Here is a 96905-nt window from a genome sequence, read left to right as displayed (position 1 = left end):
CATCGACAATCCGTTCGGCACGAGATTGTCACCCATGTCTTAGGTACAATACGTTACCTATGTCTCCGGGTTGTACACGTTGCAAGCTGGAGCGGGTAGCGGGAATCGAACCCGCGCGTTCAGCTTGGGAAGCTGACAGGCTACCATTACATCATACCCGCGCAGCAGCCTCGTTACCATGAGGGCTGGCCATCGGGCAATCGCAAAGCGGCTCGCTTTCCACACGCTACCTTCCAGCGACCGGTGCGCCGCACGCCGGTCACGCCTGCTATTTCACTTTCGCGATCTCGGTGCCGGAGGCAAAGCTCGGCCAGTATTTCGAGATGGCGAGTGCTGCGCCCGCGGAAGAGAAGTGGCCGTAGTCGAAATAGAGAAATTGCTTGTTGCCGGCATCGGCATACGAGCAGCCTGCGGCGTCACACAGATAGGTCAGTGGGTCTATGAAGTCAGCGCCTTTGACGAAGGGCAGCACTCGCTTGTTGATGTCCGGATCCATGGCCATCGGCCAGGACATGTTCGCGGCATCTCCTCGTCTTGCGAAGAAGGCGATTTTCTGGACGTCGGCGATGAATTCGGGAGACTGGCCGATGACGTAGACCTTGACGCCCATCTGGCGAAGCCGGTCGATCGTCTTCTGGAGACCGCCGAAGCCCCTGACCTCGTAGTCGGTCCATCGGCCGCTCAGGACCACCGCCTGAATATTGGCTTCGCGGATGATCGACAGTGCCCGTTCGTTGAAGTCGGTACAGGCAGGCCGGGCATAGGAAAAATAGGTCAGGTCCGGAGGGCAGCCGGCATAGGTGTATTGGATGACGTTGGCCTGGATTTTCTGGGCGTTGGCTTCAAGTCCCGAGACATAGTGGGCGGCGAAGGAATCGCCCCACAACAGCACATTGGTTGCAAAGCCGCTTGTTCGGGTGCAGGCGGCAAGGTTCCAGTCCTCGATCCGGTTCGAGCCTTCGTTGAAGCAGATGCCGTTGCGCCAGTCGCCAACCTGGATCCGCTCCGTTGAAAAGTCCGGGAATCGCTGCGGAAAACCGTTGCCGAGCGCCCCGGCCACGCCGCCGGCACAGAGCAGGACGATCGCCGTCGCCGAAAAGGCGAAGATGGGCAGCGGCGCGGTGTAGGCCCGTTTCCGCCGAAACGGCTGCTCGACATATTTCCACGAGAACGCCGCCAGGGCGAAGCTCGCCACGGTCATGGCGATGATCGTCGGCACGCCGATGGCTTTCAGCGAAACGTAATGAACGAAGGAATTAATCGGCCAGTGAACGAGGTAGAGCGAATAGGAAATGAGGCCGATCCAGACCAGCGGGGCGAACTGCAACACCCGCGTGGCGATGGTTGCCGGCCCCTGTTCGCCCGCCCTGTCGTGGCCGGCATAGATGAGCAGGGTGGTGCCGATGCAGGGGAACAAGGCATTGTAGCCCGGAAACGGGTCGCTCTCCGAAATCGTGACGAAGCCGAAGGCGATCATGGCAAAGCCGGCGAGGCCGATCAGTTCCATCGCCGGCCGGCTGGCAAGTGCCGGCGGCTTTCTCAGCATCAGCATGGCCCCCAGCGCCAGTTCCCAGATGCGCGTCGGCAACAGGTAGAAACCCGCCGTGGGCGCCATCGAGGTCGCCATGACCGCCAGGGCAAAACTGCCGATCGCGATCGGCAGCAATATCGTCAGCCAGCGTTTCGAGGCATAGCGATAGATCAGGTACACCAGTATCGGCGCAAAGATGTAATATTGCTCTTCGACCGAGAGCGACCATGTGTGCAGCAGCGGCCGCAGCTCGGCGTCGATCGAGAAATAGTTCGTCGTCTTCCAGAAATAGATGTTCGACCAGAAGGTCGAGGCCGCGATGACGCTGAGGCTGAATTCGTTGAGGTCCGACGGCAAAAGGATGAACCAGGCGGCAATGCTTGCAAGCACGATGACGAAGGCCAGCGCCGGCAGGATGCGCCGCGCGCGGCGCCAATAGAAGCGGCCGATCGAGAACTGGCCGCGTTCGAGATCGTCGAGCAGGCTGCCGCTGATCAGATAGCCCGATATGACGAAGAAGATGTCGACGCCGGTGAAGCCGCCCGGGATGGCGGACAAGCCGAAATGGAAGAGGACGACAGGCAGCACCGCTATGGCCCGCAGGCCGTCGATGTCGCGCCTGTAGTTCATGCCACCGGTTCGCGCGCCGTGGCCGGCGGCAGTCGCGGCGCACCCGGTACACCGGCCCTTGCTGCGGCGTTACGGCGATGCGAGAAAACCTCGGTTCTCGGTCCCACTTGTTCGTCCTCTCCGGTACAATTTGCTGCACCGCAACATCGGTGTCAAGGCGAATGCTGGAGGGCTGAAGCCGGTTTGGGCCGGCGCCGCAGATCAGGCGCCGGGCAGGTAGATCACGGCGTAGTCGTCCGCATAGGCCCGCTTCCAGCCCAATTCCTCGAAGAAGGGAATGCGGGTGTCGCCGGCCGCCAGCAGCGCCCAGCCTATGGCGTATTTCTTCAGCCGGGCCTCGAGCAGCGGTTTGCCGTCACTGTTTCCGGTCGCGTCGTCGGTTGTCGTGAACCCGTCCAGGAACAACTGGTCCGTCCTGCCGTCGATGTAGGTCTTGATCCCGTGGAAGATCAGCGTGCCGCCGAAATTGTAGGAATTCAGCACGTTGCCGGACAGGTGCTGATCCCTTGCGAAGGCGAGCGCTCCGCTGGCGGACGTCTTCGGGCTCGGCGCGATCTGTTGGACACTGCCGAGGACCGAGACCGCGCCGATCAGCAGGACGGCCACCGCGCCCGAGATTGCGTAGTAATGCCTGGCGAAGAATTTTTCCAATCCGTCGCGCTTTTGCGCCAGCCAGGTGGCGGCTGAAAGTGCGGGATATTGCTGTGCGACCTCAACCATGATCACCAACGGAACCAGCAGGAAGAACAGGTACATGAACCGCTGATGGCTGAGAAAGGCATGCAAGGTGAAGACGATGAACAGCGCCTTGGCCCAGCCGATCCGCAGCCGTGACACCAACAGCCCGAAAAGCGCCAGCAGCATCACAGCTTCCTTGATGAGCTCTTCCTGAGCGTTGAAGGGCCGCCACTCCAGGATAAGCGGCACCGCCTCGTTGCCATAGGCGACGGTAAGCGTCGCCAGGATGGCCTTGACGCCATAGGGATGGACCAGGCTGACCACTGGGCAAAGCAGGCCGAACGCGATCCATTTCGCCAGGAGAACCGGTTTCGACAGGCCTGTTCGCGACAGGAGGTATAGACCGGCAAAGCCGGCGATGACGAAGCTCAAGGTGAATGTGGCATGCAGGTTCGCCCACAACACGACGAGCGCGAGCAGCCACGGGGATGGCGCTCTTTCGTCCTGCGCCGCGCGAAACAGCATTGCCGTCCAAATGACGATGATCGGCAAAGTGAAGACGTGGGGGCGCGCCGTATAGATCGGGGCCACGAGGAAAGCCGTGACGAAAGCCAGCACTACCGCTAACACCGGCTTCAGCCATGCGCTGAGGAACCATCCCATCAGGAAGACTGTCAGGCCGATCGTGGCGATGATCAGCGTGACGACGCCATTCCAGCCTCCGGCGCCATAGGCGAGGGCCAGAAGCACCTGCCCCAGCCATTCCTTGGCGATCCAGGGCTGGCCGTTGAAGGTATAGGAATAGGGGTCGACGGTCGGAAATGTCCGGTTCGCCAGGAAATCGAGCCCAACCTTCACCTGCCACCAGCTGTCAGGATCCAGAAGGAGGGAGTTGGCATGCCTCATCAGCACGTAGGCAACGGTGCAGGCGCAGAAAAGACAGAACAATAGTCTGCTGCGCTGTGCGTCTTCGAGCGACGGCGTAGCCATCGCGATTGCCGTGGCCTGATTCATGTCGCGGCTCCCGACCATTTCGCGTTCGTTCCGGTCGAGAGGTCCCGTTGCGGCCGGTCGATCGTCGCCTTAGCCACGCGCGGCTCTCTTCACCATTTCCTGGAGGCGGTGGACAGGCAGGTCCTGGTTTTCGACGGCCACATCGCTTCGCGAAACGATCTCGTTGACGAAATAGAGCGGCCGCCGCTTCGTCTCCATGTACATCCGGCCGAGATATTCGCCGAATATGCCAAGCACCAGAAGCTGAACACTACCCAGGATCAGCATGATCGCGGCAAGGCTGGTCCAGCCCGGCAGCACGTTTCCCAGCGACCATTCGAGCAGCGTATAGCCGAGCACGACCATCCCCAGCACGCCGGAAAGCATTCCCAGAAGCGAGGCAAACCGCAACGGCGCGATGGAAAAGCTGGTCATCGCATCGACTGCCAGGAGAACCATCTTCTTCAGCGGATAGTGGGTGGCGCCGGCGAAACGCCGTTGCCGCTCATAGGAGAAGGCGGCCTGTCTCAGCCCGATCCAGCTCACCATGCCGCGAATGAACCTGTAGCGCTCCGGCATGGCGTTCAGATGGTCGAGGGCGCGGCGGCTCATCAGCCTGAAATCACCGGTGTCCGGCGCGATCTCGACGTCGACCATCCGGCGCAGCAGCCGGTAGAACATCGACGCGGAAGCCAGCTTGAACCAGCCTTCGCCATCACGCTTGACCCTTTGACCGTAAACGACGTCGAAGCCTTCATCCATCTTCGCCATCATCGCGCCGAGCAGTTCGGGCGGATCCTGGAGGTCGGCATCGAGAATGAGGATGCGCTGGCCCCGGCAGAACTCCAGCCCCGCGCTCAGCGCGATCTGGTGGCCATAGTTGCGGGCAAGGTCGATGGCGACGACATGGTCGTCCGTTTGCGCCAATTCGAAAACGGCCTCGCGGGTGCCGTCGGTCGCCCCGTCGATGACGAGCACGATCTCGTAGGAAGGGTTTTGCGCCAGGCAAGCGGCGGTGACGCGTCGGTGAAGCTCAGCCACGCCATCCCGCTCGTTATAGCACGGCACGACAACCGAAAGCATGACCGCGCGGCGCGCGCCGATTTTTTCCGCTTCCATCAAAGCCTGGCTCCCGCTCCAGGAATGGCAATAGCGGCAATTGGTTAGAAAACAGATAAGCCGGCCGCGATCTGCCGCCGCCGCCGGCCGCTCGCCTGCCATGCGCCTGTGGTCGCCGGCTTGGTGCCAGGGCACGATACGCGTTAACGAGTTCTTCGGAGCCTTCGACGGCGCGCTGTTGACGGAGCATTGAACGGAAAAACCCGCCGGTGCGGCGGGTTCCTTGGCGCAACTCAGCACCATGACCGAATATCTACCATAGTTGCCTTCACCCGGTCAAGGAAAAAAATCCTAATAGAAAAACCGCCGGCACAGCCGGACTGGCCGTCACAGGCTTTGTCGGCCAGGGTTCGGCGCCTTGGCCCGCCCGGCTTGAAGCGAGGCGGCCAAGTGCGTATTTCTCATCCTGTCGCCGAATCGGGCGATCAGAGCCGGAGACAGGTCTTGTCCGCATTGACGCGCTTTCTCGGCGACACCCCGCTCAGGGTACTCCTGAAGTTGCTGGTGGTGTCGTTCCTCGTCGGCCTCGTCATGACCGCCTTCGGCTGGTCGCCGATGGACGTGCTCTACGGCATCCGCAAATTCTTCCTGGATCTCTGGAATCTGGGCTTCCATGCCATCGACCGCTTCCTGGGTTACATTCTGCTGGGTGCGGCGATCGTGGTTCCGGCGTTCATCCTGCTCAGAATCGCCAACTACAGGAAATAGCGGTCAGGCGTAGTCCGCCGCCGCCTCGAACAGAATGGCATGGCGCGCCGCGAGCGCGGCTACGTCGGTCGAATAGCCGCCGCCGATGACGCCGCATAGCGCGATGCCGCGCGAGCGGAAGTGACCGATCACCATGGCGTCGCGGGCACGAAGCCCGTCGTTTGAAAGCGCCAGCCTGCCGAGCCGGTCTTCGGCATGGACGTCGACACCGGCATTGTAGAAAACGATGTCCCAGCGCGCATGGGCGGACAGCTCCGGCAAGATGGCGGCCAGCCTTTCGAGATAGGCGGCATCGCCCGTGCCGTCGGGCAGTGCGACATCGAGGTCGGAGGCGATCTTGCGCGCGGGGTAGTTGCGCTCGCCATGCATGGAGAAGGTGAACACGCGCGGATCGGCCGCCAGGATGTCCGCCGTGCCGTCGCCCTGATGCACATCCAGGTCGACCACCAGTATGTTCCGGGCCACGCCTTCGGCGAGCAGCACCAGCGAAGCCACGGCGACGTCGTTGAAGGTGCAGAAGCCCGCGCCTTGCGCGCGGCGGGCATGATGGCTGCCGCCGGCTGTGTTGCAGGCAATGCCGTGGCGCAAGGCCAGCCGGGCCGCCAGCACGGTGCCGCCGGTGGCGAGTTGGGCGCGCAGCGAAACGCGCGGGCCGACCGGAAAGCCGATCTCGCGTTCGATCTTTTCCGGCACCGAACAGCTCATGACCTGGTCGACATAGTCAGCCGCATGGGCAAGCTTCAGCCATGGCGCCGACGCTGCTTCCGGCATGCTGAGCGCCTCCTGCACGGCCAGTCCGCGTACACGCAAAGCCTCCATCAGCAGCGGATATTTGCTCATCGGAAAGCGATGGTTGACGGCGAAGCCGGCGTCGTAGTCGGGGTGATGGACGATGTGGAGGGGCATGAACCGGATCCGGCGGCTCGCGCCAGACCGGGATTTCGGTTGGCCGCCATGGCAAGGATGGATTGCGCGGTGGCCGGAAAATGGGGCACACCGGCTGTTCGATCAAGCCGCAATCAGCAAGGCAACAATTCTTTGGACAAGGGTGCAATCCCAGCCGATGCCGGCTCTTTTGTCGTCACCAACCGCACGGTTCTCGTCATCGCCGTGCCGATGACGCTCGCCTACCTGACGACGCCGCTGCTCGGCATGGTCGATACGGCTGTTGTCGGACAGCTCGGCGACGCCGCCTTGCTTGGCGGCCTGGCGGCAGGCGCGCTGGTCTTCGACGTCGTCTTCACCACCTTCAATTTCCTGCGCTCAGGCACCACCGGTCTGGTCGCCCAGGCTTTCGGCCGCAACGACGCGCTGGAGGAACAGGCGGTCTTCTGGCGCGCCGTGCTGATCGCTGTCGTCGCAGGCATCGTGCTGGCGGCGCTTTCGCCGCTGATCGCGGCCGGCGGGCGGTGGTTCATGGAAGCCGGGCCGCGCGTCAGCGAGGCGATGGGAGTCTATATCGGCATCAGATTGCTCGCGGCACCTTTCTCGCTGATCAACTACGCCATTCTCGGCTATGTCCTCGGCCGAGGCGAGGGCGGGCTCGGGCTGGTGCTGCAGCTGGTGCTGAACGGCATCAACATCGCGCTCTGCATCCTGCTTGGCCTGGAGCTTGGCTGGGGTGTCGCCGGCGTCGCCTGGGCAACCGTCACCGGCGAATTCCTGGTCATGCTGCTTGGCCTCGCCATCGTCGTCAGGCGGTTCAGGGCAAGCCCGCCCGTGCCACGCCAACGCCTGCTCGACGTGAGCGCATTCCTGCGCATGCTGTCGCTCAACCGCGATATCATGATCCGCTCCTTCTCGCTGCTTGCCGCCTTTGCGCTGTTCACCCGCCAGGGTGCGCAATTCGGCACGGTTGCGCTGGCCGCCAACGCCGTGCTGATGAATTTTTTCCTCGTCGCAGGCTATTTCCTCGACGGTTTCGCCACCGCCGCGGAACAGCTCGCCGGCCGCGCCGTAGGTGCGCGGGCTGAGCATCCCTTCCGGCGCGCGGTGCGGTTGACCCTGTTCTGGGGGTTCGGATTGGCGGGCGCCGCAACCCTGGTGCTTCTGCTGGCCGGTGCCAATCTGGTTGCCGTCGTCACCACGTCGCAGGAAGTCCGCTCGGTGGCCGACACCTACCTGCCCTGGGCGGCCTTCACCGCGCTGAGCGGCGTGCTGGCTTTCCAGATGGACGGCGTCTTCATCGGCGCGACCTGGTCGCGCGACATGCGCAACATGATGCTGCTGTCGTTCCTGGTCTTCGCCGCAGCGCTGGTTACGCTGGCGCCCGCTTTCGGCAATCATGGCCTGTGGGCGGCATTGCATGTCTTCCTGCTGGTGCGTGGCCTCAGCTTGGCTGCCATCCTGCGGCTGCGGCTGCGGACGGCGTTCAGTTGAGCGGCCTTGAAGCCCATTGGTCGAGATGGCGGTCGCGCAAGTCGCTGATGGACTTGAGCCGTTCCGTGTCGGCGAAACGCGCCATGCCGGCGACGATGCGCCCCGGCAGCGCCGGCCCGGCATAGATCATGCCGGTGTAAAGCTGGACGAGATCGGCGCCTGCGCGGATCTTCTCGAGCGCCGTCTCGGCGGAGTCGACCCCACCCACGCCGATGATGGCCATGTCCGGCCCCAGCAGCCTGCGCATACGGGCCAGCACGATGGTCGAGCGCTCGAACAGCGGCCGGCCGGAAAGCCCGCCGGTCTCGCTTGCCGCGCCGCTGGAGCGTAGCGACGGGCGAGAAATGGTGGTGTTGGAGACGATGATGCCGTCTATGGCCTTGTGGGTGACCTCGGCGGCGATGTCTTCCAACTCGGCTTCGACCAGGTCCGGCGCAATCTTGAGAAACACCGGCGGCTGCCTTGCCGCCGCGACGCGCGCGGCCATGACGCGCGACAAGAGCTCGCCAAGCTGTTCGCGCGCCTGCATGGTGCGCAGGCCGGGCGTATTGGGCGAGGAAACATTGACCGTGAGATAGCTGGCGTAAGGCGCGAAGCGGATGACGCCGCGTTCATAGTCGCCGATGCGGTCGGCGCTGTCCTTGTTGGCGCCGATGTTGACGCCGACGATGCCGGAGCGCCCCTTGCGGCCGGCAAGGCGCTTTTCGGCGGCCGCATGGCCTTCATTGTTGAAGCCGAGCCGGTTGATCACCGCTACATCCGCCGGAAGCCGGAAGATGCGGGGCTTCGGATTGCCAGGCTGCGGCAGCGGCGTGACCGTGCCGACCTCGGCAAAGCCGAAGCCGAGGCCGAGCAGCGCATCGGGCACCTCGGCGTTCTTGTCGTAACCGGCAGCCATGCCGAGCGGATTGGGAAAATCGAGGCCGCAAAGGCTGACCTTCAGCCGCGCATCGCGCGCCGCCCGTGCGCCGACCGGCAGGCCACAGCGCAGCGCCGCGATCGACAGGCCATGCGCGGTTTCCGGGTCGAACGTGAAGAGCAGCTTCTGGCCAATCCGGTCGAGCACGCTCATTCGGCCTCCAGCGCCGGGAACTGGTGGGTGCCGTCGGCGCCGAGCGGCAGCGGCCGGACCCACAGCACGGCTTTCAGGTCGAGCACGCCGTAGAGGTGCGGAAACAGCGCGCCGCCGCGCGAGGCCTCGTATTTTAGCGCGTCGCCCAGGCTGGTCCCGTCGATGGCGACCAGCAGAAGCCCCGCCTGGCCGGCAAAATGCTTCGCCGCCGTCTCCTTGACCTGTGCCGCCGTGGAGAAATGGATGAAGCCGTCGGCGACGTCGATCGGCGCTCCGGTGAAGCGGCCCTTCGCTTCGGCCTCGCGCCAGGGCGCTTCCGGGGTTATCTTGTAGATAATCTGAGACATGGTTGCGCTATAGTCCGAACCAGCCGTGCGGGGAAGGCCATGCAAAGGGTGCTCCCCATTTCCGGCGCAAACATGCGATATTTCAGGCTTTGGCCATGGAGGACGACATGCGTCTGCAGCACATCTTGATCCCCGCCGCGCTCGTTTCGCTGGTCGCGGCGTCAGCCTATTCGGAAGAAACCGACCGCTACCGGCTGGAAAAGTCTGATAACGGCTATGTCCGCATGGACACACAGACCGGCGCGATGTCCATCTGCGAGGAGCGCGCCGGCCAACTCGTCTGCAAGATGGCGGCCGATGAACGCGCTGCTTTCCAGGATGAAATCGACCGCCTGCAAACCTCGATGAAGGCGATGGACGAGCGCGTCACCAAGCTCGAGAATTCGCTCTCGGCCCGCCTCGAATCGACATTGCCGAGCGAGGAGGATTTCAACAAGACGATGAGCTACATGGAACGCTTCCTGCGCGGCTTCATGGGGATCGTCAAGGATATGGACAAGGACAGCGGCGATTCAGCCAAGCCCAACTCGCAGAAGACCTGAAGACAGGGCGTCCGGGGAAAATCCGGGGCGCCGGCTTTGCTGCTTGAAAACAGCGCGAAGCGCCGCATAATCGTCGCGTCAGGTCCCAGAAAACAGAAGACCATCAAGGGACCCGGGGAGGGATATTTGCCGTCAGGCTATTCTTTCGTCATCGCCGACGATCATCCGCTGTTTCGCGGTGCGCTGCGCGAAGCGCTTGCCGGCATTGGCAATGTCGCCGCCATCCACGAAGCCGGCGATTTCGAAAGCGCCAAGGCGCTGCTCGTGGCCAACGAGGATGTCGATCTGGTGCTGCTCGACCTGTCGATGCCGGGCGCGAGCGGCCTTTCCGGCCTGATCTCGTTGCGCGGCATCCATCCGGCGGTGCCGCTGGTGGTGGTCTCAGCCCATGACGACCCGGCGACCATCCGGCGCGCGCTCGACCTCGGCGCGTCCGGGTTCATCTCCAAATCGGCCAGCATGGAAGAAATCCGCGACGCCGTGCGGTCGGTGCTTGCGGGCGACATCGCCGCACCTGCCGGCATCGATCTCGGTGTCGAGCGCGACCCCGAAATATCGGACCTGATCAAGCGCCTGCAGGCGCTGACCCCGCAGCAGACCCGCGTGCTCGGCATGCTGGCGGAAGGCCTTCTCAACAAGCAGATCGCCTATGAGCTCGGCGTCTCCGAGGCGACGATCAAGGCGCATGTCTCGGCGATATTGCAGAAGCTCGGCGTCGACAGCCGCACGCAGGCCGTGATCCTCCTGTCCAAGATCGGCAGCGATCCGCTGCAGCCGGTGAGCTGAGGGCCCGAGCCTGGCGGATGATTATTCGGATGTCGGCTCGGCGACCAGAGTGCGCAGCTCTTCCGGCTTGATCGCGTCCGCACCCGTGCTCCAGTCGGTAGCGGATGTTGAAGGGCTCGATGCACGGCCGATCGCGGCGCCCAGCCCGAGGGAAGCGATCGCCACGAGCGGAATGCCGGCGATCCAGGGCAGGCGCGGCGCCAGCGCGTAAAGAGCCGTGCCGATCGAAGGTCCCAGCGAGTCCTTGAGGTCCACCGCCACCGAGGAAGCCGCCATGTAGGAGGCGCGCCGAGCCGGAGGCGCAAGCGCGTTGACGGCTGTCGGCACCAGCGGCCCGACCAGCATCTGGGCCACAGAGCACAGGCTGACGGCCGCGATCAGCGATAACGGTGCCGGCGAGGCCGCCAGCAGCGCGAAGGCCGCAATCGTCGAGGTACCCGCGCCGGCTGCCAACCAGACGGCGGGGCGCGCTTCGGCGAAACGGCTCACCACCATCTGCAGGCCGACCGTCAGGGCGGCGGCATAGGCGAACAGCGTGCCGATGCCGGACGGGCTCAGCGTGCCGGCGTCACGCGCGTAAAGCGGGATGATGGCCTCGATCCAGTTCCCGGAGATCTCGAACAGCACGACCCAGGCGAGAAGCTTCGCCAGGCGGCCGTCGCGGAACGCCGGCAGCAGCGCGGAAAGTCCCTCCTCCTCGTCCTGATCGCTGTCGACGGCATGTCCGCCGCCGATCGTCTCGGCGAATGCGGCCAGCATCACGATGCCGCCGAAAATGAGCACTCCACCGGCGGCAAGGAAGACCGTGCTGAGCGAGATCAGCGCAAGCAGGGCGCCGCAGGCCGGTCCGAGAATCTGCCCCGCGCTCGAGCTCACCCGCGCCATGCTGAACCAGCGCGGATGCGCGGACGGCGCCGTCACATCGGCGATCGCGGTCATGATCGTCGGGTGAAGCACCGATTCGCACACGCCGGTCAAAAGCAGCACGGTCGCCGTGGCGGCAACGCCGTGGACGAAGAACAGGGCGATGAAGCCGCAGCCGACGCCGAGCGATGAGGAAATCAGCACCGGCCGGCGGCCGATCCGGTCGGCGATGCCGCCGATCAGCGGCGCGGCGACAAGCTCCCCGCCGGCATAGCAGCCGAACAACAGGCCGATGGCGCCGGTGGGAATGCCGGCCTCGCCGGTCGCCCAGAGCGGAAAGAAGGGTACAAGCGCCCCATCGGCGAAACCCGCGCAGAAGAACAGGAAAACGCCGAGCAGCGCCGGGCGCGGCATCGCGCGCCAGGAGGATGAGATTGTGATCATGATGTTGCCTACGCGTCAAAGGCCCGACGGCCGGGATTGCGCGTTGGCTGACGTTAACGCCTACGGCCGCTCCAGGAGCAGCATGAGCTATCGATCCTGATTGTTTGCTCGTACGGAGGCTTGCTCAGCCGAGCCGCACGGACAGCTCCACGTCCTCGCCGAACGGCGTCGACATGTAGCCCGAGGCCGGTGAGCGCACCCGCTCCAGATAGTCGGGACAGAAATCGGCATTATCGGCGATAACCAGCGCGCCGGGCCTCAGCCGGCTCTCGACCAGGTTCAGGATCTCCGGATAGAGCGCCTTGGCACCGTCGAGCAGCAGCAGGTCTATCCGGTCGGGCAGGTCGGCGCTCAGCGTCTCCAGCGCATCGCCCTCGCGGATCTCCACGAGGTCGACGAGGCCGCCTTCCCTAAGGTTGGCCTTGGCCCGCACCACCTTGGACGGCTCGAACTCGGTGGTGATCAGGCGGCCGCCGCCATTGTCCCTGAGCGCCGCGGCAAGGTAGAGGGTCGAGATGCCGAAAGAGGTTCCGAATTCAATGATGACGCGCGCGCCGCTGCCGCGCGCCAGCATGTAAAGCAGCGTGCCGGTCTCAGGCGAAACGGCGAGCCAAAGATCCTTCAGCCTGCCGTAGAAATCGCGATAATCGGTCTTGCTGCGCAGCAGGCGGTCCCGTTCCTCGTGCGAGAATTCCGCCATTGCGGGGCTCGCCGCCGCCTTGGCCTCCTCGAAGAGGCGGGCGAGCAGAGGCGCGAGCGGGGCTTTGGTGAGCGTCGTCATGGGTGTCTCCGGTCGAAAGTCTGTTGCGTCCTTGTGTTGGGCTAGAAATACGAATAATCCTTCAGTTTTCCAATTCGCATTACCGGACTGAGCCATGAGCGGACGCTTAACCCCTTCGATTTCTTCACGAAAACAGCCCAGGCAAGCCCGTGCCACGGAGCTCGTCGAGGCGATCCTGGAAGCTGCTGTTCAGGTTTTGGCACGGGAAGGCGCGCAGCGTTTCACCACCACGCGCGTGGCGGAAAAGGCCGGCGTGAGTGTCGGGTCTCTCTACCAGTATTTCCCCAACAAGGCAGCGCTTCTCTTCCGGCTGCAGAGCGACGAATGGCGCCAGACCACCGATCTGCTGCGTGACATCCTCGAGGACGATCGGCGCGCGCCGCTCGAACGGCTGCGCGCACTGGTCCACGCCTTCATCCGCTCCGAATGCGACGAGGCCGCGGTGCGCGTCGCGCTCAACGACGCCGCACCGCTCTACCGCGACGCGCCCGAGGCACAGCAGGCAAAGGCTTCGGGAGACCGCACCGTCCAGGCCTTCATGCGAGAGGCGCTGCCTGAAGCCGCGGAGCCGACCCGCTCATTGGCGGGCGAACTGATCACCACGACCCTCGCCGCGGTCGGGAAGGATTTTTCAGAAACGCCTCGCACGTCGGCAGAGATAGAAGCCTATGCCGACGCGATGGCCGACATGTTCTGCGCCTATCTAGGAAGCCTGGGCTACGTCGGCGGGGCCGAAATGAAGCAAATCTGATATTACTCCGCCGCCGACGTCAGCGGCCTGACCCTGGCCATCATCGAGCGCAGCACGGCCGGTTTGAGCGGCTTGTTGATCACCGGGATGTCGAGTCCGGCTGCTGCCGTGCGTACCTCGTTGGAGCGGTCGGCGGTGACCAGCACGGCGGGCAGGTCGTCGCCGTGGATCGCTCGCAGCCTGACGATGGCATCGAGGCCGGTTTCGCCATCGAGGTGATAGTCGGCAAGGACAACGTCCGGGCGGCGGATCGCGATATCCAGGCTCTTTGTGCCGGACACGGTCTCGACGGCGCAGCCCCAGCCTTCGAGCAGCAGCCGCATGCCTTCGAGGATGCGGGCGTCGTTGTCGATACAGAGCACGCCCAGCCCGGACAGCGACGCCGCCACGCGGGCCGGCGCCCTGGTTTCGACCTCGCGTCGCGGTTCCTGCACGGCCGCCACCGGCAGGATGACGGAAAAGCGCGTGCCCTTGCCTGGATTGGAGAAAATACGGATCTCAAGCCTCAGCACCCGTGCGATGCGGTCGACGATCGAAAGGCCGAGGCCGAGGCCTTCGGCCTCGCGCGCGCCTTCGTCCAGCCGGGTGAATTCGCGAAACACCGTGTTCAACTTGTCGCCGGCAATGCCGATGCCAGTGTCGATTACCTGGATTTCCGCCAGTTCGCCACGCCGTCGCACGCCAACCAGGATGCGGCCGTGACGCGTGTATTTGATGGCATTCGAAACGAGGTTCTGGATCAGCCGGCGCAACAGGTTGCGATCCGTCACCACCGTCAGCGACGAGGGCATGATCGTCAGCTTGAGTTGCTTTTCGGCGGCAAGCGGCCGGAAATCGTTACCGATCTGGCGCAGCAGGCCGTCGAGGTTGAAGGCCGTGTCGTCCGGTTTCATGGCGCCGGCATCGAGGCGGGAAATGTCGAGCACGGCGCCCAGAATGGTCTCGACCGATTCCAGCGAGGAGTCGATATTGACCGCGGCCTTGCCGGCCGGGCCCTTGCCGGCCTTTTCGATCAGCGACGAGCAGTAGAGCCTGGCGGCGTTGAGCGGTTGCAGGATGTCGTGGCCGGCCGCGGCGAGGAAGCGCGTCTTGCCCAGATTGGCCTCCTCGGCCAGCATCTGCGCCTGCGCCAGTTCCTCGTTGACCCGGGTCAACTCCTCGTTGACCCTGGTCAGTTCGATGGTGCGGGTCTTCACCCGCTGTTCCAGCGACTCGTTCGCCCGCTTCAGCGCCAGGTCTTGCTCGACGCGGCCGGAAATGTCGGCATAGGTGGCGACGATGCCGCCGTCCGGCATCGGGTTGGAGCGCAGCTCCAGGATCCGGCCGCTGGTTTTCAGTTCCATCTGCCAGGGGCTGACGAAGCTGGTCAGCCGGTTGAGCATCGTCACCCGCTGGTCGGTCGGGATATCACCGCGCTCCGCCAGATGGCGCAGGATCCGGTCGAGCGAAACGCCGACCTGGCCCATGTCGTCGGGCAGGTCGAACAGCTCGCGGTACTGGCGGTTCCAGCAGATCAGCCGGAAATCCCGGTCGAAGACGGTGATGCCCTGTTCCATCTGGTCGAGCGCGATCTGCAACAGGTCGCGATTGTGTTGCAACGCTTCCGTGGCGTCGTCGAGCAGCCGGAACGCATCCCTGGAGTCGCGGTCGTGGCGGCGAAACAGCAGCGACAGGATCAGCCGCGCCGACGAAGAGCCGACGGCGCTGGCCAGAAGCTGCTCGGAAAAGCGGATGACGTCCATGCTGGCCTGCTCGTTGCCATGCAGGATGACGTTGGCGTTTTTCTCGAAGGACTGGAACGACCGCTCGGTGCGCTGCACACCGAGATAGCGCGCGATGGTGTCCTTCAGGTCGTTGACGGTGACGGCGGTGCGGAAGCGGCGCAGGCTGGGCATCGGCCCTGCTTCGCGCGGCACGAAGATCGACGCCTGGATGCGCTCCAGCGGCACCGCGGCGCGGGACAGCGACCCCAGCACGAAAAACAGTGCGTTGATCGACAGGCTCCACAGCACGCCGTGGTTCAACGGCTCCGCGACGGTGCCGAACAGCGCCTGCGGCCGCAGCGCTTCGAAGCCGAACAGGCCATGCACCAATATGCCGGTTTCGGGCGCGACGAGCGATGGCAACAGCAGGGTGTAGCCCCAGATCAGGATGCCGGCGACCATGCCGAGGGCCGCGCCCCTGCCATTGGCGCCGCGCCAGATCAGCCCGCCAATCAGTGGCGGCGCGAATTGCGCGATCGCCGCGAACGACATCAGACCGATCGACGACAGCCGCGCGCTGTCAGTGCTCTCGCGGTAGTAGAGGAAGGCGATGAAAAGCATGATGAAGATCGATGCCCTCCGCACGTTGAGGATGAGCGTCGACCAGTCCTCGTTTTCGGAAGACGTCGTCCTCAGCAGCCGCCGCACGAACAGCGGGATGATGAGGTCGTTGGAGATCATGATCGACAGCGCCACGCTCTCGACGATGACCATGGCGGTTGCCGCCGACAGGCCGCCGATGAAGGCAGCCATGGCCAGGAAATCGTGACCGCTGAACAAGGGCAGCGACAGCACATATAGGTCGCTGCTCGTCTTCGTGCCGACCAGCGACAGGCCGGCGAAGGCGATCGGCAGCACGAACAGGTTGATCGCCACCAGATAGAGCGGAAACACCCATGTCGCGGTGCGCAGTTCCGCCTCGCTGCGGTTCTCGACGATGGTGACGTAGAATTGCCGGGGCAGAAGGATGATGGCGAAGCCGCTCAGGCAGGTCAGCACCAGCCAGGTGGCGAGCGACGTCGAATAGCCCATCGCCTGCCGCACCTGGCCATTTTCGGCCAGCTTGCCGAACATGTCGCCGGGTCCGCCGAAGATCAGGAAAGTGACCATCAGGCCGATCGCCAGAAAGGCGGCAAGCTTGACCACGGTTTCGACCGCCACCGCCAGCACCAGCCCGTCCTGGTGCTCGGTGGCGTCGGCGTGGCGTGTGCCGAACAGCACCGCGAACAGCGCCAGGAGCATGGCGACCACCAGCGAGATGTCGCTGACGAAGGGGTCGAATGAGGGCGGCGAGCCGGTGTAGTGCTCGACCATCAGGCTGACGGAGCCGGAGATCGCCTTCAGCTGCAGCGCGATATAGGGCACCGCGCCGATGGTCGCGATCAGCGTGGCGATCGCGGCCACGGTGAAGCTCTTGCCGTAGCGCGCGCCGAGGAAGTCGGCGATCGAGGTGATCTTCTCTGTCTTGGCCAGCCGCACGAGGCGGTTGAGCAAGGGAAAGCCGAACACGAACACCAGCACCGGGCCGGTGTAGATGCCGAGGAATTCAAGGCCACGTTCGGAAGACAGGCCGACAGAACCGAAGAAGGTCCAGGAGGTGCAATAGATGGCCAGGCTGAGCGCGTAGATGAACGGCCGCGCACGACCGGGCCCGGAGCTGGCCGAGCGGCGGTCGCCAAGGCTCGCGATGGCGAACAGAAGCGTCACATAAGCGATCGCGATGACAACGATGAACAAGCCCTGCACGGCTCGCGCTTCCTCCCTGGCCGGCATGACGCCCGCTCACCGCGCACGCAATCACAGCTTGGAAGCTGAGTCCATCGCGGCGTTCGGCGCATGGACGTCTAATGATGCGGTAAAAACAAACCGGTGCCTTGGCCCTTTTTCCGGTTTTGCAACCGGAGGTTTTTGCTATTGTCGACTTGGCCGGCGCTGGAGAACGGTGGTGAGGCGGCAGGCGGGCGGTCATAACGGAGGGTCGAAATGCTGAAAGAATTCCAGGAATTCATTTCCAAGGGCAATGTGATGGACTTGGCCGTCGGCGTCATCATCGGCGCTGCTTTCGGCAGGATCGTCGATTCCCTTGTCAACGACATCATCATGCCGATCGTGGGCGCGATTTTCGGCGGGTTGGACTTCAACAACTACTTCTTCGGATTGTCCTCGAACGTCCACGCGGCCACGTTGGCCGAGGCAAAGAAAGAGGGCGCGGTCTTCGCCTATGGCAGCTTCATCACCGTCGTGCTGAACTTCCTCATCCTCGCATTCATCATCTTCTTGATGGTCAAGGCGGTGAACAACCTGCGCAGGCGTCTGGAGGCCGAAAAGCCCGCGCCTGCCGCCGCGCCGCCGCCTGCCGACGTGCAGCTTCTGACCGAAATCCGCGATCTCCTCGCCAGGAGATAGAGGCATCAGGTTCTTCTGGACCAAAACCCCGGTCGTTCACGGCCGGGGTTTTTTGCTTTCGCCCGTAGTAGAACAGCCGGCATGCTATCCCTATTGGAACGGACCCGCCCATGACCCTGATCCAGAACCTGCGCCCGGAGGCCCTGGCTGCGCCTGAAAGCGGTATCGTCGCCGTCGTCAACTATGGCAGGCTGCGCGACGGCTTGATCCCGCTCTGGGCCGGCGAGGGCGATCTGCCGACGCCGTCCTTCATCACCGATGCCGCGTCCAAGGCGCTGGCCGGGGGCGAGACGTTCTACACCTGGCAGAGAGGCATCCCCGATCTGAGGCAGGCGCTTGCCCGCTATTATCACAGGCATTTCGGCAAACACTTCGCGGAGGACGAATTCATCGTCACCGGCTCGGGCATGCATGCGATCCAGCTTGCGCTCGACGCGCTCGCCGGTGCCGGCGACGAGGTGATCTATCTGTCGCCTGCCTGGCCGAATTTCGACGCCGCCGCCGCCATCGCCGGTGCCGTGCCGGTGCCGGTCACGCTCGATCAATCCGGCAATGGCTGGTCGTGCGATGTCGAGAAGATCGCGGCCGCCATCACGCCCAGGACCAGGGCGCTGTTCATCAACACGCCGTCCAATCCGACCGGCTGGACCGCCGACCATGAGACTTTGCGCGCCATTCTCGATCTCGCCCGGGCAAATGGCCTTTGGATCATCGCCGACGAGATCTATTCGCTGTTCCACTATGGCCAGGGCCGCGCGCCGTCCTTCCTCGACGTCGCGACCGGAGAGGACCGCATCCTGTTCGTCAACAGCTTCTCCAAGAACTGGGCGATGACCGGCTGGCGCGTCGGATGGATCAAGACCCATCCGAGCTTGCAGCAGGTGTTCGAGAATCTCATCCAATATTCGAATTCAGGTGTCGCCCAGTTCATGCAGCGCGGCGCGGTCGCGGCGCTCGATCAAGGCGATGTCTTCGTCGCCGAACAGGTGGAGAGGGCCAGGAAGGCGCGCGATCTGGTCTGCGGCATTCTCGGCGCCACCGACCGCGCTCGGTTCACTGTGCCGCAAGGCGCTTTCTACCTGTTCTTCAGGGTCGACGGCATCACCGATTCGCGCAGCGCCGCCTTCGAGATCGTCGACAAGGCCAATGTCGGCCTGGCGCCGGGCACGGCCTTCGGCCCGGGCGGCGAAGCCTTCCTCAGGCTGTGCTTCCACCGCCGTCTCGACCAGCTCGAGGAGGCGGCGCACCGGCTTGCGAAGTGGATGACGGCTGTTTGAGAGTTGACGAAGCCCGCATCGAAAGTCGCTCCGGCGCGCCAGATGGCTGCCGGAGTAGAGTTTCAAACGGCTTCAGCCGCCTGACTTGGGCACCAGCAGGGGAATGATCCGGTCGGTCTTGGCCACGGAAGGTCGTCCTGCTGAACCATAGGAAATGCCGAGCGCGTCCCAGGTCTCGACCAGGGCGTCCTGCAGCTCGGCGATCAGCGCATCCGAATGGAACGGCGTCGGCGTGATGCGCAGCCGCTCCGTGCCGCGCGGCACGGTCGGATAGTTGATCGGCTGGATGTAGATGCCGTGCACGCCGAGCAGCCGGTCGCTCGCCATCTTGCAAAGCTCGGGGTCGCCAACCAGCACTGGCACGATGTGGGTCGCCGATTCCATCACCGGCAGGCCGGCGGCGGAGAGGATCTGCTTGGTCCGCGTCGCCTGCTGCTGCTGGGCGTCACGCTCGGCCTGCGAGCGCTTGAGATGACGGATCGACGTGGTGGCAGCGGCGGCGATGGCCGGCGGCAGCGCGGTGGTGAAGATGAAGCCCGGCGCATAGGAGCGCACGGCGTCGATGACCGCACTCGTGCCGGTGATGTAGCCGCCAAGCGTGCCGAAAGCCTTGGCGAGCGTGCCCTCGATGATGTCGATGCGGTCGGCAAGCTCTTCCCGCTCGGTGATGCCGCCGCCGCGCGGGCCGTACATGCCCACGGCGTGGACCTCGTCGATATAGGTCATGGCGTTATAGCGCTCGGCGAGGTCGACGATCTCTCTGATCGGCGCGATATCGCCATCCATCGAATAGACGCTCTCGAACACGATCAGCTTGGCGCGTTCGCGGCCAGCCGCCTGCAGCAGGCTTTCCAGATGTGCGACATCGTTGTGGCGAAAAATCTTCTTTTCCGCGCCCGAGCGCCGCACGCCTTCGATCATCGAGGCATGGTTGAGCTCATCCGAAATGATCAGGCAGTTGGGCAAAAGCCGCGCGATGGTCGAGATCGAGGCCTCGTTGGAGACAAAACCGGAGGTGAAGACCAGTGCGGCTTCCTTGTCGTGCAGGTCTGCGAGCTCATGCTCGAGTTCGACCAACGGATTGCTGGTGCCGGAGATGTTGCGGGTGCCGCCGGCGCCCGAACCCATCCGGCCCGCCGCGTTCTGGAACGCTGCGATGACATCCGGGTGCTGGCCCATGCCGAGATAGTCGTTGGAGCACCAGACGGTGATTTCCTCTGCGCGGCCGTTGGCACGCCAGATGGCGCGCGGAAATTTGCCCGCTATGCGCTCGAGGTCGGCAAAGACGCGGTAGCGTCGTTCCGCATGGAGCTGGTCGATCGCGTCCTCGAAGAACCGCTGATAATTCATGTCGGCTTCCCAGTTTTGCGCTGGATCATAATCATTGCCCGATTGGCCGTCCACCGGCCCGTTTTGGTCAAAATGCCACGCCCCGCACCTGTTCCTAACGAGGGTGGATCATGGCCTATTTCCTGGCAACACCGGCCTGTAGGGCGCTTTTGTTTCGACATGATGCCATATGCCGGCCAAGTCGGTTACGCAGGGTTTTATTGGTCATAGGGCGGGCTTTCCAGTAGAGCGGTTGTTGAGACAGTTTCCGACAGATCTTGAATGCGAGGACGCGGAATGACGGTTTTGGTGACGGGCGGCGCCGGCTATATCGGCAGCCATATGGTCTGGGAATTGCTGGATGCGGGCGAAAGCGTGGTCGTTCTCGACCGGCTTTCGACCGGTTTCGAATGGGCGGTGGCACCGGAGGCAAAGCTGGTCGTCGGCGACGTCGCCGACAAGGAATTGGTCGGCTCCATCATCCGCGACAGCAATGTCGATGCGATCATCCATTTCGCCGGCTCGATCGTTGTTCCCGAATCCGTCGCCGATCCGCTCGGCTACTACGAGAACAACACCTGCAAGACGCGCACGCTGATCGAAACGGCGGTACGCGAGGGCGTGCCGAACTTCATCTTCTCCTCGACCGCCGCCGTCTATGGCGGCGCCGGGCTGGAACCGGTGCGCGAGGATGCCCGCCTGGCGCCGGAATCGCCCTACGGCCTCTCCAAGCTGATGAGCGAATGGATGCTGCGCGATGCGGCCATCGCGCATGGCCTGCGCTATACGGCGCTGCGCTATTTCAACGTCGCGGGCGCCGATCCCAGGGGGCGCACCGGCCAGTCGACGCCGGGCGCCACGCATCTGATCAAGGTCGCCTGCGAGACGGCGCTCGGCAAGCGGCCATTCATGCAGGTGTACGGCACCGATTACCCGACGCCGGACGGCACCTGCATGCGCGATTATATCCATGTCAGCGACCTGGCCGCGGCGCATCGCCTGGCCCTTGAGCGGCTGCGCGCCGGGGCCGCGAGCCTCGTCGCCAATTGCGGCTACAGCCACGGCTACTCGGTGCTGGAGGTGATCGAGAGCGTGCGCCGCGCCTTCGGCCATGATTTCGAGGTGAGGACGGGCGAGCGCCGCGCCGGTGACGCGGCCGCGGTGGTTGCCAATTCCGATCTCGCCCGGACGGAACTCGGCTGGACACCGCAGCGCGACGACCTCGATCAGATCGTTGCAGACGCGCTTGCCTGGGAGCGCATCCTGACGGGGAAGAACTCCGCCCGAGGCTGAGCTGGTTTTCCCAAGGGCTCGCAAGCCATTCCGCGAAGCGCTATGGAAGGCGCTGGCGGAGGGCGCGGAAGCGCCGTGCCGTGTGGAGCTTTGGGGGGATGGCATGAAGATAACGGTGCTCGGGGCCGGCGTCGTCGGCACGGCGGCCGCCTACTATCTGGCCGGCGACGGCCATGAGGTCACCGTCATCGAGCGTCATCCGGCGCCGGCGCGGGGCACCAGCCAGTCGAATGCGGGGCTGGTGTCGCCCGGCGATGCCACCGCCTGGGCTTCCCCGGCGGCGCTGAAGACCTTCCTGCGCGGGCTCTACAACCACGATCTCGGCATCAAGGTGCGGCTGCGCTTTGATCCCTATTTTCTCGCCTGGAGCCTCCGCTTCCTGCGCCAGTGCACGGTGGCGCGCCTGCGCGCCAACACCGACATCAAGCTGCGGCTCGCGCTCTATTCGCGCGACTGCATCAATGCGCTGTCGGAGGCGACCGGCATCCACTATGACGAGCGCAAGAAGGGCATCCTCTACTTCTTCCGCTCGCAGAAGAGTCTCGACACCGGAACCGACAATTATCGCTATCTTGCCGAGCATGGCTTGCCGATCGAGATTGTCGGTCGCGACCGGCTGGTCGAACTGGAGCCGGGACTTGCCGGGGTGAAGGACAAGATAGCCGGCGGGGTTTATTCGCCCACTGACCAGACCGGCGATTCCAAACTGTTTGTCGACAGGCTCGCCGCCTATGCGGCCGAGAAGCTTGGTGTCGAGTTCCGGTTCGGCACCACGGTCGAAGGCTTCGATATCGAAGGCGACAGGGTACGGGCCGTCATCACCTCGCCAGGTCCGGTGGCCGGCGATGCGGTTGTTATCGCAATGGGCCCGGAAAGCGGCCTGCTCGGCCGCCGCTACGGCATCGATCTGCCAGTCTATCCGGTGAAAGGCTATACCGCGACGATTCCCCTGGAGGATGAAAGCAAGGGGCCGACCATGGGCGGCGCCGACGAGGACCGGCTGATCGGCTATTCCAGGCTGGGCAACCGCTTGCGGATGTCCTCGACGGCCGAGTTCACCGGCTTTGACCGAAGCTTCAAGCCCGCTGACTTCAGTACCATCATCAGCACCGGCAAGGATCTTTTCCCAGGCGCGTTCGACGAGAAAAAGGCTGTGTTCTGGGCGGGCTTGCGGCCGATGATGCCCAATTCCGTGCCGGTCATCGGCCAGGCCCGCTACAAAAATCTCTATCTCGACACCGGCCACGGCCATGTCGGCTGGACCATGGCCTGCGGCTCGGGCAAATTCCTCGCCGACCTCGTCGCGGGCCGCAGGCCCGAAATCGATCCGCAAGGGCTGGTCTTTCAAGGCTAGGCAAGCGGATCCGTAGTCAGCTCGGCCTTTCGACTGCCGCCCGCCAGGTGCTTGCATAATCCGTCCAGGCGAGGTCGGCCGGCAGTTCTTGTCTCGAGCCATTGCCATGCGCCTTTGCCTGGTCCGATGCCAGCAACGCGGCGCCGATGCTGGTGCCGGTCGCGGCTTCGGAGGCGACGACGCTTCTGGCGGTCGCCGCCGCCAGCATGCCGACAAACAGCCGGTTGCGGGCGAAAGGGCCTTCGACAATGGTGGGGCCGTCGGCGCCGATCAGATCGAGGCAGGTCGCTGTCATCAGCGCCAGATAAAAAGAGATGGCGGCAAAGCGCTGGCCGCTGTTCATGCCGTCGGCGTTGAGCCACGCCGCCGCATGATGCGGGAACGGTCCCGACCCCTGCTGCATCGACGGCAGCAGCAGCATCCTTTTTGCCAGCACGGCACCGACATCCCCTTCGGTCCAGTTCTCCGGCTGGTCCTCCGTCAGGATCGAAAACTCACGCCCCCCCATGAAGCGCGCCGACGGCACGGGATCGCCCAGCGCGTTGACGTTGACCAGCGTATCGCGCGCCGGATCGAGCGCGACCGATCTGCCGCTGACCGCCATCGACACCACCCAGGTGCCGGTCGAGACGACGCTGAAAGGCGGCGCGTCCGCGAGAAGATGTGGCAACAGCGAGGCGTTGGAATCGTGCAGGCCGCAGAACACAGGCGTCTGCGGATCGAGCCCGGTCCGCGCGGCAAGCGCCGGCAGGAGCGGGCCGAGCCGGTCGCTTGCCGGCCGCACCGGCGCCATCAACGCGCGCCAACCGAGGCGGTCGGTCATTGCCGAAAAATCGGCTTTCCATGGGTTCCACAGATCGGTGTGGCAGCCAAGCGAGGTCACCTCGTTGGCGGCGATGCCGGTCAGCCGCAGCGCCCAATATTGCGGATACATCAACGTCGCCGTTGCCCTGGCGAATTCCGCCGGAAAGCGCTTCTGCTGCCAGAAGAATTGCGCGCCGAGATTGAGGCCGAGCGGCAGCCGCGGCGTGCCGGTTTCGGCGAACGGCGGACGGATCGCGTCATACTCGGCCGCGAGTTCCTCGGGGCCATCGAATTCGTAGTCGAGCACTGGCAACACCAACTCGCCCGAAGCATCGACCAGCGCGCCGGTGGCGCCATGAGTGGTGATCGAAACGGCGTCGATGCGCCGTTCGCGGTTGAGATCGGCAAGGCTGCCGAGGATGAAGGCCCACAGCGCCTCGACATCGTGATGCGGGTAGGGGGCTTGCCGCACCGGCGCGTTCGCCATTCGGCGCAGCGCGACCTCGCTCAGCGTGGCGAGGTCGACCAGCGCCACCTTGGCGTTGGTCTTGCCGATGTCGATGACGGCGATGTGGCGCGGGGCACTCATGCCATATGGAACACGGTTTCCAGGGGCACGGCCACCGGTTCATTGTCGGGCTTGGTCTCCATGAGGTCGGCCATGTCCGCCCACCAGCGCTGCATCACCGGATGCTTCGGCAGGTCTGCCATGCCATGGTCGTCCCGCCGCCACAGCACGCCGAACAGGATGTTGGTCTCCTCGTCGAGATGGATGGAATAATCGGAAATGCCGGCCTGCTTCAGCAGCGCGACCAGCGACGGCCAGATCTCGTCATGGCGCTTCTTGTATTCCGCCTTCATGCCGGGCTTGAGCTTCATCTTGAACGCGTATTTTTCAGCCATCAGCGCCCCCCCCGCGCAGCCGCCGCCAGACGATCGGCAGCGCGATGACGATGATCAGCAGCAGGCCGATGAAAATCGACATGACGATGCCGGGCACGTTGAGCAGGCCGAGCCCGAAGGTCACCAGCCCCATGATGAAGGCGGCGAGCACGACGCCGACAATGCTGCCGGCGCCGCCAAGGATGCTGACGCCGCCAAGCACCACCATGGTGATGACTTCCAGCTCATAGCCCTGTGCGATCGACGGCCGGGTCGAACCGAGCCGAGAGGTGATCAGCACCGAGGCGATGCCGGACATCAGGCCTGTCAGGCAGAACAGGATGAATTTGATGCGGCTGACACGCACGCCGGAGAACTGCGCCGCCACCGGATTGTTGCCGATGGCAAAGACGCGGCGGCCGAAACTGGTGCGATGCAGGAGGAACCAGTAGACGACAGCGGCGATGAGGAAGAGCACCAGCTCGAACGACACCACCCACCAGACATAGCCCTGGCCGAAGAAGGCGAAGCTCCCAGGGTAACCCTTGTAGGCCTGGTCGCCGAGGATGATGAAGGCGATGCCGCGAAACAGGCTCATCGTGCCGATGGTCACGACGATCGAGGGCAGGCCAAGCCTCGTGACCAGCAGCCCGTTGAAGGCGCCGCAGCCGAGCCCGACGACGATGCCGATCGCCACCAGCACCGGCGTGCCGGCGCCGGCCTGCACCGCCATGCCCATCATGGTCGAGGCCAGCGCGATGATGGCGGCGACCGAGAGGTCGATCTCCCCCGAAATGATCAGCAGCGCCATGGCGAAGGCGATCAGGCCCTTCTCGGTGAAGTTGAAGGTCAGGTCCGACAGCGAATAAGGGTCGAGGAAATAGGGCGAGGCGAAGCTGTTGATGGCGAAGATGGCGAGCGCCACCACGACCAGCAGCGCTTCCCAGGAAAAGATCGCCGAGCTGAGCGGTTTGTCCAACCGGTCGGGAATGTGGCGCGGGGCAGGGGTGTTGGCGAGGTCGGTCATGCCGCTTCCGCCTTTCTCAGGATCACGCGGCCCTGCTGGCGTTCGCCGCGCGCGTTGAGCACCACCGCCAGGATGATCGCGCTGCCCGAAATCGCCATCTGCCAGAAGGGCGAGATGTTGATGACCGGCAGCGCGTTGGAGATGATGCCGAGGAACAGCGCGCCCAGCACCGCGCCGCCGACCGAGCCGATGCCGCCGGCGATCGAGATGCCGCCGATGACGCAGGCGGCGATGATGTTGAGCTCGTAGCCATTGGCGACCTCGACCGAGGCGATCACGTAACGCGAGATCCAGAGATAGCCGGCGAGCCCGCCGATCATGCCGGATATGCAGAAGACGATGAATTTCGTCCGCCCGACATCGATGCCGGCATAGACCGACGCCGTCGGGTTGACGCCGATGGCATAGATCGAGCGGCCGAGCGCGGTGCGCGTCATCAGGATGAAGAACAGCGCGATGACCAGGATGGCGATCCAGGACAGCACCGGAATGCCGAGCAAGGCGGCGCGCTGGAAGCCGATGAACTCCGGGCTCATCTTGTCGGCATTGACCCAGGCGCCGCCGGACAGGACGAAGGTGGCGCCGCGATAGATGGTCAGCGTGCCCAATGTCACCACGATCGAGGGGATGTTCAGCCGCCACACCAGAAGGCCGTTGATCGCGCCGAGCACCAGGCCGACGGCCAGCGCGATGACGATCAGCAGCGGGATCGGGATCGCCGGGTGAGCGGCGTTGAGCATCGCCACCACCATGCCGGTGAAGCAGAGGTTCGACGCCATCGACAGGTCTATCGACCTGGTCAGGATGACCACCATCTGGCCGAGCGCCAGGATCATCAGGATCGAGGTGTCGTTGAACACCTGGCGCAAATTGCCGGGGTCGGCGAAGGCGGGAAAACGCGTCGAGATCAGCCCGATCAGCACGACGATTGCCGCCAGCAGCCAGATTTCGCGGTATTTCAGCAAAGTTTTCATGCCGCAATCCCCGCCGCCGTCCGGACCAGCGTCTCGGCGTCCAGTCCCTTGTTGTCGTAGACGGCCGCGACAAGGCCCTCGCGCATGACGACGACGCGGTCGGACATGCAGAGGATTTCGGGCAGCTCCGACGATACCATGATCACCGACAGGCCTTGCGCCACCAGCTCGGCCATGAAACCGTGCACGGCGGCCTTGGAGCCGATGTCGATGCCCTTGGTCGGCTCGTCCAGGATGATGACCTTGGGCGTGGTCGCCAGCCATTTGGCGATGACCACCTTCTGCTGGTTGCCGCCCGACAGCGTGCCGACATCCTGGCTGAGCGAGGAGGCGCGCAGATCAAGCCGCTCGGTGTAGGAGCGGGCGAGCGAAAACTCCTCCGCCAGCCGCAGCACGCCGGATTTGGACGTGCGTGCCAGCGACGGGAGAGAAACATTCTGGAAGATGGGCAGGCCGATCACCACGCCCTGCTTGCCGCGTTCCTCGGGCACGTAGACGATGCCCGCCTCGATCGAATCCGCCGCCGATTTCGGTGCGATCGTCTTGCCGTCCAGCGTGATCGTGCCGCTGGAGGTGCGGGTGATCCCTGAAATCGCCTGCATCACCTCGCTGCGGCCGGCGCCGACAAGACCGTAGAAGCCGAGAATCTCGCCCTTGTGCAGCTCGAAGCCGATGTCGTTGAACTCGGTGGGGTGCGACAGGCCGGAGACCGACAGCACCAGCGCGCCGATCTCGGCCTTGCGCTGCGGAAAGATGTGGTCGACCGCACGGCCGACCATCATGCGCACGATCTGGCTCTGGGCGGCATCCTTGATCAGCCCTTCGCCGACCATCTCGCCATCGCGGAACACGGTGTAGCGGTCGGCGATGCGGTAGATCTCGTCGAACTTGTGGCTGATGAACAGGATCGCCTTGCCTTCGCTCTTGAGGAACTCGATCAGCAAAAAGAGCTCTTCGATCTCCTTCATCGAAAGGGCGGCCGTCGGCTCGTCCATGATGACGATCCGCGCGTCAATCGACATGGCCCGCGCCACGGCGACGAGATGCTTGTTGGCGATGCCGAGGTCCTTCAGCCTTGCATCGGCGTCGATATGGCCGGCATGCATCGTGTCGAGCACTTCGCGCGCATTTCTGCGCATGGTGCGCCAGTCGATGGTGCCGAAGCGGGTGCGCGGCGCATGCCCGAGAAAGATGTTTTCGGCGACGCTCAGATCGTCGAACAGCACGGTTTCCTGATGGATGGCGGTAACGCCATGGCCGAAGGCGGCATGCGCGCTGGGCAGGGTGACGTCCTGCCCGTCTATGCTGATCATGCCCGCATCGGGCTGGTAGATGCCGGTCATGATCTTGACCAGCGTCGACTTGCCGGCGCCGTTTTCCCCGATCAGCGCCGTCACCTGGCCCGGATAGAGCGACAGGCTGACATTGTGCAGCGCGCGCACGCCGGGAAAGCTCTTCGAGATGCCGGACAGCGTCAGGCGTGGGCTCGGGCTCTCAGCCTGCTCCTCTTTTGTGCCGTGATGGGCTGTCGTGTCCATGGTTGTATCAAGCCCGGTCAAATCTATTCCGTGTTGACTCCCCCTCACCCGACCTCCGCTTCGCTCGGTCGACCTCTCCCCGAGGGGAGAGGAGACTGCCGAGCTTGGCGCCAGGCTCTTCTCCCCAGTGGGGAGAAGGTGGCCGCGAAGCGGCCGGATGAGGGGGCAGCGCCGTCAGTCCGATATCAATAGATCTTGGAGAACTTCTCGATGTTGGTCTTGTCGAACTGGAAGGGCGGAGCCATCGCAGCCGAATTGGTGTCGTCGAGCGTGACCTTGCCGACGCGGCCGATCGACAGCGTCGCACCGGGCTTGGCCTCTTCCTTCTTCACCGCCAGATCGTGGGCGAGGTAGACGGCGGAGTAACCGAGGTCGATCGGGTTCCACAGCGCAACCGCCTGGCTGGCGCCGTTGTCGATGAACTTCTTGAACTCCGACGGCAGAGCGAGGCCGGTGACGTTGACCTTGCCGATCAGCTTCTCATCGGTGACGACCTGGGCGGCGGCAACGACGCCGACGGTGGTCGGCGCGATGATCGCCTTGAGGTTCGGATAGGACTTCAAGAGGCCCTTGGCTTCGTCGGTGCTCTTGGCCGAATCGTCATCGCCATACACGGTGGCGACGAGCTTGATCTTGGGGAATTTCTCCGGCAGCACCTTCTTGGCCGCGTCGATCCAGGCGTTCTGATTGGTCGCGGTCGAGGAGGCCGACAGGATGGCGACGTCTCCGCCCTCCGGCAAATAGTCGGCGGCGAGCTTGATGATGGTCTCGCCGATCAGGCCGGTGTCGGACGGGTTGAGGTGAAGCTGGCGGCCTTCCTTGGCGACGCCCGAATCCCAGGAGATGACGGTGATGCCGCGGTCCATGGCCTTCTTCAGCACCGGCACCAGCGCGTCGGCGTCATTGGCGGAGATGGCGATGGCGTTGACCTTTTGCGCAATCAGCGAATTGACCACTTCGATCTGCGCTTCGGCAGTCGCCTTGGTCGGGCCGGTGTAGATGATGTCGACGTCGCCGAGTTCCTTGGCCGCCTCTTCGGCGCCCTTGTTGGCGGCGTCGAAGAAGCCGTTGCCGAGCGACTTCACCACCAGCGCGATCTTGACGTTCTCGGCATAGGCGGCATTCACGAACATGGCGGCGGAAAAGGCCGCCGTTACCATCAGTTTCTTCAGAAAGCTCATCGAATATTCCTCCCTTGAGCGTTGCATTCCATCGCCGCTGCGGGCGTGAGGGTGTCTCAGGCTTGCAGCGAAGATTCTTCCTTTGCCGACTTGCGGGCGACGATCAGCGTTACCCCTGCTGTCTCCAGCATCTTTGCCTCGCGGTCCTCTATGCCGTCATCGGTGATGACGGTGGCGATGCGTGTGAGGCCGCACAGGATCAGGCTGGAGCGTTTGCGGAATTTCGAGGAATCGACCAGCACCACCAGCTCGTCGGCCTGGTCGATCAGCTTCTGTTCCGCCTGGATCAACAGCGGATCGCCTTCCATCAGGCCGAGCGGCCCGAGCCCCTGCGCGCCCATGAACATGCGGCGCGCGTAGAAATTGCGCGTCACGTCATTGTCGAAGGGCGACAGGATGATGTTCTGCTCGCGGTAGATCGTGCCGCCGGACAGCATCACCGTGTTCTTGGAGTGCTTGAGCAGGCTTTCGGCGATCGGGAAGGAATTGGTGAAGATCGGCATGCGGCGGCCGGTCAGGAAATGCACCATCTGGAAGGTGGTGGTGCCGCCATTGATGATGATCGGCTCGCCGTCCTTGCAGAGCTCCACCGCTTCCCGCGCTATCGCGCGCTTCTGCGCCGCATTGAGCGTCTCGTTGACGGAAAAAGGCCGGCCGGCAAGGCCGATGAACTGTGGCGGCGTGATTGCCTCGGCGCCGCCGCGCACCCGGCGCAGCCGCTTTTGCACATGCAGGGCCGCTATATCGCGCCGGATCGTCGCCTCGGACGACTCCGTCAGGTCGACCATTTCCTGCACCGTCACCACAGGCTTTTCCTGGACGGCGGACAGAATGATCCTGTGGCGCTCTTTTTCGTGCATGGTTCCTCCCTGCACGGCCATCTGGCATTAGAAATCGCGCAGTGTCAATCATTTCCGATCATATAATTTCATTGTGCAGTGCAATATGATTGATGTTGATCGTTTGTGATTGACAAGGCGGCGTCTTGCGTAGACATTCCCGACGAAAAGAGGAGCGCACCGTCCGCGCTTCAAGGGAGGATTACCCATGCTCGACAAGCGCTCCGGCTCGCGCCTCGCCAATCTTTGGGATGATGCGAAGGCAAGGGGGATGAGCGATCCCGAGCTTCTGGTCTATCGTTCCAACACGCTCGGCTCCGACAAGCGTGTCACCAATTACGGCGGCGGCAACACATCGTCGAAAATCCGGCAAAAGGATCCACTCACCGGCCAGGACGTGGAAGTGCTGTGGGTGAAGGGTTCGGGCGGCGACAGCGCTTCGATCAAGCTTGATGGTTTTGCCACGCTCTACATGGACAAATTGCAGGCCCTCAAAGGCCTTTATCGCGGCGTCGAGCATGAAGACGAGATGGTGGGTTACCTGCCCCACTGCACCTTCAATCTCAATCCGCGCGCCGCCTCGATCGACACGCCGCTGCATGCCTACGTGCCGAAGCCCTATGTCGATCACATGCATCCCGACGCCATCATTGCCATCGCGGCCGCTAAAGATTCCAAGGCCCTGACGAAAGAGATCTTTGGCGATGCCATCGGCTGGCTGCCGTGGAAGCGCCCTGGTTTCGAACTCGGCCTGTGGCTGGAGAAATTCTGCCTCGACCATCCGGCCGCCAAGGGCGTTATTCTGGAAAGCCACGGCCTGTTCACCTGGGGCGACAGCCCGAAGGAATGCTACGAAACGACGATCTCGGTGATCAACCAGGCGATCGAGTGGTTCGAGCGGCGCTCCGAGGGCGTCGCCATTTTCGGTGGCGAAGCGGTCAAGTCGCTCGACGCCGCCGAGCGCCGCGCCATCGCCGCGAAGCTGATGCCGAAAATCCGCGGCCTGATCTCGGAAAAGAGCCACAAGCTCGGCCATTTCGACGACTCCGCCGCCGTGCTCGAATTCGTCAATTCCAGGGATTTGCGTCCGCTGGCGGCACTCGGCACCTCATGCCCCGATCATTTCCTGCGCACCAAGATCCGCCCGCTGGTCATCGAGTTCGATCCGGCGAAGCCCGATGTCGATGCGGTGATTGCGCGCCTGGCCGACGATATCGCCGAATACCGGGTCGGCTATCAGGCCTATTACGACAGCTGCAAGCATCCGGACTCTCCCGCCATCCGCGACCCCAATGCCGTGGTCTATCTGATGCCCGGCGTCGGCATGTTCACCTTCGCCGGTGACAAGGCGACCGCGCGCATTTCAGGGGAGTTCTACGTCAACGCCATCAACGTCATGCGCGGCGCCTCCACCGTCTCCTCCTATGTCGGCCTGCCCGCCCAGGAAGCCTTCGACATCGAATACTGGCTGCTCGAGGATCTGAAGTTGCAGCGCATGCCGAAGCCGAAGTCGTTGGCGGGCCAGATCGCGCTCGTCACCGGCGGCGCGGGTGGCATCGGCCGCGCGACGGCGAGCCGCCTGCTGCGCGAAGGCGCCTGCGTGGTGCTTGCCGACATCGACGAGGCCGCCCTCGCCAGCGCCAACGAGGAGTTGGCGAAAGCCTATGGCAAGGATTTCGTCCGTCCGGTGGTGATCAACGTCACCTCGGAAGACCAGGTCGTTTCGGGCTTTGCCGAGACAGCGGTTGAGTTCGGCGGCATCGACATTCTGGTCTCCAATGCCGGTCTCGCCTCCTCGGCGCCGATCGAGGACACGACGCTGGCGCTGTGGAACAAGAACATGGACATCCTGTCGACGGGCTATTTCCTGGTCTCGCGGGAAGCGTTCCGGCTGTTTAGGGTGCAGAAGATCGGCGGCAACGTCGTTTTCGTCGCCTCCAAGAACGGCCTTGCCGCCTCGCCAAACGCCGCCGCCTATTGCACCGCCAAGGCAGCCGAGATCCATCTCGCCCGCTGCCTGGCGCTGGAGGGCGCGGAGGCGCAGATCAGGGTCAACGTCGTCAATCCGGACGCCGTGCTGCGGGGCTCGAAAATCTGGACCGGCGAGTGGAAGGAACAGCGCGCCGCCGCCTACAAGATGTCGACCGACGATCTCGAGGAACATTACCGCTCGCGCTCGATGCTGAAGCGCTCGGTGTTTCCCGAAGACATCGCCGAAGCGATCTACTTCTTCGCTTCCGACATGTCGGCCAAATCGACCGGCAACATCATCAACGTCGACGCCGGCAACGCGCAGAGCTTTACGCGATAAGCGACGGTCTTTGAGGGTTGCGCCGCCCCTCATCCGCCTGCCGGCACCTTCTCCCCGTATAGTGACGGAGAGAAGGGATGCGCTCCAACGCCGGTGATCCCCTCTCCTCGTTCTTCACGGGGAGAGGGTAAGGGTGAGGGGCAGCGCCGACCAAACATATCTGGGAGGAACAGCAGTGTCCGAAACCATCATTTCCGCCGCCGTAGTCGACAAGGACAATGCCGCGCGCAAGGCCAATCTGGATCGCGACTACGCCTCGCTCGGCGAACGACTCGACCGCCGCGGCATCGCCATCGACGTCATCCGCGACAAGGTCGAGAAATTCGCCGTCGCCATCCCCTCCTGGGGAGTCGGTACCGGCGGCACGCGCTTTGCCCGTTTCCCCGGCGCCGGCGAACCGCGCGACATCTTCGATAAGATCGAGGATTGCGCCGTCATCAAGCAATTGACGCAGGCGACACCGACCGTCTCGCTGCACATTCCCTGGGACAAGGCCGACCCGAACCGGCTGAAGCAGGCGGCCTCGCGTTTCGGCCTCGGCTTCGACGCCATGAACTCCAACACCTTCTCCGACGCCAGGGACCAGACGCTGTCCTACAAATTCGGTTCGCTGTCGCATGCCGATGCCGGCACCCGCCGCCAGGCGGTGGAGCACAATCTCGAATGCATCGAGATCGGCAAGACGCTTGGATCGAAGGCGCTTACCGTGTGGATCGGCGACGGCTCGAATTTTCCGGGCCAGGTCAATTTCGCCAAGGCGTTCGAGCGCTACCTCGACGCCATGAAGGAGGTCTATGCCGGACTGCCCGCCGACTGGAAGCTGTTCACCGAGCACAAGATGTACGAGCCGGCCTTCTATTCCACCGTCGTCCAAGACTGGGGCACCAACTACATCATATCAAGGGAATTGGGCGACAAGGCCTTCTGCCTGGTCGACCTCGGCCACCACGCGCCCAACGTCAACATCGAGATGATCGTGTCGCGGCTGATCCAGTTCAGGAAACTGGGCGGCTTCCATTTCAACGATTCGAAATATGGCGACGACGACCTCGATGCCGGCTCGATCGACCCCTACCGGCTGTTCCTGGTCTTCAACGAACTGGTCGATGCCGAACTGGCCGGCGCCGAAGGGTTCGATCCGGCGCATATGCTCGACCAGAGCCACAACGTCACCGATCCCATCGAGAGCTTGATGCTGTCCGCGGTCGAGGTGCAACGCGCCTACGCGCAGGCGCTGCTGGTCGACCGCAAGGCGCTGGAAGGTTTTCAGGAGGCCAATGATGCGCTTATGGCGACGCAGACGCTGAAGGCGGCCTACCGCACCGATGTCGAGCCGATCCTGGCCATGGCGCGGCTGAACACCGGCGGCGCCATCGACCCGGTCGCCGCCTACCGGGCGGCAGGCTACCGCGCCAAGGTCGCGGCGGAACGCCCGGCGGTTGCCGGCGGCAGCGGTGGGATCGTGTAGACCTTGCTCAGGCTCTCCGTCGATAAGACGGGGTGTGAAACCTTTACTATTGGCTGGACTCACCCGCCCTAACGGGTTTTCCTAGGCGTCCTCGCCAGGAGCCCCGCCATGCATATCACTCGCCGCACGCTGATCGCCGTCAGCCTCTCCTTCACGATCGCTTTCACGCCATGGGCGGCCGCCTTCGCCGCCTCGCCAGCGCCCGCCAAGGGCGAGAACGGCATGGTTGTCACCGCGCAGCATCTGGCGTCGGAGGTGGGCGTCGAAGTCCTGAAGAAGGGCGGCAACGCCGTCGATGCGGCGGTGGCTGTCGGCTATGCGCTCGCCGTCGTCTATCCAAATGCCGGCAATATCGGCGGCGGCGGCTTCATGACCGTCCGCTTCAAGGACGGCAGGTCGACCTTCCTCGATTTCCGCGAGCGTGCGCCGTTGGCGGCGACCAAGACGATGTATCTCGACAAGGACGGCAACCCAGTGAAGGGTGCCAGCCTCGATGGCTACCTCGCCGTCGGCGTGCCGGGCTCCGTCGCCGGTTTCGAGATGGCGCGCGAAAAATACGGCACCTTGTCCCGGCAGGACCTGATGGCGCCGGCCATTCGCTATGCCAAGGATGGGTTCATCCTCAACCAGGGCGACGCCGCGTCTTTTGCCGGGAACGCAGACAGGTTGGCGAAAGACCCCGCAGCGGCTGCCATCTTCCTGAAACCCGACGGCAAGCCCTATAGCATCGGCGAGCGGCTGGTCCAGCCCGACCTCGCCGCCTCGCTCTCGGCGATATCCGAGAAAGGCCCCGACGCCTTCTATAAGGGCGCCATCGCCGATGCCATCGTCAAGGCGAGCGGCGCCAAGGGCGGCATCCTGGCCAAGGGCGATTTCGAGCAATATGCGGTGCGCGAACTGAAACCCGTGACCTGCTCCTATCGCGGCTACGAGATCATCTCCTCGCCGCCGCCGAGCTCCGGCGGCGTCATCATCTGCGAAATCCTCAACGTGCTGGAAGGTTATCCGCTCGCCTATCTCGGCGCCGGTTCGGCAGAGACCGTGCATGTCATGGTCGAGGCGATGCGCCACGCCTATGTCGATCGCAACTCGGCGCTCGGCGATCCCGATTTCGTCGACAATCCGGTCTCGAAACTGCTGGACAAGGCCTACGCCAAGGACATCCGCGACAAGATCGATCCGTTCCGGGCCGGCGTCTCTCAGGACCTGATGCCGAAGGGGTTCGGCGAGAGCAAGGAGACGACCCACTATTCGATCGTCGATAAGGACGGCAACGCGGTCGCGGTCACCTACACACTCAACGGCTCGTTTGGCGCCGGCGTCGTCGCCGACGGAACCGGCATCCTGCTCAACAACGAGATGGACGATTTCACCCAGAAGCCCGGCGTGCCCAACCTCTACGGCCTGGTCCAGGGCGAGGCCAACGCCATCCAGCCGAAGAAGACGCCGCTGTCGTCGATGAGCCCGACCGTGGTGGCCAAGGACGGCAAGCCGTTCATGGTCATCGGCAGCCCCGGCGGTTCGCGCATCATCACCATCACGCTGGAAGCCATCGTCAACGTCATCGACCACGGCATGAATATCCAGGAGGCGATCGACGCGCCGCGCATCCATCACCAATGGCTGCCCGACACAGTGTATATCGAGCCGTTCGGACTCTCGCCCGACACCGAAAGGCTGCTGGCCGGCATGGGTTATCATCTCGACCTCGGCGACAAGACCTGGGGCCAGGCGGCCGGCATCCTGGTCGGCGGCAAGAGCCTGGCGGAAATCGAGAAGGGGGGTGGCGCCCGTTACAACGGCGCCATCGACAGCCGCGCCGCTTCCGGCGAGGCGCTCGGCTATTGACTGGCGCACTCCGAAGGCGCGTGAACCCGCGTCCGCAATCGCGTCGAAGACGAAAAGACAGGGCGGTCTAGGTTTCCGTGAAACGACCGCGCTAATTGACGATCAAGCCGTCACGAAATCAGCGTGACGGTGGATGCGATCAGCATCAGGGCCGCGATGCCGACAAACAGTGCGTAGATGCGCGGCCGGTCGAGCAGAAGCGCGTTTCCCGATATCCAGGCCGATGTGGCGCCGCCGAGCGCGAACAGGAAACCGTTGCGGTGGCCGAAGGTCATCGACGCGGCCATCAGCCCGCCTATGATCAGGGCGCCAAACACGATTATGACGGCGACCGCGTATCTCTCGAAGTCGTTACCGCTGCCCATCGCCGGACCGATCGCATTCAAATTCGGCAGGTCGTCCGGATCGAAGGGGCTGGTCGACCCGTATTCGTCTTGACCGATGGATTCTCGCATCACTCGTTCTCCGCTGACCGGCAACAAACCATCAACACATGCCGAGCGCAACCCGATCGCGTGTTTCTCCCTACGTGTTGACCGCGATATCAAACCGTTCCGGCGGGGCGCGCCAACCGTTTTGGCGGGTTCGGATCATCGCCGCAACTCCAGCAGTGTCTGCCCGAATGGCAACGGTCCGCCAACCTGTTTTTAAATATGGGCGCTTCTTCTGGAGAAAACATGATGGCGGAGTTGATTCGGCTTCGGCAGAAACATTTTTACGCGACCGGAGTCGCGGCGCCAGGCGCGGCCGCTCAAAATGTTCAGTTCCAGGGGTCCGATTGATGTTGAGCCAGATGTGTTCCGCACTTGGGGCGAGCGTCATGCTGGCGCTCGCGGGCTCATGATGAACCAAGCTCGACGAAAGCAGTCCGGGCTGATCGCATGGACAAAGCTCGGCCCGGGATCTAATTTCGGTGACGGCCTGCGATACCCTAAGCTGGTATCAGGGCGGCGATACGATGGATGCTGATCTCCTTGCGTGCCCTGGACGCCTCATTGGTCAGCCCCATGTCGAACCTCTATACTGGACAGCCTCAATCCATAGTGCGAGCGCGGTGGCCGGCGACCGTCCCTTTACTTTCAAATCGCGGCCTCGATAGCCGCCGGCCGCGATCCATACCGTTTTTGAACGCTGATAGATTGTTACGCCTCGTGCATTCGCCCAAGCGCATGATTCCGCGAACTTTGGAGCCATTGCCGAGCCCGTTCCCGAGGATGCTGTCTCTATGTGACAAAGCTGCGTGGCCATATCAGGTCCCCTAATTCTGACGGTCCCGGCCTGCGATCCTCCGGCCCCCGCCCAAAATCACCGAATGAATGATAGGGCCGCTTCCGTTACGGTAATGTGTCGCCACCAGCGCGGTCAGGTATCTCCCGATGCAAAAGCCGCCAGCTTTCGGCAGGGACAGGTCTGGAATGGCTAGGGACTAAATCCAGCTGGTCAACGAGCGGGCGGAGAGCCGGATCGGCCGCCATTCAAACCTGATCAGGAGATCGGGCTGGAGATGATGGTGTGCAAAGGCGCACCTGTTCGATGCACAATGCGGCACCAGGGTAAATTTGGGGGAATGGCTGACGCGCGCCGGCGACTGTCAGCTCATCCTGTCTATCAAGGTTTGGCGTTGGCTTTCCGCCAAGCCTCGTACTCGTCGTTAGCGCTTGGGTGCAGTGGGTAGTAGCGTTGCAACGGCGCTCCCCCCATGAGTTTCATTCGTGAGAATTCCTCCCAATCGTGATGTTTCTGGGATTCTTCGATGACCTTCGGGGCCATTGCGACGGGCAGCACCACCACCCCGTCGTCATCGGCGACGATGATGTCGCCGGGAATCACCGTGACACCGCCGCAGGCAATCGGAACGTTGACCGCATTGGGATAGATGCTGGTCTGCACATGATAATTGGGCGTCCAGCCGCGCAGCCAAAGAGGCAGGTCGAGCTTTTCGACATTGGGCCGGTCGCGCATGCACCCGTCGATGACGATGCCCGCGCCGCCTCTGCCCTTGAAATAGGTCGACATCATATCGCCGAAGACACCGGAGCTCATGTCGCCGCGCGCGTCGACGACGACCACGTCGCCCTCCTGCGCATGGTAGAGCACATGTCTGTGAAGTTGCGTCTCCGGATCGGCATATTCTCCCTCGGTGAAGAGGTCCGGTCGCTGCGGCATGAACTGCAATGTCAGTGCCGGCCCGACGATCGACTTCCCATGGTTCTGCGGCACCGGTCCGACCATGTGCGGATTGCGAAAGCCCATATGGCCAAGTGTGCCCGCGACCGTAGCGGCGCCGATCTCCCTTAGCGCGTCGATCAGGTCCTTGGGCGGCCGCGTGATATCGGGAGTATGCGTCATTTTCGGACTCCGGTTGAATTGAATTACCAGTTGGTGACAGAGCCGTCGCGGCGCTTGAGATGTGGCGCTTCCCAGAAACGGAAACTCTGCGCCTGGACCGCCGCTTCATTGACCTCGACGCCGAGCCCCGGCAGGTCGCTGACCGGATAATCGGTCCCGTCGAGCCTTGGCTGTACGGGGAAAAAGTCGGAATTGTCGAAACCCAGCTTCCTTTCGGGGATCCTGGTCTCTAGCCACGCGAAGTTGGGCACCGCGGCGGCGAGATGCACGGTTGCGGCCGTGCACACCGGGCCAAGGGGATTGTGCGGCATCAGGTCCACATAGTGCGCCTCGCTCCAGCCAGCGACTTTCATCGCCTCGGTGAGCCCGCCGACATTGCAGACATCGAGCCGGTTGAACTGGTGGATGCCGCGCTCGATGTAAGGCAGGAACTGCCACTTGCTGGCAAATTCCTCGCCGATGGCAAAGGGGATGTCGGTCATCGTACGAAGGGACTCGTACGCCTCCGGTGTCTCGGCCCGTATAGGCTCCTCGAGGAAATCAAGCACGCCGCGGCCGAGCTTGTTGCAGAAGCTCGCCGCCTCGGCCACCGACAACCGGTGATGATAATCGACGCCGAGCACCACCTCATCGCCCAGCGCCTCGCGCGCTTTGTTCAGCATGCTCGCAGTAGGGCCGATCGATTCACGCGGCTCGAAGACGTCCTTGCTGCTTTGTCCGGTGGGGAAGAAGCGGATCGCCTGCCACCCCTGCGCGCGCAGTTCGCGGGCGCGTTCGATCGCAACATCACCCTCGGCCTCGTCTCCGGTCGAGGCGAAGGTGGGCACGCGGTCGCGCTGCTTGCCGCCAAGCAACTCGTAGACTGGCACCCCCAGCGCCTTGCCTTTGATGTCATGAAGGGCGATGTCGATAGCGGAAATCGCCGCCTGCAGGACCCGACCCCCTTCGAAGTACTGGCTGCGATAAACCTCCTGCCAGATACGCCCGATCTGCATCGGGTCGCGGCCGATGAGAAATTCGCGATAGTGCTCGACCGCGCCCGCCACGGCTTTCTCGCGACCGCTCAAGCCGCTCTCGCCCCAGCCGAAGATACCCTGGTCGGTCTCGACCTTGACGAGCATCTGGTTGCGCGTTCCCACCCACACCGGGTAGGGCTTGATCGCGGTGATCTTCAGGTTCTTAGTCATCCACGCCCGCGTTCCACGCGCATCCCCTATCTCAGTCGACCTTGAGGGCCATTTCAGTTTCGCCGTCGAACAGATGCATCCGCTCCTGGTCGAACTCGAGCCAGATCCGCTCATCAGGTTTGACGGCGACATTGGGCGACACGCTGATATTGACGATGGCGCCCGACAGGAATGCTTGCACGAAAGTGACGTCTCCGGTCGGCTCCACCGTATAGGCCTTGGCCGGAATGGCGCCGGGGACCGCGCTTTTGTGCAGCTTGATCGTCGAGTGCCGCGCTCCGAGCACGACCTTCTTGGTGGTCGCCCCCTCAACCTTGCGCGCGTTGAGTTGCGACAGCTCAAGCGTCCAGCCTTCCGCGCTGGTCAACGCGGTGCTGCCGTTCGCCGTTGAAGCCTCCAGCGGAATGAGGCTCATCGCCGGGCTGCCGATGAAGCTGGCGACGAACATGTTGACCGGATGGGCAAAGACCTGCGCCGGTGAATCGTATTGCTGCAGATAGCCGCCATTCATCACCGCCATCTTGTCGGCCATGGTCACGGCTTCGAGCTGGTCGTGCGTCACATAGATGATCGTTGCCTTGAGGTCCTGGTGGAAGCGCTTGATCTCGGACCGCATCTGGACGCGCAGTTTGGCGTCGAGGTTGGAGAGCGGCTCGTCCATGAGGAACACAGCGGGATCGCGGACGAGGGCACGGCCAAGGGCGACGCGCTGCTGCTGTCCGCCCGAAAGTTCCCGCGGCTTGCGCTCGAGCAGGTGCGTCATGTCGAGAACGCGCGCCGCTTCCCTGACCTTCTTGTCGATCTCGTCCCTGGAGAGTTTGCGCATCTGCAGCGGGAACGCCAGGTTCTTGTAAACCGATTTCTGCGGGTAGAGCGCGTAGTTCTGGAACACCATGGCGATGTCCCGGTCCTTGGGGTCGAGATCATTGACAACCCGGTCCCCGATGACGATGTCGCCCGATGTGATCGAGGTCAGCCCCGCGACGAGATTGAGCGTGGTTGTCTTGCCGCAGCCTGAAGGGCCGACCAGCGCAACGAACTCGCCGTCATTGACCGTCAGCGAAACATCGTTGACAGCTTTGAAGCCGCCATAGGTCTTGACGAGATCTTTGAGGACCACGTGGGCCATAGGCAACTCCCTAGAGCAGGATGCTGAAAAGCGTGAAGCGGCTTTCGGGCGGCATCATGCACTATCTCCTTGATTGAGAGCCGGATTCAGATTTCAGGTCGGTTCGACCTGAAATCATCCGGCTCTAGTGCTTGACCGCGCCTTCTGTAAGGGCGCGTACGAAGTATCGTTGCAGGACGAGGAACAGCACCACGACGGGCACGCTCATCATGAAGCTGGCCGCCATCAGGCCCGGAAAGTCCGTCGTGTTTTCCGAGAAGAAGCGCTGGATGCCGACCGGCAGCGTCAATTGCTCGTTCTTGGAAAGGAAGGTGTAGGCGTAGATGTATTCGTTCCAGGCGCCGATGAAGGAATAGATCGCTGTAGCGATGATCCCGGGCGTCGAGAGCGGCATCACGATCAGGATGAAGGCCTGGAACCGTGTTGCGCCATCGATGCGCGCCGCCTGCTCGAGCTGCACCGGGATGTTGTCGTAGAAGCCCTTGAGCAGCCAGATCGCCAGCGGCAGCCCGAAGGTTAGATAGGTGAGAATGAGCGAGCCGTGGGTGTTCACCAGGCCGATAGCGCGCATCAGGATGAAGAGCGGCACGAGAAAGATCACCGCCGGGAACATGTTGCGCAGCAAAACGGCGAAGAACAGGAAGTTCCGCCCGGGGAAACTGAAGCGCGAAAAAGCATAGGCCGCGGGGACAGCCACGATCACGGAAAGGATTGTCGTGACGGTCGACACGAACAGGCTGTTCCAGAAGAAGCGGAGGAAGTCCTGGCCGACGCTGTTCTGCGGATCGAGCAATTTCTGATAGCTGGCGAGGGTCGGCTCGTCCGGCCACCATTGCGGCGGGAATTGCGTCGCCGCGAACCCGGATTTGATCGAGGTGATCAGCATCCAGATCATCGGCAACGCCGTATAAAGCAGCATGAAAACGAGGAAGATGCGCCCGGCCCAACGCCACCCGTCGACGCGCATACGGCGACGGGCCTGGCCTCGGGAGGCCGTCTCGGCAATCGCGCTCATGCACCGCCCTCCTTCCGCTCGTTGCCGCTCAGCGCACGGACATAGAAGTAGCCCAGCGTCATCAGGATGATGAACAGGAGCACCGAATAGGCCGATGCCACACCCCAGCGCTGCCGGCCGAAGGCGAGTTCGTAAATGTGGGTAATCCAGATATGCGACGCGTTCGACGGGCCGCCGCCGGTCATGATCCAGGGGATGATGAAGGAATTGAAGTTGGCCACTGCCAGCAGCAGGATCGTCACCACCGAGACGTTGCGAAGATGCGGGAAGGTGACGTGCCAGAAGCGCTGCCACGCATTGGCTCCGTCAACTTTCGCGGCGAGCAGCAACTGCTCGGGAACTGTCTGCAGGCCCGCCATCATCATGATCATGGCGAACGGAAACTCGCGCCAGATGTTGACGACGATCAGGGAGGGGAGAACCGTGCTGACATTGTCGATGAAATTCGGCGGTCGGTCGGCCAATCCGAGGCCGACCAGCACTGCGCCGATGATGCCGAAATCCGAATGGTAGATCCACTTCCAGATATAGGAGGCGGCGACCGCGCTGATGACCCAGGGAATAATCAGGATAGCGCGCAGCACACCGCGGCCGACAAAGTCGCGGTGGAGCGCCAGCGCTGTGGCAAACCCCAGGACAAAGGAGATGAAGGTGGATCCGAATGTCCAGACCAGCGTGTTCCAGGTGACTTTCCAGAACACCTCGCTGGTGAGGATGGCCGTGTAGTTGTCGAAGCCGATGAAGGTCTTGTCACGGAGCTGCAGGCCGGGCGGCGTCTTATAAAACGACAGCTCGATCGTGTAGTAGATCGGATAGGCGATGACGATGAGCATCACGGCGATCGCGGGCAGCACGTACGCGTAGTCGGCGCGATGCTCCCAGATCCTCCGCAGCGCGTCGGACCTGCCGGGTTGCAATTTTCGGCGCGCGTCGGCCTTGTCGGTGACGATCGTCACGATGGTATGCCCTTGTTTCTTCGGAACGAACCGGCCGCACTGTCGGTGCAGCCGGTCAGGTCTTAGGTCAGGCGCGGACTAGAGCCCGCCCATCAGGTCTTTCACCTTCTTGGCCGCGTCGTCCGCCGCCTGGTCGACGGTCATCGCTCCGGTCAGGGCATTCTGCAACATGTCCGGGACGATGATGTTCATGATCTCCGGGGCCTGCGGCAGCGCTGGGAAGGGGATGCCGTATGGCAGCATCGAGGTCGTGACATCGAGGAATTTGATGTTGTCCAGACGTTCCTTCATCCATTTGGTCTTGAAGCCGTTCAGGTTGCCGGGATTCGATCCGGCATAGGCCATCTTCAGCGACCACTCAGGGCTCGTCCACATGCAGATGATAGCCTTCGCGGCCGGCTCGTCTACCTTGCCGCCTTCGACATATTCGGGCTTCAGGATGTGGATGTTCGAGCCGCCGAACACGACGGCGCGCTTGCCGTCGGGCCCAGCCGGTATCAGGCCGTAGCGCATGTTGTCGATGACGGTCTGCGCCTTGTCCTTGTCGGTGCCCGTCGCCTTCTTCTGCAGGTCGAGCATGACATTGTAGTCGGACGGGTGCGAGATCATCATGCCGAGTTGGCCGGCGACGAACAGGGGCTGGTTATCGGCCTGCTGGTTGGTGAGTGCCGAAACCGGAACCGACTTGTCGCGAACATACATGTCGTAGGAAGCTTGCAGCGCCGCCTTGCTCTGCGGGCTATCGAGCTCGACCTGCTCATAGGTCGGATTTGCCGCCGCTTCGTCGAAGACGCCGCCGCCATAAGCCCATAGCTGAGGCATGAAGCGATACGGCGTATTGCCGGCATTCTTGCGAGCCACGAGGCCGTAGCCGGCAATGCCGAGCTTGTCGTGGATCTGCTTGGAATATTTGACGACGTCGTCCCAGGTTGCCGGTGGTTTTTCCGGATCGAGACCAGCGCGTTTGAAGATGTCGGCGTTCCAGATGAACGCCATCGTTTCGTTGTTGGTTGGAATGCCGTAGGTCACCCCGTCCCAGGTCACGGCCTTCATGGCGCCGGGCCAGAAGTCCTCGGTCGAATAGCCGACATCCTCGGGCTTGAGCGGCTGCAGATAGCCTTTTGAAGCGAATTCAGTCCCACCCAGGATTTGCAGGCGGACCGCCATCGGCGCGGCATTGCCCAGGAGCGCCGTGCGGAACTTGTCGAGAAGGTCGTTATAGGTGAGGGCTTGTTCTTCGAGCTGGATGTTTGGATAGGTCTTGCGGAAGGTTTCGAAGAAATCCTTGTAGTACTGGCGCAGGAGGTCGGGGTCGCCCTCGAACACGCCCTGATACCAGAAGGTCAGTCGCCCCTTATAGTCCAGCGGGGTGACCTTGGCACAATCGGCCGCCGTGTCGAAATCCTGTGTGCCCGCGATGGCGCGGACATATTCCGGCGACCATTTGCTGAGGTCGACCGGCGGCGCGCCCAGCGCCGATGTGGACATCAGCGATGCCGCCAAAACGCTGACGACAGTGCCGCGCAGGACCGCACTGCCGAGTAAAATCCTCGTCATAGGTATCCTCCCTGGTTCTCCCATGCCGCTTTGCGGCGAGGCAAAAGCGGTTTTTGCTCGTTTGATCGCAGGACGTCTTTATATCTGTGTACCCGTTCGGGAGCCTTGTACGTTTTCAGATCATGAATTGCCTGTCAACGCGCTAGATCGTACATTGTTTATCCAAACTTTGCGTGTTAATCGGAAAGAGTGTGTATTAATCCAGGGGGAGCCGGCCTTGGCCGAACCAGACGATTTCAAAGCCAAGCCGCCGGTGGGGATTGACCCCATAGGAGCGTCCAGCGAGGGCGCCTCGCTTTATGAGCTGATCAGGGAAGACATCATCGAGGGACGGCTTGCCGCCAACGAACGGCTTGTGGTCACTGATCTCGCCCGGCGCCACGGCACCTCGACCAACCCCGTGCGCGAGGCTCTGCAGCTGTTGCGGGGCGAAGGCTTTGTCATCTTTCTTCCCAACCGCGGGGCGCGCGTCCGGCCTATCGATCAGGAGTTTGTCCGCGACATCTACGAGATCGGCGTTCTGATCGAGCCGGCCCTGACGCGGTGGTTTGTGAACATGGCCACCGGCGAGGACATCGCCGAACTCCAACGTCTCCAGGACCTGATTGAAGAGAACAACTTCGCCGATACATTCAGGCACAGCGAGCTGGATACCGCCTTCCACACCGTGATGTACCAGCGGCATTACAACCGCCATGCCGCCGAGCTTTGGTGGAAGCATCGTGAAGTGCTGCGAGCCGTGAGCCGGCGTTTCAATTTCACGCTTGCCCGGCGTGCCGCGATCATTCGCGAGCACCGCGAGCTCATCGCGCTGGTAAAGGCGGGAGACGCCGACAAGGCGGCCGAACTCGTTGCTCGCCATGTCGAGGGCTCCGGCCGGCACATCCTCGAACATATGCGTGCGCGCAACGCCGCTCGGGCCGGATAGAATGCCCGATCCGGAACATCGCTAGCCCGACGATCAGACAGAGGTAGCTGACATGAAAATTACGAGCATTCGGCCGTGGCTGATCAAGTCCGATGCGTCCTATTGGGGAGAGTACCTGTTCGTCGAAGTGACGACCGACGAGGGGGTGAGCGGCTGGGGAGAGATCACAACCACCACCAGGCTCGCCAACCGCGCTCTCTGCACGATCCTGCGGCAGATCGGCGTCGCCGTGACCGGCGAGGACCCGGCCCGGATCGAGCACCTCTGGCACAAGATTTTCCGCAGCTTCACCTATATGGGCAGCCGCGGCGCCGCGGTCGAATGCGTGAGCGCCATCGACATAGCTCTCTGGGACATCCGGGGCAAAGTTTTGGGCAAGCCGATCTACGAGCTGCTGGGCGGGCCGGTGCGCGATGAAATCGCGCTCTACACCCATCCCAACCAGTCCAAATTTACCAGCAAGGAGGCGGTGGTCCGCGAAATTCGAGACATCGTCGAGTCCGGACACACCGCGCTCAAGTTTGATCCTTTCCCGCATCAGGGACGTGGCGCCGATGGCGTGTCGCGCGAACAGCGGGACGGCTACCTCGATGGCAGCATGACCCGCAAGGACGAGCGCGAAGCGGCCGAACTCACGGCTCTGATCCGCGAAACGGCGGGCCCTGATGTCGATATTCTGATCGATGCGCACGGCCGTTTCGACGTTCCGACCGCCATTCGTCTCTGTCGAAGCCTCGAGGAAGCCGGCCAGATCGACTGGTTCGAGGAGCCTTGCCCGCCCGAGAGCCTCAACGCCCTCAAGCAGGTGCGTGAGAAGGTCAGCGCCGCCATCTCGTGGGGGGAGCGCGGCCACACCAAGTGGGACTTCGTGCCGGTGCTCGAAAACAAGCTCGCTGACTACATCATGCCTGACGTCACCTGGACCGGGGGCATTACCGAACTCAAGAAGATCTCTGCCCTGTGCGAAGCCTACTACGTCCCGGTCTCGCCGCATGACGCCGCGGGGCCGATCAACGTGGTTGCGGGGGCTCAGGTGATGATGACCGTTCCTAACTTCTACAAACTCGAGACGTCGGAGTGGAACCTGGGCAAATACGATCATCTCATCGACGCACCACTCGACGTTTCGAACGGCAGCCTCAAACTGACGTCGAAGCCTGGGCTCGGTGTCGAGATGAACCGCGATTACCTGCAAGCCCACGAAATTGAGCTGGGCTGACGCATGTCGCCGCATGTCGGGGCTGCATGCCGCCGAAAAGGCCGCCTACCAAAAACGAGGATAAGTGATGCCCAAGACCGGCGGAGCCGACGAAGCCCTTGATCGGGTGAACATGAACTCCAAGCCTTCCGACCTTCGCATCACCGACATGCGGGTGGCCGAGATCGTCGGCGCACCGTTCACCACGGCGCTGCTCAAGATCTACACCAACCAGGGCATCGTCGGGCTTGGCGAGGTGCGTGACGGGGCCAGCGCCACCTACGCGCTGATGCTGAAAAGCCGGCTGCTTGGCGAGAACCCTTGCGATATCGATCGTTTGTTTCGCCGCATCAAGCAGTTCGGCGGTCACGGCCGGCAAGGCGGCGGCGTGTCGGCGGTCGAGATCGCGCTGTGGGATCTAGCCGGCAAGGCCTATGGCGTCCCCATCTACCAGATGCTTGGCGGCAAGTTTCGCGATCGGGTGCGCGTCTACTGCGATACCGATGCCGAGAAACCGAGCGGCACCGAAACCGGAAAACGCCTCAAGGAGCGCATGGACCTCGGCTTCACCTTCCTCAAGATGGACCTTGGCCTGATGCAGATCGCCCATGTCCCGGGTGCGGTGGCCGCTCCCGCCGGCGCGCTCGAAGGGTTTTACGCCAACCCGCGCGGCCGCGGCGGATCCCTCGGGGAGCGCAAGGCGCGCAATCTCGCCTACGATGCGCAGAACGTGCCGCACCCGTTCACGGGCCTGCATTTCACCGAAAAGGGGATCGACCTGCTCGAGCAGTATATCCACGAGGTCCGCGAAGTGATCGGATACGAGATCCCGCTCGCCATCGACCATGTCGGTCACATCTCGCTGCAGGACGGCGTACGCCTGTCGCGCCGTATCGAGAAATACGTTCCTGCCTGGCTCGAGGACGTGATTCCCTGGCAATACACCGAGCAGTACCGTCAACTGCAGCAGGCCACCTCGGTGCCGATCTGCACCGGCGAGGACATCTACCTCAAGGAGGCCTTCGAACCCCTGCTCAAGAGCGGCGGTCTCTCCGTCATCCACCCGGACCTGCTCACCAGCGGGGGCATCCTGGAGACCAAGAAGATCGGCGACATGGCGCGGGACCACGGGGTCGCCATGGCCATCCATATGGCCGAAAGCCCGATCGCGGCGATGGCCGCCGCACATGTCGCGACCGCGACCGAGAACTTCATGGCGCTCGAATACCACTCCGCCGATGTCGACTGGTGGGACGATATCGTCACTGGCCTGCCCAAGCCGCTCGTGCAGGGCGGGTTCATCACTGTTCCGGACAAGCCGGGTCTGGGGATCGACGACGTCGTCGACGAAGTGATCTCGCAGCATCTGCAGCCGGGTGTCGCCGGCATCTGGCAATCCACCGAGCATTGGGACAATGAATATAGCTGGGACCGGACCTGGAGTTAGCCCAAGACCTCCAGCCCTCATTCCTCAAGCTCACGGGCCAACGACCGACCATTCGTGTCGACCTCTCCGAGGGAAGAGGCGAAGAAAGAAACGGACGAAGCATGATCTACGAACTGCGTATCTATGACTGCCTGCCGGGCAGGCTGCCGGCCTTGCTCAAGCGCTTTTCCGACCAAACGCTCGCCATCTGGGAGAGGCATGGCATTCGCCAAGCCGGGTTTTTCACCACGGCGATCGGCGAAAACAGCAATCGCCTTACCTATTTCCTCGCCTGGGAATCGCTGGCCGAGCGTGAGGCGAAATGGGCGGCTTTTCTCACCGATCCGGCATGGCACAGGGCCCGGGACGAGTCTGAGCGTGACGGGCAGATCGTTGCCAATATCGGCAGCCAGCTGCTCACGCCTACAGCTTTCTCGTCCGTGAAATAGGACTGTGCCATGAAGATCACCGACCTGCGCTGCGCCGTCATCGGCAAGCACCCGATCGTCCGCATCGTGACCGACGAGGGCCTGCATGGCCTTGGCGAGGTCGAGTTCACCAAGACCTACCTCAAGCCCTTTGTGCTGCATTTCCGCGAGGCGCTGATCGGCGAGGATCCGACCGACGTCGAGCGGGTGATGCTGAAGATCCGCCAGCGAGGTTCGTTCAAGCCCTATGGCGCCGCCGTCTCCGCGATCGAGCATGCGCTGTGGGACATTGCCGGCAAGGCCGCTGGCGTGCCGGCGTACAAACTGCTCGGCGGCAAGGTCCGCGACAAGGTGCGCGTCTATAACGGCTCGATCCGCCGGAAACGCGCGGGCGATCGCCCGGAGGATTATGCGGCCGACGTCAAATGGATGATGGAGCAGCCGCAGAACTTCTTCATGGTCAAGCAAGGAATCTCGTTCCACTCGAACATGAAGGACAGCATCGAGGACTTCCATTATGGCGTGACGCAGAAGAAGGCCGGCTATCACGGTGCCATGGATCAGGGCGTGATCAGCGAGCGCGGTTTCAACCATATGCTCGACTGCGTGATCGCCATGAAGGAAGTGCTGGGCGACAAGGTCAGCCTGGCGCTCGACTGCGGCCCGGGCTGGATGCTGCCCGATGCGATCAAGTTCGCTCGCGCGGTGGAGAAGTACAATTTGATGTGGCTCGAAGACATGCTGACCGGCGACTACGTGCCGTGGGTCAATCCGCAGGCCTATCGGGAGCTGACCACCTCCACCTCGACGCCAATCCATACCGGCGAGCAGATTTACTTGCGGCACAATTTCAAGGAGCTGATCGAGACGCAGGCGGTGCGCGTCATCGGCCCCGATCCCGCCGATATTGGTGGTATCGCCGAGCTCAAATGGGTCGCCGAGCACGCCTACATGCACTCGATCCTGATGGCGCCGCATGGCACCGCGAACGGCCTGCTGGGCCTCGGCGCCCTGATCAATGTTTGCGCCACCTTGCCCGCCAACTACATCGCCTTCGAATATCCCAGCGCCTCCGACCCCTGGTGGGAGGATCTCGTGATCGGCCTGCCGTCGCAGATCGTGAAGGACAGCATGGTGGACCTGCTGGAAGCGCCGGGCCTGGGCCTCGATATCGACGCCGAAGCAGCCAGGAAGTATCTCAGGGAAGAGGATACGGGCTTCTTCGGTTAAATCCCTCTTCCTTCGCCACCGGAACCGCGCCGCCTACATTCTCATCGGTATCCGTCGTCAGACGCCTGTTGATGTGATCCACGGCTTGGGTCAAAGTTGGTTGGTCTGAACTGGACCGTCAGAGGGCGGTGGCGTTGAAGCGGACCGGCAAAAACATCGTTGTCTGCTGCGATGGAACGGGAAACCAGATCGAGCGCAATCTCTCGAATGTCTTGAAGTTGTTCCGCATCCTGAAGAAGAATGAGGAGCAGCGCGTCTACTATGACGCCGGCATAGGAACCATCGGTGCCAGCGATGCCTGGACGCGAAGGCGCCAGAACGCGAAATCCGTGTTCGAGCTCGCAACTGGATATGGTCTCGACGCCGAAATCGCCGGCGCCTACGCCTTCATCTGCAGGCACTACGTCGAAGGGGACGCAATCTTCCTCTTTGGCTTCAGCCGGGGAGCCTACACAGCCCGCGCCGTTGCGGGCTTGATCCACATGATCGGCCTGCTGCATCCGGACCAGCTCAACATCGTCGAGTATGCCGTAAGCTCTTACAAGCAAGCCAGCGACGAGCACGACCTTAGCGTTGCCTGGCATTTCTCCAAGGTTTCAGGAGCCCGGGACGCGCGCATCAAGTTTCTTGGTGTCTGGGACACGGTGGCGTCGATCATCGTACCGCGAAGCGACCGATTTCTGCCACAGCTTCTGACACTGCCGCATACGAGGACTAACCCGAGCGTCGAAGTTTTTCGGCATGCAATCGCGATCGATGAGCATCGCCGCATGTTCCGGCTGAACCGGTGGGTCGAGCAGCAGCCATTCGTCGAGAATCCTTTCGACAAAAGTGCGCCGGCAAAAGAGCAGGATATCAGGCAAGTCTGGTTCGCCGGATCTCATTCGGATATCGGCGGCGGCTATCCTGAAGAGGAAAGCGCCATATCCAAATTTCCGCTCGACTGGATGATTGATCAGGCCAAAGCATCTGGATTGCAGACCAATTCCCGCATGCTGGAGCGGCTTGTCTTCGGGGAAGGGAAGGGCGAGGGGACGATGACGTTCGTCAGCCCCGACCCGCTGGGAACTGTGCATGATTCAATGACTTGGAGCTGGAAACCGCTCGAGTGGGTCCCAAAATCGGTCAAATGGCGTGAATGGAAGCGAAAATCGGTTCTCGGCTTCTACCTACCGCAAGCCGAGCCTCGCATGATCGAGCGACAGGAACGGCGGCCGCTGATCCATCAGTCGGTTCTGGATCGGAAGGCGGCGATCCCGACATATAAGCCTGAGAATTTTCCGACGGCATTCAATGTTGAAGCCTATGGTGACCTCATGAAGGGCCACCTGGCCAACGAAGTCGGCGGTTAGTGCTGGCTCCGAGCGGGCCGTGAAGCCGGAGGATAAATTTGAGGTGGGCGCGGCGCGATTTCATCAGTCAACGCGTAAAACGCGCTTTTCGTCGGGTCATGGAACTCTGCTGCTTTCAACGCCGGTTCAACGAGACGGCAATGATGATGATAGCGCCCTTGATCACCTCCTGGATGCTGGTCGAAAGACCGAGCACGAGAAGACCGAACCCGAGTATCCCTATGAAGATTGCGCCGACGACAGAACCGACGATCGATCCATAGCCGCCGAAGAGACTTGTCCCGCCTATGATCACGGCCGCGATGACGTCGAGTTCGAGACCCGCTCCCAGGCTGGGATTGCCGGCGGTGGAGCGGGCCGCGAGCATCATGCCTGCAAGGGATGCCATCATGCCGGACAGCACAAAGGCGAAGATCTTGACGCTGTCCGTCCGCACCCCGGAAAAGCGGGCGGCTACAGGATTTCCACCGGTCGCATAGACACGCCTGCCGAAGGGCATTTGATGCAGAAGATAATAGCCGACGGCGGTTAGGACGATCGTCCACCAGATTGGCGCCTGCACGCCCAGAAAACTGCCGTTCCAGAACAGGTTCGAGAAGTCATCGTCGACGATAGACACTGGCCGGGTGCCGGTGATCGTCAGCGCCAGTCCGGAAAAGATCGACAGCATGCCAAGGGTCACAAGAAACGATGGAATGCGTATTTTCGTAACAAGGATGCCCGAGGTGGCCCCGATCGCCGCGCCGGCGGCCAGCACCAGAAGAGCTGCCACATAGGTGGGAACATCCTGGCCGAGCAGCAGCGCTCCGATCATCCCTGAAAAACTTGCAACCGATCCTACCGACAGGTCGATTTCGCCGCAGATGATGACGAATGTCATGCCGATCGCCATTGCCGAAACGATGGCTGTGATACGCAGAACCGCGCTTGCGGTCGAGACAGACGCGAAGTGGGGAGCAAACAGGACGAAGTAGAGGGTTATCGCCAGGAAGATCACATAGGTGATGTGATCGCGGAAAAAATTCATCGCATTTGCGTGCGAGGGCATAGGGGACGGTTTCATGCTGCAACTCCCTGGGCGCGCGCACTGGCTTGTCTGGCCGCCTCGGCCTGCAGCAACGCGCGAAGTTTTGTCTCGTCGTCCGCGCGATCGATGCTGCGCGTAATCCGCCCTTGCGCCATCACCAGAATGCGATCGGACAAATCCAGGAGTTCTTCGAGTTCCGAAGAAATGAGCAGCACGGCGACGCCTTCGCCGGCCGTGCGGCGCACAAGCTCGCGCATATCGCGCTTGGCATTGATGTCGACGCCGGAGGTTGGTTCGTCGAGGATCAACAGCTTCGGCTTCATGGCCAGCCATTTGGCGAAGACGATCTTCTGCTGATTGCCGCCCGAAAGCTCCTGGGCTTTCTGCAAGGGACCGCGGCACAGGATACTGAGATCGTCCCGGTATTGTCTGAACAGAGCCGTTATCCGGGCCTTCGCCATCGGCCCGAACGGACCCGCCAGCGAGAAATCGGAAAGGCGCGGAAGGGCGAGGTTCTCCTCGATCGAGCGACCACCCACAAGACCTTCGAGCCGACGGTCTTCGGGAACAAGCGCGATACCGGCAGCGATGGCCCTGCTGACACTGCCCGGCTGGACGGGGTCGTTCCCGACGGCGATATCGCCGGTTACATCCGGAAGGACGCCGAACAAGGCCTTGCCCAGGGTCGAGCGGCCACTGCCGACAAGCCCGGCAAGGCCGACGATCTCGCCCGGGCCGATCGAGAACGACACGCCGGACAGTTTGCGCGAGGTGGCAAGGTCACGGACCTCAAGAGCCGGCGTCCCGGCGGGCGTTGCCGGTTGACGATTTGCTGGCGCGGCTGCGGCAGGGGAAGGTGTTTCGACCTTGGGCCGGGACATCAACGCCGCGATATCCTCGATGGACGTCTTCTTCGGATCGAGCGGACCGACCAGTCGTCCATCCTTGATGATCGAGATGCGATCCGAAAGCTGCAGCACATCGGCCATGCGATGGCTGATGTAGACGATACCGATTCCGTTCTGCTTGAGCTGACCGATTGTCCGAAAGAGCGTTTCCTCCTCATGGATGGTCAGGGACGAAGTCGGCTCGTCCATTACGAGCAGCTTGGCGCCCCGCGAGATCGCTTTGAGAATCTCGACCATCTGGCGCTGGGCGAACGCCAGGTCGCCCACACGCGCCGAAGCATCGAGCGAGAAGGCATATCGCTCGATCAGAGCCCGGGCCTCGCGCAGCATCTTTCGGGCATCGACACGCCGGCCGAAGGCGAGCGGCTCGCGAAGGATAAACAGGTTTTCGGCAACCGAACGGTTCGGCAAGACGCTCAGCTCCTGGAAGATCATTGCGATTCCGCGATCGATCCTCTCCCGAAGCGACAGGGCGGTGACATCCTCGCCGTCGAACAGAATCCGGCCTTCGTCCGTCCGATACGCGCCCATGAGGATCTTCATGAGCGTCGACTTGCCCGCACCGTTTTCGCCGAGCAGTGCATGCGTTTCGCCGGCCTTGACCTCGAACGAAATGTCCGACAGCACGCGGTTCGCGCCAAACGACTTGCCGATGCGTTGCATCGTTACGATAGGGCGCTGGGACGTTGAAGTTTTCGCTTCGGCCATGACGATTTCTCGATCGCTGGGGGAGTGCCGGCGGACTGCTGCGGCCCGCCGGCGAAAGAAGAAGCTAGAAGCACTCGCCGTTGCAGATTTTCACCACCGAAGCCGGCGCATCTTCCTTGGTGACCTGCTTGAGCGCACTGAGAAGGTCGAGCTTCTTGACGCGCAATGTCGGTACCGAAATGTACGGCGGGACGTCATGTCCAAGCAGAGCAAGCGCGGCCGCCTTGGCCTCCGCGACGCCCTGGTCATAGGGGCGTTGCGCACCCACGGCCAGAAACTCGCCGCGTGCAACGTTCAGCGCGCTGTCCGCGGCAATGTCATTTGTGGTGATGACGATGTCGCGGCCGAGTGTCTTGGCCGCGGCCACGACCTGCTGCGCAGGCGTGTCCCAGGCAACGAAAATGCCCTTCATGTCGGGATGCGCCGTCAACATGGCGGTGGCGACCTCGTAGGCCTTCTCAGGCGCGGTGAAGGTACCGACGTCCGCGACCTTGATGTCGGGGTGTTCGCCGAATGCCTTGAGTGCGCCGACCTTGCGGGCCGCGACAGAGTAGTAATAGTCATAGACCAGCGTGATGATGCCGACCTCGCCCTTGCCGCCAATGGCCCCGACAAGTTCCTGCGCGGCGAAATAGGCGTTCTTCTCATTGTCGGACGCGACAACGGACACATAATCCTTGCCCGGCGCCATATCGACCGGAACGTTGTCCATGAAAACCAGCTTGATGCCGGCTGCCGCCGCCTTCTTATAGGCTTCGGATTCGGACTTCGGATCGATCGGGATCGAGAAGATCACATCCGGCTTGCGTGCGATCATCTGCTCGAGATCGCTGATCTGCTGGCCGGGCTGGAACTTGGCGTCGGTGGTTCCGACAACTTCGATGCCAAGGTCCTTGAGCGTGTTCGAGATCCCGGCCACCTGCAATTGAGGCCAGCCGGCATCCATGGTGTGCATCACCAGCCCGGCGGTGAACTTTCCGGCCTTCAGCTTTGCAAGGTCGGCATCGGAGAATTTCAGCACGTCTGGCGACACCGCCGGTGGACCGTCCGGGAAGCCCGGAACGGGTTGGCCTCTCGGCGATAGGGGCAACGGCTCAAGCAACGCCTTTGCTTCCGGTGGAATGGTGTCGTCGGCGATCGCCGAAGATGCGGCCAACCCCGACAATACCACGGCCAAAGCCGCCGCCATGAATCCACGATAGTGCATTTTATTCCTCCCGATGAGATGAAACGGCCATTTTGGCCGGGTAGCGACCTGGCTGGTCGTACTGGCTGGGCGCTGTTCAGCGCCCGTAAGGCATCAATGCCGCCGTGGCGGCACCCGAGTAATTCACGTAGACCGTCTTCTTGCGCATGTAGCTCTCGAGCCCGTGCACGCCGTCGTCACCGCCCAATCCGCTCTCGCGGAAGCCGACATGAAAGCCCTGCAGCATTTCTGGCCCTATCCGGTTCACATAGATCTCGCCAAACGAAACCTCGTTGACGGCGTTCATGACGCGGCCCAGATCGTTGGTGAAAAGATAGGCCGACAGGCCATAGCGACTGGCATTGGTGATGCTGACGGCCTCCTCGAAGGTGTCGAAGGGCATGATCGGCACGACCGGGCCGAAGATTTCCCGCGTCATGATCGGCATGTCGGGCGTCACATCGGTCAATACGGTCGGATTGAGCCAGTAGCCGCCGTCGATAGGCGCCTTGGCCGGGCGTCCGCCGGCCAGAGCCAGCTTCGCGCCGCCAGCGACGGCTTCCGCCAGGACCAACTCGACCTTTTCCAATTCCTCACGGCTGACTTTGGGACCGATATCGGTATTCGCCTGCATCGGGTCCCCGACGACCAGCGACTTCGAGAACTCCACGAAGCGCGTGACGAACTGATCGTAAATCGAACGGTGAACGAGCGTGCGTTCGTTGCATATGCAGACCTGCCCGCAATTCATGTAGCGCGAGGTGGCTGCCGAACGCACCGCTAGGTCGAGATCGGCATCGGCCAGGACGATGAAGGGCGCCTTGCCGCCAAGCTCCAGCGAAACGGGCGTCAGGTTGCGCGAAGCATTCGCCATGATGCGCTTGCCGGTCGGCACGCTTCCGGTCATGGTGATGAGGTCGACTCCGGGTTCCGTGCACAGCGCCTCGCCTATGGTTTCGCCTCGTCCTGTTATGATGTTGACGACGCCGTCCGGCACGCCCGCTTCCACAAAGATGCGAGCCATTTCGAGCGCCGAAAGCGGCGTGTCTTCATGCGGTTTGAGGACGATGGTGTCGCCGGCGATCATGGCGGGCGCCACCTTTCGGCTGACCAGGGCGCTCGGATAATTCCAGGGAATGATGGCGGCAACGACGCCTACAGGTACGCGCTGGATCCAGACCTGCTCTCCCGCGTAGTCGGATGGCAGGATCTCACCTTGAATGCGGCGGGCAAACTCGGCGTAGTAATCGAAGAACTCGGCCGCACCGCCGACTTCCCCCATGGCCTCATTGATCGGCTTGCCTTGTTCCCTGACGACCACCTCGGCCAGATGCCGGGCGTTCTGCCGGATCAAGACCGCGATCCGCTTCATGATCGCAGCACGGGCGAGGGGTGATTTGAGCCCCCAGGGTTTCTGCGCCTTACGGGCTGCCTCTATCGCCTGGCGAGCCTGATCCGGACTTGCCTCGGGCACGTCGACAAAAGCCTTGCCGTTGGCCGGATTGACCACCGGGCGCGTGCCGGCTTCGCCGGTGACAAATCTGCCGTCGATCAGCATGAGATGGGACTTCTCTACAGCCATGGGTTCGATCCGCTTCTTCGTGCGTTGCAGGCGTGCCGGCGCCTAAGGTTTGGATTTTGCCGCGGCCATCTGGACGGCGAATTCGATCGCCTCGACCAGGCTGTCCTCGTTGGCGATGCCCTTGCCGGCGATATCGAAGGCCGTGCCGTGGTCGACGGAGGTGCGGATGATCGGAAGGCCGAGCGTGACATTGACACCGGAGAGCGCTTTCCACTCGCCGGTCGCGGGATCGACATTGAAGCCGAGCAGTTTCACCGGAACATGGCCCTGATCGTGATACATCGCGACCACCGCGTCATACTGACGGGCACGCAGCTTGACGAAGACCGTGTCGCCCGGAACAGGTCCAACCACGGTGAAATCGGGCGATGTGTAAGAGGCGACGACCGGGGTCGTGATGTCGATATCCTCACGACCGAAAATGCCGCCTTCGCCAGCGTGCGGGTTGAGCGCGGCAATCGCAATGCGGGGATGGGCAATGCCGAGGCCTTGCAACGCCTCGACAGTCAACTGGATAACCCGCCGCAATCGAGGTTCGGTCAGTTTCGATGGAACCTGAGCCAGCGCCACATGGGTCGAGACATGGCTGACGCGAAAATCGCCATGGGCAAGCATCATCACGGAATCGCGGGCGCCCGTCAGTTCCGCCAGCATGTCGGTGTGACCGGCATAATGATAGCCGGCCAGGTTGAGCGCTTCCTTATTGAGAGGAGCCGTAACAATACCCGCAATCGAACCGGTCTGGGCCAGGCGAACAGCCTTTTCGATGGCCAGGTAGGCAAGGCGCCCGCCTTCGGCCGACATGATGCCTGTCTCTATGGGGGCCCGCTCTGGTCCGGCCTCAAGAATGGCCACGGGCGGAAAAGGTCTGGCGGCCGATGCCGACGGTTCTTCCCGCTCGATACGTCCTGAAATGGACTCCATCGCGCGCATCGCGGCGACGCTGCCGATGATGAGAAGCGACAGTGACCCGTCGGCAAGGCGCGGTTTCAGCCGTGCGCATGCCTTCGCGATGATCTCGGGGCCGATGCCCGCGGGATCACCCATTGTGATGCCGAGCCTTGGACCAGACATAAACGCCCCATATCGGTCAATTGTGATCATCTTCTAATCCTTTTAATCAGATATGCGCAATAGCTTTCTTTCGCGATCATTCGCAATCAAATTTCGCGGCTGATCGCGCTTCCGCCTCTCCCTCTGCGGCTGAAATCTCGACCGCACCCGGCTTCGCAGTGTGTTTTGACGCTATTTGACAAGCAGGGCGGATGTGGCGCCGCTTCGCCGGCGACTGTCCTGATCAGGAACGCGCGAGAGCGGCGAGCCTGCAGAGCAGGGCGCTGTCACCGAACGCGCCCGATTTCGAAATCGTGGCCAGTCCTTCGAAAATGCCGCCTTTGATGACGGAAACCGGCAGCCCCGGCTCAATCTGGCTTTCGACCGTGAGTTCGACGGCGCCCAGGCTGTCGCACACCGACCGCAATGTTTCGCCGCCAGTGACGAGCAACGTGCCGGGCCTTGGCAGGCCTTCGAGAAGCGAGGCAAACACCTTGCCGATATGATCCGCCACCGCGTGGCGATCACCCGATGCGGCGACGCTGACAATCGAAGGTGCGCCTTGCATCATCCGTTCCGCCAAGCGCTTTTTCGCTTTGTCGATGTCGCGTTCGATAACGATATGCGCATCCGCATGCCGGGTGGCAAAGAGGGCCACCTGTCCCGCAGTGACCTCATGATTTGTACCGACAAGGCCCAGGAACGGCGCGGATAACGCAAGTGCAGGCTCCTGCGGCGCTTTCATCTGCCGTGCGAGCGCAGCCGCCAAGCCGCCCGTACCGACCCACAACGTCCGGCCCTCCGACATTCCGGCCGTTGCGACGATCTTGTCCAGGTCCGTGTCCGTTTCGGCGTCGTAGAGCGTGATGAAATGAACCGGGCGTGCCCCCGGTGTTGAACGCCCGGCCGAAAAGCGCTGGCCGAGTTCGGCGAGGAGGTCGGGACCTACCATTTCGGGCCGATCGAGACGCCATTGGCGTCCGACGCGCGTAATGCGCCCCTGAAATGGGAAAGCAGGCGCCAGCACAACGCGCTGGTACGTCTCCTTGACGATGCAGGCTTCTATTTCGGCGATAACGTGACCGCGCAAAAGGCTATCGATCTTCTTGAAACTCAATTGTCCGGCGGCGAGCCATGGCGCGAGCGCCCGGTGCCTCGCGACGGCCGTCGCCTCGGCGCCCTCTCGTGTGGCGACATCGACAGCCATGCGCTGCGAAAACGGACCGTCCAGTCGCCAGCTCACCCCAATACCGTGGCCGGGCGATGCGAAGGAAACCGCGCTGTCCAGGGCGCCGGTCAGGTCGTCGGCTACGACCCGGATATCCACGCCCTCAAGAGCGCTCAACTGAAGAACCTGGACGGTTGACGCGCACGACGCGGACGTTCACATCGAGCGTCCGAAGATTGGTGAGGTGAGCTTGATCGATGCCCTCGTCGGTGATGATCTGGTGGATATCGGCCAGACGGCAGATGGTGCAGAAATTAGGGGCAGTGAACTTCGAATTGTCCGCAAGCACGACCACACGGCGCGCCGCCGCGATCATCGCCTGCTTCATCGCCGCGACCTCCAGCGAGGTCTCCGTGAGCATGTCCCCGGTGATGGCATGCGTCCCCAGGATGGCCACGTCGGCGTGGATGGTTCGCAGGAAATTCTCGCCGGGTTGGCCGACCAGGGTCAGAGAGCCTGGCTTGCAGGTGCCTCCCAGCATGACCAGGCGCACTTCCGGCACGGTTGCAAGTATCTGCGCGATCGCAAGGCTGTTGGTGACGGCCGTAAGCGGGATAGGCGCCGCGGCGATGGCGCGGGCGACCTCCAGCACGGTCGTGCTTGCGTCGAAAATGACACTTTGGCCGGCGCGAAGTTCCGACATCATGGCGGCGCCGATGGCCTCTTTCTCGGCCCTGGCGAAATGCGCCGCAGTGGCGAGATCCGGCTCGAAGGTGGCGAGTTCCGTGCGTTGAAGCATCGCGCCGCCATGCGTTCGCTCCAGTGCTCCCTGCCGTTCAAGCGTCTCGAGATCGCGCCGGATGGTCGAAGGCGATGCGCCGATGAGGTCGATGAGTTCCTGGACGCCTACGGCTCCTTGTCGTTTGAGGCATTCGAGAATGAAGGCATGACGCTTGGCCGGAATCAAATCGACCCGCCCGCGCCCGCCATCGTCTTCCCATGATCCGGCGGACGCCGAGGGCGCCATGTCCTCCACCGCTGATTTCCGGACATTCCTTGCCACGTTTGTATCTCCGCACGGTGCCGCAAACGCGCTCGCCTGAATCACGGCGAGCGATGTCCCGCAAATATCACGAATCCATCCAGCGAGCCCAATCGTTTGTCATTTTTGGTGGGCGAATTCCATCGTTTTTGGCTTCAGTGGAATTATTTGACTGATTTTGACCGCATGTGCTAATCAAATGTGGTCAATCTTGGTCGGGAGAGATTGAAAAACCGAGCAGTTTTCGTCAAAAACTTTTCTGCGGCGGTAACGGCGCGGCAAATGGGGCGTGTAGAAGATGAAACGGCGCTTCATGATGCCGTTCTGCTGACGCGACCTGGAGACGACGTCGGTCCCGCCGGCCGAATGCTGTTGGCTTGGCGCTGGCTGGCAACTCGGCCGGCGGAGGATCTTTTGACGAAGGCGAGCCTAGTCGGAGTTCTCGATGTCTTGGGGCTTGCCCGGGATGACGAGACGGCGGCCGACTTGGCAGACGAGCTTACGCATCTTGCTGCGACCCACGGCTGTCGGAACGATGATCGGCGCCTTCGAGGCCGTCGAGCGCCGAGGCCTTTCACGCACTTGTCGGGTCCTGGTTCGCCGACGCGCTGTTGGCACAGCGGCTGGGTTGACCGCACGCGGGTCCCGGGTGGCGAAGCCGCCAATGATCTTCATTTGAAATCCTTGCGGGCGATGTGATCTCGGCATAACATTCACGCACCCCAAGCATGACCCCACCGCTCCACTCGATCATTTCCAGGCTCCACCTGAAACAGCTGCGGCTCCTGGTCGCGCTAGGCGAGCACGGCTCGCTCCTGAAGGCCTCGCAGCAGGTCGCGTTGACGCAACCGGGCGCGAGCAAGGCATTGCAGGAAATCGAGACGACCTTCGGCACGCCGCTGTTCGTTCGCACCAATCGGGGCCTTGAGCCCAATGCCGTCGGCCATTGCGTCATCCGCTATGCGCGCCTGATCCAGACGGATCTCGCGCACCTGCGCGACGAGATCGTCGGAATCATGCGTGGCCAGGGCGGGCGGGTGGCGGCCGGCGTCATCATGGGCGCGGTGCCGCTGCTCACCGATGCCATCTCCGCGCTCGTTGCGCGGCAGGCCGACTTGTCCGTCGAGATCGTCGAGGACACCAGCGCCGCCCTGCTGGCCCAGCTCGACGCCGGCCGGCTCGACCTGGCGGTCTGCCGCACGACCATCAGCCAGGCGCCGCAGGTCTACGACAGTGTGAAGCTCCAGGATGAAACGCTCGCGGTGATCGCGAACGTCGGCCATCCGCTGCGGCACGCGAAGAAGCTCACCCTGCAGGAGCTGGCGCCATACCGATGGGTGGTATACCGCGCGAACATGCCGATGCGGCTCTTGCTCGAACGCGAATACCGCGATTGCGGGATCCGGTTCCCGCAGCACCTGCTCGAGACGACCTCCGCTTTTGCGACGCTGGCGCTGCTGCAGGCCAACCCGTCCTTCGTGGCCCTGGTGTCGATCGAAGTCGCGCAGTTCTTCGCGCACCGGCAGATGACGCGCATCCTGCCGCTGGCCCTGGCGTCGCGAAGCGAGGCCTATGAGCTCGTCACCCGCAAGGGGGCGTGGGTCCCGCCCGCCGCCAAACTGCTGATCGACGAATTGCTCCATCGCCAGTCCTGAGCATCAGGTGGGCGCGACCGCGCCGGTCAGCGCTGTATCCGCCAGGCCGTCGCCGTCGCCCTGAAAAAAGCATCGGAAGCGGCCTGTGGCGGTGATCTCGGCCGGTTCGTGTGCTATAACCAGCGCTCATTGCACGGCTCTCATCAACTACATCACCCAGATCCAGTTCGAGTTCGGCACTGACCCTGGGCCTGCCGCAGCGCTGACGGCGGCTACCGGGATGCCATCGCACCCTGCATCGAGACCTTCCTGTCGCCCGCCTTCAATCCGCCGGCGGGCGGCATCGCGCTCGATGGGCTGAGGCGCGGCTGGCGCAACATAGAGCGCGCAACGCGCCAGCCCGGCGACCGCGACGCGCGGCTGAACATGATGAGCGCGTCGATGCAAGGCGCGCTGGCGTCCCAGAAGGGGCTCGGGTGCGTGCACAGCCTGAGCCACTCGCTCGGCGGCATCGATCTGCGGCTGCATCACGGCACGTTGAACGCGATCTTCCTGCCGGCCGTGATTGCATTCAACGGGAAGTCACCCGCGAGCCCGTAGGCGTCGTGAGCCTGATCACGCCCTGGAACTCCCCCATCGCGATCCCCGCCTGGAAGATCACCCCGGCCCTGGCCTGCGGCAACGCCGTGGTACTCACGCCGGCCGATCTCGTGCCGGCAGCGCCTGGGCCATCGCCGACATCCTGCACCGCGCGTGCCTGCCAGCGGGAGTGTTCAACCTGGTGATGGGCCGCGGCTCCGAAATGGGCCGGGTGCTGCTGCACGACAAACGCGTCAACGCGATCAGCTTCACCGGCTCGGTGGCCACCGGCCAGCGCATCGCGCAGGCCTGTGTCGCGCGCATGGCCAAGTTCCCAATGCCGCCGGTGCTGGGATCACTGGCCAGGTCCGAGGAACAATAGTCCCGCCGGACCGTGAGGCCTGGCGGGACTATCGTTGAGAGCTGTAGTCCTGCTAATACGAACTGGAGGCTGCGTGCCTTCCTGCGATGATGCCCTGAGAGAGAGCTCGACCGTTCCCGTGCTGACTGAATCCGCCAGCAGCTTCGCCGGCGGCGTAGAGGCCGGGAATCACCTGAGAGGCATAGTCGAGGACCTGGCTTGAGCCGTTGATGCGCAGGCCGGACCGGGCGTCGTGGATCACCGGCGTCGACCAGGCGGCATAGAAGGGGCCCCGTTGGATCTTGTATTGCGGTGTCGGTTTGCCGAAGTCGGCGTCGGCACCCGCGTCAACAAAGCTGTTGTAGCGCGTCACCGTGTTGACCAGGTTGCTTGCCGGCATGGGAACACGCTGATACGGCATGACGATCTTCTGTGCGAGTTCCTCCAGCGTGTTTGCCTGGAAGAAGAATCCATCAGGATCGACGAAGGGCGGCGCCACAGTCCATCTCTGGCGGGCCACGGCATCTGCATCGAAGATGGCCCAGATCGGGCCACCGCCGTTGTGGCCGTCGCCGATTCCAGCCAGAGCGGCGTTGATCCAGTTTTGTGGGTTGTATGTGATGTTCTTGGCGTTCAGGTAGCTGCCCTGAGTGTACGGGTTGACCGAGCCAGCGCTGTTCGTCCCGAATTGACCTCCCGTTTCGTCGTAGAACCGCCTCCCGATCATGTTTACGTGGATAACGTTCTGGTTGTTGACGTTGGCTAGTCCCGAAGCTTTCGCAAGGTGGAAGACAGGGCTATTGGGCCCCCACTGTAGGAACGAGTAGTTGTACCGCGTTCCGATGGCGGTTGGCTTGGTGATGTTAGTGCCGAACTCTCCAGTCTGGTTGTACGTGCCCGCGAGGGACGCGCCGACATTCAGCCCTGCGAGTATGCCGCTGGCATCTTGGAAGGAATAGGGCTCGCCAGCGACGCCGCAGTACTCCGCGGTGAGCCGCGGGTCGAACTGTCGGCGGTATTCCACATTCCCGTTTCCGCCGCCACTCGCGATCACTACGCCCTTGCGTGCATGAATGTTAACGAGGCGGCCTTGATTAGAGGCTACGACCCCGACCACGCCCGCTTTCGTCCGGAGCAGCGACTCCAAACGGCAATTCAGCAGGATCTTCACGCCACGCGCCTTTGCCGCGGCCTCCAGCGGATATATGAAGCCGGGTCCTTGAGACGTCGTCCGCTGCTGGCTTGCGGCTACCGGCAAGCCGGTCCGGACCGAGACGTAGTTCATGATCGCCGTATGCATCATACGGTTCACCGAGTTGCCGACCTCATTGCCGCCGACATTGTCGGGCGTGGATTTCGTCCACACGACGCCATGGCGGACCAGGAAGTTGTAAAGGTCGACGTTGACGTCGGCAAATGCCCGGATCAGCTCGCGATCGTTATAGCGGTAGCTCGGAAAGCCGTTCGCCTGGACGATGGACCAGTCGGTGAGGTCGCGATACAGGAGGTCTGGCGAGTCCGCGATGCCGGCCGCCATCTGGGCAGCGGTTCCGCCTCCCAGGGGAATGTTGCCTGAGCTGACGATGCCACGTCCCCCGATGTGCGGTTGCGCTTCGAGGACAATAACCGACGCGCCGGCCTCTGCGGCGGCGACTGCGGCCCCGAGGCCCGCCGAGCCGCAACCCACAACGACGATATCGGCTACGCGCGGGTCCGCGGCATTGGCAATGCTCGGCTGCAATATGCTGCTGGCCACCCCTGCGGCGGCGATTCCGGCACCGGCCTTCAACAATGAGCGTCGGCTGACTGTCATTACGTTCTCCTCCTGATATTTCTAGACCAGCGCATTCGGGCCAGCGCATTCGGGATTGCATGAATCTCAGCCTGAACAGCGAAACTCATTAGTCGTGATCGTCGTAGAGACTTTGGCCGACCGGAGTATTGCAGCATTCGCTCGCGCGACAACTGAGAAGATGTGATCTCGGTATAACATTTACGCAACCCAGGCATGACCCCACCGGCCCCACTCGATCATTTTCAGGCTCCGCCTGAAACAGCTGCGCTCCTGGTCGCGCTGGGCGAGCATGGCTCGCTCCTGACGGCCTCGCAGCAGGTCGCGTTGACGCAACCGGGCGCGAGCAAGGCATTGCAGGAAATCGAGACGACACCCGGTCCAGCATTTCGGTCTCCTTCCTGCTGCGGCTCGATAAACTGTCGAAGCTGGGCGAGGACATCACAGAGACGTTGGAGGTGGTTCCGCGGCAGTGGAAGGTGATCCGGACGGTGCGCGAGAAGTTCTCGTGCCGTGAATGCGAGAAGATCACGCAGCTGCCGGCGCTTTTCCACGTGACGCCGCGCGGCCGGACGAGGAGGTTCTTGCCGACCCCTGCCGTGGTACAGCCCTTCGAAGTTCAGAAGCCGATGCCGTAGCGCTGCAGACACGTCGCGAGCGCGTCAGCCGCGCCGCAACGCGCGGGCAGCTCGACGCGCAGCCGCGCATAGGCCCATTGCCGCCAGGGACGCGGAGAACTGCCGGATATCTCGATGCGCACGAGTGACGGCATGCGGTTGGTGGTTGTCCATTCGGGGCTGAGCGCGCCGTCCGGCCCGGCATAGCTGAACGAAAGCTTCAGATCGCCGCGCACCAGCGGAAGATCCTCCCCGCCCCCGTCCATCATGTGATCGCGGCGGGCACGAATGAGGGCCCCGTCGGCTCCGGCCCGACCCATCGAATAGGTGATGTCATCAACTCCCGCCCGCGGCTCGTAGCCGAGCGCCGGGCGCTCGAAGGTGACCTCGTCGGCATGGCCGGTGAAGCGGATCGCAGCGGCTCCTTCGGGGTTGGAATAGCCGGGCTGCGCCGCCTCCAGATCCTCGACCATCCGGTCGAGAATCACCGCCACCGTGTCCTCCTGCCCGCCTCTCGCGATCATCCCCTGCCATTGGCGCAGCCAGGTTCCGGTGTAGAATGCCAGCCCGCCAAACAGCATCGTCGCAAGCACCAGCGAAGCCAATGCCTCGATCAGCGTGAAGCCGGCCCGAGCGCTGCGTTTCCTCCTCATTGCCGCTTGCCGAGGCGCACGGTCTGCATCGCGTCGTCATCCGATCCGTCGGTGCTGCGAACGGTGACGGAGTAAAGCTGCCATCCGGCCCGAGCCAGCGCAGCGCCGCGTTCGAAGCGGTACGGTTCCACGATGACCGTGAAGTCTCCGATCACGCGCCGGCCCGTTCGCAACGGGTTAAGGGTCATCGCCGCCGCCATGGCAGCCTGCATGCCGACACGGCGTTCGGTCGATCGTTCCAGACCCGCGAATGCACCTGCGCTGCCCGTGATCATGCGCGCGATCGGAACGATCAGCAGCACGGCGACGGCAAGCGAGGCTAGAACCTCGATCAGCGTGAAGCCGCGTCTGTGCCGTGCTGTCATTTCGGGCTCATTTCCACGCGGCCGGTCAACCAGTCGACGCGCAGTTCGATCTCCCGGCCGCTGGCGGACAGTGTCATGACGCCCCCACACGACCGTCCGTCGGCAAGGAAGCGCAAGGCCCTGGTTCCGCCTCGTATGGGACACCGGTCCGACGTGACCCAGTTCATGGCCACCCCATCCCTGATCGAGATCGGATTGGCGCCATCCACCTGGATGCGTTTGTTTCCCGGATCGACCCTCACGTCGGCGACGCTGCCCGTGGTCAGCGCCTTCGCTCTGCCCTTGCGGAACTCCCCGCTGACGCGAACCGCCTCGCCAGAAAGCTCGGCAGCCCCGATGCTTGAACGCGGGCGCGGCATCAGCACGAAGGCCGCGAGGGCGACGATCGCAAGCGCCGCGACCACGTCAAGCAGCACGACACCGCGCTGCGCCCTTTTGCGGTTGCTGTTGCCCTTAGGGCTGGGCGGACACATTGGAACCGCGCCCACCAGGCCCGTCGGTGGTGATGTTGAACGTCTTTCCGTCGCTTGCGTATCTGTATTCATGGCCCCACGGATCGGTCGGAACGGTCTCTCCGCGAACGTATGGCCCGTTCCAGACCTGGATGGTCGAGGGCTTGCGAATCAGGGCTCCCAGGCCCTCGGCCTGCACCGGATAACGGCCGACATCGATGTAGAAGATGTCGAGCGCGCTGGAAAACGCCTCGATCTGAAGCTTCGCCGCGCGCACTCGCGAGTCGGACAACTGCGCGAGAACACGAGGACCGACGAGCGCCGAGATCAGGCCGATGATGGCCAGCACGACCAGCATCTCGATCAGCGTAAAGCCCGCCCTGCGGCGCCGGGCACGCTTGCCCTGTATGAGATTGGGACCAACTGCGATATGAACGCTCATGCAAACAGCCTCCTAGCGGACCATGTCGTTGAAGGACATGAGGGTGGACATGATCGACACGATCATACCACCGATCAAGATACTGATGGTTGCCACTGCCGCAGGGCCGACAAGCCCGACGATACGGGACAGCGAACGCTCCAGCCGCACTTCATAGAAGTCGGCGACACGATAGGCCAGCCCTGCGAGTTCGCCACTTTGCTCGCCGAGCCTCAACATGCGTACCGCCAGCGGGGGAAGCTGAAGAATCTCAAGCGCATGGCCAAGCCTATTCCCCTGCCTCAGCGCGTCGGACGCCTGCTGCGCGCGGGCCCGCGCGGCCTCGCCGTGGTCGATGGTATCGCTGATGAGCTTGAAAGCCACAGGAACCGCCACGCCGGTCTCGACCATGATGCCCAGTAGACGGGCGAAGCGCCCCGTCCGATAGCTCCCCGGTATCTCCGACAGAAGCGGAAGTTTCTTGGCGAAACCCCAAAGCCATGCCCAGAGAAGGCCCCGCCGCGCCGCCACGAAACCCAGCAATACGAGTATCGAAGCCGCAAGCAAAAGGACCAGCCCATAAGCGCGCAGGAAATTCGAGACCGCGAACATCACCACCATCAGCGTGTCCTTCTTGCCGCTCTGCATGATCATCGGTTCGAACTGAGGAACGACCCCCACCAGAAAGAACACCAGTACGCAGATCGTGCCGGCAAACAGGACTGCCGGATACCGCAGCGCCTCGCTGACTTTGGCCTGCAATGCCTCGAAATGCTGGCGCTCCTGCACGATGCGCGACAGGAGGGTGGGTAACTTGCCGGAGGTTTCCGCGACACGAACCATGGCTACCTGGAACGCCGGGAACAGAGCGGGCCAGGCTTCCAGCGCTCTGGAGAACGAGTTGCCCGACGCCAGGTCGGTGCGAATGCCGGCAACCACGGGCTGAAGCCTGCCGCTGTCGAATTCCTTTTCCATGATCGCCAGCGCTTCGTCGATCCGGATCCCCGCATTCAGCATGATCGACAAGTCGGAGAGCAGCCGCGTGACCTGCGCCGCCGGTATCCGGGTCGAAAACAGCGGTGCGCGCGATGCTGACTGCCTCTGCTCGACACTTACCGGGATCAGCCCGCGCGCCCCGAGCTTCTGGACGGCATCGTCGGAATCGGACGCATCGATCCGCCCGAGTTCGAGACGACCCTCGCCATTCAAAGCCTTGTATGCGAATGCCGTGGAGACCATGGAGGCCAAATTTCCTAACTGTACGCCTCTACTGGAGACGTTCGTTCCTGATTGCTGTCTGTAAAGAGACGCGCTCCATTGATCCCTGCCGGAGCCTCGGAATGTGCGACCGCTCCATTTGGATCAACCCCCTGAAGGCGTGGGCACCGGCTCTTCCGGTGGCAACATTTGTTCACCGCTTGCCTCATCCGAAAACCGCAGCGAGGCGCGCCCTCCCGCTCCATCGAGCTTGACTTCAAACTGGCCGACTGCCTTCAGGGTCCAGCCTTCCCGGCTTTCCCCCGTGCGCAGCGTGAAGGCCGCCAGTTCGGCTGGGGTGGTGAAGGTCGCGCTGTTGAGCCTTTCCGACCGCACGATGCCAACCAATTGCCAATCGGGCGCCGCGGCAGGCGGCGGCTCGGGTTCCGGCTCGGGCGGCATGACAACAGGTTCCGGCTCGGCGGCGGCGAACGGGATCGGGGCAGTCCGGTTCGGCGAGAACAGGGGCCGATCCCGAAGCGCCGCATAGTCGCTCACCGGGCGTTTCCTTATCGGCAGCGCTTCCGTACCGAAGGACAGGTTCGAGGAGGCCGCGAATGCGGCGAGCATGAGGGTCGCGCGCAGCAGGGGCATCATGACTGGGGTCCCTTCTCCCGGAAGGCCGACAGCGTGACGTTCAGCGACAACGGCCGATCCATGGAACTCGAGGTCTGATCTCCCCCCGACAGATCAACTTTTCGGTTCAACCGAAGCCTGAAGCTATCAACGACCATAACGGGCGAACCTGCCTCGATGGCATACATGAGGTCGGGCAGCGATTGCTCCATAACCTCGATATCGGCAGTTAAACGAATGCGCTCCAAAGACTCCAACTGAGGATCGCCTATATCGGCGACCTGACCGTCGGCGGGAACATCGACGCGCCGGATAACGGCGCCCACGCGTTCCACGCGGTTGGAAAGCAGACGCTGGAATTCGGCCGAGACGAGCCCACTGGTTTGCGCATCGAGAAGAATCTTGCCCTCGCCGGGATCCAGGACCTGGTTCGCGCCTTGGGGAACCGGGGAAGTGGACGCCTTGCTTTCGAGCAAGGCGGTACGTCCCTCATAGAGCGCCAGCGCGCCCGCCTCCGCGCGCCAGGACAGCAGCGTATCGGCGACGAGCACAAGAGCTCCGACGACCAGCAGGGCCATGACGACCAGGGATTGAAGCCGCGTGTCGCGCCACAGGGGTGTCGTCCTCATCGCAGCGAACCTCCCGTGCGGATGAGCGGGCGGGTGTCGACCTCGAACTCCGAGGTAACGCCATCCTCGCCGCGCAGGGCCGATCCGACCAGCTTGCTGTCTTCGAAGCGCCCCGACGATTCCAGCGCGGTGAGCACTTCGGGTACATCCATTGTCCGGCCCGAGAGACGCATGCGCCCATCGGTGAAGGACACCTCAACGGCATAGGAATGCGTCGGCAAAACCTCAGCCAGATCGTTTAATGCTCCCAGCGCGCTTATCGCGTCGTCCTTGATATTCAGCGCCTCCTGCTCCGGCGCTGTTTCAGCCTTGTCCGGAGTCGCTGCCAGCGCGATTGCCTGTCGCGCCTTCTCGGCCCGGATCTCGACGGCGGCGCGGCGCTCGGCATAACTGTTCTGGATCATCGGCCGCGCTGCCAGAGCCGCGACGACAGCGACCAGGCTTACGCCCAGAGCTCCGGCAAGGACAACCTTTATCCGGCTACGCGCGCCGGCGACCCGGCGCCGCTGTGTCAATACTTCCACGGCATCGCCTTCCGGAAACGGCGCCGAGATCACGACCTGGCGGGCTTCGGCCACATTCAGGCAGGCCAAGGCGGCAGCGACACGCGACCTCGGAACGATCGCGACGGCGACGGTGATCTGCCGCGTCTCACGGCTGATCCCGAGGACCCTGTGGCCGAAATAGATATCGGAAGCAGGCAATGGCGAAAGCGCGCCCATCCGCGACGTAACGATGCCTTCGACATGGCTGGCAGCCTCCATCGGCAGTTCGATCCGGCGCGCGATCACCCAGCTCGCCGGGATGCCGAGATGGACCGCCTTTCCATTCACCGCGGTGCGCAATGCGGCCGGCGCCTGCGTGTCTGGAGAAATCGATATCAACAGGGGTGCTGACGGCTTTCGGCTGGTCGCCGGCTCGATTTCAAGCGCGCTCCCATCGTCCGCGAGCCGCGCGACCACGCGGCTGCCGGATTTGACGCGCGCGAGTTCATCCAGCAGGGAGGCCGGTCCCGCGATCCAGTCATCGATGCCGCGGATCGCCGCGCTGAAAGGATAAGCCATTCCGGTCAAACCCCAGAGCAGAAGTCGGCACCGGATCTGGAGTTCCGTCGCCCGCGTGAATACAAATGATAGCGCATCTTCAGGCCCTAAATTCCAGATCAGTCGCAGTTCTTCGCCAATCGAGCACCGACCTTGAACGCAAACCAAAGTAGGAACCGTCCTAATGATTGTCGCGCGGCACGCCGCTGGTGACGGCGATGTTCTGGTACTTCACCGCCGGCTTCAGAACCATTCCCTCGGACAACTGGTCAACCATTGATCGCTGGATCTCCTGCCAGGGTGTCTGATGCTTCGGATATGCATAGCCGCCCGCGTTTTGCAGGTCGACGCGACGGCGCTTGATCTCGTCGTCCGACACGAGGATGTCGGCGGTCCCCTTGCGCAGGTCGATGCGTACCCGGTCACCCGTACGCAGTAGCGCAAGGCCACCACCGACGGCTGCCTCGGGCGAGGCGTTGAGGATCGATGGAGAGCCGGAAGTGCCGGACTGACGGCCATCACCAATGCAGGGAAGCGAGTGGATGCCCGCCTTCAGCAGGTAGGCCGGCGGCTGCATGTTCACGACTTCGGCGCCGCCCGGATAACCGACTGGGCCGGCTCCGCGCATGAACAGGATGGTATTCTCGTTCAGACCGAGTGAGGGATCCTCAATGCGACGGTGGTAGTCTTCCGGACCGTCGAAGACGACGGCGACGCCCTCGAAGGCATCGGGGTCTTGCGGATTTGACAGATAGCGGTCGCGAAACTCCGGCGAGATGACCGATGTCTTCATGATTGCGGAATCGAACAGATTGCCTTTCAGGTTGATGAAGCCGGCATCCTTCCTGAGCGGATTGGCCACCGTACGGATGACCTTGCCATCGAGATTCTCCGCCGCCGCGCAATTGTCGCCGATCGTGCGCCCGTTGGCGGTCATGGCTCCAGGGTGCGGCAGCAAGCCGGCCTTCATCAGCTCTGCCACCACGGCCGGCACACCACCCGCATGATGATAGTCCTCGCCGAGATATTCACCGGCCGGCTGGAGATTTACGATCAGCGGAACGTGGTGACCGACCTTCTGCCAGTCATCGACGGTCAGCGACACGCCGAGATGCCGCGCGATGGCGTTGAGGTGGATCGGCGCATTGGTTGAGCCGCCGATGGCAGAATTGACGACAATGGCGTTCTCGAAGGCTTCCCGAGTCATGATGTCGGAGGGTTTCAAGTCCTCGCGCACCATGTCGACGATGCGCTTGCCGGTTTGGTAGGCGATCTGGCCGCGCTCGCGATAGGGTGCTGGAATGGCGGCGGAGCCCGGCAACTGCATGCCGAGCGCCTCGGCCAGCGAGTTCATCGTCGTCGCCGTGCCCATCGTGTTGCAGTAGCCGACGGACGGCGCCGATGAAGCGACGATGTCCATGAACTGGTCGTAGTCGATCTCTCCTGCCGCCAGCCTTTCGCGTGACTTCCACACGACCGTGCCGGAGCCGGTGCGTTCGCCCTTGTGCCAGCCGTTCAGCATCGGGCCGACGGACAGCCCTATGGCTGGAATGTTGACGGTCGCCGCGGCCATCAGCAGCGCCGGGGTGGTCTTGTCGCAGCCGATGGTCAGCACGACGCCATCCAGCGGATAGCCATAAAGCAACTCGACGAGAGCGAGATAGGCGAGGTTGCGGTCGAGCGCGGCGGTGGGCCGCTTGCCTGTCTCTTGGATCGGATGGACCGGGAATTCCAGCGGTGCACCGCCGGCGGCCACAATGCCGTCGCGCACGCGCTTGGCAAGCTCGATATGATGCCGGTTGCAAGGCGACAGGTCCGAGCCTGTCTGGGCGATGCCGACAAGCGGCTTTCCGGACTGCAGTTCTTCGCGGGTCAGCCCATAGTTCAGATAGCGTTCGAGGTAGAGCGCCGTCATGCCGGGATTGTCCGGATTGTCGAACCACTCGCGCGAGCGCAGCCGCTTCGCACCATTGGTCTTGGACATTTACACCTCCCAGAACCGCCGTTTGGCCATCGATATGGCATCGGCAATTGTCGAACAAGTACCCTCAGTCGGATATCTGGACAAATTGCCCATTCTGTGGATTCAGATATGTGGACAAGTTGCCCATTTTGTGGATTGTAGTAAGATTTGAACGATACGGCAACCGCGCATATGCGCCGCGTGCCGGGGAGGGTAGCCAAGCGTGAGTCGGATCATCTTCATTCCCGCCGAGGGCGGCTCGGGCGAACCCCGTGTCGCGGCCTCGCCCGATACGGTGAAACGGCTGGCCGGCCTGGGTCTTGAGGTGATTGTGGAGGCCGGTGCCGGCACGCGGTCGCGCATTCCCGATGACGAGTTCGCCAAGGCGGGCGCTTCGATCGGCAAGGCCGGCGATGTGGGCAGGGCCGACGTGGTGCTGAAGGTGCGCCGGCCGACGGATGCGGAGCTGAAGAGCTACAAGCGCGGCGCGGCGGTCATCGCCATCATGGATCCCTACGGCAATGATGCTGCCGTCGCGGCGCTGGCCAAGGCCGGGGTGACGGCGTTCTCGATGGAATTCATGCCGCGCATCACGCGCGCTCAATCGATGGACGTCCTGTCCTCGCAGGCCAACCTTGCCGGCTACCAGGCGGTGATCGACGCGGCGGCCGAATACGATCGCGCGCTGCCAATGATGATGACGGCGGCGGGCACTGTTCCTGCCGCCAAGGTGTTCATCATGGGCGTCGGCGTCGCCGGCCTGCAGGCGATTGCCACCGCGCGCCGGCTGGGCGCCGTGGTCACCGCGACCGACGTTCGCCCCGCCGCCAAGGAACAGGTCGCCTCGCTGGGCGCGAAGTTTCTCGCCGTCGAGGACGAAGAGTTCAAGGCGGCCGAGACATCAGGCGGCTACGCCAAGGAAATGTCGAAGGAGTACCAGGCCAAGCAGGCGGCTCTGACCGCCGAGCACATCGCCAAGCAGGACATCGTCATCACCACGGCGCTGATCCCCGGCCGTCCGGCGCCGAGGCTGGTCTCGGCTGACATGGTCGCCTCGATGAAGCCGGGCTCGGTGATCGTCGATCTAGCGGTGGAGCGCGGCGGCAATGTCGAGGGCGCCGCGGCAGGCAAGATCGTGACGACGGCCAACGGCGTCAAGATCGTCGGCCATCTCAACGTGCCGGGCCGCGTCGCGGCCTCCGCTTCGCTGCTCTACGCCAGAAACCTTTTTGCTTTCCTCGAGACGCTGGTCGACAAGGCGACGAAGACGCTTGCCATCAAGCGCGACGACGAACTGGTCAAGGCGACCATGCTGACCGACGGCGGCAAGATCGTCCATCCGGCCTTCGCCAAGGCCGACCAGCAGCCGCCAAAGGGCCAGTATATCGAACCGCCCGCGATCCCGGCCAGCACAATGGTCGCCGATGCTTCGCCCGCGCCCAAAAAGCCCAGGAAGACCGCCGCATCCAAATCCTCGCCCAAGTCGAAAGGCACAGCGTGATGGATCAGACCTTGCAGAAAGCCCTCGACCAGCTCGACCAGGCAAGCGCTGCCGTCCGGCTTGCGGTGCAGAACCTGGCGAATGCTCCCGGCGGCGCCGAGGCGGCCGGTGACGCCGCGCACGCGCTGTCGGGCGGCGCCATCGATCCCTTCGTCTTCCGCCTGGCCATCTTCGTGCTGGCGATCTTCGTCGGCTATTATGTCGTCTGGTCGGTGACCCCTGCGTTGCACACGCCGCTGATGGCCGTCACCAACGCCATCTCCTCGGTCATCGTCGTCGGCGCGCTGCTTGCCGTCGGCATTGCCGCCTCGGGCGTCGCCGCCGGCTTCGGCTTCGTCGCGCTGATGCTGGTGTCGGTCAACATCTTCGGCGGCTTCCTCGTCACCCAGCGCATGCTGGCCATGTACAAGAAGAAGGACAAGTGACGTGACCGTCAATCTCGCCTCCTTCCTCTATCTGGTTTCCGGCATTCTCTTCATCCTGGCGCTGCGGGGCCTGTCGCATCCGACAACCAGCCGGCAGGGCAATCTCTACGGCATGATCGGCATGGCCATCGCCATCGCCACCACGCTGGCGCTGGCAACCCCGTCGGCCGGACGCTTCGGCCTGATCGTGCTCGGCCTTGCCATTGGCGGCGGCGTCGGCGCCGTCACGGCCAGGCGCATCGCCATGACCTCGATGCCGCAACTGGTCGCCGCCTTCCACTCGCTGGTCGGCCTTGCCGCCGTCATGGTGGCGGCCGCCGCCATCTATGCGCCGGAAAGCTTCGGCATCGGCACGGCGGGCGACATCCACGCCCAGGCGCTGGTCGAAATGAGCCTCGGCGTTGCCATCGGCGCCATCACCTTCACCGGCTCGGTCATCGCCTTCCTGAAGCTTGACGGGCGCATGTCCGGCAAGCCGATCATGATCGGCGGCCGCCATGTCATCAACATCGCGCTTGGCATCGCCTTGGTCGTGCTGATCGTGCTCCTGGTCTCCACCGAATCCAAGCTCGTCTTCTGGCTCATCGTTGCCGCATCGCTGGTGCTGGGCGTGCTGCTCATCATCCCCATCGGCGGCGCCGACATGCCGGTCGTGGTGTCGATGCTGAATTCCTATTCCGGCTGGGCGGCGGCCGCGCTCGGCTTCACGCTCGGCAATCTGGCGCTGATCATCACCGGCGCGCTGGTCGGCTCGTCGGGCGCCATCCTGTCCTACATCATGTGCAAGGGCATGAACCGTTCCTTCATCTCCGTCATCCTCGGCGGCTTCGGCGGCGAGACGGCGGCTCAAGCCGATGACGGGATCGAGCGCACGGTCAAGCAGGGCTCGGCCGACGATGCCGCCTATCTGATGATGAACGCGCAGAAGGTCATCATCGTGCCGGGCTACGGCATGGCCGTCGCGCAGGCGCAGCATGCGTTGCGCGAGATGGCCGACAAGCTCAAGGCCAACGGCGTCGACGTCAAATACGCCATTCACCCCGTGGCCGGCCGCATGCCCGGCCATATGAACGTGCTCTTGGCCGAAGCCAACGTGCCTTACGACGAAGTGTTCGAGCTCGAGGACATCAATTCCGAATTCGCGCAGGCCGACGTCGCCTATGTCATCGGCGCCAACGACGTCACCAACCCGTCCGCGCGGGACGACAAGAGCTCACCGATCTACGGTATGCCGATCCTCGACGTCGACAAGGCGCGCACCTGCCTGTTCGTCAAGCGCTCGCTCGGCTCCGGCTATGCCGGCATCGACAACACGCTGTTCTACAAGGACGGCACCATGATGCTGCTCGGCGACGCCAAGAAGATGACCGAGGAAATCGTCAAGGCCATGGATCACTGAGATTGATACGCCCAGCAAGGCGATGAAGCGGGAAGGGCTCCAGCCACTCCAAGCCTGCTCATTCCAACGCGGCGCAGTCTGCCTTTGCGGCTAAGATATCTTCCTCGGCCGAAGCGGCCCTCCGCTACGATCGTCACGGTCGAAGGGCATGGGCTCTTGACACCTATACCGCACAGCCTTCTGGTCTGGCGCAGCTTTCCGGGGAACCGCCCGATCCGGAATCGTATGTCAGGCAGACCGCTCTGCGGACTAGGCCGACAGCCGGATTCGGCATGCGCAAGCCGGCGTCCATTGTGCTCAAGGGTCAAGTGCGACAGGTACGTTCAATGAACCCAAAGCTTACAGACTTACACTCGCTCTTGCCGTCCATGGCCGATGCCGGACTGGCGAGCCGCGAGGCTACGCGGGGCCTTTTCGGTGAGAGCACGGCCTCGCGAGCCTCCGACCTGCACCGCCTGATCGAAGCGCAGATCGTCGATGCCGATGCCCTCGCAGGCTTCCTGTCGTCCTACTATAGCGTGCGGCTTCTCGACCGGCAGCAGCTCGCTGACTACAGGCCCGTCGCGCAGAATCTCTCAAACCGATTTCTTGTGGAGAACTGGATCGCGCCGCTCACGGCGCCTGACGGGAGCGCCGTCATAGGGGTTCTCCACCCCGGAGACGCAGACCCGATAGAGGCGCTGCGATCCATTCTCGATGGTGACGTCGAGGTCTGCGTGGTTCCCGCACCCGACTTGGAATCCTGCCTGGAACGCCTTTCCGGCACCCAGGATGTTGCCCAGGCCACCGGCGAAGGAGCAACCTCCGAAGCGGCTATCGCAAGCCTGCGGGATCTCGCGAGCGGCGCGCCGGTTGTGGTTGTCGTCGACGACATCTTCCGGCGCGCGCTCGATCTGAGGGCAACCGACATCCACCTCGAACCGATGCGCGGACGGCTCGTGATGCGTTTCCGCATCGACGGCGTCTTGCGGATCATGCCTCCGCCGCCGCACGAAATGGGCGATGCGATCGTGTCGCGAATCAAGGTTCTCGCCGGCCTCGACATCACCGAGCGCCGCAAGCCTCAGGATGGTGCTATGCGCCTTCCCATCGGCGACCGCGAAGTCGAACTGCGCGTTGCCACCCTCTCCTCCATCCATGGCGAGACCGTCGTCATGCGCATCCTGCACCGCGACAGCGTCCTGCTGGATTTCGCTGGCGTGGGCCTGCATGAGGAAGAACGGCAGACGCTGAACCGGCTCCTTGAGCACACCCACGGAATGATCGCCGTCGCCGGCCCGACCGGCAGCGGCAAGACGACGACGCTCGCCGCCGCGCTCTCGAAGCTAAACGATCCGGGCCGCAAGATCGTGACCATCGAGGATCCCGTCGAGTACCAGATTCCCGGCATCGTGCAGTCGCAGATCAACTCCGCGATCGGCATCACCTTCTCATCCGCGATCCGGACGTTCGTGCGACAGGACCCCGACGTGATCCTGGTCGGCGAGATACGTGACGGCGAGACGGCACGGGCCGCCGTCCAGGCAGCGCTCACCGGACACCTCGTTCTCACCACCGTCCACGCGAACACCGCTGCGGCGGCCTTCACGCGTATGCGCGACCTGGGTGTCGAGACCTATCTTCTGGTCGGCGCCGTACGAGGCATCATCTCCCAGCGCCTGTTGCGGCGGCTCTGCGATCACTGCAAGCAGGAAGGAATTCTTTCGACCGAGACTTTCTCTTCCGACTCGCGCTACCAGGCTGTCGGGTTCTCCCAGGGCCAGAAAGTGTTCAACGCAGTGGGCTGCGGCCGTTGCAACGGCACGGGGTATCGAGGCCGCATCGCCGTGTTCGAGATACTGGTCCTCGAGGAGGCTATCATCGAGCTCGCTTCCCAAGGAGCAGACCACTCCAGGATCGAAGCGCTCGCGCTGGAGCGCGGCATGAGCACGATGGCGCATGACGGTGCCAGGAAGGCAGGGCAAGGTCTCACCTCGCCGGCGGAGGTACTCAGGGTCACCGGGTTTCGCTAAGCGAATCCGTCCGCGGGTGTGCTTGCCTCTGATCTGCGGACTGGCGGTTGGAAAATCCTGCGCAGCCCTTGGTCACTATTGCCCGCCGCCCTCGTTTTCATAGGGCTCGATGCTCTCGCCCTCCAAAACATAGCCCGAAGCAACGGCGTCTGAACCGTCGACGAAGGAGAGGTCTTTCTTTTCGGACTGCACCCGCATAGTGCCCGTTATTCGAACGCCCTCGAACAGGCTCGCAGGCGCGAACGGAGCGGATGACTTTATGTAGATCACCTGGTTCGGCGGCGGTGGCGGCTCATGGATGCACGCACCGAAATAGGGGACAAGCAGGAACTCCGTCGTGCCTTTCGGATCGAAATCCAGCGGCAGAAGATATCCGGCGATGGCTACCCGCTCGCCGTCATACTTCTGCTCGGTAAGGGTTCCGCGCCTCTCGACCTCCGTGGCCCAGGCTACGTATCGTTCGTAGAGCGCATCAAGATCGACGCCCCGCTTTGCAAGTTTCTCCCTGTCGGCGTCGACCCTCTTCTTGGCTTCCTCGCGCTGGAGTGCGAACTCCTCGCTCAACTCGCCCGACGGGTGACCTTTCCAGTAGAGGACATTTCTCAATGCCTCCTGCTGCTCGAAAGGAAGTTCGTCCGGGGAATTTGCCAGCGATTCGGACGGCGGGACAAGCATCTCCCATTTCAGCTGGGCGGGCCCCACGCTATATGCCGCGCCGCAGCCAAGGCCCAAGACCGCGAGCATGAGCGCGATGCTGTGGAACATCGATCTCGCGTTGCGGAGGAAAGTTCTTCGGGTCTTCATGTTCTCACCATCATGCCGTTTGCGAGGGACATCCTGTAGGCGCGATGGGCAGGCAGAAAACCGGCCGCCATTCCGCCGATCAATATTGCCAATAGCAACAGAGCATCGGTCGTGGATGGAGGCTGAATGCCGATGTCGATGCCGAACTGTCTGTCAATAAGCGGGCGGGCCGCCGCCAGGACCGCATAAAGTGCCGCCGTCCCTATTGCGATCCCCGCCACTGTCAGCAGTGTCGCCTCTCCGACAAGAAGTCCTGCAACCGTGCCGGGCTTTGCCCCCAGCGAGCGCAATATCGCGATCTCACGCCGTCGCTCGTTGAGCGTCGACAGGATCATCGCCGACAAACCGAGCATCGAGGTCACCACGACCATCGCGGAGACGCCAAGCAATGCGGTCTCGGCGGTGGCGACCAGTCTCCACATCTCCTGCAAAGCGACCCCGGGCAGCACAGCCGAAAGAGGCTCGGCCCTGTATTCGTTCACCGCGCGCTGGAATCCGATGACTTGCAGGCGCGACTTCAAGCCGATGATCGCGGCGGTTATCGCCTTCGGAGGAAGCGACATCTGCCGCAGACGGTCGGCCGTCGTAACTTGCCCTGGGATCCGTGAACCAGACCGCCAGTCGACATGAATGGCCTCGACAGCCTTGAGACTGACATGGAGGGACTTGTCCACAGGCGTGCCGGTGCGTGCCAGAATGCCGGACACGCGAAACGGGAGGTCGTCATGCTGCGGCCCAAGGGAGCCCGCGCCATGCGCGACGGTGATCTTGTCGCCGATGGAATAGCCAAGCCGGCTCGCGACGTCCGAGCCGATGACGACATCGAAGAGGTCATCGAAGGGGGCGCCAGCCGCAAACTTCAAGGACTGGCCGCCGCGATACCGGAAGTGCACAAAATAATCCGGAGTCGTCCCGATGACGCGAAAGCCGCGATGGCTGTCGCCAAGTGAAAGCGGAATTGCCCAGGCGACCTCCGAGCGCGAAACGATATCCTGGTAGCTGCGCCATGTAACGTTGTTGGTGGCGTTACCGATGCGGAACACGGAGTAGAGAAGGAGTTGCATGGCGCCTGACCTCGCACCGATGACCACATCCGCGCCCGACACGGTCCCGGCAAAGCTGCCTCTTGCGCCGCTGCGCACCTTTTCGACACCGAGCAGCAGCATGACGCTGACGGAGATCGCAAGAATCGTCAGCAGCACCGTGATCCAGCGGTTGCTCAGGGACTGGAAGGCAAGACGGGCGACGATCATTTCTTGTCGCTTTCTCGTTTCGACTTTGCCAGGATGTCGGTGAGCTGGACCACTCTGGTGAAATGTCGTGCCAAGCGTCGGTCGTGACTGACCATGATCAGAGTTGCCTTGGTGGCGTCGATCTGGCCGAACAGCAGGTCGAGAAAATCCTGCTGCCGATCGTCGTCGAGAGCCGAAGTCGGCTCGTCGGCGACAACAATATCGGGGGAGCCGATGAGCGCCCGCGCCGTGGCGACACGTTGCTGCTGACCGACGCTCAAGGTGGCCGCCGTCTGCTGCCCGATATCCGCCGGAAGCCTCAGGGCCGATAAGAGGCGCCGGGCTTCGCTCTCCGCGCCGCCCGCAGCCGTTGCGCGGGCGCGACGTTCCGGTGCGAAGCTGAGCGGTAACAGCACATTGTCGATGACGGCGCCGTAGGGAAGAAGATTGAACATCTGAAAGATGATGCCAAAATGTTCCGCCCGAAACCGATCGCGCCCGCTGCCGCTCAATTCGTCAAGCCGTTGCCCGAGGACTTCTAAGCGCCCAGCTTGCGCCAACGCGATGCCTGTCAGCAAGCTGAGGAGCGTCGACTTTCCGCTACCGGATGCGCCAAGCAGCAGAAGACGCTCCCCGCGGGAAACTTCGAACTCGCCGATTGAGAGGCAAAACGGATCTCGCGCGTTCCACCTGTATTCGACGCCGTGCAAGCGCACGGCGTCTGTCGCGGCTTCCGCGTTCATCTCATCTCTCCAGATAGCGCGCCTCGCGGGACACCTCAAAAGCGGTCTGTCCATTGGCATCGACGACCGTCACGCCGAGTTTCCCGGATCCGGCGAAGCGATCGAAGAAGGGGAAGTCGAGCCACGAGGCCTGGGCAGTATCCGCGCAGGCGAGAGCATAAGTTGCTCGGAACTCGGTGTGATGGGCCTCGTGCTCTTCAGAACCCGCGGCCTCACCGGCCTCCGCCGTGGCATGGTGGTCCTCATGTTCCTCCGCGACGACTTTGACGTCGGCGGAGGTGACGGTGCACCCTGCGGAGTCGGGCAACGCGAAGAGCTTCAAGGGTTCCTTAAGGTCGGCGAGCGCGGTCTCGACGGCGCTCTTCTGCTCTGCGGTTTCAGCTTCGTGCTCAAACCCGACAATATCCATGCCGGGGGCAGCGAGCTCCATCTGAACATTGTTGGCCTCGAAAGCGATCGCCAATGTCCCGTGTCCATGGACATGTGGTCCAAGCTCTCGACGATCTTCTTCTGCGTGCGCCGTCGAAATAACAATAAACATGCCAGCGCCAAACAACGTCCCGGTGTGGTGATGCAATCCCATCTCTGTCTCTCCAGGTCGATATGATCATAGCCGCCATCGACAAGCGTCGGCGCGTTGCGCGACCGCGAGAAGCGGCAGCTCAGCGATCCATTCAAGCTCGCGGAGGGCCGCGGATATCGTAGTGTGAAGAGAGTTCTATGGTGTCCGGGCGCGCCGCGGTCGCGACCCAGTCGATCTTGTAAAAGGTGAGCTCGGAAACGACATGAACTGCCGGAGGCGCCGGCAGTGCGGCTCCCATGGAGCCGATGATGCATATGTCACAATGGCCCTTGTCGTCGTGGTGCCCCGACGCGGGCCCTTCTCCGGATCGTGCGAGCAACCGCTCGAAGCTGGATAAGAGCAAGCCGTTTCTATGCGTCGGGCCATCGATGTGTCCGAAAGCAAATGCCATATGGAAAAGCACGCCAAGCAATGTCACGCAGGCTATCGCCTGAGATCGTCGCAGCCATTCCGGCACAGTGAGTTCGCCTGGTGTCATCCTGCAAGATGTCCTGGTTCAAGACATGTGAGGAGGCCTTCGGGGCGCGCCGCTGAAGGTCTTGAGATACTCGGCTTAGTTGATTCGTCGAGAGCGTCGCGTGGCCTGTGACGGTCGTAGCGATGGGCGAAGGCATCGACGAAGGGCTGCCGCTTGTCGATCTGGTGCGGCAAGTCTCGCGGCAGGACCGAAGCGACGACTTCGAGGTGTGCGTCTGGCTTTTCCTCTCGCTTCTTGCCAATGGCTGCTGGCACGGTGGCCTCCCAATCCGCGAGCATGTCCTCGAGGCATGCTCCAACAAGCTTGTTATGGGTCCCTTCGGGCCTGCCTGCCGGGTTTCCGGACTGACATGGCTTGAAAGGCCCCCAGGACTGTTTCGGTGCTGTTGGGTCAGCCATCTTCCTCAGCGTCGAATGATAGCGATGTCGTTGAAGTGGTAGGTCGATGGTGGCGATGGACGCGGTGGCGCGCCCGGCGCTACACCATCCTGGACAATTCGACACTGATCTGTTTCGCCGTTTGACGCACCAGCCTTGCGCAGAGCTCGTGGCGCCGCGCGTCGTGCCGATACACGGGCATGCTGATACTTACCGCTCCGATCGGTTCCCCCGAACGATTGAAGATCGGGCTGCCGAGACAGCGGATATCCGGTTCGTTCTCCTCGTCATCGAACGCGAACCCTTGCTCGCGCGTCCGCTTCAACTCATCGAACAGCGCTTCGGGTGTCGTGAACGTCTTGGCGGTATGGCGTCTCAGATCCAGGCTCTTGATGACTTCCATCAGCCGCTGGTCTGGTAGACCAGACAGCCACGCCTTACCCACGGATGTCGAGTGAAGTTCAACCTGGCCGCCAATGCTGGTTTTCATCTGAACCCTGCTGGAGCCCACCAACTTGTCTATGTAGACCATCCGGTTGTTGCTGGGCACCGCAAGGTGCACCGCCTCATCCGTTGCGTCGCGGAGCGAAACCAGAAAATCCCTAGCGATCGTCCGCAAGTCCGAGTCCTCCCAGGTCTTGGCAGCAAGCTGGAGGAGGCGCGGGCCCAAGCGGAACGTTCCACCCTCTCCCGACTGCGTGATGAGGCCCTCCGCCGTGAGCGCCGAAACCAGGCGGTAGACCGTCCCCCGGGGAAATGGCGCGCACTTTGTCAGTTGCGCAATGTCCAATGCTCCGGGGGCATCCGCGATGATCTGCAGAACAGTGATGAACTTCGAGAACGAGGCCGCTCCCTGTACGTGAGTAGGAACTCTCTCGTCGGCTTCGTCCTGGAGCTCACTTAGGCCCATGGCGCATCTCCTTGCAAGCTTGACAACGAAACATGGTGGTACTACACGGTTTTGGACAAGCTGTCCATATTGTAGTCAGCGTTCGTAGCTCCGGTTCTAACCGTGTGATCGAGGAGGATCAACGGCCAATGCACTTGTGGCGAATTTGAACGCATCGGGACGTCCGTATCTTCCAAGAGAGGGTACGGGAATTTCTGTGGGAGAGGAAGCAGATGACCAAAAAAGGATACTGGGTTGCAATGGTCGATATTGCGGACCAGGAGGGCTATAAAGAATACATTGCCTTGAACAAGGCAGCGTTCGACAAATACGGGGCGTCCTTCGTCGTTCGCGCGGGAATGAGCCAGGTCATGGAAGGCCCTCACGCGAACCGCCTGGCGGTCATCGAGTTCAAGGACTACGAGACCGCTCTCGCCTGCTACAACTCTCCAGAGTATCAAACGGCGATCAAGGCCCGCGAGAAGCATGCCAAGGCACATCTGGCCGTGGTGGAAGGTGTCTGACACCGGAAGCTCGCCCGGGACCTCCTGTCATACTGGTTGGAGGGATCGGTGCCTTTACCCCTGCGCTGTTCGACCGGATGAGCAGGACAGGCCTTCATCACGCGATTGGGTGTTTCTGCCTCGTCAGCATGCTGGAGGCTCCCTGCTCACGGTCTGCGGATTCTCGTCAGAATGCCGCAAGGATCAATGCAAGCGCGCACAACCTTTTGGGAGCAGTTATGACCACGCCGTTACAGTGGCTTTTCAAGGCTTTTGACGTCTTCGTCGTCGTCGGCATGGCCGTCATCAGCATCCTGATCTTTACAAATGTCGTGCTACGTTACGGCTTCAGCTCAGGCATTCCGTTTGCCGTTGAAGTCTCCCGCGTGGTCCTCGTCTGGGTCATCTTCATGGGATCCGTGGTGGCCCTGGCCAAGGGCGCGCATCTCGGCGTCGAGTCGTTGGTTGTCCGGTTGCCTCGAAGGGCGCGCCTCGCCTGCTTTCTTGTTTCATACGGCCTGATGCTCTGGTGCTGCTGGCTCATGGGACAGGGCAGCTTGTCACTCACCATCATCGAGTGGGGCAACGTCCTGGCACTGTCGGGAATTCCCGTGGGCTCCATCTACGCCGCGGGGCTCGTCTCTGCCATCCTGATGGCTCTGGTTCTCCTCCTTGATCTCTGGCGCTCGCTGCGCGGCATCCTGCCCGCCCCCTGGTCGGGGGTGGAGCATGTTGAGCCGCTGCCGGTCGTGCCCCCCGCGCTTATTTCGGAGAAAGCACCGTGAGCGGCTTGGTCTTTATCGCTTCCCTCCTTGGTGCGATGGGCATCGGGATTCCAATCGCCTTCGCCCTGATGCTGTCGGGCGTCGCGATGATGATGCTGATGGGAAATCTGGATGCACAGATTCTGGCGCAGCGGCTGGTCAATGGCGCTGACAGCTATCCGCTGATGGCGATCCCGTTCTTTCTCATTGCCGGCGAACTCATGAACGCCGGCGGCCTCTCCCGCCGCATCGTCAACGTGGCCTTGGCGCTCGTCGGTCACATACGTGGCGGCCTCGGTTACGTGGTCATCGGCACTGGCTTGGTGCTTGCCAGCGTCTCCGGATCCGCAATCGCGGATACAGCGACGCTCGCGGTCATGCTGGTCCCCCTGATGCGGGATGCGGGCTACCATATGGGTCGAGCCTCGGGCTTGATGTCGGCTACAGGCATTATCGCCCCTGTAATCCCGCCGTCTGTCGGGTTCATCATCCTGGGCGTCACCGCAAACATTTCCATCGTCGGCCTGTTCTTCGCCGGAATCGTGCCAGGGCTCATGATGGGGCTGAGCCTCATAATCGCCTGGTGGTTCCTCGCCAAAAAGGAAACGGCGACGGTCCGGCTCAAAATACCGCGCAGGGACCTCCCGAAAACCATCATGACCGCCGGTTGGGCGTTGATGATGCCAGCGATTATCCTGGCCGGACTGCGGTTCGGCATCTTCACCCCTACTGAGGCCGGCGTCGTTGCCGCTGCCTATGCACTGTTCGTCGGGCTGTTTGTTTATCGGGAACTGACACCGAGGCTGCTCTATGACGCGCTGCTCGCCGCCGGGCGCTTGACGGCAGTGATCATGCTGTTGGTGGCTGCCTCCATGATCTCCGGCTTCATGCTGACGATTTCCGATATGCCGGCCCAGCTCGTCAGTCTCCTCGGTCCATTCATCGACTCGCCGATCCTGCTGATGGGTATGATCGTTCTGGCTGTCTTCATCGTCGGCACGGCGCTCGATTTCGCACCCTGCATCACCATTCTGGTGCCCATCCTCATACCGCTCGTCAATGCGGCCGGCATCGACCCGGTCTATTTCGGGGTCATCTTCATGATGGTCAACGCGGTGGGCATGATCACGCCTCCCGTCGGAACGGTCCTCAACACAGTGTGCGGAGTAAGCGGAGTTTCAATGGAGGAGGCTACAAAGGGTGCCATGCCTTACCTTGTGGCCCAGATGATCCTCATCTTGCTGCTGGTTCTGTTCCCGGCACTGGTGAGCGTGCCAGCGTCATGGTTGCATTGAGGTTCGAAACGTCGGGAGTTGGACTGGACATTCGACGACGGCTTTTCCGCCGATGCGATACAGGGCCCCGACGAGGACGTCGGCAAGGCCCCGGTGCGGGGCGAGTTGCAACCGCTGGCGCATGTCAATGTCCAATCGCTGCACGTGTTTGAGTTCCTCGCCTGCCTCGGGCTGACCGAAGTCGACGAGGTGTACGGTGTCCAAGCGGGAAGCAGAAAGCGTGCTTTGTGGTTTTCAAGCGTCATAGAACGGTATTTTCCCGAGGCGACGGGCGTAGGCTTGGGTTGGGTGTGTAGGTGAGGGTAGGTCGGCAAGGCAGCGCTCCAAATGCCTGTTCCGTGTGGGTTCGCAGAGGCGCGGCGGCCTGCCTCTTGGCGGTAGTCGCCGCGTGTACCTCCACTGGTGATTATCTTGGAGACGTTGCCGCGCGGCCGGATGCCATGGACAAGGTCGCGAACGCAGATTTAAGTGCGCGCAAGCCTTCCGGCGGCGGTTTTCTGTCGAGGCTCGGCTTCGGGCGCACGCAGAACAACCGGCAGGGTGAAGTATACTACGGATACGGACAGCAGCTGACCGCCGGCGAGCGCAACTCGCTCGAGCGACTGAGCGGCGAAAAGTTCGAGGTCAACCTCGAGGAGGCCGAGATCAAGGTCGCGGCCCGCACGGTGCTGGGGGAGGTGCTGGGAATCAGCTATTCGCTCGACCCCAGGATCGCGGGCAAGGTATCGATCACGACGTCGAAGCCTACGCCGGCCCCGGAAATCCTCACCATGTTCGAGTCCGCGCTGCACAGCAGCGGCGTGGCCATGATGCGCGAAAGCGACCGTCTGCGGCTGATTCCTTCGAACGAAGCGTTCGGAGCCGCCGAACTCGATCCGGGCACCACCATCCAGCCCGGCTACGCCGTCACTGTGTTTCCCCTGAAAAACGTTTCCGCCAGCACGATCCTGCCGCTGCTAGAAAACTTCGTCACCCGTCCCGGCATGGTGCGCGAGGATCCCAGCCGCAACGCGCTGATCTTCCAGGGGACGGCGGCGGAGCGGACCGCGGCGATCGAAGCAGCGCGCTCTTTCGACCAGGACTGGCTGGCCGACCAGTCGGTCGGCATTTTCCCCGTCAACAATTCCAGCGCGGCCACCATGATGCCCGAGCTGACCCGCGTGCTCGACATCGGGGAGGGGGGGCGCGGACGCAACACGATCAGGGTCCAGCCGATCGAGCGCAGCAATGCGATTCTGGTGGTGGCGAAGACGCGCAACCAGTTGCAGCGCGCGGCGAGCTGGATCGAGCGGCTCGACCGGATCGACGCGTCTGCCTCCAATTTGCGGGTGTACAAGGTCCAGCACCTGGAGCCACGGCGCCTTGCATCGATGGTCAACGAAATATTCAACGGCGCCCCGGCATCGTCGGCTTCGGAGGACCCGGCCTCGCAGTTTCCGCCCGGCTCGCAGGCCGACGGCCAGAATCAGGGCGCAAATGGTTCCCAGCCGGCCACTGCGACGCCGGATCAGCGCATGGCGGATAGCCTGCCGGCCCCCGGTGGCGACACCGACCAGCCTATCGCGGGCGGTGGTGGTGGGTCGCAAAGCGGCGTGCGCATCGCCGCGAACCCGGAAAACAACACCATTCTCATCTACGGACGGCCCGACCAGCAACGGCTGATCGAACAGGCGATCACCGCACTCGACCGGCCGCAAGAGCAGGTCGCTATCGAAGCGACGATAGCCGAGGTCACCCTGACCAACGAGCTGCGCTATGGCGTGCAGTTCTTCCTGAAGTCCAATGATATCGGCGCGGGCGGCAACAACGGATCGGTCGGTCTGTTCCAGGAAGCCAGCAAGGCCGTGCTGTCGCGAACGCTTCCGGGCTTCAACCTGCTGCTCGGCCCCGACACCGAGCCGCGCGTTGTCATCGATGCGCTGCGCGGCGTTACCGAGGTCAAGGTGCTTTCCTCGCCCTCGGTGGTGGTGCTCGACAACAAGCCCGCCTTGCTGCAGGTCGGTGATGAAATCCCGATCGTCACCCGCACCGCGCAGTCCGTCACCGATCCCGAAGCGCCGGTCGTCAACAACGTCGAGTTCCGCGATACCGGCGTGATCCTGAAGGTTCTACCCCGGATCACCGGGAACGGCACGATCAGCCTCGTCATCGAACAGGAGATCAGCTCGGTCCAGCGTAGCCAGGCCCAGTCCCTGACGCCGACCATATCGCAACGAAAGGTCAGCTCGACCGTATCGGTCACCAGCGGCCAGACCGTGATGCTCGGCGGCCTGATCAGCGAACGCCAGCAGCGCGGCCGCGACGGCGTGCCGGTGCTTGGCGATCTGCCCGTCATCGGCGACGCCTTCCGGAGCAACCAGAACTCCGCGACGCGGACGGAGCTGATCATCCTGATCCGGCCTCAGGTCATGAAGGACGGCATGGATGCGCAACATGTGGCGGAGGAGATGCGGTCGCAATTGCGGCTGATGAACCAGCCGTCCAGAAACGTGCCGCTGCGGCGGCCTGCCAAGACGATGATCGAATGAAGATTCTGAGGGCGCGGCGTCGGTCTACCGCCGCCGTCGCAGTCGCGCTCGCCGCCGCTACCGTGCCCGCTGTCATCGGAAGCCCCGCATTCGTCGTCGCGTCGACGCTTGCGCTATGTGTTCTGGCCGCGGCAATCGCGGTTCATGATCTTGCGTCTTTGCTCATTCCTGACCGCCACACGGCCGGCATCTTGGTCGTCGCGCTCGCCGACTGGTGGTTCGAGGCGAGCGATTTCGCCGCGCTCGCCTGGCGCATCGGGCCGGGGGGCGCCCTGATGCTCCTGCTGTGTCTGTTCGACGTCGCCTATGGGAGGCTGCGCGGCCGCGACGGCATAGGCTTCGGCGACATCAAGCTGATCGGTGTGTCCACCGTCCTGGTCGGGCTGGCCGGCGTCGGCGCCCAGATCCTACTCGCTTCGGTCGCGGCTTTCATCTTCAGCGTCATCCGCGCGGTTCGCTTGCGCCGCCCGCTCCGTGCCGCGGCGCGCGTTCCGTTCGGAACGTTCCTCGCGCCGGCACTGGCCATCGTCTGGGCGTGGCTGCCCGCCGCATGGTGATCACATTGCTTGGGCCGGGGGAGGCGAAGTCTTGATTTCGACGGGATCGTGGCGTCATCTTTCGTGGCGAGGCATGGGGGCGAAATGGGTCTTGCGGCAGTGGGCATGAACTCGTCAACGAGCCGGCGGGGTGCAATCCTCGTCAGCGTCCTGTGGATTATGATTTTTCTGGGATTCCTTGCCGTGATACTTCGCGTGCAGATGACCGGGGTCGTGGCCAGTGTGCGCGTCACGGAAGACAAGGCGTCGGCGCGCATTCTGGCTGAAGCCGGGCTGTCGCAGGCCGCGGCCGAGATCCGCGCCGGCCCGCCGGAGGGTGTAGTCGCGCTGAGCGATCAGATATCGTCCACGATCACCCTGCCGGCCGGGGTCGCTTCCATCTCCGCGAGAAATGAAGCGTTGCGGATCGATCTCAACACCGCCGAGCGGCCGCTGATCGTTGGCGCGTTGCGAGCCGCCGGCGCCGCTCCCGGAACCGCGGACGATCTGGCGACAAAGATCATCGGCCACCGCGCCCGGCCGACTCCGCTGAATGGACAACCGGCAGGTTCCGCTCCGCAGCAGTCTGGAAACAACACAAAGCTGTTTCAGACGGTCTCCGAATTGGCCGGCTTCCCGGGAATAACGCCCGACATGGCCATCGCCATCGAACCCTATGTTACCGTCTCCTCCGGCTTGGCCGGCGTTCGCCTGGAAGCGCTCGGCGATGGACTGCTGGGCGACATTCCTGGCCTGCCGGCGTCGGTGCGAAAGGCGATCAAGGATTTCCACGCCGGCCGTCTGTCGCGCGAGCAACTCGATGAGTCGCTGGCGGGGGTGACCTTCAACACGCTGAAGCCGGCACCGAGCTGGCGCGTCGATCTCAGGACGACCCTGCTGTCCGGCTACAGCGAATCTTTCGAGGCATTGATACTTGTGTCGAACGCGGACGAGGCACCTTACAGAGTGCTTGACTGGCGTCGCGCGGCAATTGAGCTGGAATGAATGCCCGTTGATGGCGCGCGACCGGTCTCAGCGGGAGTGCCAGGCCAGCCTGTCCTCCCAGCGGAATCCCGACCGCGGAGCATCAGAGCCCCCCGGACACCGTGATCAGGGTGCCTGTCATGAACCCCGCGCCAGGAGACGCAAGCATCAGGGCCGCGCGCGCGATGTCTTCAGGCTCCGCGATGCGCCCCATCGGGGTTGCCGCCGCAATCCTGGCTGGTCGCTCGGGGTTTCCGCCTTGGGTGTGTATCCGCGTGTTGGTGGTCCCGACACGTATGGCATTCACGCGGATGCCCTCCGGCGCCAGTTCTTTGCCCGCGCCGATGGAGATGGATTCCACTGCACCCTTGCTTGCGGCATAATGCACATATTCGTTCGGGCTGCCGAGGAAGGCGGCGAGCGAAGACATGTTGATAATCGTCCCGCCTCTGCCGCCCTTGCGGTTGGACATGCGTTTCGCCGCCTCCTGTATACAGTACATGACGGCGAAGACGTTGGTCCTGAAGGTGTTTTCCAGCACCGCGGGCTGCAACTCCTCGATTCTGCAGGCTTTCCCAATGATCCCGGCATTATTGACCAGGCAGGTCACTCGCCCAAGTGCATCGTCACAGGCGCTGAACAGGGCCTCGATGTCCTCCTTCTTGCCCACGTCTCCCTGTACCGCGATGGCGCGGGCGCCTGCGGCCTTGCAGTGCTCAACGACTTCGGATGCGGCGGCGGCATCCGAAAGATAGTTTATGCAAACATCGTAGCCTTCAACGGCGAACAGCCGCGCCGTTGCGGCACCGATGCCGTGGCTTGCGCCCGTTACGATCACGATCGGTCTCACGGAATTACCTCCTCGCTCCTCCTTTGAGGGCATTCGCAGCCTAGAAAACGGTCTCAAGGATCGCGGCGTAGTCTTCCTTGGTCAGCGAACGTGGATTTGTGGGATGACTGTGGTCTGCAATGGCTCGCTCACACACCCAATCGATGACGTGCCGGGGGACCCCCAGTTCGGACAATCTGGGCGTAATGCCCAGACTACGGTTCAACCCGTCCAGCGCATCTGCGAGCGTTGTATGTTCAAGTCCCGCCAGGCGCTCGAGGTAGTCGACCTTCTGAGCCACGGCTTCAACTTGCACGTTCCACCGAAGGACGGTCGGCATCAGGATGGCGTTGAGCGTCCCATGATGGAGCTTAGCCTCCTTGAGACCGCCCAATGCATGGCTAAGCGCATGGACGGCTCCAAGCCCCTTCTGAAACGTCATGCCCCCTTCGAGGGCACCCATCATGAGTTCGGTCCGCGCCTCCGCGTTCGCGCCGTCTGCGTAGGCGACAGGCAAAGCCTTCCAGATGCGTTGGAAGCCGTCGGTGGCAATTGCCTCGGCAGGTGGATTATAGCGGGGGGAAAGATACGTCTCGATACAATGCGACAGTGCGTCGAGCCCTGTCGAGGCCGTCAGAGCCGGGGGGAGCCCCATTGTCAACCCCGGGTCACAGATCGCCCTGCGCGGGATGAGGTAGGGGCTGATAAACCCGAGCTTCCGGCCGTCATCCAGTGTGATCAGTGCCGCGCGTCCAACTTCGGACCCCGTACCCGCCGTTGTCGGGATGGCCACAAGGGGCGCTACCAAGCCGGTGATGCGTGCCACCCCGCCCAGGATCGCTGCATAACGCTCAAGTTCACCATTGTGCGTGGCGAGCAGCGCCACGCCCTTGGCCAGGTCGATCGGAGAGCCTCCGCCAATCGCCACTACCCCATCGCAGTCGCCTTGCCTGTACAGCGCGAGACCGGCAGCAACTGCGGCCTCAGTCGGGTTGGAGGGAACGTCCAGGAAGATCGGCGCTGTTCTCAGGAACTCGAATACCGGACGCTCAAGCAAACCAGCGGATTTGATGCCGTGATCGCTGATCACCAAAGGGCGGGACACGCCGAGTTCGCGCAAAATTTCTGCCAGTGACTCGGCCGCTCCAAGTCCGAAATTGATATTTGTAAGGTAGTTTATATTGTTCACGCTGCCACACTCCTTGACATTCCGCACATGCATCGCTGCAGCCACCGTCTGGCATTCGGCACATTTCGTGCAGCCGGTGAATGCGAACCCGCGACCTTCTTGGAATCGCTCAGTCCATAATATGGACAATCTGCCCAAGCATTAGGTGGAACTGCACACTTGTCAAGCTCCACCTTATGGTTGCGGCGGCGTTCCCGCCGCCTTGACAAAGAGGTTGCGGGCCCTTATCCAAACTTTGGACCGATTGACCACATTATGGTCAGATCGATGGCGATCTTGGAGGACATGGTACAGGAACCGCTGACATGCTGATTTCGCCGGAGGAACTGGCCAGCCGCCGCGAACTCGAAGCCAAATCAAGTCCGCGGCTCACTATCGGCGCATTGCGCAGTCCAAAGGCCTTCCGTGCAAAAACCCTGATTCGCCTGCGGCCATTCGTGCCGGCAGTGACACCCCCGAACCGGAAGGAAAGCCTTTGTCGAAACCCGCCGCCACCGTGTTGATACCAGGCTGGATGCACGAGCATGCCCGCTGCATGCTCAGAACGCATTTCAGCCTGGTCGAAACCCCTGACTGTGACATTCACGCCCATCTGTCTCCGGAGGTACGGACGTCAATTCGTGCCGTGGCCTGTCGCGCCAGAATCGATCGGCAGTTCATAGACGCCCTTCCCAACCTTGAGATCATCGCCAGCTACGGCGTCGGCTACGACGCGGTGGATGCTGCCTACGCACGCAGCAAGAATATCGTCGTCACGAACACCCCTGATGTCCTGAACGAGGAGGTCGCCGATCTGACGTTGGGGCTCCTTATCAGCGTCGTGCGCGAGATACCCAAAGCGGCAGCCTTCGTTCGCGAGGGCCGGTGGAAAGCATCGGATTACCCGCTCAGCCGTCTGACGCTGCGGAACCGCAGGGTCGGCATCTACGGAATGGGGCGGATCGGTCGCTGCATCGCCCGACGAGTTGAAGCGTTTGGGCTTCCTGTTTCCTATCACAGCCGGCGTCCGGCGGAGGGGGTCGCGTACGACTACTTTCCTTCACTGCTGGAACTTGCCAGTGCCGTCGATGTGCTCATCTCCATCGTGCCGGGCGACCCGTCGACCGCAAACAGCGTGAATGCCGAGGTGCTGTCCGCCCTCGGGCCCGAAGGCGTGTTCATCAACGTAGGCCGCGGAACCGTCGTGGACGAGGATGCACTGATCGGCGCCCTGCGCACAGGAGCCATAGCGGCGGCCGGCCTCGACGTGCTCGCGGATGAACCCAATGTCTCCGAAGAACTGCTGGCGCTCGATAACCTGACGATCCTGCCGCATATCGGATCCGCGTCGGTCAGCACGCGCACCGCAATGGCGGACCTCGTGGCACAGAACGTGATCGCCTGGTTCCAGAGTGGAGCGGCGATCACACCCGTACCCTAGACAGCCTCCGATCAGCCGCCGAGGCCTCCTGCACTGTCAGCGGATGTTAGGACCCATGCACGTTAACCCAACAGGCAAGCATCCGATCGCCAAGGCCCTGAAGTGCGGCGGTGAGGCGTTGACAATCCGTTAATAGTCTGCCCAGTATACATTGTTGGACATTGCGTCCACATTGTGGACTCTGATCGGTCGATGCTTGGGGGTTTCGGTCAGATACGCGGTGTCACCATCGGTCAAGCAGAAAACGGAGGAGTGACTCTTATGAACCTATGGAAAGGCGGATTGGCCGTCGTGGCCGCGCTAGCGATCGGGGCGGTATCGTCCACTGCGGCGCTCGCACAGACGGTGTTCACCTGGACGCCAAAGCCGGTGGCGCTGGCACCATACAAGGCCCCGAACAAGCCGCATACGACGATAGCCGACGTGCGCGCCAAGATTTCTCCCGCACATCAGTCCAAGACTTGGCACCAGGAGGTCGTGAGGGACAAGCACCTGCAGGCTTCATGGGTGCAGTTGGCGGTCGGTGATCAGTCGCCGGCCATGTTCATATCGGATACCCGCGCGGCCTTCATTGTCTGGGAAGGTTCGGTCGAGTTCACGATCGGGAGCGAGGCGCCGTTTACGGCCACCAAAGGCTTTATGGTCCAGGTTCCCGCGCGTACGCAGTTCCAGATGAAGAACGTCGGCGCGGTGCCGTCCCTGCACTTCGAGGTCTTCACCGCGGACGCCAAGATCACTTACCCGCAGGCGGCGGCAACTTTGCCGAAGCCGCCGGCGGGGATGACCTGGGCGTTGACACGACAGGATCCGGGTGCAGAAGCCCTTGGGACGGGCAATTCTACTTTCAGGGATTTCCTTGCTTCGCCCTCGGGCGGCGCATTCGTAACCGCCCCTGGCTTGTTCGTTAACGCCATCCGCGGCCAGGCGTTCAACTGCAATATGCAGCCTCCCACGGCGCTCGGACACAGGCACATCAACTATGGTGAATTCTGGTTCATCATGGAAGGTCAGATCCAATACAACCTCGAAGGCTTGCCGGGCTTCGTCTCAGAGCCCGGCGATATTGTCTATGTCCCGGCCGGCCGGTGGCACTCGGCGGCGAACTATTGTCCGGGGTACGACACGCGGATTGCTATCAATCCCTTCCCGACCGGTACGCATAACTGGCCGCCAACGGCCTCCCAGCCGAATCCCCCGAAGCCCCCGATCTCGGGCAAGGGATGGCTTGATTGATGTTGCCGGTGGCCCGTCCTCATCGTGAGGGCGGGCCGTTGGTCTGACCTGACTTTGGCGCGGTGGGGGAGCATCGGCCGGGGTGTATTGGGGGGGCGCGTTCATCGTGGCCGCAGAAATTGATCACACCGCAGGTCGGAGGCATCGTCGGCGCAGAAGCGGCGTACCGCCCGCTTCAGTAGCCAGGGACGCCATATCGTTAGTCTTGGCCGAATAGGCCATTCTCGTACCGCCGGTCCTGTTCCTTAGTGGTTGCAGTTCCTGCATTCTGGTTCCTTTGAACCAATTCTTGGGAGGTTGAACTATGAAGAAAGTATTGTTTCTGACTGCGGCGTTGCTGGGAGGGCTCTTGGCTGCCGCTCCGGCCATGGCTCAGAACCCGCGCCTGGGCTACGTGCCCACGGAAGACCATCCGGTCGGACAGGCTTCGCGCTATTTCGCGAAGCTGGTGGAAGAGAAGACGGGCGGGCGCATCAAGATCGACACGTTCGGAAATGGCGTGCTCGGCAGCGAGCCCGAGATGCAGGCGTCGGTTCAGGCCGGCTTCATAGACATCATGGTTGGCCCCACGCCCAACCTGGTCGGCGTCGTTCCGCAATTCATGATCTACGACCTTCCGTTTTTCTACAAGGACTTCGCCGCGGTCGATGCCGTCATGGACGGCGCGGTCGGCGAGCAGTTGTTTGCACAGCTGAAGGAAAAGACCGGCATCGTCGGTCTGGCGTGGTGGGACAACGGCTTCCGCCACATGACCAACAAGGTTCGTCCCGTCAAAACGGTGGACGATATGGCAGGGATCAACATCCGCGTCATACCCAACCCGTTGTTCATTGCGACCTGGACGGCTTTGGGAACCAATCCGACGCCGCTTCCCTGGCCTGAGCTGTACAGCGCCCTCGAAAATGGCGCCGTCGATGCCCAGGAGACGCCGTACGCTCTTATCTACACCGCAAGGTTCTATGAGGTGCAGAAGTATCTGACCAAGACGGGCCACGTCTATACGCCGTTTGTTCTTCTCGCGAGCCAGAAATGGTTTGGAAGCCTCTCGGACGAAGACAAGAAACTCGTCATGGAAGCGGCAAAGGAATCGGCAGCCTTCCAACGGGATATTTCTCGCAAGGAGGCAGAGAATTTGGAGGCGGAGCTCGCGGCGAAGGGCTTCGAGATTTCCCAACCCACGCCTGAAGCGCTCGCAGCCATGACCGAACGCGTTGCGCCTGTCGTGAAAGAGTACAGCGAAAAGATCGGCGCCGATCTGGTCGAGCAGGCGCGCGCCGCCATGGCGGCAGTTGCCAAGCCGTAGAGGTCTTATGACGCCGGAGCCAGGTTCGCCTGCTCCGGCGTCCATTTGCGGAAGCATCGTGCGCCTGATTCAGTTTGAAGCCGCAAGCAGTGTGCCCGGCTTGGGACACGTCGCAGACGCCAAGGTTCAACAATTGACGGTGCTCCCGCGTTCCAGTCCGGCTTCCGGCATCTGGGTGCGACCGGCATCGATATCTCTCAAACCTCTAGTTGGGGTGAGATTTTTGACCGTCGTCTGGCGGCGGCGGGCATGTCGTCCCTGGCCACGGTGGTACGGGCGCAGTCCGTGGACCAGTTCGTCCAGGCATTCAGCGGCACTTGGCAGCTCGTTGATACGCGCTATTCCAACCCTCCCTCGAGCCGAGCATGGATCGGATGCGGCGCTTGATGCGCCGGCGAGCCTGCTGTCGCTTGCGACAGAACCTGCGGGAGATGCCCTCCGATTACGCCTCTTCGCGCCGGACCTTCTCGAATGAAGTTCTGAGACACGAGGCGATTTCAAACAGGACTGGCCTGGAGCGCTGGCATTATCGGCAGAGGCGTCCTCTGTGCAGCGGCCGTTTCCCGGCTCCGCCAATTTAGGCCAAATCTGTTGACCGTCGTAGCCATACCTGAATCACTCCCTCGACGGTATGGAGGCGGTATAATTACACAATGGCCACGGATGTTACAGTCATCCAGGCTATTACCCTAGAGAGTAAGTCTTTGTTTAATTGAGAAAAAATGGTGCCCAGAGGCGGATTCGAACCACCGACACGCGGATTTTCAGTCCGCTGCTCTACCAACTGAGCTATCTGGGCCTGTTCCGGCTAACGAAAACTCGCGCTCCGGATTTCATGGAAGCGCCGTGGGCGTCCCTTGAAAGCGCGTGGGTTATAGCATGGGAATCCGGCCTGTCCAGCGCCCAGATGTGGATTTCCGGCAGGAAAAGAAGTGCCGCCCGATGCGCTGGTTTCCGCGCCGCGTCGCTGCTATCTGGCGCCCGCCAATCCCTTGCGAAAATCCGTAGGTGTCATGCCGGCGAGCTTCCGGAACGACTTGTTGAAGGCGCTGAGCGAACCGAACCCCGAATCCATCGCGACCCTGAGCACATTGGCGTCCTGGTGCATGAGCAGCGCCTGCGCATAGCTCAGCCGCAACAGGTTGACATATTCGTTGAGCGTCATGCCGGTGGATTTCTTGAAGATGCTCATGGCGTATTTGGGATGGAGGTCGGCGGCCGCCGCTATGTTCATGCAATCGATGTCGTAGAGGAAATTCTCGGCGATGAAATCGCACATGCGCCCGACATTGCGTGACGACTGCTGGTCGAACGGGCTGCCCGCTTCCTGTCCGGCCGCGTTTTCCGGCACCAGCCTGTAGGGCTCGAACCGTACCCGCTCCAGCCGCAGCAACAGTTCGTTGACGGCGTGCTCCGCCCTGGCCGGGTCGCCGGAGCGGGCGTAGCGGTTCCAGCGGTCGAAACTGTCGTTGTCGGATTGATCGGTGGCGCTGGTCACCAGCGTGGCACCCGTCATCAGCCGGTGACGTATGTCAGCCGGCAGATGCAGCCGGAAGAAATGCACCAGCGGCAGATGCGCGCCGGCATAGATGGCGTCGTCGCTCAAATCGTCCATCTGGTGCGGCAGTCCGCCCCAGAACAGGCACATCTCACCGGCCGAAAGCGAGATTTCGTGGTCGTTCATGCGGTAATGCACGCTGCCGCGCACGATGAAGTTCACCTCGACCTGCGCATGCCAGTGCGGCTTGAGCATCACCAGGGGTGCGGTGTGGAACATCTGCAACAGCAGCGGCATTCCTTCCACGCTGCTGGCGCCAGGCTGGTAAAAAGGCCGGTCCGGCATCTTACTTTCCGCCAATTTCGTATTCCCTTTGTCCGGGACAAGCCTTCCGCGCCGCATAGTCTAGCCCGGCTCGCAGAGAGAGCAAATGAATGGGAGGATTTCAATGCGCATCATACTGTCCTGCGCCGCGCTCGCGCTTGCCTTGGGTTCAGCCCCGGCCTTCGCGCAATCGGGCGAAATCACCATCTGGAGCTGGAACATCGCCGCCTCGTCGCTGAAGGCGACGATTGCCGGGTTCAACAAGCTGCATCCTGACATCAAGGTCACCGTCCAGGACCTCGGCAACCAGCCGACCTATGACAAGTCGATCGCCGGATGTGCCGCCGGCGGCGTCGGCCTGCCTGATGTCGTTACCATCGAGAACGGCGAGGCCGAGAATTACTG

Annotated in this window: 85 protein-coding genes, 2 tRNA genes and 2 pseudogenes (1 of these 89 running past the window's edge); 38 read left to right on the top strand and 51 right to left on the bottom strand. The window is 62.7% G+C overall.

Annotation, left to right across the window (positions count from 1 at the left end; translation table 11 throughout):
- Positions 1-87: 87 nt before the first annotated feature.
- The 4 genes from FJ964_RS24395 to FJ964_RS24380 form a co-directional block, all read right to left on the bottom strand.
- Positions 88-161, bottom strand: a tRNA-Gly gene (locus FJ964_RS24395).
- 107 nt (positions 162-268) lie between these two features.
- Entirely contained in the window at positions 269-2161 is a 1893-nt protein-coding gene (locus FJ964_RS24390; RefSeq protein ID WP_140552758.1) for an acyltransferase family protein, read from the bottom strand.
- Positions 2162-2362: 201 nt separating this feature from the next.
- Positions 2363-3853: a hypothetical protein gene (locus FJ964_RS24385; RefSeq protein ID WP_140552757.1), complete on the bottom strand. Its 1491-nt coding sequence runs from the start codon at positions 3851-3853 to the stop codon at positions 2363-2365.
- 69 nt (positions 3854-3922) lie between these two features.
- A complete protein-coding gene (locus FJ964_RS24380) occupies positions 3923-4951 on the bottom strand; it encodes a glycosyltransferase family 2 protein (protein WP_140552756.1) in 1029 nt (342 codons plus the stop codon).
- Positions 4952-5395: 444 nt separating this feature from the next.
- Between FJ964_RS24380 and FJ964_RS24375 the strand changes: the two genes are divergently transcribed.
- Positions 5396-5659: a DUF6460 domain-containing protein gene (locus tag FJ964_RS24375; RefSeq protein ID WP_140496599.1), complete on the top strand. Its 264-nt coding sequence runs from the start codon at positions 5396-5398 to the stop codon at positions 5657-5659.
- A gap of 3 nt (positions 5660-5662) precedes the next feature.
- Here the strand turns inward: FJ964_RS24375 and FJ964_RS24370 are convergent, their stop codons facing one another.
- Positions 5663-6565 (bottom strand): histone deacetylase, encoded by a 903-nt coding sequence (locus FJ964_RS24370; RefSeq protein WP_140552755.1) that lies wholly within the window; start codon positions 6563-6565, stop codon positions 5663-5665.
- Positions 6566-6697: 132 nt separating this feature from the next.
- On the opposite strand from FJ964_RS24370, the gene FJ964_RS24365 reads away from it, so the two are divergent.
- Positions 6698-8038 carry an MATE family efflux transporter gene (locus tag FJ964_RS24365; protein WP_140552754.1) on the top strand — a complete coding sequence of 447 codons (1341 nt, stop codon included), beginning with the start codon at positions 6698-6700 and terminating at the stop codon, positions 8036-8038.
- Here FJ964_RS24365 and FJ964_RS24360 read toward each other — a convergent pair.
- Positions 8031-9110 (bottom strand): quinone-dependent dihydroorotate dehydrogenase, encoded by a 1080-nt coding sequence (locus FJ964_RS24360; protein WP_140552753.1) that lies wholly within the window; start codon positions 9108-9110, stop codon positions 8031-8033. The two genes, FJ964_RS24365 and FJ964_RS24360, sit on opposite strands and share 8 nt — an antisense overlap.
- Positions 9107-9457 (bottom strand): DUF952 domain-containing protein, encoded by a 351-nt coding sequence (locus FJ964_RS24355; protein ID WP_140552752.1) that lies wholly within the window; start codon positions 9455-9457, stop codon positions 9107-9109. The genes FJ964_RS24360 and FJ964_RS24355 overlap by 4 nt, the downstream gene beginning before the upstream one ends.
- A 107-nt stretch (positions 9458-9564) precedes the next feature.
- Here FJ964_RS24355 and FJ964_RS24350 point away from each other — a divergent pair, with 107 nt between their 5' ends.
- Both FJ964_RS24350 and FJ964_RS24345 read left to right on the top strand, forming a co-directional pair.
- A complete protein-coding gene (locus FJ964_RS24350; protein WP_140552751.1) occupies positions 9565-9999 on the top strand; it encodes a hypothetical protein in 435 nt (144 codons plus the stop codon).
- 126 nt (positions 10000-10125) lie between these two features.
- Positions 10126-10785: a response regulator transcription factor gene (locus FJ964_RS24345; RefSeq protein ID WP_140552750.1), complete on the top strand. Its 660-nt coding sequence runs from the start codon at positions 10126-10128 to the stop codon at positions 10783-10785.
- A 21-nt stretch (positions 10786-10806) separates the two neighbouring features.
- On the opposite strand, the gene FJ964_RS24340 is transcribed toward FJ964_RS24345, so the two are convergent.
- Complete coding sequence (locus tag FJ964_RS24340) at positions 10807-12093, bottom strand: MFS transporter (RefSeq protein WP_224713357.1); 1287 nt, start codon at positions 12091-12093, stop codon at positions 10807-10809.
- 124 nt (positions 12094-12217) lie between these two features.
- Positions 12218-12874 (bottom strand): O-methyltransferase, encoded by a 657-nt coding sequence (locus tag FJ964_RS24335; RefSeq protein WP_140552749.1) that lies wholly within the window; start codon positions 12872-12874, stop codon positions 12218-12220.
- Positions 12875-12968: 94 nt separating this feature from the next.
- Between FJ964_RS24335 and FJ964_RS24330 the strand changes: the two genes are divergently transcribed.
- Positions 12969-13625 (top strand): TetR family transcriptional regulator, encoded by a 657-nt coding sequence (locus FJ964_RS24330; protein ID WP_140552748.1) that lies wholly within the window; start codon positions 12969-12971, stop codon positions 13623-13625.
- 2 nt (positions 13626-13627) lie between these two features.
- Here FJ964_RS24330 and FJ964_RS24325 read toward each other — a convergent pair whose 3' ends face one another.
- Positions 13628-17134 carry a PAS domain-containing hybrid sensor histidine kinase/response regulator gene (locus tag FJ964_RS24325; RefSeq protein ID WP_181172602.1) on the bottom strand — a complete coding sequence of 1169 codons (3507 nt, stop codon included), beginning with the start codon at positions 17132-17134 and terminating at the stop codon, positions 13628-13630.
- Positions 17135-17371: 237 nt separating this feature from the next.
- On the opposite strand from FJ964_RS24325, the gene mscL reads away from it, so the two are divergent.
- Positions 17372-17794 carry a large conductance mechanosensitive channel protein MscL gene (mscL, locus tag FJ964_RS24320; protein WP_140552746.1) on the top strand — a complete coding sequence of 141 codons (423 nt, stop codon included), beginning with the start codon at positions 17372-17374 and terminating at the stop codon, positions 17792-17794.
- A gap of 110 nt (positions 17795-17904) precedes the next feature.
- Complete coding sequence (locus FJ964_RS24315) at positions 17905-19071, top strand: pyridoxal phosphate-dependent aminotransferase (protein ID WP_140552745.1); 1167 nt, start codon at positions 17905-17907, stop codon at positions 19069-19071.
- Positions 19072-19143: 72 nt separating this feature from the next.
- On the opposite strand, the gene hemA is transcribed toward FJ964_RS24315, so the two are convergent.
- Entirely contained in the window at positions 19144-20421 is a 1278-nt protein-coding gene (hemA, locus tag FJ964_RS24310) for a 5-aminolevulinate synthase (RefSeq protein WP_140552744.1), read from the bottom strand.
- 276 nt (positions 20422-20697) lie between these two features.
- Between hemA and galE the strand changes: the two genes are divergently transcribed.
- A complete protein-coding gene (galE, locus tag FJ964_RS24305; protein WP_140552743.1) occupies positions 20698-21693 on the top strand; it encodes a UDP-glucose 4-epimerase GalE in 996 nt (331 codons plus the stop codon).
- Between the two features lie 103 nt (positions 21694-21796).
- Entirely contained in the window at positions 21797-23047 is a 1251-nt protein-coding gene (locus FJ964_RS24300; RefSeq protein WP_140552742.1) for a D-amino acid dehydrogenase, read from the top strand.
- Between the two features lie 16 nt (positions 23048-23063).
- Here FJ964_RS24300 and FJ964_RS24295 read toward each other — a convergent pair whose 3' ends face one another.
- From FJ964_RS24295 to FJ964_RS24265, 7 genes are all read right to left on the bottom strand, one after another.
- Positions 23064-24440, bottom strand: a complete 1377-nt coding sequence (locus tag FJ964_RS24295) for an FGGY-family carbohydrate kinase (RefSeq protein ID WP_140552741.1) — start codon at positions 24438-24440, stop codon at positions 23064-23066.
- Positions 24437-24754 (bottom strand): L-rhamnose mutarotase, encoded by a 318-nt coding sequence (gene rhaM / locus FJ964_RS24290; protein ID WP_140552740.1) that lies wholly within the window; start codon positions 24752-24754, stop codon positions 24437-24439. The genes FJ964_RS24295 and rhaM overlap by 4 nt, the downstream gene beginning before the upstream one ends.
- Positions 24747-25760 (bottom strand): ABC transporter permease, encoded by a 1014-nt coding sequence (locus FJ964_RS24285; RefSeq protein WP_140552739.1) that lies wholly within the window; start codon positions 25758-25760, stop codon positions 24747-24749. Before FJ964_RS24285 ends, rhaM begins: the two co-directional genes overlap by 8 nt.
- Entirely contained in the window at positions 25757-26734 is a 978-nt protein-coding gene (locus FJ964_RS24280) for an ABC transporter permease (protein WP_140552738.1), read from the bottom strand. Before FJ964_RS24280 ends, FJ964_RS24285 begins: the two co-directional genes overlap by 4 nt.
- Positions 26731-28272, bottom strand: coding sequence for a sugar ABC transporter ATP-binding protein (locus FJ964_RS24275; RefSeq protein WP_140552737.1), 1542 nt, complete (start codon positions 28270-28272; stop codon positions 26731-26733). Before FJ964_RS24275 ends, FJ964_RS24280 begins: the two co-directional genes overlap by 4 nt.
- Positions 28273-28457: 185 nt before the next feature.
- On the bottom strand, positions 28458-29453 hold the full coding sequence (gene rhaS / locus FJ964_RS24270) for a rhamnose ABC transporter substrate-binding protein (protein WP_140552736.1): 996 nt from the start codon (positions 29451-29453) through the stop codon (positions 28458-28460).
- Positions 29454-29509: 56 nt separating this feature from the next.
- On the bottom strand, positions 29510-30313 hold the full coding sequence (locus tag FJ964_RS24265; RefSeq protein WP_140552735.1) for a DeoR/GlpR family DNA-binding transcription regulator: 804 nt from the start codon (positions 30311-30313) through the stop codon (positions 29510-29512).
- 187 nt (positions 30314-30500) lie between these two features.
- Between FJ964_RS24265 and FJ964_RS24260 the strand changes: the two genes are divergently transcribed.
- The 3 genes from FJ964_RS24260 (at position 30501) to ggt (ending at position 35919) form a co-directional block, all read left to right on the top strand.
- Complete coding sequence (locus tag FJ964_RS24260; protein ID WP_140552734.1) at positions 30501-32603, top strand: bifunctional rhamnulose-1-phosphate aldolase/short-chain dehydrogenase; 2103 nt, start codon at positions 30501-30503, stop codon at positions 32601-32603.
- A gap of 175 nt (positions 32604-32778) precedes the next feature.
- Entirely contained in the window at positions 32779-34071 is a 1293-nt protein-coding gene (gene rhaI, locus FJ964_RS24255; protein ID WP_140552733.1) for an L-rhamnose catabolism isomerase, read from the top strand.
- 108 nt (positions 34072-34179) lie between these two features.
- Positions 34180-35919 carry a gamma-glutamyltransferase gene (gene ggt / locus FJ964_RS24250; protein WP_140552732.1) on the top strand — a complete coding sequence of 580 codons (1740 nt, stop codon included), beginning with the start codon at positions 34180-34182 and terminating at the stop codon, positions 35917-35919.
- A gap of 110 nt (positions 35920-36029) precedes the next feature.
- Here the strand turns inward: ggt and FJ964_RS24245 are convergent, their stop codons facing one another.
- From FJ964_RS24245 to FJ964_RS24215, 7 genes are all read right to left on the bottom strand, one after another.
- Positions 36030-36374, bottom strand: coding sequence for a hypothetical protein (locus FJ964_RS24245; protein WP_140496551.1), 345 nt, complete (start codon positions 36372-36374; stop codon positions 36030-36032).
- A 1153-nt stretch (positions 36375-37527) separates the two neighbouring features.
- Positions 37528-38268, bottom strand: coding sequence for a ribonuclease activity regulator RraA (locus tag FJ964_RS24240; protein ID WP_140496549.1), 741 nt, complete (start codon positions 38266-38268; stop codon positions 37528-37530).
- A gap of 23 nt (positions 38269-38291) precedes the next feature.
- Positions 38292-39455, bottom strand: a complete 1164-nt coding sequence (locus FJ964_RS24235) for a mandelate racemase/muconate lactonizing enzyme family protein (protein ID WP_140552731.1) — start codon at positions 39453-39455, stop codon at positions 38292-38294.
- A gap of 31 nt (positions 39456-39486) precedes the next feature.
- The gene (locus FJ964_RS24230; protein WP_140552730.1) at positions 39487-40584 is read right to left on the bottom strand and encodes an ABC transporter ATP-binding protein; all 1098 of its coding nucleotides are present in this window, start codon (positions 40582-40584) and stop codon (positions 39487-39489) included.
- Between the two features lie 124 nt (positions 40585-40708).
- Positions 40709-41599 carry a carbohydrate ABC transporter permease gene (locus FJ964_RS24225; RefSeq protein ID WP_140552729.1) on the bottom strand — a complete coding sequence of 297 codons (891 nt, stop codon included), beginning with the start codon at positions 41597-41599 and terminating at the stop codon, positions 40709-40711.
- Positions 41596-42555, bottom strand: a complete 960-nt coding sequence (locus FJ964_RS24220) for a sugar ABC transporter permease (RefSeq protein ID WP_140552728.1) — start codon at positions 42553-42555, stop codon at positions 41596-41598. Before FJ964_RS24220 ends, FJ964_RS24225 begins: the two co-directional genes overlap by 4 nt.
- 78 nt (positions 42556-42633) lie before the next feature.
- Positions 42634-44112: a sugar ABC transporter substrate-binding protein gene (locus FJ964_RS24215; protein ID WP_140552727.1), complete on the bottom strand. Its 1479-nt coding sequence runs from the start codon at positions 44110-44112 to the stop codon at positions 42634-42636.
- A gap of 217 nt (positions 44113-44329) precedes the next feature.
- On the opposite strand from FJ964_RS24215, the gene FJ964_RS24210 reads away from it, so the two are divergent.
- The 6 genes from FJ964_RS24210 to FJ964_RS24185 all read left to right on the top strand — a co-directional run bounded on the left by FJ964_RS24210 (position 44330) and on the right by FJ964_RS24185 (position 50674).
- Complete coding sequence (locus FJ964_RS24210) at positions 44330-45040, top strand: GntR family transcriptional regulator (RefSeq protein ID WP_140552726.1); 711 nt, start codon at positions 44330-44332, stop codon at positions 45038-45040.
- 52 nt (positions 45041-45092) lie between these two features.
- On the top strand, positions 45093-46259 hold the full coding sequence (locus FJ964_RS24205; RefSeq protein ID WP_140552725.1) for a mandelate racemase/muconate lactonizing enzyme family protein: 1167 nt from the start codon (positions 45093-45095) through the stop codon (positions 46257-46259).
- A 67-nt stretch (positions 46260-46326) separates the two neighbouring features.
- Complete coding sequence (locus tag FJ964_RS24200) at positions 46327-47685, top strand: mandelate racemase/muconate lactonizing enzyme family protein (protein WP_140552724.1); 1359 nt, start codon at positions 46327-46329, stop codon at positions 47683-47685.
- A gap of 101 nt (positions 47686-47786) precedes the next feature.
- Complete coding sequence (locus FJ964_RS24195; RefSeq protein WP_140552723.1) at positions 47787-48113, top strand: NIPSNAP family protein; 327 nt, start codon at positions 47787-47789, stop codon at positions 48111-48113.
- A gap of 9 nt (positions 48114-48122) precedes the next feature.
- Complete coding sequence (locus FJ964_RS24190) at positions 48123-49322, top strand: mandelate racemase/muconate lactonizing enzyme family protein (RefSeq protein WP_140552722.1); 1200 nt, start codon at positions 48123-48125, stop codon at positions 49320-49322.
- A gap of 128 nt (positions 49323-49450) precedes the next feature.
- Entirely contained in the window at positions 49451-50674 is a 1224-nt protein-coding gene (locus FJ964_RS24185) for a DUF2235 domain-containing protein (protein ID WP_318013084.1), read from the top strand.
- A gap of 115 nt (positions 50675-50789) precedes the next feature.
- Here the strand turns inward: FJ964_RS24185 and FJ964_RS24180 are convergent, their stop codons facing one another.
- The 7 genes from FJ964_RS24180 to FJ964_RS24150 form a co-directional block, all read right to left on the bottom strand.
- Positions 50790-51737 (bottom strand): ABC transporter permease, encoded by a 948-nt coding sequence (locus FJ964_RS24180; RefSeq protein ID WP_181172600.1) that lies wholly within the window; start codon positions 51735-51737, stop codon positions 50790-50792.
- Complete coding sequence (locus FJ964_RS24175) at positions 51734-53317, bottom strand: sugar ABC transporter ATP-binding protein (protein WP_140552719.1); 1584 nt, start codon at positions 53315-53317, stop codon at positions 51734-51736. The genes FJ964_RS24180 and FJ964_RS24175 overlap by 4 nt, the downstream gene beginning before the upstream one ends.
- A 64-nt stretch (positions 53318-53381) precedes the next feature.
- A complete protein-coding gene (locus FJ964_RS24170) occupies positions 53382-54524 on the bottom strand; it encodes a substrate-binding domain-containing protein (RefSeq protein WP_140552718.1) in 1143 nt (380 codons plus the stop codon).
- A gap of 76 nt (positions 54525-54600) precedes the next feature.
- Positions 54601-56085 carry an aldehyde dehydrogenase gene (aldA, locus tag FJ964_RS24165; protein WP_140552717.1) on the bottom strand — a complete coding sequence of 495 codons (1485 nt, stop codon included), beginning with the start codon at positions 56083-56085 and terminating at the stop codon, positions 54601-54603.
- 42 nt (positions 56086-56127) lie between these two features.
- Positions 56128-57159, bottom strand: coding sequence for a 4-hydroxythreonine-4-phosphate dehydrogenase PdxA (pdxA, locus tag FJ964_RS24160; protein ID WP_210243386.1), 1032 nt, complete (start codon positions 57157-57159; stop codon positions 56128-56130).
- A 223-nt stretch (positions 57160-57382) separates the two neighbouring features.
- Entirely contained in the window at positions 57383-58483 is a 1101-nt protein-coding gene (locus FJ964_RS24155) for a four-carbon acid sugar kinase family protein (RefSeq protein WP_140552715.1), read from the bottom strand.
- Complete coding sequence (locus FJ964_RS24150; protein WP_318013085.1) at positions 58470-59369, bottom strand: DeoR/GlpR family DNA-binding transcription regulator; 900 nt, start codon at positions 59367-59369, stop codon at positions 58470-58472. The genes FJ964_RS24155 and FJ964_RS24150 overlap by 14 nt, the downstream gene beginning before the upstream one ends.
- 261 nt (positions 59370-59630) lie before the next feature.
- Here FJ964_RS24150 and FJ964_RS24145 point away from each other — a divergent pair, with 261 nt between their 5' ends.
- The 4 genes and pseudogenes from FJ964_RS24145 to FJ964_RS31490 form a co-directional block, all read left to right on the top strand.
- Entirely contained in the window at positions 59631-60047 is a 417-nt protein-coding gene (locus FJ964_RS24145; protein ID WP_318013087.1) for a DUF1403 family protein, read from the top strand.
- Positions 60048-60076: 29 nt separating this feature from the next.
- Positions 60077-61003 carry a LysR family transcriptional regulator gene (locus FJ964_RS24140; RefSeq protein ID WP_140552714.1) on the top strand — a complete coding sequence of 309 codons (927 nt, stop codon included), beginning with the start codon at positions 60077-60079 and terminating at the stop codon, positions 61001-61003.
- Positions 61004-61228: 225 nt separating this feature from the next.
- Positions 61229-61543 carry an iron-containing alcohol dehydrogenase gene (locus FJ964_RS31495; protein ID WP_224713361.1) on the top strand — a complete coding sequence of 105 codons (315 nt, stop codon included), beginning with the start codon at positions 61229-61231 and terminating at the stop codon, positions 61541-61543.
- A pseudogene (locus tag FJ964_RS31490) lies at positions 61492-61862 on the top strand (aldehyde dehydrogenase family protein); the annotation flags it as partial. The gene FJ964_RS31495 and the pseudogene FJ964_RS31490, both read left to right, overlap by 52 nt.
- A 94-nt stretch (positions 61863-61956) precedes the next feature.
- Here the strand turns inward: FJ964_RS31490 and FJ964_RS24125 are convergent.
- Entirely contained in the window at positions 61957-63696 is a 1740-nt protein-coding gene (locus FJ964_RS24125; protein WP_140552763.1) for an FAD-dependent oxidoreductase, read from the bottom strand.
- Positions 63697-64077: 381 nt separating this feature from the next.
- On the opposite strand from FJ964_RS24125, the pseudogene FJ964_RS24115 reads away from it, so the two are divergent.
- Positions 64078-64244 (top strand): annotated as a pseudogene (locus tag FJ964_RS24115) (IS66 family transposase zinc-finger binding domain-containing protein); the annotation flags it as partial.
- Between the two features lie 50 nt (positions 64245-64294).
- On the opposite strand, the gene FJ964_RS24110 reads toward FJ964_RS24115, so the two are convergent.
- The 9 genes from FJ964_RS24110 to FJ964_RS24070 all read right to left on the bottom strand — a co-directional run bounded on the left by FJ964_RS24110 (position 64295) and on the right by FJ964_RS24070 (position 71672).
- Entirely contained in the window at positions 64295-64945 is a 651-nt protein-coding gene (locus FJ964_RS24110; protein ID WP_140552713.1) for a prepilin-type N-terminal cleavage/methylation domain-containing protein, read from the bottom strand.
- Positions 64942-65310 carry a prepilin-type N-terminal cleavage/methylation domain-containing protein gene (locus FJ964_RS24105; protein ID WP_140552712.1) on the bottom strand — a complete coding sequence of 123 codons (369 nt, stop codon included), beginning with the start codon at positions 65308-65310 and terminating at the stop codon, positions 64942-64944. The genes FJ964_RS24110 and FJ964_RS24105 overlap by 4 nt, the downstream gene beginning before the upstream one ends.
- A complete protein-coding gene (locus FJ964_RS24100) occupies positions 65307-65783 on the bottom strand; it encodes a hypothetical protein (protein ID WP_140552711.1) in 477 nt (158 codons plus the stop codon). Before FJ964_RS24100 ends, FJ964_RS24105 begins: the two co-directional genes overlap by 4 nt.
- A complete protein-coding gene (gene gspG, locus FJ964_RS24095; protein WP_140552710.1) occupies positions 65764-66204 on the bottom strand; it encodes a type II secretion system major pseudopilin GspG in 441 nt (146 codons plus the stop codon). The genes FJ964_RS24100 and gspG overlap by 20 nt, the downstream gene beginning before the upstream one ends.
- Positions 66205-66216: 12 nt before the next feature.
- On the bottom strand, positions 66217-67422 hold the full coding sequence (locus FJ964_RS24090) for a type II secretion system F family protein (protein WP_140552709.1): 1206 nt from the start codon (positions 67420-67422) through the stop codon (positions 66217-66219).
- 123 nt (positions 67423-67545) lie between these two features.
- Positions 67546-68037 (bottom strand): hypothetical protein, encoded by a 492-nt coding sequence (locus tag FJ964_RS24085; protein WP_140552708.1) that lies wholly within the window; start codon positions 68035-68037, stop codon positions 67546-67548.
- On the bottom strand, positions 68034-68645 hold the full coding sequence (locus FJ964_RS24080) for a GspMb/PilO family protein (protein WP_140552707.1): 612 nt from the start codon (positions 68643-68645) through the stop codon (positions 68034-68036). Before FJ964_RS24080 ends, FJ964_RS24085 begins: the two co-directional genes overlap by 4 nt.
- The gene (locus FJ964_RS24075) at positions 68642-69709 is read right to left on the bottom strand and encodes a PilN domain-containing protein (RefSeq protein WP_140552706.1); all 1068 of its coding nucleotides are present in this window, start codon (positions 69707-69709) and stop codon (positions 68642-68644) included. The genes FJ964_RS24080 and FJ964_RS24075 overlap by 4 nt, the downstream gene beginning before the upstream one ends.
- 160 nt (positions 69710-69869) lie before the next feature.
- Positions 69870-71672 (bottom strand): IlvD/Edd family dehydratase, encoded by a 1803-nt coding sequence (locus tag FJ964_RS24070; RefSeq protein WP_140552705.1) that lies wholly within the window; start codon positions 71670-71672, stop codon positions 69870-69872.
- 202 nt (positions 71673-71874) lie between these two features.
- On the opposite strand from FJ964_RS24070, the gene FJ964_RS24065 reads away from it, so the two are divergent.
- From FJ964_RS24065 to FJ964_RS24050, 4 genes are all read left to right on the top strand, one after another.
- A complete protein-coding gene (locus FJ964_RS24065) occupies positions 71875-73152 on the top strand; it encodes a Re/Si-specific NAD(P)(+) transhydrogenase subunit alpha (RefSeq protein ID WP_140552704.1) in 1278 nt (425 codons plus the stop codon).
- On the top strand, positions 73152-73577 hold the full coding sequence (locus FJ964_RS24060; RefSeq protein ID WP_140512858.1) for an NAD(P) transhydrogenase subunit alpha: 426 nt from the start codon (positions 73152-73154) through the stop codon (positions 73575-73577). Before FJ964_RS24065 ends, FJ964_RS24060 begins: the two co-directional genes overlap by 1 nt.
- Position 73578: 1 nt before the next feature.
- Positions 73579-74976, top strand: a complete 1398-nt coding sequence (locus FJ964_RS24055) for an NAD(P)(+) transhydrogenase (Re/Si-specific) subunit beta (RefSeq protein WP_140550320.1) — start codon at positions 73579-73581, stop codon at positions 74974-74976.
- 368 nt (positions 74977-75344) lie between these two features.
- On the top strand, positions 75345-76988 hold the full coding sequence (locus FJ964_RS24050; RefSeq protein ID WP_181172599.1) for a GspE/PulE family protein: 1644 nt from the start codon (positions 75345-75347) through the stop codon (positions 76986-76988).
- A gap of 75 nt (positions 76989-77063) precedes the next feature.
- Here FJ964_RS24050 and FJ964_RS24045 read toward each other — a convergent pair whose 3' ends face one another.
- The 5 genes from FJ964_RS24045 to FJ964_RS24025 form a co-directional block, all read right to left on the bottom strand.
- Complete coding sequence (locus FJ964_RS24045) at positions 77064-77792, bottom strand: DUF3299 domain-containing protein (RefSeq protein ID WP_140552702.1); 729 nt, start codon at positions 77790-77792, stop codon at positions 77064-77066.
- Positions 77789-79045 (bottom strand): ABC transporter permease, encoded by a 1257-nt coding sequence (locus FJ964_RS24040; RefSeq protein ID WP_210243385.1) that lies wholly within the window; start codon positions 79043-79045, stop codon positions 77789-77791. The genes FJ964_RS24045 and FJ964_RS24040 overlap by 4 nt, the downstream gene beginning before the upstream one ends.
- Positions 79042-79767, bottom strand: coding sequence for an ATP-binding cassette domain-containing protein (locus tag FJ964_RS24035; protein WP_140552701.1), 726 nt, complete (start codon positions 79765-79767; stop codon positions 79042-79044). The genes FJ964_RS24040 and FJ964_RS24035 overlap by 4 nt, the downstream gene beginning before the upstream one ends.
- A 1-nt stretch (position 79768) precedes the next feature.
- Positions 79769-80350, bottom strand: coding sequence for a DUF2796 domain-containing protein (locus FJ964_RS24030; RefSeq protein ID WP_140552700.1), 582 nt, complete (start codon positions 80348-80350; stop codon positions 79769-79771).
- Positions 80351-81305: 955 nt separating this feature from the next.
- Positions 81306-82115 carry an IclR family transcriptional regulator gene (locus FJ964_RS24025; protein ID WP_140552699.1) on the bottom strand — a complete coding sequence of 270 codons (810 nt, stop codon included), beginning with the start codon at positions 82113-82115 and terminating at the stop codon, positions 81306-81308.
- Between the two features lie 212 nt (positions 82116-82327).
- Between FJ964_RS24025 and FJ964_RS24020 the strand changes: the two genes are divergently transcribed.
- The 7 genes from FJ964_RS24020 (at position 82328) to FJ964_RS23990 (ending at position 88725) form a co-directional block, all read left to right on the top strand.
- Entirely contained in the window at positions 82328-82618 is a 291-nt protein-coding gene (locus tag FJ964_RS24020) for a DUF1330 domain-containing protein (RefSeq protein WP_140552698.1), read from the top strand.
- 218 nt (positions 82619-82836) lie between these two features.
- Positions 82837-83382, top strand: a complete 546-nt coding sequence (locus tag FJ964_RS24015; RefSeq protein ID WP_181172598.1) for a TRAP transporter small permease — start codon at positions 82837-82839, stop codon at positions 83380-83382.
- Entirely contained in the window at positions 83379-84656 is a 1278-nt protein-coding gene (locus tag FJ964_RS24010) for a TRAP transporter large permease subunit (protein WP_140552696.1), read from the top strand. The genes FJ964_RS24015 and FJ964_RS24010 overlap by 4 nt, the downstream gene beginning before the upstream one ends.
- Before the next feature lie 18 nt (positions 84657-84674).
- Positions 84675-84956, top strand: coding sequence for a DUF1007 family protein (locus FJ964_RS24005; protein ID WP_140552695.1), 282 nt, complete (start codon positions 84675-84677; stop codon positions 84954-84956).
- A gap of 140 nt (positions 84957-85096) precedes the next feature.
- Complete coding sequence (gene gspD, locus FJ964_RS24000; RefSeq protein ID WP_140552694.1) at positions 85097-87184, top strand: type II secretion system secretin GspD; 2088 nt, start codon at positions 85097-85099, stop codon at positions 87182-87184.
- The gene (locus FJ964_RS23995; protein WP_140552693.1) at positions 87181-87741 is read left to right on the top strand and encodes an A24 family peptidase; all 561 of its coding nucleotides are present in this window, start codon (positions 87181-87183) and stop codon (positions 87739-87741) included. The genes gspD and FJ964_RS23995 overlap by 4 nt, the downstream gene beginning before the upstream one ends.
- Positions 87742-87924: 183 nt before the next feature.
- Complete coding sequence (locus tag FJ964_RS23990) at positions 87925-88725, top strand: general secretion pathway protein GspK (protein WP_140552692.1); 801 nt, start codon at positions 87925-87927, stop codon at positions 88723-88725.
- A gap of 82 nt (positions 88726-88807) precedes the next feature.
- Here the strand turns inward: FJ964_RS23990 and FJ964_RS23985 are convergent, their stop codons facing one another.
- Positions 88808-89554: an SDR family oxidoreductase gene (locus FJ964_RS23985; RefSeq protein WP_140552691.1), complete on the bottom strand. Its 747-nt coding sequence runs from the start codon at positions 89552-89554 to the stop codon at positions 88808-88810.
- A 40-nt stretch (positions 89555-89594) separates the two neighbouring features.
- Positions 89595-90722: an iron-containing alcohol dehydrogenase gene (locus FJ964_RS23980; RefSeq protein ID WP_181172597.1), complete on the bottom strand. Its 1128-nt coding sequence runs from the start codon at positions 90720-90722 to the stop codon at positions 89595-89597.
- Positions 90723-91197: 475 nt separating this feature from the next.
- On the opposite strand from FJ964_RS23980, the gene FJ964_RS23975 reads away from it, so the two are divergent.
- The 3 genes from FJ964_RS23975 (at position 91198) to FJ964_RS23965 (ending at position 94678) form a co-directional block, all read left to right on the top strand.
- The gene (locus FJ964_RS23975) at positions 91198-92142 is read left to right on the top strand and encodes a 2-hydroxyacid dehydrogenase (RefSeq protein WP_224713359.1); all 945 of its coding nucleotides are present in this window, start codon (positions 91198-91200) and stop codon (positions 92140-92142) included.
- 261 nt (positions 92143-92403) lie between these two features.
- Positions 92404-93375, top strand: coding sequence for a cupin domain-containing protein (locus FJ964_RS23970; protein ID WP_181172596.1), 972 nt, complete (start codon positions 92404-92406; stop codon positions 93373-93375).
- Between the two features lie 304 nt (positions 93376-93679).
- Positions 93680-94678 (top strand): TRAP transporter substrate-binding protein, encoded by a 999-nt coding sequence (locus FJ964_RS23965; RefSeq protein ID WP_140552689.1) that lies wholly within the window; start codon positions 93680-93682, stop codon positions 94676-94678.
- 723 nt (positions 94679-95401) lie between these two features.
- Here the strand turns inward: FJ964_RS23965 and FJ964_RS23960 are convergent.
- Together FJ964_RS23960 and FJ964_RS23955 are read right to left on the bottom strand one after the other, a co-directional pair.
- Positions 95402-95477: transfer RNA gene (locus FJ964_RS23960), tRNA-Phe, on the bottom strand.
- A 171-nt stretch (positions 95478-95648) separates the two neighbouring features.
- Positions 95649-96521 (bottom strand): helix-turn-helix domain-containing protein, encoded by an 873-nt coding sequence (locus FJ964_RS23955; RefSeq protein WP_140552688.1) that lies wholly within the window; start codon positions 96519-96521, stop codon positions 95649-95651.
- A gap of 103 nt (positions 96522-96624) precedes the next feature.
- On the opposite strand from FJ964_RS23955, the gene FJ964_RS23950 reads away from it, so the two are divergent.
- On the top strand, positions 96625-96905 hold the beginning of the coding sequence (locus tag FJ964_RS23950; protein ID WP_140552687.1) for an extracellular solute-binding protein. Its footprint extends 991 nt past the window's final position; the window shows 281 of its 1272 coding nt (coding positions 1-281); it begins with the start codon at positions 96625-96627; its stop codon lies off the right edge, out of view.

The organism is Mesorhizobium sp. B2-3-2 (assembly GCF_006442295.1).
Lineage (GTDB): Bacteria > Pseudomonadota > Alphaproteobacteria > Rhizobiales > Rhizobiaceae > Mesorhizobium.
Note: the sequence above shows the minus strand (reverse complement) of the source record. Positions and strands in the feature narration are given on the sequence as shown.

Bases quoted from the DNA above. Each gene is read 5' to 3' on its own strand.
- FJ964_RS24390 (WP_140552758.1), bottom strand. From the start codon at position 2,161: ATGAACTACAGGCGCGACATCGACGGCCTGCGGGCCATAGCGGTGCTG.
- FJ964_RS24385 (WP_140552757.1), bottom strand. From the start codon at position 3,853: ATGAATCAGGCCACGGCAATCGCGATGGCTACGCCGTCGCTCGAAGAC.
- FJ964_RS24380 (WP_140552756.1), bottom strand. From the start codon at position 4,951: ATGGAAGCGGAAAAAATCGGCGCGCGCCGCGCGGTCATGCTTTCGGTT.
- FJ964_RS24370 (WP_140552755.1), bottom strand. From the start codon at position 6,565: ATGCCCCTCCACATCGTCCATCACCCCGACTACGACGCCGGCTTCGCC.
- FJ964_RS24360 (WP_140552753.1), bottom strand. From the start codon at position 9,110: ATGAGCGTGCTCGACCGGATTGGCCAGAAGCTGCTCTTCACGTTCGAC.
- FJ964_RS24355 (WP_140552752.1), bottom strand. From the start codon at position 9,457: ATGTCTCAGATTATCTACAAGATAACCCCGGAAGCGCCCTGGCGCGAG.
- FJ964_RS24350 (WP_140552751.1), top strand. From the start codon at position 9,565: ATGCGTCTGCAGCACATCTTGATCCCCGCCGCGCTCGTTTCGCTGGTC.
- FJ964_RS24340 (WP_224713357.1), bottom strand. From the start codon at position 12,093: ATGATCACAATCTCATCCTCCTGGCGCGCGATGCCGCGCCCGGCGCTG.
- FJ964_RS24335 (WP_140552749.1), bottom strand. From the start codon at position 12,874: ATGACGACGCTCACCAAAGCCCCGCTCGCGCCTCTGCTCGCCCGCCTC.
- FJ964_RS24330 (WP_140552748.1), top strand. From the start codon at position 12,969: ATGAGCGGACGCTTAACCCCTTCGATTTCTTCACGAAAACAGCCCAGG.
- mscL (WP_140552746.1), top strand. From the start codon at position 17,372: ATGCTGAAAGAATTCCAGGAATTCATTTCCAAGGGCAATGTGATGGAC.
- FJ964_RS24315 (WP_140552745.1), top strand. From the start codon at position 17,905: ATGACCCTGATCCAGAACCTGCGCCCGGAGGCCCTGGCTGCGCCTGAA.
- hemA (WP_140552744.1), bottom strand. From the start codon at position 20,421: ATGAATTATCAGCGGTTCTTCGAGGACGCGATCGACCAGCTCCATGCG.
- galE (WP_140552743.1), top strand. From the start codon at position 20,698: ATGACGGTTTTGGTGACGGGCGGCGCCGGCTATATCGGCAGCCATATG.
- FJ964_RS24300 (WP_140552742.1), top strand. From the start codon at position 21,797: ATGAAGATAACGGTGCTCGGGGCCGGCGTCGTCGGCACGGCGGCCGCC.
- FJ964_RS24295 (WP_140552741.1), bottom strand. From the start codon at position 24,440: ATGAGTGCCCCGCGCCACATCGCCGTCATCGACATCGGCAAGACCAAC.
- rhaM (WP_140552740.1), bottom strand. From the start codon at position 24,754: ATGGCTGAAAAATACGCGTTCAAGATGAAGCTCAAGCCCGGCATGAAG.
- FJ964_RS24285 (WP_140552739.1), bottom strand. From the start codon at position 25,760: ATGACCGACCTCGCCAACACCCCTGCCCCGCGCCACATTCCCGACCGG.
- FJ964_RS24280 (WP_140552738.1), bottom strand. From the start codon at position 26,734: ATGAAAACTTTGCTGAAATACCGCGAAATCTGGCTGCTGGCGGCAATC.
- FJ964_RS24275 (WP_140552737.1), bottom strand. From the start codon at position 28,272: ATGGACACGACAGCCCATCACGGCACAAAAGAGGAGCAGGCTGAGAGC.
- rhaS (WP_140552736.1), bottom strand. From the start codon at position 29,453: ATGAGCTTTCTGAAGAAACTGATGGTAACGGCGGCCTTTTCCGCCGCC.
- FJ964_RS24265 (WP_140552735.1), bottom strand. From the start codon at position 30,313: ATGCACGAAAAAGAGCGCCACAGGATCATTCTGTCCGCCGTCCAGGAA.
- FJ964_RS24260 (WP_140552734.1), top strand. From the start codon at position 30,501: ATGCTCGACAAGCGCTCCGGCTCGCGCCTCGCCAATCTTTGGGATGAT.
- ggt (WP_140552732.1), top strand. From the start codon at position 34,180: ATGCATATCACTCGCCGCACGCTGATCGCCGTCAGCCTCTCCTTCACG.
- FJ964_RS24245 (WP_140496551.1), bottom strand. From the start codon at position 36,374: ATGCGAGAATCCATCGGTCAAGACGAATACGGGTCGACCAGCCCCTTC.
- FJ964_RS24240 (WP_140496549.1), bottom strand. From the start codon at position 38,268: ATGACGCATACTCCCGATATCACGCGGCCGCCCAAGGACCTGATCGAC.
- FJ964_RS24235 (WP_140552731.1), bottom strand. From the start codon at position 39,455: ATGACTAAGAACCTGAAGATCACCGCGATCAAGCCCTACCCGGTGTGG.
- FJ964_RS24230 (WP_140552730.1), bottom strand. From the start codon at position 40,584: ATGGCCCACGTGGTCCTCAAAGATCTCGTCAAGACCTATGGCGGCTTC.
- FJ964_RS24225 (WP_140552729.1), bottom strand. From the start codon at position 41,599: ATGAGCGCGATTGCCGAGACGGCCTCCCGAGGCCAGGCCCGTCGCCGT.
- FJ964_RS24215 (WP_140552727.1), bottom strand. From the start codon at position 44,112: ATGACGAGGATTTTACTCGGCAGTGCGGTCCTGCGCGGCACTGTCGTC.
- FJ964_RS24205 (WP_140552725.1), top strand. From the start codon at position 45,093: ATGAAAATTACGAGCATTCGGCCGTGGCTGATCAAGTCCGATGCGTCC.
- FJ964_RS24200 (WP_140552724.1), top strand. From the start codon at position 46,327: ATGCCCAAGACCGGCGGAGCCGACGAAGCCCTTGATCGGGTGAACATG.
- FJ964_RS24195 (WP_140552723.1), top strand. From the start codon at position 47,787: ATGATCTACGAACTGCGTATCTATGACTGCCTGCCGGGCAGGCTGCCG.
- FJ964_RS24190 (WP_140552722.1), top strand. From the start codon at position 48,123: ATGAAGATCACCGACCTGCGCTGCGCCGTCATCGGCAAGCACCCGATC.
- FJ964_RS24180 (WP_181172600.1), bottom strand. From the start codon at position 51,737: ATGAAACCGTCCCCTATGCCCTCGCACGCAAATGCGATGAATTTTTTC.
- FJ964_RS24175 (WP_140552719.1), bottom strand. From the start codon at position 53,317: ATGGCCGAAGCGAAAACTTCAACGTCCCAGCGCCCTATCGTAACGATG.
- FJ964_RS24170 (WP_140552718.1), bottom strand. From the start codon at position 54,524: ATGCACTATCGTGGATTCATGGCGGCGGCTTTGGCCGTGGTATTGTCG.
- aldA (WP_140552717.1), bottom strand. From the start codon at position 56,085: ATGGCTGTAGAGAAGTCCCATCTCATGCTGATCGACGGCAGATTTGTC.
- pdxA (WP_210243386.1), bottom strand. From the start codon at position 57,159: ATGTCTGGTCCAAGGCTCGGCATCACAATGGGTGATCCCGCGGGCATC.
- FJ964_RS24145 (WP_318013087.1), top strand. From the start codon at position 59,631: ATGGGGCGTGTAGAAGATGAAACGGCGCTTCATGATGCCGTTCTGCTG.
- FJ964_RS24140 (WP_140552714.1), top strand. From the start codon at position 60,077: ATGACCCCACCGCTCCACTCGATCATTTCCAGGCTCCACCTGAAACAG.
- FJ964_RS24125 (WP_140552763.1), bottom strand. From the start codon at position 63,696: ATGACAGTCAGCCGACGCTCATTGTTGAAGGCCGGTGCCGGAATCGCC.
- FJ964_RS24110 (WP_140552713.1), bottom strand. From the start codon at position 64,945: ATGAGGAGGAAACGCAGCGCTCGGGCCGGCTTCACGCTGATCGAGGCA.
- FJ964_RS24105 (WP_140552712.1), bottom strand. From the start codon at position 65,310: ATGACAGCACGGCACAGACGCGGCTTCACGCTGATCGAGGTTCTAGCC.
- FJ964_RS24100 (WP_140552711.1), bottom strand. From the start codon at position 65,783: ATGTGTCCGCCCAGCCCTAAGGGCAACAGCAACCGCAAAAGGGCGCAG.
- gspG (WP_140552710.1), bottom strand. From the start codon at position 66,204: ATGAGCGTTCATATCGCAGTTGGTCCCAATCTCATACAGGGCAAGCGT.
- FJ964_RS24090 (WP_140552709.1), bottom strand. From the start codon at position 67,422: ATGGTCTCCACGGCATTCGCATACAAGGCTTTGAATGGCGAGGGTCGT.
- FJ964_RS24085 (WP_140552708.1), bottom strand. From the start codon at position 68,037: ATGATGCCCCTGCTGCGCGCGACCCTCATGCTCGCCGCATTCGCGGCC.
- FJ964_RS24080 (WP_140552707.1), bottom strand. From the start codon at position 68,645: ATGAGGACGACACCCCTGTGGCGCGACACGCGGCTTCAATCCCTGGTC.
- FJ964_RS24075 (WP_140552706.1), bottom strand. From the start codon at position 69,709: ATGGCTTATCCTTTCAGCGCGGCGATCCGCGGCATCGATGACTGGATC.
- FJ964_RS24070 (WP_140552705.1), bottom strand. From the start codon at position 71,672: ATGTCCAAGACCAATGGTGCGAAGCGGCTGCGCTCGCGCGAGTGGTTC.
- FJ964_RS24060 (WP_140512858.1), top strand. From the start codon at position 73,152: ATGGATCAGACCTTGCAGAAAGCCCTCGACCAGCTCGACCAGGCAAGC.
- FJ964_RS24050 (WP_181172599.1), top strand. From the start codon at position 75,345: ATGGCCGATGCCGGACTGGCGAGCCGCGAGGCTACGCGGGGCCTTTTC.
- FJ964_RS24045 (WP_140552702.1), bottom strand. From the start codon at position 77,792: ATGAAGACCCGAAGAACTTTCCTCCGCAACGCGAGATCGATGTTCCAC.
- FJ964_RS24040 (WP_210243385.1), bottom strand. From the start codon at position 79,045: ATGATCGTCGCCCGTCTTGCCTTCCAGTCCCTGAGCAACCGCTGGATC.
- FJ964_RS24035 (WP_140552701.1), bottom strand. From the start codon at position 79,767: ATGAACGCGGAAGCCGCGACAGACGCCGTGCGCTTGCACGGCGTCGAA.
- FJ964_RS24030 (WP_140552700.1), bottom strand. From the start codon at position 80,350: ATGGGATTGCATCACCACACCGGGACGTTGTTTGGCGCTGGCATGTTT.
- FJ964_RS24025 (WP_140552699.1), bottom strand. From the start codon at position 82,115: ATGGGCCTAAGTGAGCTCCAGGACGAAGCCGACGAGAGAGTTCCTACT.
- FJ964_RS24020 (WP_140552698.1), top strand. From the start codon at position 82,328: ATGACCAAAAAAGGATACTGGGTTGCAATGGTCGATATTGCGGACCAG.
- FJ964_RS24015 (WP_181172598.1), top strand. From the start codon at position 82,837: ATGACCACGCCGTTACAGTGGCTTTTCAAGGCTTTTGACGTCTTCGTC.
- gspD (WP_140552694.1), top strand. From the start codon at position 85,097: ATGGACAAGGTCGCGAACGCAGATTTAAGTGCGCGCAAGCCTTCCGGC.
- FJ964_RS23995 (WP_140552693.1), top strand. From the start codon at position 87,181: ATGAAGATTCTGAGGGCGCGGCGTCGGTCTACCGCCGCCGTCGCAGTC.
- FJ964_RS23970 (WP_181172596.1), top strand. From the start codon at position 92,404: ATGAACCTATGGAAAGGCGGATTGGCCGTCGTGGCCGCGCTAGCGATC.
- FJ964_RS23965 (WP_140552689.1), top strand. From the start codon at position 93,680: ATGAAGAAAGTATTGTTTCTGACTGCGGCGTTGCTGGGAGGGCTCTTG.
- FJ964_RS23955 (WP_140552688.1), bottom strand. From the start codon at position 96,521: ATGCCGGACCGGCCTTTTTACCAGCCTGGCGCCAGCAGCGTGGAAGGA.